At 43.3% G+C, this 115,343-nt stretch carries 88 protein-coding genes, 3 rRNA genes and 4 riboswitches (2 of these 95 cut by a window edge); of the genes, 18 read left to right on the top strand and 73 right to left on the bottom strand.

The window, feature by feature from the left end:
* Positions 1-1,252, top strand: partial view of a DUF3427 domain-containing protein gene (locus tag MHI27_RS03540; RefSeq protein WP_405175598.1) — the 3' portion only. It extends 1,640 nt beyond the left edge of the window; only the last 1,252 of its 2,892 coding nucleotides appear in the window; its start codon lies beyond the left edge, outside the window; its stop codon occupies positions 1,250-1,252.
* A gap of 240 nt (positions 1,253-1,492) precedes the next feature.
* Positions 1,493-2,536 (top strand): beta family protein, encoded by a 1,044-nt coding sequence (locus MHI27_RS03535; protein ID WP_405175597.1) that lies wholly within the window; start codon positions 1,493-1,495, stop codon positions 2,534-2,536.
* Here MHI27_RS03535 and MHI27_RS03530 read toward each other — a convergent pair.
* Positions 2,469-3,086 (bottom strand): sce7726 family protein, encoded by a 618-nt coding sequence (locus MHI27_RS03530; RefSeq protein WP_405175596.1) that lies wholly within the window; start codon positions 3,084-3,086, stop codon positions 2,469-2,471. The genes MHI27_RS03535 and MHI27_RS03530 overlap by 68 nt on opposite strands.
* 477 nt (positions 3,087-3,563) lie before the next feature.
* Between MHI27_RS03530 and kwaA the strand changes: the two genes are divergently transcribed.
* Entirely contained in the window at positions 3,564-4,148 is a 585-nt protein-coding gene (kwaA, locus tag MHI27_RS03525; protein ID WP_405175595.1) for an anti-phage protein KwaA, read from the top strand.
* A complete protein-coding gene (gene kwaB / locus MHI27_RS03520) occupies positions 4,145-5,101 on the top strand; it encodes an anti-phage protein KwaB (RefSeq protein WP_405175594.1) in 957 nt (318 codons plus the stop codon). Before kwaA ends, kwaB begins: the two co-directional genes overlap by 4 nt.
* A 155-nt stretch (positions 5,102-5,256) precedes the next feature.
* Here the strand turns inward: kwaB and MHI27_RS03515 are convergent, their stop codons facing one another.
* From MHI27_RS03515 to MHI27_RS03470, 10 genes are all read right to left on the bottom strand, one after another.
* On the bottom strand, positions 5,257-8,604 hold the full coding sequence (locus tag MHI27_RS03515) for a DEAD/DEAH box helicase family protein (RefSeq protein WP_405175593.1): 3,348 nt from the start codon (positions 8,602-8,604) through the stop codon (positions 5,257-5,259).
* A gap of 75 nt (positions 8,605-8,679) precedes the next feature.
* Positions 8,680-9,783, bottom strand: coding sequence for a restriction endonuclease subunit S (locus MHI27_RS03510; RefSeq protein WP_405175592.1), 1,104 nt, complete (start codon positions 9,781-9,783; stop codon positions 8,680-8,682).
* Positions 9,776-11,245 carry an N-6 DNA methylase gene (locus tag MHI27_RS03505; protein ID WP_405175591.1) on the bottom strand — a complete coding sequence of 490 codons (1,470 nt, stop codon included), beginning with the start codon at positions 11,243-11,245 and terminating at the stop codon, positions 9,776-9,778. Before MHI27_RS03505 ends, MHI27_RS03510 begins: the two co-directional genes overlap by 8 nt.
* Positions 11,246-11,466: 221 nt before the next feature.
* The gene (locus MHI27_RS03500) at positions 11,467-17,469 is read right to left on the bottom strand and encodes an S-layer homology domain-containing protein (protein WP_405175590.1); all 6,003 of its coding nucleotides are present in this window, start codon (positions 17,467-17,469) and stop codon (positions 11,467-11,469) included.
* Positions 17,470-17,859: 390 nt separating this feature from the next.
* Positions 17,860-19,254 carry a thioether cross-link-forming SCIFF peptide maturase gene (scfB, locus tag MHI27_RS03495; RefSeq protein WP_405175589.1) on the bottom strand — a complete coding sequence of 465 codons (1,395 nt, stop codon included), beginning with the start codon at positions 19,252-19,254 and terminating at the stop codon, positions 17,860-17,862.
* Positions 19,255-19,376: 122 nt separating this feature from the next.
* Positions 19,377-19,526 carry a six-cysteine ranthipeptide SCIFF gene (gene scfA, locus MHI27_RS03490; protein WP_076098734.1) on the bottom strand — a complete coding sequence of 50 codons (150 nt, stop codon included), beginning with the start codon at positions 19,524-19,526 and terminating at the stop codon, positions 19,377-19,379.
* Between the two features lie 481 nt (positions 19,527-20,007).
* Complete coding sequence (locus tag MHI27_RS03485; protein ID WP_405175588.1) at positions 20,008-20,577, bottom strand: hypothetical protein; 570 nt, start codon at positions 20,575-20,577, stop codon at positions 20,008-20,010.
* A 281-nt stretch (positions 20,578-20,858) separates the two neighbouring features.
* On the bottom strand, positions 20,859-23,879 hold the full coding sequence (locus MHI27_RS03480) for a DUF4855 domain-containing protein (protein WP_405175587.1): 3,021 nt from the start codon (positions 23,877-23,879) through the stop codon (positions 20,859-20,861).
* A gap of 400 nt (positions 23,880-24,279) precedes the next feature.
* A complete protein-coding gene (locus MHI27_RS03475) occupies positions 24,280-25,062 on the bottom strand; it encodes a response regulator (protein ID WP_405175586.1) in 783 nt (260 codons plus the stop codon).
* Entirely contained in the window at positions 25,037-26,671 is a 1,635-nt protein-coding gene (locus tag MHI27_RS03470; RefSeq protein WP_405175585.1) for a sensor histidine kinase, read from the bottom strand. Before MHI27_RS03470 ends, MHI27_RS03475 begins: the two co-directional genes overlap by 26 nt.
* 224 nt (positions 26,672-26,895) lie before the next feature.
* Here MHI27_RS03470 and MHI27_RS03465 point away from each other — a divergent pair, with 224 nt between their 5' ends.
* Positions 26,896-28,686 (top strand): flavocytochrome c, encoded by a 1,791-nt coding sequence (locus tag MHI27_RS03465; protein WP_405175584.1) that lies wholly within the window; start codon positions 26,896-26,898, stop codon positions 28,684-28,686.
* 782 nt (positions 28,687-29,468) lie between these two features.
* On the opposite strand, the gene MHI27_RS03460 is transcribed toward MHI27_RS03465, so the two are convergent.
* The 3 genes from MHI27_RS03460 to MHI27_RS03450 form a co-directional block, all read right to left on the bottom strand.
* On the bottom strand, positions 29,469-30,722 hold the full coding sequence (locus MHI27_RS03460; protein WP_405175583.1) for a TOPRIM nucleotidyl transferase/hydrolase domain-containing protein: 1,254 nt from the start codon (positions 30,720-30,722) through the stop codon (positions 29,469-29,471).
* The gene (locus tag MHI27_RS03455) at positions 30,706-32,067 is read right to left on the bottom strand and encodes a hypothetical protein (RefSeq protein ID WP_405175582.1); all 1,362 of its coding nucleotides are present in this window, start codon (positions 32,065-32,067) and stop codon (positions 30,706-30,708) included. Before MHI27_RS03455 ends, MHI27_RS03460 begins: the two co-directional genes overlap by 17 nt.
* Before the next feature lie 143 nt (positions 32,068-32,210).
* Complete coding sequence (locus MHI27_RS03450) at positions 32,211-32,792, bottom strand: YecA family protein (RefSeq protein ID WP_405175581.1); 582 nt, start codon at positions 32,790-32,792, stop codon at positions 32,211-32,213.
* On the opposite strand from MHI27_RS03450, the gene MHI27_RS03445 reads away from it, so the two are divergent.
* Complete coding sequence (locus tag MHI27_RS03445; RefSeq protein WP_405175580.1) at positions 32,753-33,370, top strand: hypothetical protein; 618 nt, start codon at positions 32,753-32,755, stop codon at positions 33,368-33,370. The two genes, MHI27_RS03450 and MHI27_RS03445, sit on opposite strands and share 40 nt — an antisense overlap.
* Positions 33,371-33,424: 54 nt before the next feature.
* Here MHI27_RS03445 and MHI27_RS03440 read toward each other — a convergent pair whose 3' ends face one another.
* From MHI27_RS03440 to MHI27_RS03430, 3 genes are all read right to left on the bottom strand, one after another.
* The gene (locus tag MHI27_RS03440) at positions 33,425-34,177 is read right to left on the bottom strand and encodes a hypothetical protein (RefSeq protein WP_405175579.1); all 753 of its coding nucleotides are present in this window, start codon (positions 34,175-34,177) and stop codon (positions 33,425-33,427) included.
* A 284-nt stretch (positions 34,178-34,461) separates the two neighbouring features.
* The gene (locus MHI27_RS03435) at positions 34,462-35,100 is read right to left on the bottom strand and encodes an N-acetyltransferase (RefSeq protein WP_405175578.1); all 639 of its coding nucleotides are present in this window, start codon (positions 35,098-35,100) and stop codon (positions 34,462-34,464) included.
* Between the two features lie 72 nt (positions 35,101-35,172).
* A complete protein-coding gene (locus MHI27_RS03430; RefSeq protein ID WP_405175577.1) occupies positions 35,173-36,417 on the bottom strand; it encodes a hypothetical protein in 1,245 nt (414 codons plus the stop codon).
* A gap of 532 nt (positions 36,418-36,949) precedes the next feature.
* Here MHI27_RS03430 and MHI27_RS03425 point away from each other — a divergent pair.
* The 7 genes from MHI27_RS03425 (at position 36,950) to MHI27_RS03395 (ending at position 43,188) form a co-directional block, all read left to right on the top strand.
* Positions 36,950-37,249: a site-specific integrase gene (locus MHI27_RS03425; RefSeq protein ID WP_405175576.1), complete on the top strand. Its 300-nt coding sequence runs from the start codon at positions 36,950-36,952 to the stop codon at positions 37,247-37,249.
* A 492-nt stretch (positions 37,250-37,741) separates the two neighbouring features.
* Positions 37,742-38,353: a hypothetical protein gene (locus MHI27_RS03420; RefSeq protein ID WP_405175575.1), complete on the top strand. Its 612-nt coding sequence runs from the start codon at positions 37,742-37,744 to the stop codon at positions 38,351-38,353.
* A 267-nt stretch (positions 38,354-38,620) separates the two neighbouring features.
* On the top strand, positions 38,621-39,418 hold the full coding sequence (locus MHI27_RS03415; protein ID WP_405175574.1) for a hypothetical protein: 798 nt from the start codon (positions 38,621-38,623) through the stop codon (positions 39,416-39,418).
* Positions 39,419-39,582: 164 nt separating this feature from the next.
* Positions 39,583-40,422, top strand: a complete 840-nt coding sequence (locus MHI27_RS03410) for a hypothetical protein (protein ID WP_405175573.1) — start codon at positions 39,583-39,585, stop codon at positions 40,420-40,422.
* A gap of 991 nt (positions 40,423-41,413) precedes the next feature.
* Complete coding sequence (locus tag MHI27_RS03405) at positions 41,414-42,010, top strand: hypothetical protein (protein WP_405175572.1); 597 nt, start codon at positions 41,414-41,416, stop codon at positions 42,008-42,010.
* A gap of 484 nt (positions 42,011-42,494) precedes the next feature.
* Positions 42,495-42,770 (top strand): hypothetical protein, encoded by a 276-nt coding sequence (locus MHI27_RS03400; RefSeq protein WP_405175571.1) that lies wholly within the window; start codon positions 42,495-42,497, stop codon positions 42,768-42,770.
* Entirely contained in the window at positions 42,748-43,188 is a 441-nt protein-coding gene (locus MHI27_RS03395) for a phosphotransferase (protein WP_405175570.1), read from the top strand. The genes MHI27_RS03400 and MHI27_RS03395 overlap by 23 nt, the downstream gene beginning before the upstream one ends.
* Before the next feature lie 189 nt (positions 43,189-43,377).
* Here the strand turns inward: MHI27_RS03395 and rlmD are convergent, their stop codons facing one another.
* The 4 genes from rlmD to MHI27_RS03375 all read right to left on the bottom strand — a co-directional run bounded on the left by rlmD (position 43,378) and on the right by MHI27_RS03375 (position 47,128).
* A complete protein-coding gene (gene rlmD, locus MHI27_RS03390) occupies positions 43,378-44,853 on the bottom strand; it encodes a 23S rRNA (uracil(1939)-C(5))-methyltransferase RlmD (protein WP_405175569.1) in 1,476 nt (491 codons plus the stop codon).
* A gap of 90 nt (positions 44,854-44,943) precedes the next feature.
* A complete protein-coding gene (locus MHI27_RS03385; RefSeq protein WP_042184783.1) occupies positions 44,944-45,834 on the bottom strand; it encodes a diacylglycerol kinase in 891 nt (296 codons plus the stop codon).
* Between the two features lie 229 nt (positions 45,835-46,063).
* Positions 46,064-46,834, bottom strand: coding sequence for a CbiX/SirB N-terminal domain-containing protein (locus MHI27_RS03380; RefSeq protein WP_341127129.1), 771 nt, complete (start codon positions 46,832-46,834; stop codon positions 46,064-46,066).
* A 3-nt stretch (positions 46,835-46,837) separates the two neighbouring features.
* The gene (locus MHI27_RS03375; protein WP_019913624.1) at positions 46,838-47,128 is read right to left on the bottom strand and encodes a YerC/YecD family TrpR-related protein; all 291 of its coding nucleotides are present in this window, start codon (positions 47,126-47,128) and stop codon (positions 46,838-46,840) included.
* 430 nt (positions 47,129-47,558) lie between these two features.
* Here MHI27_RS03375 and MHI27_RS03370 point away from each other — a divergent pair, with 430 nt between their 5' ends.
* Positions 47,559-48,128, top strand: coding sequence for a hypothetical protein (locus MHI27_RS03370; RefSeq protein ID WP_076300204.1), 570 nt, complete (start codon positions 47,559-47,561; stop codon positions 48,126-48,128).
* A 16-nt stretch (positions 48,129-48,144) separates the two neighbouring features.
* On the opposite strand, the gene corA is transcribed toward MHI27_RS03370, so the two are convergent.
* The 9 genes from corA to MHI27_RS03325 form a co-directional block, all read right to left on the bottom strand.
* On the bottom strand, positions 48,145-49,104 hold the full coding sequence (gene corA / locus MHI27_RS03365) for a magnesium/cobalt transporter CorA (RefSeq protein ID WP_042184779.1): 960 nt from the start codon (positions 49,102-49,104) through the stop codon (positions 48,145-48,147).
* 583 nt (positions 49,105-49,687) lie between these two features.
* Positions 49,688-50,149 carry a hypothetical protein gene (locus MHI27_RS03360; protein WP_405175568.1) on the bottom strand — a complete coding sequence of 154 codons (462 nt, stop codon included), beginning with the start codon at positions 50,147-50,149 and terminating at the stop codon, positions 49,688-49,690.
* A gap of 20 nt (positions 50,150-50,169) precedes the next feature.
* The gene (locus tag MHI27_RS03355; protein ID WP_405175567.1) at positions 50,170-50,379 is read right to left on the bottom strand and encodes a hypothetical protein; all 210 of its coding nucleotides are present in this window, start codon (positions 50,377-50,379) and stop codon (positions 50,170-50,172) included.
* Between the two features lie 31 nt (positions 50,380-50,410).
* A complete protein-coding gene (locus MHI27_RS03350) occupies positions 50,411-51,403 on the bottom strand; it encodes an inorganic phosphate transporter (RefSeq protein ID WP_076300202.1) in 993 nt (330 codons plus the stop codon).
* Between the two features lie 13 nt (positions 51,404-51,416).
* Positions 51,417-52,034, bottom strand: a complete 618-nt coding sequence (locus tag MHI27_RS03345; protein ID WP_042184774.1) for a DUF47 domain-containing protein — start codon at positions 52,032-52,034, stop codon at positions 51,417-51,419.
* A 202-nt stretch (positions 52,035-52,236) separates the two neighbouring features.
* Positions 52,237-53,334 (bottom strand): DUF3048 domain-containing protein, encoded by a 1,098-nt coding sequence (locus MHI27_RS03340; protein WP_405175566.1) that lies wholly within the window; start codon positions 53,332-53,334, stop codon positions 52,237-52,239.
* Between the two features lie 243 nt (positions 53,335-53,577).
* Positions 53,578-54,354: a class III extradiol ring-cleavage dioxygenase gene (locus tag MHI27_RS03335; RefSeq protein ID WP_042184770.1), complete on the bottom strand. Its 777-nt coding sequence runs from the start codon at positions 54,352-54,354 to the stop codon at positions 53,578-53,580.
* Between the two features lie 85 nt (positions 54,355-54,439).
* On the bottom strand, positions 54,440-55,270 hold the full coding sequence (locus tag MHI27_RS03330; RefSeq protein ID WP_042124053.1) for a S9 family peptidase: 831 nt from the start codon (positions 55,268-55,270) through the stop codon (positions 54,440-54,442).
* Between the two features lie 235 nt (positions 55,271-55,505).
* A complete protein-coding gene (locus MHI27_RS03325) occupies positions 55,506-55,709 on the bottom strand; it encodes a hypothetical protein (RefSeq protein ID WP_042184766.1) in 204 nt (67 codons plus the stop codon).
* A gap of 183 nt (positions 55,710-55,892) precedes the next feature.
* Between MHI27_RS03325 and MHI27_RS03320 the strand changes: the two genes are divergently transcribed.
* The gene (locus tag MHI27_RS03320; protein ID WP_076286938.1) at positions 55,893-56,555 is read left to right on the top strand and encodes a DUF1129 family protein; all 663 of its coding nucleotides are present in this window, start codon (positions 55,893-55,895) and stop codon (positions 56,553-56,555) included.
* Positions 56,556-56,602: 47 nt separating this feature from the next.
* Positions 56,603-57,544, top strand: coding sequence for a hypothetical protein (locus MHI27_RS03315; protein ID WP_081382993.1), 942 nt, complete (start codon positions 56,603-56,605; stop codon positions 57,542-57,544).
* A gap of 86 nt (positions 57,545-57,630) precedes the next feature.
* On the opposite strand, the gene ilvA is transcribed toward MHI27_RS03315, so the two are convergent.
* The 34 genes from ilvA to MHI27_RS03145 all read right to left on the bottom strand — a co-directional run bounded on the left by ilvA (position 57,631) and on the right by MHI27_RS03145 (position 100,727).
* On the bottom strand, positions 57,631-58,893 hold the full coding sequence (gene ilvA / locus MHI27_RS03310; RefSeq protein ID WP_405175565.1) for a threonine ammonia-lyase IlvA: 1,263 nt from the start codon (positions 58,891-58,893) through the stop codon (positions 57,631-57,633).
* 293 nt (positions 58,894-59,186) lie between these two features.
* The gene (locus tag MHI27_RS03305; RefSeq protein ID WP_405175564.1) at positions 59,187-60,482 is read right to left on the bottom strand and encodes an SEC-C metal-binding domain-containing protein; all 1,296 of its coding nucleotides are present in this window, start codon (positions 60,480-60,482) and stop codon (positions 59,187-59,189) included.
* A 286-nt stretch (positions 60,483-60,768) separates the two neighbouring features.
* On the bottom strand, positions 60,769-62,034 hold the full coding sequence (gene purD, locus MHI27_RS03300; RefSeq protein ID WP_339244723.1) for a phosphoribosylamine--glycine ligase: 1,266 nt from the start codon (positions 62,032-62,034) through the stop codon (positions 60,769-60,771).
* 23 nt (positions 62,035-62,057) lie between these two features.
* On the bottom strand, positions 62,058-63,605 hold the full coding sequence (gene purH, locus MHI27_RS03295; RefSeq protein ID WP_405175563.1) for a bifunctional phosphoribosylaminoimidazolecarboxamide formyltransferase/IMP cyclohydrolase: 1,548 nt from the start codon (positions 63,603-63,605) through the stop codon (positions 62,058-62,060).
* Positions 63,606-63,766: 161 nt separating this feature from the next.
* On the bottom strand, positions 63,767-64,384 hold the full coding sequence (gene purN / locus MHI27_RS03290; protein WP_405175562.1) for a phosphoribosylglycinamide formyltransferase: 618 nt from the start codon (positions 64,382-64,384) through the stop codon (positions 63,767-63,769).
* Positions 64,384-65,424, bottom strand: coding sequence for a phosphoribosylformylglycinamidine cyclo-ligase (purM, locus tag MHI27_RS03285; RefSeq protein WP_405175561.1), 1,041 nt, complete (start codon positions 65,422-65,424; stop codon positions 64,384-64,386). Before purM ends, purN begins: the two co-directional genes overlap by 1 nt.
* A gap of 378 nt (positions 65,425-65,802) precedes the next feature.
* Positions 65,803-67,299: an amidophosphoribosyltransferase gene (gene purF, locus MHI27_RS03280; protein WP_341126289.1), complete on the bottom strand. Its 1,497-nt coding sequence runs from the start codon at positions 67,297-67,299 to the stop codon at positions 65,803-65,805.
* Complete coding sequence (purL, locus tag MHI27_RS03275) at positions 67,284-69,530, bottom strand: phosphoribosylformylglycinamidine synthase subunit PurL (RefSeq protein WP_341058852.1); 2,247 nt, start codon at positions 69,528-69,530, stop codon at positions 67,284-67,286. The genes purF and purL overlap by 16 nt, the downstream gene beginning before the upstream one ends.
* Complete coding sequence (gene purQ / locus MHI27_RS03270) at positions 69,508-70,197, bottom strand: phosphoribosylformylglycinamidine synthase subunit PurQ (RefSeq protein WP_405175560.1); 690 nt, start codon at positions 70,195-70,197, stop codon at positions 69,508-69,510. The genes purL and purQ overlap by 23 nt, the downstream gene beginning before the upstream one ends.
* Positions 70,198-70,202: 5 nt before the next feature.
* Positions 70,203-70,448 carry a phosphoribosylformylglycinamidine synthase subunit PurS gene (gene purS, locus MHI27_RS03265; RefSeq protein WP_339244715.1) on the bottom strand — a complete coding sequence of 82 codons (246 nt, stop codon included), beginning with the start codon at positions 70,446-70,448 and terminating at the stop codon, positions 70,203-70,205.
* A gap of 127 nt (positions 70,449-70,575) precedes the next feature.
* Positions 70,576-71,466 (bottom strand): phosphoribosylaminoimidazolesuccinocarboxamide synthase, encoded by an 891-nt coding sequence (locus MHI27_RS03260; RefSeq protein WP_076286947.1) that lies wholly within the window; start codon positions 71,464-71,466, stop codon positions 70,576-70,578.
* A gap of 248 nt (positions 71,467-71,714) precedes the next feature.
* Positions 71,715-73,010 carry an adenylosuccinate lyase gene (gene purB, locus MHI27_RS03255; RefSeq protein ID WP_042124027.1) on the bottom strand — a complete coding sequence of 432 codons (1,296 nt, stop codon included), beginning with the start codon at positions 73,008-73,010 and terminating at the stop codon, positions 71,715-71,717.
* Between the two features lie 5 nt (positions 73,011-73,015).
* On the bottom strand, positions 73,016-74,194 hold the full coding sequence (gene purK / locus MHI27_RS03250) for a 5-(carboxyamino)imidazole ribonucleotide synthase (RefSeq protein ID WP_405176689.1): 1,179 nt from the start codon (positions 74,192-74,194) through the stop codon (positions 73,016-73,018).
* Between the two features lie 53 nt (positions 74,195-74,247).
* The gene (gene purE / locus MHI27_RS03245) at positions 74,248-74,733 is read right to left on the bottom strand and encodes a 5-(carboxyamino)imidazole ribonucleotide mutase (RefSeq protein ID WP_042184739.1); all 486 of its coding nucleotides are present in this window, start codon (positions 74,731-74,733) and stop codon (positions 74,248-74,250) included.
* 210 nt (positions 74,734-74,943) lie between these two features.
* Positions 74,944-75,045: riboswitch (purine riboswitch) on the bottom strand.
* A gap of 375 nt (positions 75,046-75,420) precedes the next feature.
* Complete coding sequence (locus MHI27_RS03240) at positions 75,421-75,855, bottom strand: universal stress protein (protein WP_042184737.1); 435 nt, start codon at positions 75,853-75,855, stop codon at positions 75,421-75,423.
* Positions 75,856-75,895: 40 nt separating this feature from the next.
* Positions 75,896-76,159 (bottom strand): DUF1294 domain-containing protein, encoded by a 264-nt coding sequence (locus tag MHI27_RS03235; RefSeq protein ID WP_042193264.1) that lies wholly within the window; start codon positions 76,157-76,159, stop codon positions 75,896-75,898.
* Between the two features lie 112 nt (positions 76,160-76,271).
* Positions 76,272-77,477: an MFS transporter gene (locus MHI27_RS03230; protein ID WP_341147024.1), complete on the bottom strand. Its 1,206-nt coding sequence runs from the start codon at positions 77,475-77,477 to the stop codon at positions 76,272-76,274.
* A gap of 137 nt (positions 77,478-77,614) precedes the next feature.
* Entirely contained in the window at positions 77,615-79,750 is a 2,136-nt protein-coding gene (locus MHI27_RS03225) for a DNA topoisomerase III (RefSeq protein WP_405175559.1), read from the bottom strand.
* 197 nt (positions 79,751-79,947) lie between these two features.
* Positions 79,948-81,138: a DUF4179 domain-containing protein gene (locus tag MHI27_RS03220; RefSeq protein WP_076286949.1), complete on the bottom strand. Its 1,191-nt coding sequence runs from the start codon at positions 81,136-81,138 to the stop codon at positions 79,948-79,950.
* Complete coding sequence (locus tag MHI27_RS03215) at positions 81,113-81,700, bottom strand: RNA polymerase sigma factor (protein WP_405175558.1); 588 nt, start codon at positions 81,698-81,700, stop codon at positions 81,113-81,115. The genes MHI27_RS03220 and MHI27_RS03215 overlap by 26 nt, the downstream gene beginning before the upstream one ends.
* A gap of 184 nt (positions 81,701-81,884) precedes the next feature.
* Positions 81,885-82,640 (bottom strand): acyl-[acyl-carrier-protein] thioesterase, encoded by a 756-nt coding sequence (locus MHI27_RS03210; RefSeq protein WP_405175557.1) that lies wholly within the window; start codon positions 82,638-82,640, stop codon positions 81,885-81,887.
* Positions 82,641-82,878: 238 nt separating this feature from the next.
* Positions 82,879-82,995: ribosomal RNA gene (gene rrf, locus MHI27_RS03205) — 5S ribosomal RNA — on the bottom strand.
* Between the two features lie 128 nt (positions 82,996-83,123).
* Positions 83,124-86,052: ribosomal RNA gene (locus MHI27_RS03200) — 23S ribosomal RNA — on the bottom strand.
* A 233-nt stretch (positions 86,053-86,285) separates the two neighbouring features.
* Positions 86,286-87,843: ribosomal RNA gene (locus tag MHI27_RS03195) — 16S ribosomal RNA — on the bottom strand.
* Together the 16S, 23S and 5S rRNA genes form the textbook arrangement of a ribosomal RNA operon.
* A 371-nt stretch (positions 87,844-88,214) precedes the next feature.
* The gene (locus MHI27_RS03190) at positions 88,215-89,024 is read right to left on the bottom strand and encodes a transglutaminase family protein (RefSeq protein ID WP_405175556.1); all 810 of its coding nucleotides are present in this window, start codon (positions 89,022-89,024) and stop codon (positions 88,215-88,217) included.
* A 13-nt stretch (positions 89,025-89,037) separates the two neighbouring features.
* Positions 89,038-89,118: riboswitch (cyclic di-GMP riboswitch) on the bottom strand.
* Between the two features lie 108 nt (positions 89,119-89,226).
* A riboswitch (cyclic di-GMP riboswitch) is annotated at positions 89,227-89,307 on the bottom strand.
* Positions 89,308-89,431: 124 nt separating this feature from the next.
* On the bottom strand, positions 89,432-90,082 hold the full coding sequence (locus MHI27_RS03185) for a class D sortase (RefSeq protein ID WP_042184724.1): 651 nt from the start codon (positions 90,080-90,082) through the stop codon (positions 89,432-89,434).
* Positions 90,083-90,115: 33 nt separating this feature from the next.
* Entirely contained in the window at positions 90,116-90,520 is a 405-nt protein-coding gene (locus MHI27_RS03180) for a GtrA family protein (RefSeq protein ID WP_042184722.1), read from the bottom strand.
* Positions 90,510-91,490 (bottom strand): glycosyltransferase family 2 protein, encoded by a 981-nt coding sequence (locus tag MHI27_RS03175; RefSeq protein WP_076285851.1) that lies wholly within the window; start codon positions 91,488-91,490, stop codon positions 90,510-90,512. Before MHI27_RS03175 ends, MHI27_RS03180 begins: the two co-directional genes overlap by 11 nt.
* Before the next feature lie 100 nt (positions 91,491-91,590).
* Complete coding sequence (locus tag MHI27_RS03170; RefSeq protein ID WP_405175555.1) at positions 91,591-93,369, bottom strand: phospholipid carrier-dependent glycosyltransferase; 1,779 nt, start codon at positions 93,367-93,369, stop codon at positions 91,591-91,593.
* Positions 93,366-95,414: a glycosyltransferase 87 family protein gene (locus MHI27_RS03165; protein ID WP_405175554.1), complete on the bottom strand. Its 2,049-nt coding sequence runs from the start codon at positions 95,412-95,414 to the stop codon at positions 93,366-93,368. Before MHI27_RS03165 ends, MHI27_RS03170 begins: the two co-directional genes overlap by 4 nt.
* The gene (locus MHI27_RS03160) at positions 95,411-97,390 is read right to left on the bottom strand and encodes a hypothetical protein (protein WP_405175553.1); all 1,980 of its coding nucleotides are present in this window, start codon (positions 97,388-97,390) and stop codon (positions 95,411-95,413) included. The genes MHI27_RS03165 and MHI27_RS03160 overlap by 4 nt, the downstream gene beginning before the upstream one ends.
* A gap of 155 nt (positions 97,391-97,545) precedes the next feature.
* Positions 97,546-98,946, bottom strand: a complete 1,401-nt coding sequence (locus MHI27_RS03155) for an NCS2 family permease (protein ID WP_042184716.1) — start codon at positions 98,944-98,946, stop codon at positions 97,546-97,548.
* A 126-nt stretch (positions 98,947-99,072) separates the two neighbouring features.
* A riboswitch (purine riboswitch) is annotated at positions 99,073-99,172 on the bottom strand.
* A 187-nt stretch (positions 99,173-99,359) separates the two neighbouring features.
* Entirely contained in the window at positions 99,360-99,824 is a 465-nt protein-coding gene (locus MHI27_RS03150) for a hypothetical protein (protein ID WP_405175552.1), read from the bottom strand.
* Between the two features lie 168 nt (positions 99,825-99,992).
* On the bottom strand, positions 99,993-100,727 hold the full coding sequence (locus MHI27_RS03145; RefSeq protein WP_042184712.1) for a CPBP family intramembrane glutamic endopeptidase: 735 nt from the start codon (positions 100,725-100,727) through the stop codon (positions 99,993-99,995).
* Between the two features lie 272 nt (positions 100,728-100,999).
* On the opposite strand from MHI27_RS03145, the gene MHI27_RS03140 reads away from it, so the two are divergent.
* The gene (locus tag MHI27_RS03140) at positions 101,000-101,884 is read left to right on the top strand and encodes an Rgg family transcriptional regulator (RefSeq protein WP_339244676.1); all 885 of its coding nucleotides are present in this window, start codon (positions 101,000-101,002) and stop codon (positions 101,882-101,884) included.
* 156 nt (positions 101,885-102,040) lie between these two features.
* Here MHI27_RS03140 and pgmB read toward each other — a convergent pair whose 3' ends face one another.
* The 4 genes from pgmB to MHI27_RS03120 form a co-directional block, all read right to left on the bottom strand.
* A complete protein-coding gene (gene pgmB, locus MHI27_RS03135; RefSeq protein WP_339244673.1) occupies positions 102,041-102,676 on the bottom strand; it encodes a beta-phosphoglucomutase in 636 nt (211 codons plus the stop codon).
* Entirely contained in the window at positions 102,673-104,373 is a 1,701-nt protein-coding gene (locus tag MHI27_RS03130) for a glycoside hydrolase family 3 protein (RefSeq protein ID WP_405175551.1), read from the bottom strand. The genes pgmB and MHI27_RS03130 overlap by 4 nt, the downstream gene beginning before the upstream one ends.
* A 29-nt stretch (positions 104,374-104,402) precedes the next feature.
* Complete coding sequence (locus MHI27_RS03125; RefSeq protein WP_405175550.1) at positions 104,403-105,752, bottom strand: glycoside-pentoside-hexuronide (GPH):cation symporter; 1,350 nt, start codon at positions 105,750-105,752, stop codon at positions 104,403-104,405.
* 206 nt (positions 105,753-105,958) lie between these two features.
* Positions 105,959-108,493, bottom strand: coding sequence for a GH39 family glycosyl hydrolase (locus tag MHI27_RS03120; RefSeq protein WP_405175549.1), 2,535 nt, complete (start codon positions 108,491-108,493; stop codon positions 105,959-105,961).
* Positions 108,494-108,727: 234 nt separating this feature from the next.
* Between MHI27_RS03120 and MHI27_RS03115 the strand changes: the two genes are divergently transcribed.
* Entirely contained in the window at positions 108,728-110,305 is a 1,578-nt protein-coding gene (locus MHI27_RS03115; RefSeq protein WP_405175548.1) for a carboxylesterase/lipase family protein, read from the top strand.
* Between the two features lie 103 nt (positions 110,306-110,408).
* Here the strand turns inward: MHI27_RS03115 and MHI27_RS03110 are convergent, their stop codons facing one another.
* The 5 genes from MHI27_RS03110 to MHI27_RS03090 form a co-directional block, all read right to left on the bottom strand.
* Complete coding sequence (locus tag MHI27_RS03110; RefSeq protein ID WP_405175547.1) at positions 110,409-111,152, bottom strand: GntR family transcriptional regulator; 744 nt, start codon at positions 111,150-111,152, stop codon at positions 110,409-110,411.
* A gap of 128 nt (positions 111,153-111,280) precedes the next feature.
* Positions 111,281-112,459, bottom strand: a complete 1,179-nt coding sequence (deoB, locus tag MHI27_RS03105) for a phosphopentomutase (protein ID WP_405175546.1) — start codon at positions 112,457-112,459, stop codon at positions 111,281-111,283.
* A gap of 129 nt (positions 112,460-112,588) precedes the next feature.
* Positions 112,589-113,302, bottom strand: a complete 714-nt coding sequence (gene deoD / locus MHI27_RS03100; protein WP_405176688.1) for a purine-nucleoside phosphorylase — start codon at positions 113,300-113,302, stop codon at positions 112,589-112,591.
* A gap of 242 nt (positions 113,303-113,544) precedes the next feature.
* Positions 113,545-115,083, bottom strand: a complete 1,539-nt coding sequence (gene guaA, locus MHI27_RS03095) for a glutamine-hydrolyzing GMP synthase (RefSeq protein ID WP_405175545.1) — start codon at positions 115,081-115,083, stop codon at positions 113,545-113,547.
* 160 nt (positions 115,084-115,243) lie between these two features.
* Positions 115,244-115,343, bottom strand: partial view of a DUF4129 domain-containing transglutaminase family protein gene (locus tag MHI27_RS03090; RefSeq protein ID WP_405175544.1) — the 3' portion only. The gene runs 2,294 nt beyond the window's last position; the window shows 100 of its 2,394 coding nt (coding positions 2,295-2,394); its start codon lies off the right edge, out of view; its stop codon occupies positions 115,244-115,246.

Genomic DNA, 115,343 nt, shown 5'->3' with positions numbered 1-115,343 from the left:
ACACTCGGATAAAGAGTTCGTCACTATCATCGACTTTATAGGTAACTACAAGAACAACTATTTGATTCCGGTAGCCCTCTCCGGAGATAGGTCGCAGAACAAGGACAATATCCGTCGTCATATGAAGGACACCAGTTATATTAAAGGCGTCTCAACAATCAATTTCGAAGAGATTGCAAGGCAACAAATTTACCACTCGATTAGCAACAGCAATTTAACAGCACTTAAAATTCTTAGAGAAGAATATTTCCAACTCAAAAATAGGTTGAATCGAATCCCCCGATTAATCGATTTCCTTGACAACGATTCGATCGATCCACTGATCTTTACTGAGGAACACTTTAGCTATTATCACTTTTTGCAGAGAATCAATGAAACCGTGCCACATCTATCCGAACAAGAGAAAATGATTATAATGATGATGTCCGCCGAGATTCTTAATGGAAAACGCAAACATGAGATCCTACTGTTAAAGCTACTATTAGTAAATGATCAGGTTACATATGAAGAATACATAAATGCCCTGCAAGAAAGTGGTTGCTCAACAGATTCCGAAACGATCGATTCAGCAAAACGTATTCTAGACTTGTCTTTTTTCACTGAAGCGATGAGGAAGAAATATGGTAATGCCGCTATCGTAGAGTTCATTGCAGATCAGAATTTTGCATTTCATCCGAAGATGGCACAGTCCTTACAGAACAACGCTTTTTTTAGAGAAATAATCACAGATATTGTTCAAACCGCAATTCACAAAAATGAGCAGTATGTATGCAGCGAGCCACTGACTCTGTATCAAAAATACTCCCGCAAAGATACCTGCAAATTATTGAATTGGCATAGCGACGAAAGCTCTACCATGTACGGATACAAGACGAAGCACCAGACCTGCCCGATCTTTGTAACGTATCACAAGCATGACGAGGTCGAAGCAAGTACGAACTATCAGGAGGAATTTGTGAGTCCAGAAATTCTGAAGTGGTCCACAAGAAGTAGACGAACCCTTGAATCCGATGAGGTTAGAACGATACTTGAGGCAGACCAACGAAACATCGACCTTCATGTATTTGTGAAAAAAGACGATGCGGACGGAACGGAGTTTTATTATCTGGGTAAAGCACATCCCGATCAGAAAAGTGCTGTTCAGGCGTCTATGGTTGATAAGAATGGTACTTCCATATCCGTTGTGCATATGAATTTGGTGTTGGAGCATTCGGTGGAGAGTAAGTTGTATGGGTATTTGACTCGGGCTTAAGTTATATTTTGATTGTAAAAGTTTAATATATCCTATCCATCACAATTCAAATGATTATTTACTCATAAAAGCATAAAACATATCAGTATTTTCGCATCATACAGTTTAGCAAATTTTATTACTTTATTATATATACGTTATTATAGCTCGAATTAGGAATAATGCTGTATTCTTTTGTCAAACACAAGTCTTTAGTCATATCTTCAGCCGATGAAGAATTATGATTGGAGGATTAAGAAAATGAAATCCAGAATATATTGCCCTATTCTTAAATGGAAAGCTGGAGAAAAAGTTGCACTTGAAAAATTAACTCCTTCGCAGAAATCTTCTATTATTCCTATATTAGAACTAGTTGATTGTGGTGATCCCGAAAGAATAATAGGAGAACTTAATTTAACACTAAAAGGACAACCCGCATATTTAGATACCCATTACTGCGATGATAATGGATCACTGCTAAAATCAATACTAGAACTTGCCCGCGAGCATGATCTTAATTATTTCCCTGTTCTTTATTATGATGATCTACCTGAATATGCTGATGGGCTTCTTTATCTTGCTAAAAGAGCACTATTTCGGATACCTGTACCGGAGGATATAGATGGAGATAACTATGACAGTATCTTCAAATCTTTGGTTGACTGGAAAAAAGAGAGGGATACTCCTATTGATATTATGCTAGATGTGAATTTCATGGATGGGAAAGTCCAGGCAAGTACAAAGTTATCAGAACTTAAAACAGTAATACGATCTCATGTTTTAAACTGTGATTGCATTGAGTACGTTATCATTGCATCAACTAGTTTCCCAGAGGATTTGTCAGGGCTTGCTTCAGGAGAAGACACATTTATTGAAAGGTATGAAATTAAGATCTTCAATAAATTATTCATTGAACCAGAGTTTTCCTTGATTAAGGATAGATTGAGAATGTCAGATTACGGAGTCACAAGATTTACTGATACAGATCTGGACTTTTCAAGAATGAAGTATGGAATTCTTCCGAAAGCACGATACACCTTACAGGATAAGTACTGGATTCTCAAAGGGAAGAAGGATCGTACAACTAAAATTATGATCAGGGGTCATAAAGAAATTGCTTTGGAGATTTATAGATCTCCATATTATTATGGAGAATCCTTCTCATATGGTGACCTAGACTTAAAAGAAAGAGCCCTTGGTGAAAATGGAAAGGGCCCTGGAAATAATACAAGCTGGGTTACGATAGCTGCAAATCATCACATAGTAGCTGTAACTGATGAGCTCTCCAAACTGTACGAGCTTTAAGTTTTTCTCTTACGAAAGTTGAGACTATCTCACGATCAACCTTGTCACTCACGATCACACCCAGCTGGTATCGAGTCTTACTTTTAACACCTTTATTTATGCCTTGTGACTGAAGTAGCTCAAGTAGTTCATCTTTCCACAGAAGTTGTGTCAGGTCCAATAATTGCACTTTATGATTATCTTTGGGTTTTCTAATTGTTTTGATACGAATATCTTGTCCGATATTATTAACACAATCAATTCCCCACCACTTAGGTATTATTTCCCTTGCTTTCGAGATATGCGATTTAGTAGTAACTAAAGTTAATGTATCAAATACTCTATTGTAATACTCGATCTGAGAGGGCAATCTATCGAGATTGTCCCTTTCACTTTTTATCTCATATCCATGCAATTTACCGTTAACCACAGCAACATCAATACGCGCAGAGCCTGTACATACATCCAGCTCATCAACCAAAATTGTTGAAGGATCGGAGATAAATTCCTCTTGAAGGGCTATTTTTTTATACAGTACTCCTCTAATCTCTGGATCATTTAATCTATCCATAATAACATTCTGCCCCTATCATTATAACTCACCCTAACCATACTCATCATACTGATTATAAGTACCTTAGTAAAGTCCTTACATGAAATGAACCTTCTTATTCAAAAGGGCAAATTCTACAGGTCATCCTGATCTTTAGCAGTCAGTACATACTGGCCCATTGGTTTCTGATAAGCTGGACATCATATTCATATAGAATAAGAGTCAAAAAACACTCTGCGATCAGTACTGTGCTGAATTTCAGAGCGACTAAATTCTGTCTATTATGGTGAACTACATTCATAAAAATTTTCACTATACTTTAGAATCAATCAACAGCACGTGCCTACGGGTGGTTGATTCTGAAACTATGAGCCTGGATTGCCCACACCAATCATCGCCTCAACCTAAATTCAATTATTTGGGATATATCCCATAAAATCATTTACTTTATGGGCCTCACAGTATACATTATTCTTTAAGGTGAGGAGGGATAATTTGCTAAAAAAAAGTTGGGATAAAATAGAGCTTTATGTTATCTCTCTCTGGCTTCTATTTATTCTAATTATTATTGTAACAATTGATATTCCTATCTGTCTTAAAAACAGTTGTTCCTTTATTGGTTTCAAGAAACTTATTACAAGCAATATAATTCCAGTTTTCGCATTTATTTTGCTTTTGCTTGGTATTTTATTCTTCTTTAATTTTAAATATAAGCTTGCTGGCAGCCAACAAAATCATATTACTGTTAAAAAAATTGAAAATAGAAATTATGAGCATCTCACGTTTCTATCGACTTATATTATTCCCTTAATTGCCTTTGACTTAACCAAAATTCGATACGCAATTGTTTTATTTCTACTTTTAGTTGCTATCGGTATTATGTATGTAAAAACCAACATGTTCTATACTAACCCTACATTGGCATTATTGGGTTACAAAATTTTTAAAGTTAATGCCACATTTAGAACTGGTAATGAGGAAGAAATCATTATTATTTCAAGAGAAGATGTTTCCCTAGGAGATACATTAAGTTACAAAACAATACACGAAAATATCTATTATGTGAGGGTACGTAGATGAATAAAGAAGAATTAAATCAAAATTTACTGCGTTTTATTGATTCACCTAATACATTTGTGTGCGAAGTCTTTTTCATCCTAAATAAAGAAGATGGAAAAGTAATAAAGTTCGCAGATATTGATAATGACGATCAAGAAACACTCAAACTTAATTTCTTGAGCTCACTAAATGATTCAATAGTAAAAAATGATGAGTTAAGGATAGCTGATATTTCACGAATTGAAGAACGAAAAGAGACCCTTTTTCATTATGATTACGATGAGTTACCTCAAGGTTTTGAACCATTTACAATCTTACGATCGCAACACACTTTTGATCCATTTTCATTTACAGATGATAAATTCGAAGAAATATCAGGCATTGTTTTTATCTTATCTATTGAAGAACTGACATTAATTTCATATAAACAGCATTACCCAATCAATTTATATAAAAGAGATAGCAGAGCTATGGGTTTATGGAAATCTGAAAACCGCTTAGTCCAAATACCTGAAGATATTTTAAAAATATATCCTGACTTCGATTTCTTTTATCTGAATGATGTATTGTTTGTGAAAAACATAAAGGTATTAGAAAAGAATTTTGGTTATAACAAAGTAGTGTCCAAAAAAGCAAAAGAAGGACTTGAACTAATTGAAACATCTGAATTAGTCGTTGATGTAAGTTTTATGGAAGAAAGAATCTCTGACATGACATTTGCCCGTAAACTTGCGCAGATAAGTAATCATTCTATTGTACTTAATTCATTTAGAATAGAACAAATTGTTGAATTCATAGATAGCTTTACCCCCCTTACTGGTAAATTCAAATTTAATCATGATCGAAGTAAATTTGATCTAAGTACAAAAAAATCACAAAATCTCTTTTTGAAGCTCTTAAATGATGATTTTTTAAGCTCACAGCTTACAAAATTAAATTATGATAGTTCAAGTAAAGATCTTGTTGAAGTGTAAATAAAGTTATTTATCAGAGCAGAGATATACATATCTCCGCTCTTTCTATATTATTTTATTAGTTCAAAGTATTAACGTAGTTTTTTCTTAATTTCCAAAATTCATACTTCCCTCAATCCCCCTATGTATTTTAAATATAAATTTCAAAACTATCTCTACCCAATAATCTTAACCGCATTCTCTTTAATCTGTGTAACCATCTCTACAAGTCTTCGTTGCTTCGTTCCATCAAACAGCTTAATGAAGCTCTGTGGCTTGTCAAAAGGCGGCTTAATCAGTTCAGACACATTGTCGATATAACCGTTCTGGACAATATAATCAATTACCTTTTTGACAAAGACAATCTGCCCCTGACTCAGCGATTGATCATTGATGAATTCCGAAAAGGCAGCCGTTGCCGCCTCATACTCAAGCTTGGCAATTTTGCGCACAAGCAAGCCAAACGGGGTGTCCTTGAATTCCCGCTGATAGTCCTCTGCGGTGCCAAGTTCGCCTATAAAGATTTTCTCCAAGGCCTCATAGTCTAGAGCAGTTAACGGAATATTATTGCGGAGCTTGTGAATCACAAGATTGTCCCGGTTCTTCTCAATATAGCGGTTGACCTTGAGCTTATAATCCTCAAAGGTATAGGCCTCATACATTGCTTTTCCCTCGTGGACTTCAAGAACCTCATCGGCGAGGTTGGTATAAATCGGATTCCTGCCGCCTTCATCCACGATAAATTTAATGAGACTACGTAGCTCTGTACGTACTTTTTCAAAATTCAGTATATTAGCGCTTTCCCAGAACTCGTCCGTGCCTATGGTTTGGATAATCGTCAATTTTTGTCTAACCTGCGGTATAGTTGCACGCTGCAATAGGGTGGTAGCTACCTCTATCAGTTGTTTCTTTCCCTTCTTGTATTGAGGCGATTCCTCAACCTGTGCAAGCATTAGACCATATATCAAATTATCAAAACGTTTGGCATGCTCATCTACATCATCCATGTAAACAATAGGCGCGAGATACTTAATCAGATTGGATTGATCCTGCTCCAGTAGGCAGACAAAAGCCGCATTATGTTTATACTTCTCTATATATTGCAGCTGCATTTTTACAGATATTAATTCCGTATTAAGGGCTTGAATTTGTCCTATTACTATTTCTATCAAATCAGCACGAATCAATTGATAGGGTTCATCTATAAAGATAGACTGCTGCATATGATGAATTAACCGGACCCGCTTTGCATAAATAGCTTCAGACAAGCTGTGCGCTTCATTCCCCTGCAATCCCTCCTTATGTTGACGGAAGAACTCAAAGTTACCTAAATAATCAAAAATAACAAAAAGTGTCTTGTCCTCTCCCTCTCCAAATAGATCTTTACGAAGCCTTGTCCCACGGCCTATCATCTGCCAGAACTTGGTTTTGGAACGAATCCGCTTAAAGAACACCAGATTGACGATTTCCGGCACATCTATACCTGTATCCAGCATATCTACCGTTACGGCGATATAAGGACTTTTGTCGGGTATTTTGAAATCATCAATCAAGCTTTGCGTGTAATTATCCCCCGATACAATTCGCTGGGAAAAATCACCCTTATACTGAGGATACAGTTTATTAAATCGATCTACGATGTACTGTGCATGTTGTTTGGTTTGCGCAAAAATAATCGTTTTCCCCAGTCGGTCTCCGCCCGATACTTTAATACCCTGGGTCATTAGATCCTCCAGCACTCGATCCACGGTTGCCTGATTAAAAATAAAATCGTTGATTGCTGGAGAAGGGATAAATTCAGGCATCTCGCCATCATCATCTGTAAAATCCTCTTCATATCGCGCCTTATCATCCTCAGAAAGAGTCTCATACGTGATGCCCTGCTCCAGAAACTTCGTCGTAACTTCAATATTATGATAAGGCACCAGAACGCGGTCGATCTCTACAGCTGTCTCGTAAGGATAAGCATAGGTCGGCACACCGCTCTCCATCTCGAAGAAATCATAGGTATTACGATCCACTTCCGTCTTGGGTGTCGCTGTCAGCCCTACAATAATGCCGTCAAAATATTCAAATATGGTACGGAATTTCTTGAATATACTCCGGTGTGCTTCGTCCACGATAATTAAGTCGAAGTGAGCAGGAGTAAATAAACGCTTACCGTCATCGCTCTTAGCCCTATCAATCGCATTCAGCATCGTTGGATAAGTGGAAAAAACAATACGAGCCGTCTTGTCATCCTTATTGCTAAGCAGATTACAAAGAGACATATCCGGCAGATAGTTCTTAAAATCGTCCTTCGCTTGTTTGACCAAGGCTTTTCTGTCGGCCAGAAATAGGATGTTGGTCACATACCCTCCACGGGATAACACATCAGTTAAACTGGAGGCTGTTCTTGTCTTCCCGGTGCCAGTCGCCATAACCAGCAAAGATCGTCTATGACCTGTCCCAATATTCTCGCATACCGCACGAATCGCTTCCTTCTGGTAGTAGCGGTCTGTGATCTTATCATCAATAACCACTTCATCCAAAACCTTGCGTTCCTTCCGCCGATTAATCAGCTTCTGCAGATCTGACTTGGAGAACACACCGCTTACCTTACGCTGTGGAGAGGTAATGTCATCCCACAGATTGGTCTCGAATCCGTTGGTCGTGAACATCATCGGACGTCTGCCAGTCATTTGCTCCAGACAATCTGCATACAGCTTGGCCTGATGGGTTCCGACCTTCGGGTCTTTGGAGGTACGCTTTGCTTCAATGATTGCCAGAGGCAAGCCATCCTTGCCATAAAGCACATAGTCGGCATAACCTTTTCCCTCATTATTAGGCATCCCGTACAGTTCTACTTCTTCCCTTACATCATCACCGATTGTCCAGCCAAGTAGCTTTAGGTCTACATCTATGTATTTTTTACGAGTGCGGAACTCCGAAATGTCCTCTGGAGTAAAATGACGCTCTTCCTGGTGCCGCTCTTTGTCTGCGGTGAGCTTGTCACTCATTGCCGCGATCTGAGCACGTAGAGCTTCAATCTCAGATTCCTTTTGTTCTATTAAGCTATCTTTCTCTTTAATCCTGGCTTCATCCAGAATTACCTTCTCAACAGGAATATTACTCTCTGCGAAATGGCGTTCTTCATAATTAGCACCATAGCAATAATCAATCCACTGTACGAATTCAAATAAAGCGGCTAGTGACAACACCGCATCACTGCTGCTGATTGCCTTATCCGTATGTACCGCAAGGTTTCCCAGCTTGATGATATAGGAAAGCTTGCCCCAAGTCTGGTTATCCATCGCGAATTTAAAAGTGGGTTCATGAATCAACGCCTGCAAATTGTCCTTATACGGCATGGTAATGGTGTTATCAGCAGCGTAAACCCATTTCACAGCAAGCTCAAAAGCCTTACGGCTACCTACCGCCGCCATTGCCGGAGAGGTGGCAAGCACCCTCTCCGCTTCAATGGAAGCTGTAGCAAATAACTTATATTCCGTTTGTCCCTGTAAGAATTCAAAGTTAGCAGGCATTGGATCACCTCACGGGTAGAATGGTGGTAGAGATTAATTGAATAAGAGAAAATGATTAGGAAAAGCTATAGCTCGTTATTCAAAGTACTCGCTCATTAGACTGTCGAAGAGGTGCTGCGTTTCATCGATAGATATTTTGACGAGGGCTTTTTGTTCTTCGATTTTTAAATAGATATTTGAAAACTTATCTTGTAATTCAGTGTCAACTTTCAAATAAGGTAACTTATGGAGTTGATCTTTACTAATATTAATAAATGTACTACCATTAGATGTTACTTGAAAATGGTTATACATCATTTTCAAATATAAGTAGATAAAGCCTTGCATACTATATTGCTTAGGTCTTATGGCAGCTAATCCCCGACCAATGCAATACTCCTTATCAGATATATTCATCCTTCCAGCGGTAGCCCCTCTGACGCAAAATAGTATATCATCCTTCTGACACATTTTTGTTGGCTCCAGCGTCCACTGTTTTTCTTTTGGATATTTTTCTCTAAATTCAGAAGGCCCATTTAGTAGTGGCGTTCCTTCGCCTTCTTCATTATAGCTACTACCATTAGGCGATTGCCCCATAATAATAACGGCTAAATCTGACAGCTGACACATATTCCATCCTTTTGGATTTCCAAAAGGATCGCCGAACATATCATAGAAGGTCGAGTTCATAAGATTATCCAGCTCAGCAAGCTGCTGTTTACGCATGGCAAGCAGTTCTGCGGCGGTATCTAATGTTTTGGCAATTTTTTTTTGTGTTTCGAGCGGTGGGAGTGGGATTAGCATTTTTTCCATACCACTTTTTGTTGCATGAATCATGGCAATCCCCCGGCCCTGCTCTTTTATTGTTTTTGTACTTTGTTGAAGTAAGTGATACATGTATCCTTTTTCAACATGCTCACTAAGAACAATCTTCCAAATATGATAATGATAGATAGCCCTTGGTCCGTCCCATATCATCGGTCCAAATGAAGCTGACCAAGCATACAACAAATCACCTTTATTACAATACTTATTTTCTTCTAGCTGTAAATCAGAGTAGTACCACCCTCTGTTAGAAAAGAAGTTACCAACTCTTAAAACAGGGGTATCCCCCTTATCCAGTAATTCATCCTGCTTATATGCACGTCCATTTAGAAGTGTTACAACATCCCCCAACTTAACCTTTTCCCAATTACTCACCCAGCAGCCCCCTCAATTCCTCCATCTTGGAGACAATATCAAGGTTCAACTCATCTAATCGAGCCATGATTACTTCTGGCTTGTCGTACTCTACCTTTTCATATACAACCTCTTTATATTTATTGATCGACAGATCATAGTCATTCGCTTCAATTGCAGACTTGTCCACTAGGAAGCTTGGCTCTGTAGGTAGACGATCAGCTTCACCTTCAAGATTATGGTAACGGGCAATGATATCCGGGATATCATTGCCTTCGATAGGAGAGCGTTTATCATCCAGGGAATAACCGTCTGCCTTCATATCATAAAACCATACTTTATCCGTACCACCTGCACCAGTCTTGCTAAACAACAGAATAGCCGTGCTAACTCCTGCATACGGTTTGAACACACCACTCGGCATGGAAATTACTGCTTGAAGCTGATGATTCTCTACCAGTTCTTTGCGAAGTGATTTATGCGCCTTGGTCGAACCAAACAGAACGCCGTCCGGTACGATGCAAGCACAACGTCCACCTTTACGAAGAATTCGCAGGAAGAGTGCCACGAATAAAAGCTCTGTTTTTTTCGTATCAGTGATCGTTCTCAAGTTATCGTTGATACTCTCGATATCCACGGTTCCGGTAAATGGAGGATTGGCTAGCACAATATCATAGGAGGAAGCCGTATTATTCTGTTTGGATACACTATCCACATAATCAATATTTGGCTGGCTAATAGAATGGAGCATCAAATTCATAGCAGACAGGCGAAGCATCGTTCTGTCCGTATCAAACCCAGAGAACATCTCACCTGCGAAATGCTCCCACTGTTCACTGGTCATTTCAGACTCGTATTTTTCACGAATATATTCGGCAGAAGAGACAAGAAAACCTGCTGTACCGCAAGCTGGGTCAACGATCTTATCATTAGGTGTAGGCGCAAGCAGACGGACCATCAAGTCGCGAATATGCTTTGGAGTTCTGAACTGACCATTTTGACCAGCCGAAGCCAGTTTGCCTAACATGTACTCGTAAAGATCACCCTGCATATCCAGGTTCTTTATATCATGTTCATACAGTTCATCAAGACCTGTGATCATCTTTTGCAATACCTGCGGTGTTGGAACCAGGAACATGGCATCCTGCATATAACGCGAAAAAGCCGTCATGTTCGTTCCATTCATTGCTTTGATAAAAGGGAATACCTTTGTGCCGACAATATCATAAATGATCCGGGCATCTTTGGTTTTGAATTTACTCCAGCGCAGTTCTTGCCCCTCTTCGTCCTGGGGGAAAATCTTCGGCATGGCTTCACCGCTTAAAGCTTCAAAACTCTCATTCTCCAATTCCTTCTCATCGAGGGAACGAATAAACATTAAATAGGTAAGCTGTTCAATAACCGTTAAAGGATTACTGATACCACCCGCCCATATATCAGACCATATTTTATCAACCTTGTTGCGAACTTCTCCTGTTAGCATCCATTTTGCTCCATTCTATTCCATAATCACTCTTAATTCGATAATACTCCCTATATTATACACCTATCTACTTAATCAAAGTACCTAGAATCCCCTATACTTCCACTGCCCTCAGTCAGTTATAGCTATTACCCAATGATAGACCAGAAAATGTCCTAACCAAACAAAAAAAAGCGGAATTCAGACCTATGCTGAATCCGCTTTTCATTACCCTTCACAATTTAATCAATAAGCCCTGACTTCTGCAGTAGCCGCTGAATCAGAACTGCCACTTCCGCACGGGTGACATTAGCCTTTGCCTCCAGCTTATTGTCGCCACGGCCGCTGATTAAGCCAGACTTGGCGGCTAGCGCCAGACTGTCCTTAGCCCAAACGCCTATGTTGCCGGCATCTGTAAAGGCAGCGAGTATGCTTGTCGCATCCACTGTGCCAGTCTGGTCCGCAAGTCCTGTTAACTTCATCGCTTTAGCGATAATGTTCATGGCCTGCTCACGTGTGATTGGAGCATCCGGTTGGAATGTCCCATCCTCAAAACCAGTGATCAGACCGTACTCGGATGCCGTTTCAACTGCTCCTGCATACCAGCTATTAGCTGCTACATCTGCAAATGCTGTCTTCCCTTCCCCAAGTTTCAGTCCCAGACCGCGTACAATGATCGCCGCAAACTCTGCCCGGGTGATATCTGCATTCGGGTTAAACATCGTTTTGTTCACTCCATTAATCACTAGACGAGATCCCATATTGTTCACTGCGTCTTTCGCCCAATGATTCTCCACATCCGCAAAAGTCAGCGGATGCCAGACCACCGAATACGAACTGTTCGTCACACTCTTAATAACTGCGTAGTATTTGCCGTCCTTCAGAACGATTCTGGTCGGTACATGGCGCACTGTGCCATCTGGCTCCACAACGATTCCGGTTGTAATTCGGTTAGGATTAATACCATCCGGAAGCGCCATTATCCGCTCCACATAAGCATTGAACTGGCTCACTTCCACTGTCGATGTACCATAAGTAGCGGTAACAGTGAAATCTAGCGACGGTGCAACAAGTGTGAAGCCACCTCTACTTGCAGTACCTGCCACTACCTGGTTCATAGATGCCGAGGTCTCACTGATCGTAATCTTCAGTGTGATATCTTCCAGCTTCAAGCCATTTCCAAGTTTCTCAGCTAACGCACTGATGTTGATTTCATCGGCTGGCAAAGTATAAGTACCTTTGCTTGTCTGAAACACTAGGGTAGCCGATGCGTTCTCCATGTTCTTAATTATTTGACCGTTTAACTCAGCGACGATGATGTTGGAATCCAGCGTCACAGGAACGCTCACCACCGCCCCATTACCTTCCGCGTCCAGCTTCGCTTGGAGTTTAGCTGGGTCAACGACGATAATAGTTGTTGCCACGTTTCCTACGGTCGTTGTTGTTGCTTTGCCCGCGTTCTCTTCTTTACCGTTAACGAGTACGATCACATCGGTAACAACTGTGTTCGCATTACCGGGGGTTGTTCCGCTATTCGAGTTGCTTCCGGATCCTGGGCTGACCGGATCAGTACCAGATGTTACGGTATCAGCCACCACAGCTGCTGTTGCACTACCGTATTTCACCACTTTGCCGTCAGCATCTACCTCTGCAATCCCAATCGCATCCCCATTGGCCGCAGGAACCAATCCTTCAATGCCTACAAGCGTGTATCCAATCAGGACATCTCCCACATTGGGTACGACGATGCTACCAGCGCCAAAGTTCTTATAAAAGAGCTTATGCCCTTCAGCCAGCGCAGGTATAACGGTGATTTGCGTATAGCCGTTATTTGCCGAGCCACTTGGATCGATGGCAATCACGTTCAAGCCACCTGCAGGGTTAAGCATATTAATTGTAAAGGTCAGCGTAGTTGCCGGTCCCGCTGGAACGGACCCGCTAGCTACCACACGTACCTTAACGATGTTCTCACCACTCAAATCCGGCAAGTTGGTTCCGTCGTACCGTACGTAAGGTCCGTCGTCCACTGAAAATTCCATGCTTGTGTCCAGACCAACAATCGTATTGTTCAGATCATCGGCCGTGACTTCAGGCGCGGACGGGATGACCGCATTCGAGTCATGAACGATAACCTGAGCAGCAATAGAAGCGAATGCTGTTGCCGTTGCCTTTTCCCGAACATAATACGTGTCCGGCGCAAGGTCAGTAATCATTGTGTCTGTAACTTCTGTCCAAAGACTAGTGCTGCCTATTTTGTATTCCATTTGGACTGTCAGATTCTGAATGGTACCGTTATTAGCCCCATTGTACGTTACATCCGTAACAGTCACACCTACCGGAGCCGCTGCACGAGATGGAATGTTTAACGTCTGTACCGCACTGTCCGTAGTTGTTGAACCGTCACCTTTCTTAAGGATGCTCAGTGACGTTCCCAACCAGCTGCTATCAATTTCCAGCTTGCCATCTACTGGCACCGTAATCGCTGTATCGTTTACCATGTATGTGCCACTTGGCGTCAGGCCTGCCAACTGTTCAGTAGCATAGTCGATGACGGCTGCTGGCATCGCTTCTGGCATTTTCGTGAATGCCGATACCGTCACTTGCACCGAAGCCGAGGTAAATGCCGTCGCTGTTGCTTTCGTCCGCACATAATACGTGTCTGGAGTAAGCCCCGTCACGCTTGTACTAGGTACATCTGTCCATGCACCTGCTGTACCTTTCTTGTATTCCATTGCACTAGTAACATTGATGAGCGTACCATCGTTTGTGTTCAATCCCGTTTCACCCGTTGCTGTCACACCAATCGGCGCCACTGAACGGGACGGAATGCTTAGCGTCTGCACCGCGCTATCCGTTGTCGTCGAGCTGTTGCCCTTCTTCACGATGCTTAGCGATGTTCCTATCCAACTACTATTAATGTCCAGCTTACCATCTGCTGTCGCCGTAACCGCTGAACCTTTTACCGTGTACAGGCCACTTGGCGTCAAGCCTGTCAACTGCTCTGCCGCATAGTCAATGATGGCTGTCGGTGTTGCTTCCAGCGTTGGCACGAACGTAGCCACCGTCACGATCTTCGCTTCTGACGCAAATGCTGTCAAAGTCGCTTTCGTCCGGACATAATACGTGTCCGGAATAAGTCCTGTCACGGTTGTGCCTGACACATCCGTCCATGCACCTGCTGTGCCCTTCTTGTATTCCAACGCGGTTGTTACGTTCGTCAATTTGCCATCGTTGGCATTTATCGCCGTTTCATCCGTCGCCGTTACACCAGTCGGCACCCCTGAACGGGACGGAATGCTTAACGTCTGCGCCGCACTATCCGTTGTCGTCGAGCCATTGCCTTTCTTCATAATACTTAGCGATGTTCCCAACCAACTGTTACCAATAGCTAATTTTCCATCAGCTGTCGCTGTTACCAAAGCTCCGTTTACTGTGTACGAGCCATTTGACGTCAAGCCTGTCAGTTGTTCGACCGAATAATCAATAACGGCTGCCGGTACCACTTCCGGTGTCGCCACAAAAGCAACCACCGCCACTTGCACTGAAGCTGACGCAAATGCTGCCCCAGTCGCTTTCGTCCGCACATGGTACGTGTCCGGAGTTAGTTCCGTTACGGTTACACCCGTCACATCCTTCCATTCACCTGCCGCACCCTTCTTGTATTCCATCTCCGTTGTCACGTTCGTCAATGTACCATTGTTAGCATTTATCGCCGTTTCGTCTGTCGCCGTTACACCTATCGGCGCCCCTGGACGGATCGGAATGCTTAGCGTCTGCGCTGTGCTATCCGTTGTCGTAGAACTATTGCCCTTCTTCACGATGCTCAATGACGTCCCCAACCAAATGCTATCAATAGCTAGCTTGCCATCAGCTGTCGCTGTTAGCGAAGCCCCGTTTACCGTGTACGAGCCGCTTGCCGTTAAACCTGTTAACTGCTCAGCCGCATAATCAATGGTGGCTACCGGTGCCGCTTCCGGCGTTGGCACAAACGTAGCCACCGTCACGCTCTTCGCTTCTGAAGCAAATGCCGTAGTCGTCGCTTTCGTCCGCACATAATACGTGTCCGGATCAAGTCCCGTTACGGTTACACCTGCTACACTCGTCCATACACCTGCTGTACCTTTCTTGAATTCCATCTCGGTTGTCACGTTCGTCAATGTACCATTGTTAGCACTAATCTCCGTTTCATCCGTCGCTATCACACCAGTCGGCGCCTCTGCACGTGGCGGAATGCTTAGCGTCTGCGCCGCGCTATCCAATGTCGTCGAGGCATTGCCTTTTTTCACGATGCTCAGCGACGTATCCAACCAACCACTGTTAATGGCCAGCTTACCATCTGTTGTCGCTGTTACTGCCGTACCGTTCACCGTATACGAGCCGTTTGGCACCAGACCGGTTAACTGCTCTGCCGTATAATCAATGATGGCTGCCGGTGTCACTTCCGGTGTTGCCACAAACGTAGCCACCGTCACGCTCTTCGCTTCTGACGCAAACGCCGTCACCGTCGCTTTTGTCCGGACATAGTACATGTCCGGATCAAGTCTCGTTACGGTTGCACCTGAAATATTCGTCCAAGTACCCGCCACCCCCTTCTTGTACTCCATCGCAGTTGTTACGTTAGTCAATGTACCATCGTTAGCACTTATCGCCGTTTCATTCGTCGCCGTTACACCAGTCGGTGCCCCTGGACGGAATGGAATAGTCAGCGTTTGTGCCGGGCTATCCGTTGTCGACGAGCCATCGCCTTTCTTCACGATGCTCACTGACGTTCCCAACCAGCTGCTGTCTATAGCCAGCTTACCATCCGCTGTCACCGTTACCGCTGTACCGTTGTTAACCGAGTAGGCGCTGTTTGGCGTCAGTCCGGTCAGTTGCTCAGCCGCATAGTCAATGATAGCCGCTGGTGCCGGAGCTCCCGTCTCAAATATTTTAGCGGTTATTCTATAATGATCAGCATCCGTATTATCGGTTGTCACCAAGACAAGCTTGTCACCAAAGGTGGGATACAATTTGAAGCTTGGATAATATTCCACAGCGTACATCCAAGTGGCTTCATTGAAACCCTGCATAGCCACCGGAGCGGAATCCACCGGCTGATCCGATGTAAAGACTAAGTTACCGTCATTGTCATAATAATTCAGGTAAGCATACTGCGTTCCCGACCATTCTTTAAAGTTGTTGTACGCATCATTGATGGCATTGGTAGAAGTGGGATCCGTACTTACGGTTACAAAGCCCGGATTTGCACCATCCCTATAAATAGCAGCCGAAGATTCGCCTAGAGAGCCACTTACTGTAAAATCACCCTTACTCGTACCGTTCTTATCATATAAAGAAACCGTTGATGAGTCGTTTCTATAGTTATATTGGCTGAACATGAAATTCCCGTTGTTCAACGTGGATAGAAACAGCTGTTTTTCATCCGTTCTTATTCCTTTATTAATCGTATTTAACAGAGTCCCACTATTACTGAATATTTTCAGATAAACAGTATCCGTCTGGGGTCCTACTCCTGAATTGTAAGCAACCATATATACACCGTCTCCAGCGGATACATAAGACATGCTCGCATTATGGGAAACCAGCAGTGTTTCGCTCGAGATCGGGTTACCCGTAACAGAGAACACACGCGTAGCCGTGCTAATATTGTCGTTTCGTTGCCAGGAAAAAGCTATATTGCCGTCAGACAACTCCGTTATAGAGACAAAGCGCGTGAGTGCCGGGGTACTGGCGGCAGAGTATGTATTAATCTGCGTCTGACCGACCACCTTTTGTCCTGACTGGTTTAGCACCATGAAATAGGCATTGGGATTACTCTCCCTAACGGTTCCCAATTGCAAATTGTTATCCCCGCTGTCGCTTTTATGGTAAGTAATCAGAATCTTTCCGTCACTTAGTGCAAGCATATTCACATCAGTCATATTGTAATAGGTATCCATTAGACTACTCAGATCAACATCTGATCTAAGTGCTCCCGTGCTGTCAAAAATCTTCAAAAAATAAGAATATACGTAGGAATTGCCTTGATAAGCGAATGTGTTCAACACTACTGCGGTACTTCCGTCAGGAAGAACATCAACATCAGAAACATTCTTACCCGAGGCGTTTGTAACTGGAGGCTGAATGGGAATGTCCACCGTTTTGGTGAATGAGGGTATGGCAGCGTATGCCCGGAGTGAAATCATCGGCAGCAGCCCAATGACTAAAATAAATGCCAATCCAATCTTGCCTAACTTTTTTAACATCGCTTTCCTCCTTGTCGAATGACTATTCATATAATTGTTAACGCTTCCGTAATTGCAGTTACTACAGAAAAGAAGATTTCTATCCTATTATATCGACATTTCTTAGAAAATAGTTTATTTTTCGACAAAAAAATACACTAAATCGCGAATTTAATATGACTTTAGTCATATATATTTGTGATCAAAGAAAAAATCATAGATTCGCACATTAAAAAAGCCCTCTCTGTCTATTAAACAGATTAGGCCGTCACGTTTTGAATTCTTCATCCTGATTGCCGATGGAAAAGACAATCTATGATCATAGTTCTAGTTAATACAAAAAAACCGAGAAAGAACACTTTATTTAAAAGTGTAGATTTCTCGGTTATAGTGTATTCATCCGTTATTTAACTAGTTAGATTGCTCTTCCATCGCTCTAATGGATTCATCAACCTTCACCATCATGGAACATTCGACTCTTTTGCGGAAGATGTCACAGCTGAAGTCATAGGTTCCGACCAGGGATCCAGTCGCGTGCAGCGCATTGGCAGGACAACCGCCGCTGCAGTAGAGTTTCGCCCAGCAGTCTTTGCATTCCGGCTTCGAGTAGCAGTTGCTCTCTTTAAATTGACATTGCAACCCAGGTTTTGTGATGCCATCCCAGAGGTTCCCCATGCTATACTCTTCATCCCCTACGAACTGGTGGCAAGGAAAAAGCTCTCCCCAGGGTGTGACAGCAAGATATTCCGTTCCTGAACCACAGCCAGTGATTCTCTTCTGGATGCAAGGTCCTTCCGAGAGGTCAAGCATGTAGTGATAAAAGGTAAACCCCTTGCCTTGTTCACCTCGACCGATCATTTCCTTGGCGAGAATTTCGTACTGGTTGTATATCTCCGGCAGGTCCTCCTCGGTAAGTGCATAGGGTTCCTTTGGATCACAGATGACTGGTTCCATAGAGATCTTGTCAAAACCAAGGTCTGCGATATGAAATATATCGTTGGTGAAATCGACATTGTTACGAGTGTAAGTTCCTCGAACATAGTACTCTTGGTCCCCGCGCTTACGAACGAATTCCTGGAACTTCGGAACAATATGATCATAGCTGCCTTTTCCGTTAACCGTTTGGCGAAGTCGATCATGAACCTCTTTTCTTCCATCCAGGCTTAATACGACATTGTACATTTCCTGATTTAAAAACTCGGTGACCTCATCGTTAAGCAGCATCCCGTTCGTCGTGAAGGTGAAGCGGAACTTTTTTTTGTATTCTTGTTCCTTGCTTCTTGCATAAGCTACGATCTGTTTAACAACTTTCCAGGCCAAAAGCGGTTCCCCGCCGAAAAAGTCGATGTCCAGGTTTCGATGATGACCCGAATTTTCAAGCAGGTAATCGATAGCTTTTTGTCCAACCTCATAGCTCATGATTGCCCTATCTCCGTTGTATTTCCCTTGGCTAGCGAAGCAATAGTCGCATGACAAATTACAGGTATGCGCAACATTGAGGCAGAGTGCCTTAACATAAGTTTTTCGTTTTTTTAAATCGAGCGAGAGGTTCTCATACTCATCTTTTGTAAAGAGTTGTCCATCATTTTTAAGCGCCTCGATATCCGCGATGGTTTCTCGAATGTCGCTCTCGGAAATGCTGGAATCATCTTTATATTTATCCAACAGCGTTGTCACGATTTTTTCGGCAGAAGTTTTCTCATAATCCGCTATAATTTCATATGCTAGGTCATCAACAACATGCACCGAGCCACTATAGGTATCGAGCACGATATTGTATCCGTTTAGTTTATATTGATGAATCATACTTACTAATCAAGCTCCTTTTGCACACAAGTAGAAACGGCTTTGCCATCCTTTAGGGATAGAATCCATTTCTTAAAAATAGCCGCCCATCAGCAGAGCAATGGGCGGTAAAATTCCGAATCCTATCTGTTCATTGCATTTTCACACTTCTGGTTTGCAACGCCGCAGGAAGTTTTACAAGCGGATTGGCAAGATGTCTGGCATGCGCCGCATCCGCCGTGTTTTGCGGTATCCATCAGTTTGCGGGTGCTCAGTGTTACGATTCTTTTCACGATAAATAACTCCTTCTGTAATTTCTTGTGATCACTTTCACTTAATTTCCATGGAACATCGTAGCAACCTCACGCAAGTACGTCTATGATTCCCGTCACCTAGCTGAGCAGAGCAGAGAGAGCTTGAACATAAGCATCAACGCTAATTTTGCTGCAGTCTTCATACTTGTGATCGTAAAATGCGGTAGCGGGAACCAGAGTCAGCGCAATACTAAAAAAGTGAAACAAAAAAGAGACGGCAATGATGCCATCTCTTTAACAACGATTTTTCCTCATACTTGTCCGTAAAGTCCAATAAATATAAGGATTTCATAACACTGTATCCTTCCTTACCAGTAGAGCGACATTCTCCGATTCCATATGCACTATATGCGAACATCCCTCTCATTATCATGGCTATTGTTATGGTGGGAAGAAGTCGCGTAGAATTAGGGGTTTTTGTAGAGAGTGTTTCTTGAATATTCAATGAAGTTATTTATTTTTATAATATACTACGCCTTAGTTCATAAAAATATTGCACACTTGGATGCTTTAACTTCATCTTCTCGCTCATGTTTAAAATTCGCTTTTTTCCAACTCGTCTGTCCACTAAGGCTAGAATATTCAATAAGATATCGTCACTTTCTAAGCTCTCCTCTATGGAAATAGATAAATACTTAGTAGCTATAACAATAAAATTCGATTTACTTAATGACGTCTGTGCTGACAAAAGCTCCTTTGCAACTTCTGATATTTTTCTGCTTCTTGCAATGACTATTAAACGATCCTCCGGGATGATCCCCTTGCTATCTTTTCTAACCGCTTCAATGTCTTCATGGTTGATAGGAATTTGAAGATCTGAATCATTCTTAATCTCCTGCTCCGTCTGATACCATCTAATTGAGCTAGTTCTATCATTCATATTAAGTACGTTCTTTTTATCTACCGAAATATAACAATCCCCTGATTTATCAGGTAAATAACGGTAACTACTTGCGCGATATTCAACCCTGCCGTATAACGCAGGACAGAGAAAACTCTCCAGTTGTTGCTTCAATTTGCTCCAGGACATGTATCCTCCTATGTTTTATGTTATAAATACCTGTTGAGGCAGTCGTTCTATTATACAATACATAATACAATCCCACTAAAACCTGAATAATATCTTGATACTGTACATAGAAACAAGCCGATTAGGTATAGACCCCGTGGTCTGGCACCTAATCGGCTTGCTATGTTACGCCTCAAACGTTTTTACTTCGGTTATTGGTCTTACTCGGGCAGATAATTCGATAACCGGTACAGGAAGTTTCAGCACGGGTCGTATTTCTGCTTGGATGGATTATTTCTCCATTACTTATCGTGACCTTTACCCGGGTTTTCTTTTGAGTATTCAAAAGTCACTTTTACAGGCTCGCTCATATAGCCAGTCGATAGATACGCCTCATTGGTTCCCTTTAAATTACCCGTAAGTTTGAATGTGAATTGGAAGCTTCCCGCGACTGTACTCTTCGTCTCATCTTCGAGTTGAACCTTGCCTTTCGGATCAAGCACCTTCAACTTCACATTTGTAAGGACGCCATTCATCAGCAATCCATCAATCGTTACTTTTTTCGCTTCCTCGTCAACCTTTACTTGTATGCCCTCAATACCCTTCACGTCTACAGCGCCCGAGAGGTTATAGACACCAAACTCGTAGATGGAATATCCGTAATCGGTTGCTCTTTTTATGCCTTGTAACTTCATGTATCTTGCCTTGACCGGGTTGAACTGAATCGTTTCTTTGCCATCATGCGCGGTAATAATTCCGTCATTTGGCATGACATTGATCCAGTTCTGCTTATCGTTCGACACAAGAAGTTTGTATTTATCGGCGCGAGCATATTCCCAATCGATTCGAACCGTATCCATTTCCTTCACTTCATCGAGATCGACCAGGAACCAAGTATTGTCCACGTATTCGCTCGCCCATCTTGAAGCAGGGAATCCATCGACGGCTTTAGCCGGTGCATAATTCGCATTATTGCCTTCGGTCGATGAAGCTTCTACCGTTTTATTCTGCGCCAAATTGCCTATCAGGTAATAGACGCTTTCCTTCAGCGTATTGTACGCCTCATCTTTTATCGTACCTGCCTTCTTGAATTCATCCAGCTTTGCGTTAAAGCCTTGGAGATACTTGGTGACTTGCGCTGCATCTTTCCCTTCATAGCGCTTCATCATTTCCAAATAGTTGTTCAAAGAACGCACCGTTGCAGAATTGGTAAATTGCTTCGCTTGTTCGAAGCGGTCGACTAACGCTTTCATACCAGATGCATTTGTCGTTGCTTCGATAACATATGACTTAGTCACCATATGCCCCGCCGTAACGGTAATGTTAAGCTCATGCTTGCCAAGCTTGCCTGCAAGCGAAATAACGGTACCCGCTGTATAAGGCTTGCCGTCATATGTCGCCGTCACTTTCGTCAGACCATCATCCGTTCTAAGCTTCCATGTAAAGGATACGGATTCTGAATCGGGCAGCTTCATCCCGCTCTGGAAAGGCTTGTCGTTCATCTGCACGTCTACCTCGGAAGGCGGAGCCTCGTTGACCTGATACGTTCCTTTAACAAATTGATACAGCCAGTCGTAAAGAACGCGTGTCGCTGGATCTTTACTTACCGCGGTGTTATAGACTGCATTGTTGCCTTGGTAATACGATTTGAAGCCATCCTTCATGAGCCCTGTCTTCGCACCGCTGTTCAAGTAATCGATATACCGCTCGCGGAACACGCCGTCCGTCAGCATCCGATCATCGAACTCGAGTTCATTGGACATGCCATACTGCTTCGCCAGATTCGCAGAATCCTCCAAGCGCTCGATATCCGTCGGCTCGAAGAAGTAGTTCGGTTGGATCGTCACCGCATCGAAGCCGACATCCTTCCACATGAACGCTTTATAAGCGAAGAAGTGCGGAATCCAGAAGAACTTCAGGTCCTTGCCGCTAATTTGCATGTCATGCAGGGTACTGCTCACCGAACGGATCAGATCCGGTCCGGATTGGCTTGTGCTGATTTGCTCTTCGAACCAGTACATACCTACAAGCTCGAGGTTAGCGTAACCTTTTGCTTCCCATCTCGATTTGACTTGCTGCAGCCACCATTGAACTGCTTTTTCACGGTTCGCAAGGGCTTTCTCTTTGCCAACGGAATCATTAAAGTTCAGCGATTCTCCACCTTGTTCAATAGCTCCGAAATTAGTGATCGATTCACCTGGATCCGGAATCATGAGGACAACCTTTTCCTTCACGCCAGACTCGTTCAGCGCATCGGATACTTCCTTAGCCGCTGCGTTTAACGCATCCATATCGCCGCCTACCGCAAAGGTTTTATCCAGATACCATTGCCAATCTTCCAGATAAGCCCGCCCGCCGAAATCACGACCTGGATTTGGAGAGTTAATGCCAAGATACAGAACGCCGTCGAAGAGTCGATCCTTAATCTTGCCGTCCTTATCGACATAACTAATGTTCGGAATGATCCGTTCTTTCGTCCAGATGCCTAAGTCATTCGCATATTGCCCGTTATACAAAAGTCCAAGATGCTCGATACCCGCTGTCGCCTCGCCTACCGCCAAGAATTTCGGCGTATACGTTGGAACAGTCACGGCTCCGGCAACTTTGCCGTCTTCACCGAGGATTTCAATCTCATCCACGAAAGTCATTGCACGCGTATGCATTGTGAATGTCACTTTCACATAGCGAGCATGGGCGATCTTCGCATCTGGGCCGATGGCTTTAATGCCGTCCTTGCTGCCGTCCCACACATAGGTCTCCGTGTATTTGCCGTCATTCCACAGCTTCTGCGTGGCATTGTCTTTGAGCAGTCCCCAGTTCACTTTGTCATCGGAGACGTACATCGATACCGTGAGTGGCACGAGTACATTGTTCGTTGGCCAATCTTCGAGGAAATTGGCTTTAATACCCGTGAGTGATTTCTTCGCCCCCAAATCAAACACAACTTCGCGTGTCTTACCCAAATGATGTCCAACCCATGCTACGTCGGATCTATTGCTTGCCCCATATATACCATCCGTAAGTGTGTTGCCTTCATCCGGATAGGAAGCTTCCGGCTCTTGCGACCACTCATAAGATAAGCCCGCTGCAAGATTGTGATATACCGCCCCATACACTGACGCAATAACACCCTCCGTACCCGCTCCCGGTAGGTCTGATGGATTCGTCACCTCGACCGGATCGGCTTCGCTCGGCGGGTTCACTGGTGTCTGTCCCTCTGTCTGTGTAGGCGGCAGCGCCTCTTCCGCTTGCGCGATCGGCATCATCGTTACGATCATGATCGCAACCATAACGAGAGCTACCCATTTTCTACTCCTCTTCATATCGTACGAACTCCCTTCTGATTCTTGAGTCAAGAAACATCAATCTCCTAAATGGTATGCGCTTCCATTTCACTTACCTCGATGCTCTTTCCTCCCTTCCGAGATTCCGACACGTCATAGAAGCTTATAACATATGTCAATGTCCTTATAGTAACATTATGAAAAGTGGCCTTTCTTTCAAATAGATAATTAATGACATTGGGTATACACTTGTTGACATGAAGGCCTTCACGTCGCGTTTTTATAGGTATAAAGATAGCGCTTACCTCCTAAGGTCCTACCTATTTTCTATCAATGTCCTCTAAACAATCCGCCACATAAAAAACGCAACCCCTCGAGGCTGCGTCGTGTTTATATATGGTGGCGCCTAATTACTGCGGCGTTCTACTAAATTGATGCCCTATCCATAACCGAACGGATGCTTTTTGTACTCTAAGGGGCTTGAGCCGACTCTATTTTTGAACACACGACTAAAATAGTACTGGCTCTTATACCCTACCTTCACGGCCAGATCCCCGATTTTGATATTCGGCATTACGTCATCCAGAATCTCCTTCGCCTTCGATATCCGAAGCTCGGTGACATAGTCAAGGAATGAAGCACCGATTTCTTGCTTCATACGCTTGCTAAGATAGGTTTGGTTGATATGAAATAGCGCTGCTACTCTAGTAATAGACAGTTCCGGATCCTGATAATGACTGTCAATATACTCGATCACTTTTTGGATAAGCACTGTTCCATCCCCTGTATACCCGGGAAGCCCCAGCTCCTTATCCACCCTGCTTTCATGTGAATGCAAAGGATATTTTGCCTGAAGATGCTCATCGATCCGATGAAGCAGCTTGTTCAGATCACTCTTCGGCACAGGTTTCAATACATAATCGAATGCTTGCAGTTGCACGGCTTGACGCGCATATTCAAAGTTATCGTAGCCGCTGATGATGACAACCAGAACCGACGGACAGCGTTCGCACAATATATTTATCAGATCGAGCCCATTCATATTCGGCATGTTGATGTCCACAAGACATACATGTGGTGGGGCTTCCTCCACCATATTCAATGCTTCGTTTGCACTTTTCGCTTCTCCTGCAACTTCAAAAAGATACGAACTCTCCTCAATGTATTGTCGCAAACCTTTGCGAATGATCGTTTCATCATCGACGATGACAATCTTCCACATCTTCATTCCACTCCCCGTCCAAAGGTATTCGAATGACCATAACTGTAATGCCATCTTCGTTCTTCACTGCAAGGCCATATGGCACCCCGTAAGCTAGTCGAATGCGATGGTTTACACTGTATAGCCCAAAGCCCGTGGCAGAACGATCATATTTATCATCAAGAAGGGCTTGATTCATCTGTTCAAGCTTCTCTTCAGGAATCATAACCCCATTATTTTCAACCTTAATGACCAAATAATCGACCTGTTTATATGCTGTAATCGAAATTTTGCACTTTTGATCCCCAAGTGGCTTAATCCCGTGATAAATCGCATTTTCCACCAAAGGCTGCAGCATGAAGCGAACGACTTGGCACTGAGCAAGCTTTTCATCATATCGAAGCTCGTAGTCCAGAATCTCCTCATATCGCACGCCTTGAATATGAAGATAACTCTCGACATGGTACAACTCCTGATCAAGCAGAATGTAGGGACTGCCTGTGCCAAGCCCTACTCGGAAATACGCGCTAAGCGCTTCCACCATCTCCACCACATTGTCTGCTCCATGTTCCATTGCCATCCACTGGATCGTATCCAATGTGTTGTATAAAAAGTGTGGCTTGATCTGCTCATGAATCAGTCTGAGTTCCATCTCCTTTCGGTCCTGCTCCACAGCGTATAATTGAACAAGCATGTCATTGAAGCTTCGCCCAAGATCGCCGATCTCATCCGAGCGCGTAACATCTGCTCGTATGGTTTGGTTGCCGTTCTGCACATTTTCCATTACCTGGCGAAGCGACTGAATTGGACGAATAATGGAAGAAGCAAGCAGCATCAGAAAGACGATAAACGCACTACCGATAAGAACGCCTACCAGCAATGCAGTCCGCTGGGTTTTGATCACCGCTAGCGATAGACTTGAATTCGGTACTTCGAGTACTAGCTTCCAGCCTTCCACATTTTGAATTGGAGCCTCAAATACACTCATGTTCTTCTTATCTGCTGCATCCTCCGCTCCATCTCCTTCACCCAGCTCTCTGCAATCGATGATAAGCTGGCCTGACTGGTCATATAGCATTACATCTTGAGCAATCTCCTTCATCTTCTTGACGGAGACGGCTGCGGCAATATAAGCCACCTCATCATTCACCGATGGATTCACGCGATAGAGAATGACGACGATTTCAACTGCATTCGCTTTGGATACGATCGGATTGCTCACCACATAATTGGAATCTGAATTCAGCAGTTTTCGATAGTAGGGTCGGTTTAGTATCGAAAAAGGCTTGTCCCTTGCTGACCAGGAATTTCCGTGAATATCCACCACGCGTATGGATTCGTACTCTACTTGCTTCTTCGCCTCGAACTTATCGATCTCTTGCAGCAATTCATCTCGTGTCCACTGATGGTCCGAAGCTAGAGAAGCAAGCATGTCTATCTCTCCAATGCGCTGATTAAACCAATAATCGATCTGGTCGCTGCGTGCATTAACCACTTGCTGCGTTAAGTTCTTATTCAAAGGGACAACCGTATGGTTCATCTCCAAATATATTGTTACAAGCAATGCAATGAACAGCAGCAAGAAGCAGCTTCCTGCGATTAACGTAATTTTTAAGTGAATTGTTTTCATTGTAATCATAGCCCTTCACAATATCCGTTTCTTACATGCCCGAAAAAGACAAAAAAACGCTAATCTGTGCAAATACATAATGCTGTACTAAATCTATAATAGGTCTTGTGCATATTTTCACATGAAATAACATTCATGTCTAGGCTAGAGATAAAGGATTTGCCTAGCAAATCTTCCTCTCCCTAATGTATGTAACCAATTCACAACAGAATGAAGGAGATATTATGCGAACTCACACGAAAAAGCTGTTATCTATTCTACTAGTCCTCAGTCTTATGTTCACGCTTGCTGCCTGCGGCGGTAAAGATGCAGCACCCGCTGCAGATGCAAACGGAGTTCAAGTCTTTGAAGGAGTTGGGCAAGGTAAACATGGCGATATTAAAGTACAAGTTTCCTTATTAGATAACAAGATCACTGACATTAAAGTAACAGAGCATAAGGAAAATGAAGTACTTGCAGAACCTGTTTATACGCAGCTCAAGCAAGATGTCATGGCAACTAACAGTGCAAAAGTTGATGCCGTTAGCGGATCTACGGTTACAAGCAAAGGATATCTCGAAGCCATTCAAGATGCAATTACGAAGTCTGGACTTACCCTTGTCGCTGGCGCTGCAGTCAGTGGAAACAAAGACAAAGAAGAAGCCGAGCAAACCTATGATGTTGTCGTCATCGGTGCCGGGGGTGCTGGCTTTAGTGCGGCTATCGAAGCGAACAGCGCTGGAGCTAATGTAGTTCTGCTCGAGAAAATGCCAGCTGTTGGCGGCAACACATTGATCTCCGGTGGTGAGATGAATGCGCCGGACAACTGGGTTGAACGTGCTCTAGGCATCACAGATGACACGGCTGAATTGTTCTATAATGATACGATGAAAGGCGGAGACAACCTCGGGGATCCAAAGATGGTTCGTATTCTTGCCGACAATGCTCTAACATCTGCCGAATGGCTGCGCGATGAGATCAAGGTAGAGTTCTTACCTGATCATCTGTTCCAATTTGGAGGCCATTCCAGAAAACGTGCGTTGATTCCTGTAGGTCATACAGGTGTTGAATTGATTACTAAGTTAAAAGCCAAAACAGACGCTGATCAAATCACGATCAAAACGAATATGAAAGCCGAAACCTTGCTGAAGGATGAAAGCGGCAAAGTAACCGGTGTAACTGCGACTTCGGGTACTGGCGACAAGATCACATTCCATGCGAACAAAGGCGTCATCATCGCTACCGGTGGTTTTGGATCCAATGTAGAGATGCGTAAAAAGTATAACCCTAAAATGGATGAAAAATATATGTCTACCGATACACCAGGATCTACAGGTGACGGTATCGTTATGGCAGAAACGATTGGCGCCAAACTGACAAACATGGAGAGTATTCAAACGTATCCAATCTGTAATCCTGAGACAGGTGTTATTTCCCTGGTTGCAGACTCCCGCTTCGATGGTGCGATCCTGATTAACCAAGAAGGCAAGCGCTTCGTTGAGGAATTAGAACGTCGTGACGTTATTTCTAAAGCAATTCTTGCCCAAACGGGCGGATATACGTATCAATTATGGAATCAAGGCATTGAGGATATCGGTAAAACGATCGAAGTTCATCAAGACGAATACGATCAGCTCGTTAAACAAGGCTTGCTCTTTAAAGCCGATACGATTGAAGAGGCGGCTGATTTCTTCAAAATTGACGTGAACACTTTGAAAGAAACGATTAATAAAGTTAATGATTATGCGAAAACAGGTAAAGACCTTGATTTCAAACATCGCGGTGGATTGAAATCTCTTGAAAAAGGCCCTTACTACATCGAAAAAGCTGTACCATCCGTTCACCATACAATGGGCGGATTGGTGATCGACGAGAAGACTCGCGTATTGAATGAAAAAGGCGAAGTCATCCCTGGGCTGTTCGCTGCAGGTGAAGTAACAGGGGTCATTCATGGTGCAAACCGTCTTGGCGGTAATGCCATCGCTGATATCTTCACGTTCGGCCGGATTGCAGGCAAACAAGTTGTAGCAGAGTAATCTTATGTTTGTGTAACTGCTCTATTAATAAGTTAGTCTTAAAAACGTGCAAGATAGTTTGTAGAGTGTAGGTCGACTGCTAACTTTCAAGTTGCCCTCTATGACATAGCAAACCGCCCTGTCCGCAACATTGCGAACAGGGCGGTTTTTTATGGTGGAGCCTAGGGGCTACGCTCGTCTAACTCGCGGCTCTTTTATCGTTCTCCGTTAGTGGAATTAATATTGTCCATTTCTTTCCTGGTACTATCACTAGAACTATAGCAATTATTTAGTGTCTACTTGACAAGGGTTCCTCACCAACAAAGCTACCGATTCTACGTGTACTGTATGCGGGAACATATTATCCTGGGATGTGCACTGTAGCAATCCACGGAAACCTTGATATGACGGGCTTTTCCCAATGACCTTCCGTTCTGGATGGCTGACTTCGGCACGTTTCTGTTGATGTTTTACATCAATTTTTTGAATACATGAACTTATTGCAACCAGCGATATAGTTGGGATAGGTGTTTAGGAATAATCCTTATGAAATATGTAGTGTTCCCGACTTCCGTATGATTTATTTAGTTCGCTTATGGTTTTTAGTGATTGTTTACGTCCCCAATTAGTGCCTTATAATAATTTTAATTATTCCCACATACCACATGGATGGAGTATCCAGTGAGAAGAAGTTATACGGTACTCTCACCACTGTCGTCCAAGTATACCTCGGGCCTTTAAATGTTTTTGTAGTTCTGCCCTTATCTCTTCTTGTTTTTGAGGCTTCCTACAGAACTTCTTATTTACTGGAACTCGAAGTGATTTTCTTCTGCCTTCCCTAAAATATGATTTTTTAAACGCTGTCTATTTCCTTCATCACTAAAAAAAATATACGCAGCTATAGTTTTATGCCAACCTCTTTTATTTCTTACTGCACTAGGCATGCCCAAGAATCTTCCTATTTGATCAAGATCGATATCATAAAATTTTTCTAGATCTGGGTCGTGTACTACAAGCTTAATCTCATCTCTAGCCTCTGCGGCTTTAAGGTAGTGTGTTATTGCTACTGCATGTTTAAATAAGGTAGCCTCTTCACGAAGAGGAATATCCCCATCAATAATGACAATAACTTCTTTCCTTATTTTTAAGAATAATTCTACAAAGAAAGGAATAAAGGCCTTACCATTGGGATTAAAAACTTCAAGTGAATTATCAAATTCGTTCTTCAAAGATGCCAATGCAGTTATATCAGAGTCCCCTTCGACAATAATCACTTGCTTATAAAATAAGCACCTATAAAATTCATCACTTTTTAAATTTTGCTCAATAAAACTATCGAATGCGTGGCGATGATTTAGTAAATTTAATTTGTATTGAATTGAAGAATCGATTTGAATATTTGGTTCCTCTACCCTTATATTCTCAATTTTATCCGAAGTCATTCTATATAATTCTATCACTTCATCTTCTAGCACATTGAATTTCGAGTGATTACTAAAGAAAATTATATCTTCTAGATTAACTTTTAAAATGTTGAGTAACCGAGAATTATGCGTTGCTACTCTTACAACAAAATTACATTCAAGCAAGATACCAAAAAATTCGGCAATTACTTTTAAAAATTCTTCATCCAGAAAATTTTCCGGTTCATCGAAATAAATAATCCTTACATGATTTAAGTTGTAACTAGTGAATATTGACATCATATTAAAGAGCTTTTCTTGCCCCTTGGATTTCTTTTTAAATAGGTTTAATTTTCTCATAATATCTTCACAAAAGGAAATTACTCTAAAGACTCTGCCAGATATATTTTCCTGTTCTGACTCTCTGCCTGACTGACCACGGGAACCCTCGTTCAAGTAGTTGTAGGACATATTTTGAAAATCCACAGAAATTTTATTCATCTGTTTTGGAATTATGGGCATACCATCTTCAGTAATTAGGAATGCCCTTTGTTCTTGTTCTTTTAATGCCTCATTTAGCGCATAAGTTTTACCAGAACCATTCATTCCAACTAAAAATCTTATTGGTTTTGAAAAATCATTTATTGGGTTCATTTTTATACTCCATTTGTATCGCATAGCAATACTTTTGGTAGAGTAGCTTTAAATCAACAGGCTCCTCTAAAGTACAGCCCTGTCGAATACTTATTAACCGCTTTACATCATCTGCACTAGCATTAAATCTCTCCAATTTAATACTAGTTAGCGCTTCAATTTTCAGAATGAAATCTTTCAAATCCTCTTTATGTTTTGGTTCTATAAAAGTAAGACTTATATCTATGGCTCTATTAAAAGCTCTCTCTCTGATCAGATTAGCTAATGAATATTCTGGAGATAATTTTTTATCCCAATTCCAATCGACCTCTAACTGCATCGAAGACATAGCTTCGCTAATAATACCCTTTTTATACTCAGGCACAAAGTTAAACGGATCTATTTTATCTTTTACCGATGTGGGTAATTTATTATATTCCGCTTCCCAAAAAACAATTTTGTCTCCGAGAACGTCTACTAAATAGGAATTCTCAATGTTACTTTTATCTACCATTTGTAAATCATAAAAATAATAATACTCTTTAAGTATATTTATAACCTCTGGCTTAAAACATATGAACCCCTCAATTGTATCACCGTTATAATGACTAGAGTTATGCATTCTAGGCTTCAAGTCTATCAAGTCAAGCACTTGAATATTTCGATTTTCCCGCTTGCTATTACTTTTATATAATGGGATTTTAATACTTCCTAGAACAAAAACCGAACTTTCCCCTCTATCAATTTTTATGTAGGCTTCAGACGATTTAAATATATCAGATTTAGTTTTTTTTATGTGATCGCTATGAGTCCGATATTCGAATTCAGCCACCAACTCAAACTTCGGATACATATTGCTCTTGGGGTCATTGATATAATTATTAAAGATTTTCTTTAGAATTAATAATTTAAGATCATTTGTAGACTTTAAAACAGGTATGCCTTGTATATTTGAATATTCATCGTTACAAAATGCATTTACATAATTCGAATTAGTATATTCGTATTCATTAATCTCGTCTGATACGAGTAATGGGTTCAACTGATATAAACTCCTCGATTTATATTTTCTGTAAGTTATAACATTATGGATGAAAGCACTATCATTCATTGTATTATCGTATTTAGTTGGCTCTTCCAAATGAAATTCCATGTTATCTTTTAACCAAGTAGCATTTATCTCTATAGATTGGTGTTTTAAAACTAGTTTCAAATAAAAATCTTCTCCGTGATCAGCTGTAAAATTACCTTCTTCAATTATTGCTGGTAAATAATCATCATCTTCAAAACCTTTAAAGATCGATGCAATTTCTTGAATTATTTTTGGAATAGTATTTGTTTTTTTTATTTGATCTAGATATTTCATATGTTGATCACCGCCTAAAAAAAGATGGGTTTTAAGCTTCTTAATCAATTGGATTGTCTGAACAGATACCACAACACAATTAATTCCTCAAACGACTGCCTAACAAATTTTATAATATAAACAAAAGCTCCTGAGTATCAAATTCACTTACCACAACATCTTTTATATTTATCCCCACTACCACATGAACATATATTATTTCGTCCGATTTTTTTAGCCCCAGTTTGTTTTTTAAATGATGCAATTCTTGATTCAGCATATTCGACAGACTTTCTTGCAATTTCCTCCTTCCTTGCATCTGGTATATTATCTTTAGTTAGATAAGAAAAGTCGACTTCATTCAGTACGCCATCTCTTGAATAAGTCAGATAGAGACCTAATCTTTCATTATCATTTGTTCTAAGTAATGTAGCCAGTATATAGTCATTGACATACTCATTTGAAAAAGAAGTAATGCCTTCTTGATTACAGGCAATGGTTATCTTTACTTCCCCGAATAAGCTCAACGGTATTAATCTTCCCGTTTCACTTTGCCTTCTTAAAACAGTTTTAAGTTGTGCTTCTATCTGTTCTCTTGTATCACCGTCCATATCCAGAAGAGAACTCACAACTTTACATCTTCCTTTTTTAGCTTGATTATCCAAAATTCTAATAATTTCTTCAATCATGATTGGGATTTTTTGTTTTGGTTTATCAAGTACTTCTTCATCAAATATTAACTTCACAAAGTAGTTATCCAATTCTTCACGATACCCTTGCCAGAATTATTATTTTTGACGACCATCTTATAGTCATTGAAGTTAAAGCGGGGGCTTTTACTTATACACCACCTAGTACGGATTTTCCTGCTTATATTCAGTCAATAAAGACTCTTATTAAAAGTCCACGGGATCAAGCTAAACGATTTATTGATTATTTGTTTAGTGAAGAGACAGTTACAGTTTATGATGAACAGCATAATCCAATACGTAATCTAAGAAGTGCGGATTTTAGACAAGTGACCATATGCGGTATTACAATAGATAATTTTAATTCTTTTGCCGCTAGAGCATCAAAACTCACCCCACTGGGGGTTGAACTTGACTTAACTCCAGTCTGGAGTATCTCAGTTGACGACTTAAGGGTTTGTTTAGACTATTTTGAATCTCCAAGTAAGTTTACTCACTTTATTGAACAAAGATATAAAGCTGCTCAATCAGAAGAAATCGAATTATTTGATGAACTAGATCATTTGGGTATGTATATCAAGTATAATCAATACGTTACTAGAGCAAGAGAAAGTGGTGGACGTCGAGTCTTGTGAAGTTGTTATAAAAAGTAGGAACAAACTAGGCTTATGCCTAGTAGGTTAATGATTTTAGGCACTTAAGTTTTTAGCGGTAGATGTGTTATTATCATGTTCGAGGATTATATTTGTTTTACCATCCTGCGTAATCAGCTCAGGTTTTTCGGTTCTTTCCTGTATTTTAACTTGAGTGTTATTTCCCTCTGTATTAACTGGTAGGTTTAATACCTTATTTGCAAAATCCATTATTTTATTTAAAACCCCCATAATGAACTCAGTACTATAACCGGCTGCAAACATGAGTATATTTATTTTAGATATTCCTATAATTTCATCATCCTTGTATAAAAACAGACTCATAAATACCACTGGAAATAGAATTGCCATCAATAATCTAACTTCCTCATTCTTGTCCAATGCTCTCGAGAACACTCTTGATATTGCACCGATCATCCCTATAAGAACATATGAAAAAAGATTAAATATATCTTCCGATATAAAATTAAGCCAACCTATATCTGAATTGAAATGTACACCCGATCTATAAAAAATAGTAACTACACCATAAAACAAAATGCCATAAGCTGAAAAGTAAAAGGCCCGATTATCTTTTTCCTGCTCAAAATTTTTTATCTGTTTCTTTAGTTTTATAATTTCATATTGAATCCTAATGAGTTTTCTTACGCTAATTTTTTTTTTAATTAACTTTATTTCTATTTTTTCACACTCTTTAATATATTTTTTGCTGTATGTACTTTCATCCTCTAATAAAATCTTAAGTTGTAAAACATCTTCAATTAATTTTTCTTTGGTTAAATTAGACAATATAGTCACCCCGAAATTCAATGTTTAACTGTTCCATAAACTAATTAAAATTATCCTAGCACAGGTTCCCTAGGATGATATTAAACATCAGCAATCTCCATGCTTTCCTGACTTCATTTCCAGATTGCTCTACTATAATCTACAATGCGACCTGCCAGATCCTAGATAGTCTACATGATTTTTTTAGATCTATACGACATAATTACTGATCAATCATCATTAAGCTACGACAAGGACTATGACTATTCTTAATAGAAATGCTTGAAATTAATTAACAAACAATCTTAGCCGTCTATGTCCGATAGTTCCTGGAAAAGCCCCGCAATTCCAGGTTTGTAGTTTATACTGCGGTAGTGCTCAATACTTCCATTATCCTTCGGGTTAACCCATAGGATACTACCATCTCGCATATCATGCCTCAGTTCGACGTCAAAGAGAAACTTTTCATAAAAATGCTGATTTCGATCCACATGACTCCAGTCCTTGGCTGATATCCAACCATTTATGTACTTAATTGGATAAGGGAATTTCTCTATTAAAAGAAACATAGCCCTCATAAAAGAAGAACCATATCCATTATTAGCATCCTTTTCTTCAATGCGGAGATCAGCAATCTCTAATATTTCGAATTTCTTTTTATAGGAAAGATACATTGCAGGAGTAAATGAGCTTTGTCCTTCCTTAGAAAAAATACGGCTACGGAGTGCCAAGTTAAGCTCGTCTTCGCTGACCAGCTGTCGATAAATTATAATTGTTTCTCCATATTTGGTTAGCTCTGTGAGGATAACCTCGTTTTTCAATTGTCTTAATTTTTCAATTAAATATGAAATTTCAAACGTTACGTCGCCTTTTCGCTGAAGCGGAGTTTTAATTTTCGCATCAGGCAGCAAGTCATCAGAAACTATTTTAAATAAATCAAACATCACTTACCTCCATCTGATTCAGAATTAGAAAAGACCAAAAGACCAAATAGGATAGGGACCATCTTCTTAAATTTATCTTATTATCCTCGAATTTTCATGTTGTCTGAAAAACCATCGAATAACTTGAGAGGACACTACTTTTAAACATTTTGCAAACGCCTCAAGTTGATCACTTGGGCATTCATTACCTTTTACCCGATAGTTGGTCTTTGCGTGTGCAATTTTATTTCTTGTATCTGATACTGACATTGCTAATTCATTAAGAGCATGCTTCTTTTCATCCTTACTACTATTTATAGTTATCTTCGCAAAACTTTTCAAATGAGGGGGTATTGATGATATTTTTATAATTTCCACTAGATCACAACATGTTTCAATTGTTAATCGAATTGCTTCTTTATCTTTCTTATAACTTCCTAAATCTTCAAATGTCTTTTCTAATTCTAAAACATAATCTGCGTCAGGACTCAGCGCTCTTGGACTATCTAGCTTATTTAGTACCGTATCAAGCAACTCTTTTTTCACAACCGTTTGAGAAACAAATTCAATTACTTTTGTATAAGATAGTATCAAAAATTCCGGATCATCTATTTGTGCTGCTGAATTAAAAATTGTTAATACGTCATTTATTCCTCTGCCTCTTACTAGCGGGCGAAGGCGTCGTTTTTCTTCAGCCGCTGTTAACTCACATTCTTCTCCCCCCCAGTAATCAACTCGAGGAGAAGTGAAGAGATCTATATCATAAGAAGTGCTGAGCTCATAAATATATGACTGCACCAACTCATCTATAATCATTTTATCTATTACAACCTCTGACTCTGACCTCATTTCAATAAATAAATCATCATAATAAATTGGAGGTGAATGCTTGTCGTAATTGTCCATTTGGGTAATTAATAATGCAAAATTCGTTAATCCCTCAACAAGATCAAACTGTATTAATTGTTCATTTATTGAAAGTGTTGTTTCAAATGAGTAAGGACTTAGGTTTCTGTATGCTTGTATCCTTTCTATATTTTTCGAATTCACCCTTACCAAGACATGTTCTGAACTTAAATATTTATAGTTATCTATAATGCTTGCTTTTTGAACTTCAGCTATTGCCTCAAAACATTCACCTAAGGTTAGCCCATAACCTTCCCCTGTATATGGTAGCTCAATTATAACCTCTGACTCATAATCAACTAATATTTCTTCATCTCCATAATCCTCCATTGAATCAAGGTCATAAAAATCATAATCTACTCTGTATTCTTTAAAATAAGCAAACAATTCTATTATTAAGTCATGTATTTGATCGTCTACAAATTTAATCATGAGTCCTCCTTGAAAGGGTTCATTACTTCCTTAAGCCAAGCACATCAGTCAGCTCCTATATGCAGGCTAAGACTATCTTTGACATTATGGATAATGATAATTTCATTAGGGATACCTCCTGTGCTAGAAAGAGGAATTCCTATCTCTTGATGACGTCCAGTTACATTATGTCTATTTGTAATTAGAACCGGACCATTCTTAGATTCAGCAATAAAACCTGTACCAGTTGATAGCGGTTGTCCATTAAGTTGCATTTGTAAAAATAAGGATTAACATGAGGGCTTTGCGATATATATTATTTTTCTTCCTCCGCATTTAGAAATATGCCGCATAACGTATTATTTACGAACTTTGTAAATAACTCCATATATAGAGTATTCGCGAAATTAATAGGCTATCCTGCCTGTTCAATTACTTAACCATCTATTCTGAACTCTTGGAAAAAAGTAGGCGAATAACTTAGCATTCTCCTACTTTTCCCACAAGACCATACAAGGTTTGAGGGGAGAGTTCCATTTAACTATAGCGGAGATTGGTTTTTTATGTTCTCACATCCGGACAACCTTTCCATCATGAGCGTCCCTACCTTTGGTTTCGACAGTTCATAAAGAAAAATGGCTTTCGATACATTCGGTTCCATGATCTCCGGCATACCTCAGCCACAATCCTGATTAACCAAGGCGTTCATGCTAAGATTATCTCAGAGCGGCTTGGACATGGGAGCATCGCGACAACCATGAATATTTATGGACACGCGCTCCGTACTGCTTACCAAGCTGCAACTGATAAATTCGAATCGTTTTTTATATCTGATGCTACACAAGGACAATAAGGAAGACTTACAGGCCCCGTCAGTGTTTACTGACGGTTTTTTTTAGCTTCAGGACCAAATCCATCTTGAAGGTTTATCTATTGTTATAACCTTAGTCCTTAGGGTAATAAGGCATCTAATGCAATGGATTACATTGCCCTCTAATTCGTCTAGAGTTGAAAATCCCTTGCTGAATTCATCTACTACAAAGTAATCCTCTAATACTTCTGCACTTCCAAAACCAATACAAAATGCATGTTACACCTATTAAACACCTTACCGATTGTAAAAAATAGTATTTATCACCTATAGTTTTAAGTATGATGAATAATATAGGTTGTAGACTAAGAGAATAGAGTATTAGACTACTGTATCTCGCAGCGAAAGGACTGGATAGCTCAATAATTTCGCGAATACTCTACAAATGGAGTTAATTACGGAATTTGAAAATACGACGTTAGTTAAACTGCAAAAAATAAAAAAAAGAAGTAATATAAAGAAAGAGGTTAATAAATGAAACATTTCTCTAGACTTAGTAGTGTTCCCATATACATTGACATTGCATTGGATAATTTTAAAATTGCAATTACTGCTGAACATGAAATTACTAAGATACGTAATAATAGTGAATTTAATCAAGACGAAAAAGATTATTATTTACTTGAACAACAAAGAGTGAGCCACAAACAGTCGATTACTACAGTTGTTTTTATATCAATGGCAATTGAGGCTTATATTTACGATTATTCTGCTAGAGAATTGTCAGATAACTATCCTAAAACATATTTAGACAAGTTAGATATTATCTCAAAATGGGTCATTATCCCAAAGCTAATTACAGGTAAGGATTTTCCTATAGAACGACAAGGATTTCAATTACTTAAAAATTTATTTGGATATAGAAATAAACTTGTCCACTTTAAATCAACAAATATAACATCTGACACATTAGAAAGTATTCAAGAAAAATCAGTTGATTCATTTGAAATGGCTTTAAAGGCAGTTGAAACATTAATTGAGCTGAGTAATGACTTGGCAACAATTGATAAAGAAGAACCTATAATGTTTTTGTTTGATTTAAAAGAATGCAAAAAAGTAATAGAGTATAAAAACGAATTAGTATAATTAAAGAAGTTGCAACATCAGCTATATAGAGTGAAATTAAGAATCTAACTTGCTTAACGAAATCCTTACTCCCAAGGGGTTCGTCCTTCGGCTGTCCATCATTCTTAAGTTCAGCTTATAGCAGTATATTCACGCATCGGGCATCCCCCCTTGGTCCGGCAGAGAATTTTAGGGACAGTAAAAGCTTGCCGGGCACACCCGACTTTGTCAGACGTCGTGAATACGGGCACGTATCAAAAATTTTTTTTTAAAAAAGGGGAGTCGCGAGTGGCATTAATAAATTTGCTTAGCTCTTTACCGGATACTTACAAACCTGCTCTTATAACATCTTCTACAGCTATTTTAGGAGCTTTCATTGGTGCAATTGTAGCTCAGTACTTATCTCATAGGCTTACTCTCAAAAGAGAGAGAATAAAACATTTGGGCGAAATATATTATAAATTATTTTCACCTATTGTTTTCGAAATCTATTCATATATTGATATTAGAACGCATTTTAGAAGAGGCCATGATATTAACCCAGATGTAAGTGAAGATTTAATTTTCAGTCAAATATTTAACCATGTGGAATCAAACTTAATGTATGCTTCTCCGAAACTAAAGAAAGCGTTTCATGAAGTAAAGAAATCAAAATATTCTTTTGATGGTTCAGGATTTATGACTCAAATAAATGAATTATTATTTTTGCTAACTATATTAGAAGACTTATATTCTCTTGAAAGTGACCTGAAAATATATGATGAAGAAAATATTAATGGGTTAATTAACAATAAGATCTACCTAATAATTTGGGCTTTAATATTATATATATCCTCAGACGAATCTCAAGCATTAGAAGTAGTTAAATACAAATGGTTATTGGATGATGCAAAGCTCAATGAAAAGAGCTATAAGTTCATAAAAAAACAATACGGTTTTTTTATTCTTACTGAACAAAAAAATAAAAAGAATACTTTTTCTGCATCAAATTTTATTCAATTTATAAAAAATGAATTGATAATAAAACAAGAAGATAAGGAAATGTTTGATGAGATTATTCAAAACAATATAGAAGTGCTTGATTAAGTTTCTCGAAAAAGATTGCAACTTCTATTAACAATATATTCACACCTACGAGACTAACTGCTCAAGCTCAGCCGGGAACTTTGTCTCCTTAAGCCTCTCTTCGTTGTGAATACAGAACGTTATCATATCCCTTTAAAAATGTTGAGAATAAGGAGGCTTCTAGTATGAATTTTTGGAATTTAAAATATAAGATTGAGTCATATCTGAACTTCATTAATAAAATCAATGTTAAAGGCGTAAGTTTTTATCGTGATAATACGACAAATTATGCTGAGTTGAAGATCGAGGCTCAAAATATTCAAGAAGCTGAAAGGCATGGAGAAATTAAGCTGAAAAATGTATTGAGAGCGATGGAATTTAGCTTAAACCAAAGGATTAACTATCACATAATTGATATTCAGCAGGAGAAAGGCAATGGAGAGACAATGCTAATGGGGACTTCGAATCTAGCTAGTACTGTTACGGTAAGAGTTCCATTTCCAGAAAACCAATTAGAGAATATCGATAATATTTTTATAGGGATCAATAACTCTGATGATATTGCAATTATAGCCTACCAGTCATATTTAAAGGGAATTGAAGTTGGGGAATGGTACAATGAAGCATTTCTTAATTTCTTTAAATCAATAGAAGTTATTGCAAATACGTATCTTGAGGCAGGAAAGAAAGAAAAAGAAATTTCCAGTGAAGAAGAACTAAAATTCTTAGTAGAAGAACTTCAAGAGTATGTAGAGTATAAAAAAGATGATCTTACTAAGCTAAAAAAGATTTGTTCTGACATACATAATCTCGGGTTTATCGAACTAAAAAAGAGAATCGATGTAGCCTTAATAGATCTAGATTTGAGTGAATACAGTGAAGAAACAAAAAGATTGGTGAATTTTAGAAATAAGTTTATAGCTCATGGAAGTAGTAACAAAATCATCAAAATTGAAGAGCTTGAGAAGTGCAAAAGCATTTCTAAAATGATGATCAAAAAGTATATCGAAAAAAATATCAGTTAACTGTGTATAGAGTTAATGCTAGAGCCACTACAGAAATTTGTTGATACTTCTCGCTACTTCTAAAGAATATTAAATCCCCTCCCGTCCCCTCTGAGGGGACGGATGATTACTTCCGTGCATCCAATACTCGCCGTGTGACAGGCTCAGCAAGCTTTGTTGGGCGCGGAAAAGTGTGCGTACAAATCAATTGCCTATCACGGTTAAATGGATGCTCCATGGTCTTGACAGACTTACTTCAGTTCTACTGCTAATCCCTTCTAACATCATGGCTCTATTTTATTAACATAATGGATCTGAAAAATTAACATCGTGGCCCTCCAGCACCGAAGTATCCAGTAACATCCGAAGGATTACAAATGATAACGATTTTGCCATAATGATAACTCTAAGAAGCTAACTACCAACGGACCTTAGACAGATTAATAGCATGCCGGGTGAATATTCGAAGAGGAAACGGCGGTGGCACTTGAAAGATTTAAGTCGTGGAAGTAACACATAACTTTGTATTCACTCAGAGAAATAAACCACGTTCGGCCAGAGATAAGAGGCGTTTCGTGACAATATCTCAAAAGTGTATCAACTTCATTTATCCTTATATTTATGCTGTAGCGGCTCCCCCCTCGCAGTCGCCGCCCCCTAGGAAATGTCTATTAATAAAAAAGTATCTGGCCAGGTCATTATTTTCAATTCAAAACTTCCATCGATTTTTATATTGGAGCCGATCTAATACTTTTTTTCTTTTAAATTGTTACACTCCCATCGATATTTGCATCTGATTCTGTACAACTGTTCAGAGAAAATAAAATATTAGACTGGCAAGCGTTTCATTAAGCTAACGGGCAGATTACGTTAATAACTCACCGAAGGAAGATCTCCGCCAGTTGCCCTGAAATCGAAATTACATGGAACCAAATCAGCTTTCTTTTCTTGGTAACCAATTCTGAATCAGGGATAATTAATAATATAAAAAATATCGACAAGGAGATCTAATATGTCAAATCAACCCTGGCGGCAACTTGCGCTAAGCACTACTATTACCGTTATCATTACTAGCATAATCACCACCATATTAGCGCAGGTAGTTTGGACTCTGCAAGACGCTAAGAACTCGGAAGGGAAAAAATGGGATAAGAAATTTGAGACTTTCACAAAAGTATCTGGGTCCTTAGCAGAACATACCACACTTCTCGGCTCAAAACTTAAATTCCAAATTGAACTTCACTCTAGAACAAAAGGTATAACTTTCTCTTCAGTCGAAGAGAAGTTGAAAATAGAAGAGCAATTAGAAAAGAGCCTACCATATGAGTACGATGGTCTGGTCGATTTCGATAAGAACCTTCCAAAACTTTATGACTCTTTTTTTACTGCCGAAGCAATTTTCGGAGATAGTACTGACCAAGCTCTAAGCGAGTATTTGAATTATACCGTAAACAAAGAACCTCAAGATTACATTGATTTATATCTTGCAACACTCAATAAAACCAATGCCACAATAGACATTAATGATTTGATAAGTCACGTATACAAAGAAACCGATACGTATAGACAACATGTTCTTACTGAAATGAAAAATGAACTGGGTTTATAATATTGTTTTTTAAAAGCAAAGCAAGGAGCAGAGTAAGTTGTTCCTTTTGTCGCAGCAGCTGCGCCGGCCGCCCACCTTCGCATATTGATGTTGATGTTTAAACAATCCCGTACGTAGGATCTCATTTGGATGTAGGGATGGACTCGATGAGGTTTAGATTAGATAATACGGGAAACTATAGTTGAACGAAACAAGGAACAGTTTGCCTCGGCAGCTGTTCCTTGTTTTATTAAGCAAAAGGGCAGGATAACGGAATGAACCATCGAATATCTTCTATCAAAGAAATCGAAATCATATGGAGGAAAAACAATGATTACTCCCCCAATAAATTCTAGATACGAAATCTCTTTTCCCACAGAATTACGAAAATACTTCACCGATGCACACCTAATAACCATAAAGAACAAATCAAGATCATCTGTATATCACATTAAAGGAACTTCTTAAAGTCACACCAAAAGATCAAATGTATTGTGAAGCCATAATGACAAAGTTTTTATATAATTTTGCAGGATGTCCAAAAGTAGTGCATTACATATCAAATGAAACAAATGATTATCTTGTAACAGAACGGTTAGCTGGTACTGATGCAGCAAGTGATGAATATCTTGAAGAGCCTGGGCAATTATCTGAAGTATTTTCTTTAAGCCTCTTAAAGTTACATCGAGTCAATACTGAGTATTGTCCGATCACGAACGGATTAGAAAAAATGGTTATACGTGCAGAGAGGAATTATAGTGAGGGCAGAGAGGAATTATAGTGAGGGCAGAGACGAAAAGGGACTTCTTAGGTATTTGGGATATACAAATATCAAAATTGCATACGAAGATATGATCTCTTTGTTCAAGGGTGCCGTAGAAGAAAGAGTTGTTATTCATGGAGACTATTGCTTGCCGAACTTAATACTTCAGGATTTTATTATGACAGGATACATTGATGTTGGGTATGGTGGTATAGGTGATCGCCATTATAACATTTTTTGGAAACTTTGGTCACTACAATTTAATCTGAGTAATGAAGATTATTCCCAGCAGTTTGTTAAGGCTTACGGCAAACATTTAATCGATCAAGATCGACTTCGTCTTTGTGGGCTTCTAATGGATCAATCTAAAACTTATTTTCAAAAGCTGACGATTTCTTCAATTCAAAAACCCGTTAAATCAATAACTCTAGTCTAATACTTTAATTTCACCGAACAACAACCACAAAAAAAGAAGACACAAAAAAATTTCCGGTGTCTTCTGTTCATTTAGGCTGAAATCCGGTGGATTTTTACATCAATTTCACATCAAGTCTATCCTTCGCCATCTGTACCATCAATGTTATTAATCTGTACCACTTTGGAAAACACAAGTAAGTACAGGGGTTTATTTCACTGTATCACTTTTCACCAACAACGCCACACTCTCCACATGCACCGTATGCGGGAACATATCCACCGGAGTTACCTCCACTGTCTTATACCCTCCATCTTCGAGCACCCGCAAGTCCCTTGCCAGTGTCGATGGATTACACGATACATACACCACACGCTCCGGCTTCATCGCCAGAATCGTCTCCAAAAGTCGTGGATCGCAGCCCTTACGCGGAGGATCGACTACGATAACATCTGCCGCAATCCCTTGCTCTTTCCAGTTAGGGATTACATCCTCAGATGCGCCTACCTCAAACACTACATTATCCATACCATTCAAAGTGGCGTTCGCCCGTGCATCTTCAATCGCTTCACGTACGATTTCTACACCGTAGACCTGCTTAGCATGCTGCGCAAGGAACAATGAAATCGTCCCGATGCCACAATAAGCATCTATAACAGTCTCGTTTCCCGTAAGTCCTGCATATTCCACAGTCTTACCATAGAGAACTTCGGTTTGAGCCGGGTTAACCTGATAAAAAGAACGGGCAGAAATCGCGAATTTCACATCGCCGATATAATCGTAAATAACGTCGTTCCCCCAAAGGGTACGTGTTGTATCACCGAAGATTACGTTCGTCTGCTTAGTATTCACGTTCTGGCAGATGCTTGTAACAGCTGGGATTTCATGACGAATCTCAGTGATCCATTCGTCCAGATGTGGGATGCGTTCGCCATTAGTGACGAGTACGACCATCATCTCACCAGTACGGAAGGCTTTCTTTACTACGACATGACGCAGTAAGCCGTTGCCGGATTCTTCATCGTAAGCAGTAATGCCGCGCTTCCGTCCGATTTCTTTCACCTTGCGCACAACGTCATCATTATCTTCATGCTGAATCAAGCATGTTTCCATATCGATGATCCGGTGGCTTCCTCTCGCGTAAAAGCCGCCCACAAGGCCGCCTTCGGTTACACCGATCGGCACCTGAGCCTTGTTGCGATATCGCCAAGGCTCGTCCATGCCCAGTGTTGGGCGGACGAGAATGCCCGCTGCCTGATCCGTTCCAGCGTCTCCGCCACCACCACTAACCCGGAGCTTCCCAATCCGCTCCAGGTTGTCCACCACCAGCTGCCGTTTCCACGCCAGCTGTGCCGCATAGTCCATATGCTGCAGCTGACAGCCGCCGCATTGGTCATAGATCTCGCAAGGCGCCGCGATGCGGGCGCTGCTCGCCTCTACTAAATTCAGCAGCTTGGCGTAGCCATACTGCTTCTTGGTCTTGAGCACCTTTGCCCGGACCTTCTCTCCGGGAAGAGCTCCCTGCACAAAAAGGGTAAAGCCTTCTACGCGGCCTACCCCTTCACCTTCATGGGTCATGCCGATAATATCGAGCATAACCTCATCATTTTTATTCACAGGCAGTCCGGCGACAGGCGCCTTGCCGACTGGGCGGCTGGTGCTGCGTCCACTGCGGTGTTTACTCATTATTTATTGTTCACTTCTTTCATTATCATCGCTGTATAAACCCAATTATCATAACTATATATCCCACAATAATCTTCAATCGCTCTTAGCTTAGTTATTTTCAGCAAAAATCCGCAAATGCTGTGGCAAAATCCGGAATCGCCCTGGCAATTCTCCACCCAGTTCGCCGTCCAAGTTCAATTGGACATGTCCTGGAGAGATTACATCCATCGCATCCGTACGGAAATAAATAACCTTCTTATCATTCAAATGCTCGCCACGAAGAGCCAATCTGACCAAACGGACAAACTCTGCCAGGTTGCATTTTTTAACCGCTATAACATCTAATAGACCGTCATCGATCCGAGCGCCGGGAGCAAGCTTTTCGAAGCCGCCAACAGAATTCGTATTTGCAATCAGGAACAGCATAAACTCATCATGAATAACTTCCTGCCCATTGGCACGAATGATTAGTTCCTGAGGAGATAGGCTGACCATTTTTTCAATACCTTTTAAATAGTACGCAAGCTGCCCAATCATGGTCTTCAGCTTACTAGGAACTTCATATGTCAGTTCGGTTAGGCTACCGCCGCCTGCTATATTAATAAAATAACGGTCATTTGCCTTACCGATATCAATCGGACGTGTCTCTTGGCGAATGATCAGATCACAGGAATCTTCCCAGTTCTTCGGGATCCCCATTGCACGTGCAAAATCATTAGTAGTACCAAGCGGCAAAACGCCGAGCGGGGGAAGATTAGGCTTCTCCGCCATACCATTAATAACCTCATTTAAAGTGCCATCGCCACCGGCTGCTATGATCAAATCATAACCGCGTTCTACTGCATCTGCAGCAGCTAGCATAGCATCGCCTTCTCCGGTTGTTGCATGGCAGGTAGCTTCAATGCCACCAATATCCAGCCGGTCCAAAATATCGGCGAGCCGCTTCTTCATTTCTTCCCGTCCAGAAGTGGGATTATAAATCAATCTCGCAGTTTTCATTACCGGAACGCCACCTGTTTTTATAATAGAATAACCTAATTGATTATACCTAATTCGGACCACTACAATCAATGTTAAAGGCCCTTTCATGCAAATATTCCATTATACAGCAATTAATGACACTAAGTTTAGAGAAAAACAACTATTTATATGTGTATGCAACAAATCCCGTATTATCCACGGATGTGGCCACTTTTTTTATGATTAAGTGTGCTCAAGGGTAGGTGCTTTATCGTTTCATTCGAATCTGTTCGAGGAGTGTCTCTACCTGTCTCTCAATCCAATGCGGAAGAAGGGGATGGGGCAGAAGCGTTTGACCAGAATACTTATAGGTTAACCCTTTAAGTCTGTTCGGAACCACATGCTTAGTAAAATAGCCTTCACTCAAAAAAAGCGGCGCCACCAGAACCTCGTGACCCTGCTCCTGCCAATACTCTACCTTGCTTCTTATACTATCCGGACTCAGCAGACCATAGTCGGCCGCCGCTACGCCACTTACCTCACGTACACGTCCCGCCAGCGAAGATATACCTTTCTGCCAGCGCTGCCGGAAGCCATCATAGACACTGCCATGGCCCACAAGCAAAATCGTCTCTCGCTTCGGTTCCGTAGACAGCTCACGTAGCTTGTCCCAGATCATTACAGCGATGTCCGGATCATCGTCGATAGGATAACCGTAGTGAACTTTAGCCTTCACTGAGAACAGCGCTAAATCCGTCTCACGTTCAGGCTCAGGTTTGGCGCCAAGTGCATATTCTATCTCATCGACATGTGTGCTTCCTGAGGAAACGAACAATGGGATCACAATAATATCTGTGATCCCTGCGTGTTCCAGCTCATTTATTCCATCTTGAATCAGACGGCCCTCTACCAGCTCTAAAAAAGAGACCACAACAGGAATCTCTTCACCTAGCGATAATCCGCTTACGGCTTCCTCTACGATTGAAACCCAAGCCTTATCGCGAGAACCATGACTGATAATAAGTACGCCCGGTACCATAAATTAGCGTCCCAAACGTTCCAGCGTTAATTTATATCCGTCATTGCCATAGTTCAGGCAACGTTTTACACGGGAAATCGTAGCTGTGCTTGCGCCCGTCTCTGCTTCGATCTGGTTGTAGGTGGAGCCTTTGCCGAGCATACGCGCTACTTCCAGTCGCTGCGACAGCGATTGAATCTCGTTCACAGTGCACAAATCATCAAAGAATACGTAACATTCTTCCATATTTTTTAACGTTAAAATAGCTTCAAATAATTGGTCGATACTTTTATCATTCAACTTCTTAAGTTGCATCAGCTTTTCATCCCCTAAAAGTTCTATCAGCATTAGTTTCTCTAATTAAGCTCCGTACAAAACTAGCTCCGGAAACATAAACCTCATGCGACTATCCTGCCTTTACTATATTGCACTGGAGCGCATTTTTCAAGCATTAACGATTTCACGCTGTAAAGAGTGAAATCGATGGACAAACGTCCACCCATGGCGCACACTCAATATGTACCAAACTACGTTTGTTTCTTCCTACATAAGAAATAGCACCTACACTATAGTACTACATAAGCGCCGAAAATCAAGCATGTACACGCTTTTTTCACTTCTTAAAGACGATTATAGGCATTCGCCCTTTTCCGCTCCTATCACGGGTAACCCGGGCATTCGTCTATACCGTATGTTCGCCCATGACATACAGTATAGCAAACCACTAACAAAGGAATGTGATATTATGCCTGATCATTACTATAATCATTCCCGCCGGAACCAGCGTTCACTGACCGATACTTATAATGCATCTGCTTACCCCGGGCTCAGTCCATATGCGCCTTCATCCCCCCCAGGAGAGAGCGGAATCCTTCCCGCTTTAGGAGCAGAAGCTGCCACTGAAACAGCTCTAGCGCTTCCTGCTGCTGAAGCTACAACAAAGGCAAGCGGCGGGCTTGCCGGATTGCTTAGCGGCTTAGGCGGTTTAGGCGGCGGGGGCGGAATCGGCGGGAATATGGAGCAAATCAAAGGTATCATCGACCGAATGGGCGGTATTGACGGGATCGTAAACTCCATGGGTAAAGTGCAGAAGGTGATGTCCGGCTTCCAGCAGATGGCTCCGATGGTTAAGCTCTTCATGGGTAGCTTCGGCAAAGGAAAAGGAGCAGCAGGCGCACTGGCAGCCGAAGAGGATGCCGCAATGTTCAGTCCGAGTCGGCGCAAAAAAAGACGCTCCACCTCTGGGCGTCGTAAATCTACTACAACCACACGCCGGCGCTCTACTCCCTCTACCGGAAAACGTCGCCGCAAATAGCGGTGACGTTTTATTTTTACTTAAACCATCCACTACGCCGGAACCATCTGAACATGCTAACACCCACCACCAGCATAAACAGCAGAACGCCAAAATACCCATACTTCCATTCGAGTTCAGGCATCACTACAAAGTTCATCCCATAAATTCCGGCGATCAGCGTCAGCGGCATGAATACGGTGGTGATTACTGTTAGTGTTTTCATGATCGAATTCATCCGGTTGGAGTTAAGAGAAATGTAGCTATCACGTAGATCCGCAGTCATTTCTCGATCTGCCTCAATCATATCCGACAGTTTTAACAAATGGTCATAGATATCGCCAAAATAAATCCGTTCCTCACCGTTGCTCTGGACATGCTGCGAATTCACGATCCGGTACATCAAATCGCGCATCGGCACAATCGTCCGTCGCATCTTGAGCAGCCTTCCGCGCACATTAAACACTTGGCTCATCAAATCCTCCACCGACTCACTGCCGCCATTGCTCTCCAGATCCGCAAGCTCGTCCTCTAAACTATAGAGGCATGGAAAATACTTATCTACCAGCTTGTCCATTACAGTATATGCAGCCGCCATCGGACCACCCGACCAGCCTTTACGACTATGTATTTCACGCTTCACCTGCTCCCAAGCTTCATTCATCTCTGTTTTTTCCTGATGATGATAGGACACGAGGTAATTCGCACTCAAAAAAAGGTCAATCTCTTCAGCATCCAGCGTCTCTTCATTCAGCGCATGCAGCACAAAAAACTGCACTTCCTCATAATGATCCAGCTTCGGCCGCTGTAGCACATGCATACAGTCCTCAATCGCCAAAGGGTGAAAATGAAAATAGTGATCCAGCAGCAGCGTCTCTTCTGCCGTAGGTGTAGCAAAATCTGCCCATATCCATGCATAATCCTCCCGCCGGATATCCTGCAAAGGTATGTCTGTCAGCACCTCACCTGTATGCGTCACCGCAAGTGTACGTATCATAAATGTTCCTCCGCTTCATCTTCTTCCACGCATCTATTGTACCGCAAGAAGTGGAGTCTTCCAAAAATAACAAAAAAAGAATCTCAGCCGAGAAGTCGTAGCTCTGAGGTTCCATTATTCTATAACGTCCCATTCCGGAAAGGATGGAATACCCTTTAGTAAGTTTCGTTCATCCTCTTCTCCCTCTGATCATTCGGCTCATAGTGTATATAACGATGCTCCTCAGATGGCGGGGATAGAATGGATAGAGTAAGTTGGGTTGGGTTGGGTTGTCACCGTACTTAATCAAATCATATCAAGTGATTTGTTTAAGGATTAGTTAGTTTAAATTCTAACCGCCGCCTAGATTCGACAGATGCACAAATAGCTACGTCCAGACATAAGCTCATAAGCACCTTATCCAAACTTTAACCACTCTCGGTTGTACGAGCTAGACTCTGCAAATCTTGGGCACTTATACCCTTCTTTATGCTTCTTCGACGTCATTCGCCAATTCAGGGGCATTTATACCCCTCTTTATGCTTCTTCGACGATATTTCGCCATTTCAGGGGGATTTATGCCCCTCTTTATGCTTTTTCAACGCTATTTCACCAAATCTGGGGTATTTATACCCCTCTTTATACTTCTTCGACGATATTTCGCCATTTCTGGGGGATTTATGCCCCTCTTTATGCTTCTTCGACGTAACTTAGCTAATTCTACGGGATTTATACAGCTCTTTCCCCTCCAATCGCCCAATTCAATCATTTTTACGGGATTTATACCGCTCTTTCCCCTCCAATCGCCCAATTCAATCATTTTTACGGGATTTATACCGCTCTTTCTCCTCCAATCGCCCAATTCCACCATTTCTACGGGATTAATACCGCTCTTTCCCCTCCAATCGTCCAATTCCACCATTTCTACGGGATTTATACCGCTCTTTCTCCTCCAATCGTCCAATTCCACCATTTCTACGGGATTTATACCGTTCTTTCTCCTCCAATCGCCGAATCCCGTCAATTCTACGGGATTTATACCGCTCTTTCTCCTCCAATCGCCCAATTCCACCATTTCTACGGGATTTATACCGTTCTTTCCTCCACCAATCGCCGAATCCCATCAATTCTACGGGATTTATACCGCTCTTTCTCCTCCAATTGCCAAATCCCGTCATTTCTACGGGATTTATACCTCTCTTTCCCCTCCAATCGCCCAATCCCGTCAATTCTACGGGATTTATACCGCTCCCGCCCCGCACCACCCAAACAACAAAAAAAGATGTCCGCAGCCATAGGCTAACTGACATCTTTTTATTAAAGGGATTTAAAAAATGATTTTGAAAATCAGACCGGCTAATACCGCACTGATTGGAATCGTAATAAACCAGGTAACTACAATACGTCCAGCTACTCCCCATTTCACGGCAGAGAAGCGTTTCGCAGAGCCAACACCCAGGATCGCTGAAGTGATAGCATGTGTGGAGCTGACTGGCAAATGAAGCAGTGTTGCCGAGAAAATAACGGAAGCCGCGGAAATATCAGCCGCGAAGCCGTTGATCGGCTCGATTTTGAAAATCTTCGTACCCATGGTCTTGATAATCTTCCAACCACCAATGGAGGTACCGAGTGCCATAGCCGTAGCCGCAGCAATCTTAACCCATAGAGGGATTACATCCATAGTCTCTTGGCGTCCTGATGTAACGAGGGCAAAGGTAATGATCCCCATCGCCTTCTGCGCATCATTCGTACCATGAGTAAACGACTGTAATGCCGCCGTCACAACCTGCATGGAACGGAAGCCCTTATTAACCGTATGTGGACTACGCTTTGCAAAAATCCATTTCAGGACTGTCATGATGATATAACCGATAACAAATGCAATAATTGGCGAGAAGATCAACCCCTCGACAATTTCCACAAATCCGCCCCAGTTAATATGCGACGAACCTGCACCCACATATACTGCACCAGCCAAAGCGCCGATCAGTGCATGAGAGGAGGAGGACGGAATTCCGAGCCACCAGGTGATCAAATTCCAAATAATCGCAGCAATCAGCGTGGCTATTATGATATCCAGACCATTTTCCAGCAACGTGGGGTCTGTGATACTTCCGCCAATTTTCTTAGCTACACCTGTAAACATCAAAGCTCCGACAAAGTTCATCAGTGCCGCCATAATAATAGCTGTTCGAGGTTTTAACGCACGTGTAGAGACAGAGGTAGCAATCGCGTTGGCCGTATCATGGAAACCATTAATAAAGTCAAACGCAAGCGCGAGAAATATAACAATTCCAAGAATCCATATCGATGTTTCCATATTCTAGTACCCCTTATGAGTTGCGCATGATGATCGATTCCAACATGTTGGCTACATCTTCACATTTATCTGTAGTGGTCTCGAGTCGCTCATATAATTCCTTGCGCTTAATCAGCTCAATCGGGTCCTTAACGGTTTCAAATAGAGCTTTGGTACAAATACGAAGGACTTCGTCCCCTTGATTCTCAAGGTCATTCAAACGGATCGTATATTCACGAATGGCCAGCAGCTTCTTCTGGGAAAGCAAATGAACCGCTTTTTGGATTTCATAAGCACACTGACGAAGGATTTCGGCAAATTGTACAATGTATTCATCCGGGTCAAGAAGGTTGTACATATAGAAACGTGAGGCAGATGCCTCCAAGCCATCAATGACATCATCCATGCTTGTAATCAAGTCCATAATGTCGTCACGCTCAAGTGGCGTAATGAACGTCTTGTTCAATTCCTTAATTACGGTGTGCGTGTAAGTATCACATTGGGATTCGTACTTCTTCATCTCTGCAGCGAAACTATCGACATTATTCTGGAGATCAGTGATATTCTGAGCAAAATAATCTGCAGCTTGGACAATGGTATCCGCCATATTTTCCAGCGTCTCAAAGAATATGTCCTTTTTTCTCAACTTCATTGTTTTAAACCCCTTTACATAATATTACCGTGAGTACAGAGTCACCCATATGTAAAAAGCATGAAAATGAATGACAACCCTTGTTATCTTAACATATCCGTAGAAGGTATAGAAGCTATAGAAATGAACTTTTTTACACTCTATTAACACTTACCCATAATTCCGAACACAAATCTGTATAACACTGGATATTCCGACTTTCTTAGGTTGCACTATCTGCTCCGCCATATACCACATGACTGCTAAATGAAGGTGCATTAGGGACGACCAAAATATGGGTGATTCCTGGATACATTAGCTCTTCTTTACCATCCTTCACAAACCGAATCACATCACCTGGCTCACGCGACCATCTGCCCTTTGTGACCTGTCCTCTCTGAAAGAGCAACGCTTCTCCACCAAGCTCCACATCAACCTGAAGTCTTCCAACATCATCAAGTACTTTATGATCGGAACCCATCACCATCACATTTGCAGCTTCTACTGGCTTATTGTTATTCAGATCCAAATGTGGTTTACCATTCACGTAACGCTGATAGGTCTGGAGCTGAGTATCGTATTTATAGTCAATTTTATAGCTTTTAAGCAAGAAGTTTACGCTAAACTCAGCGGCCTGTTCTCCGCCTGTCGGTATGTAATCTGGATTGTTAAAAAGATACCCTGGCACCTTCACACTTTTGTCATAACCCAGCTTCTCGGCACCTTCCCGCAGCTTCGCTGCATTACTGTAGAGATTATGAGGGGCTTTACGTGCTTTGTCCCGCCAGAAATAAGCTCCGGCACGACCGATTTCGTCCATATCTGCTTTTTTCTCTTTTTGCAAAATAGCATAAGCCGCGGGGCTCCCCCCGGCATGCACCGTCACACCACCGTAGCTCTCGCCAATATCGAGCAGATAAGGGCGAATACTGCGAATCGGTCCGATTTTGACCACTCCGGTATGACTTTGAAAAATACCAATCAACCGCGTAATGCCACCTTCAGCAAGGACCTCATATAAAATATCCGCTTCACTCACCCCCGACTGTGGCCGGGCCGCTGGAGCATTATTAATCATAACAGCTAAGGGACGTGGGAGACTGTTTTCAGAAACGGGAAGACCTGTTAATCCGGAAACGAGTTCAGCAGATGGATCTGCTGTAGGCGATGGCTGGATCGTTTCAATTGGAGCGGGATCTGCTGTAGGTTGCTGTGTCGGGGCAATTACATTATTTGCACTCTCTGTTCCGCAAGCGGAGAGCAATAGGGTACTTAGTACAAGGGCAGATAATAGACGGGAAGAAGAGCAGTTTACTTTCATAAGCTTGTAGTTCCTCCTAAACGTTTTATGTATCTTAACTGGTTTCTTCCATTTAATCACAGCCAGTCCCATTTGTCTTGATCCGCTTGCATCAAGTGTAATCGACTTCAGCGTCCTTATTAGGACGATATACGTTTAAGCGAGAAATATAAGGATAATGCATAGCGTGAAACTTTTACTTTCTTATATTTTAAAAAAGGGCACAGCCGATCTCCGGCTGTACCCTGCGTGTATCTTATCCATTTAGTCTAGCTTCCAGCAATTGAGGCTTAATGTCCCATATTGATACGCTTGAAATATTCGCTCTGCCTTCCTGCTGCCATCCGCTGTTCCCATCGCATAAAAGAGAGGTGCGAAATGCTCTCTTCCGTAAGACGGAACCGCATCACGAACATGCGGAGCTTTTTTCTCATAAGCAAACAGTGAAGGTAAATCCCAAGATTCTAACCCCTTGGCAATCCACGCATCGAATTCAAGCGCCCACTCTTCAGGCTGATCACTTTCATTAAGCATCCGCAAATTGTGAACAAGTCCACCGCTTCCTATCAGCAGTATGCCTTCGTCACGCAGAGGGGCTAACATCCGCCCGATATTGTACTGTTCCTTGGGAGAACGTAGTGAATCGACGGATAAAGCGACTACCGGAATATCGGCTTTCGGAAACATTTTTTTCAGTATTACCCAGACACCGTGATCGAGTCCTCGCCCCAGAACGGGCTGATGTGAAAGATTGTTACCCTTAAAGAGCTCGGAAATCCGCTTGGTTAGAGCTGGATCGCCTGGGGCTGGATAGGTCAGCGTATACATTTCTTCAGGGAATCCGTAGAAGTCGTGTTGTGTTTCGTGCTTCTCATCCATGGTGAGTAGCTGTTCTGGGCTATCCCAGTGCGCTGAGAATACTACTATACCCCGTGGTGCTTCTAGTTCTTGACCAAGCCGCTCCAGAAAACGGGTATACTCGTTATCCTCCAGTGCGAGGAGCGGAGAACCGTGCGCGATAAAAAATGACGGTAATTTCATAGGATGCCAACCTCCATAACCCAGTATATGGTGTGCATCTTTATTTTACCGCTAATTTCAAGTTATTGCGAGTAAAGTCCATCACCTATATCATCCAATTTTGCCACTCTGTCTGCACATGCTCCTGTTCGTTCATCCACTCTCTTGTCCGCTTTAGCAGCTGCTGCTGTGCTGGCCCAGAAGAAAAGGTATGATCACCTTGAAAAATGATCTCTTTATCGCATCGTCCCTCAGGACGTGTCCAGAATAATTTCTGGTAAAGGAATGCATAATCCACGGGGATGACATCGTCAGACGTACCATGAATGACGAGCACATCACCACTGAATTTACTAGCCTCTTGGAAAGGCTGGAAGGCCGCCAAAGAATTGAAATATACCGGTGTGAATGAGTAGCCCACGTAATCCGCCGATCCATTCTTCACCGATCGATCATAAGCCTCCCGCCCTACGATCTTCACAATATCATTGAAGGGGTAACCCACGGAGGCCCACAGCACGAGATTCTTCACGCGGCGATCACGAATACTTGTCAGAAGTGCAACCGCCCCACCCAGACTATGGCCAATAAGCGTCACACGCTGTGGATCCACATCGGCAGAGCTAATTCCGTAATCGAGCACCGCTCTAGTCTGAGCGATCATCGACTCCATATCCTCCCCGCCGTAATTACCGCTGCTCTCGCCGCAGCCCGCATAATCAAATCGAATGACCATATACCCATCTTGCGCCAGCTCACGAGCTGCTTTGACAAATATCCGATCGACTCCAATCCGGTTACCCACAAATCCATGGCAGATTACAGCTAATGGCAATCTGTCCTTGCAACGTGTGGAAGTTCCCTTCTCTTTACTCGGATAATGGATGCTCGCTGTCAATTCTTCGCCGTTATGCCGAATTACAATATTCCGTTCCATTGCCGTAACCTCCTATATTTAATCATTATTTTAATTTGTTAGAATTCCGATTAACTTAGTATGAATTATATTCTTATTATAAAGATTTCGTTCATATTGTCAACAGGAACGGGACAGATCTTAGTAATTTGCAAGAGCAAATTCGGAGTATAAACCGGAACGTCAAACAGCCAGTCTCCAAAATAATGAAGACTGGCTGTTTTTCAATCGCATGATGAGCTTCCAGGGCCGTCAATCAATCATAGCTGTCGTTAAACATCTCATGGGTTTCTTGACTGCCTTCCCAATCCTTAAGCGCACCCTCTGTTGCTGGTTCTTCTGTGGAATTCCACATGCTGAATCCATCAGAGCCGCCCCAATCCCCCATTGAATGATTGGGCGTAGGCTCGAAACCGTTGCCCATGACACTGTCCTGTTCTTTCTTGTTCTCATGTTCCATAAAGCTCCCAACCTTTCCCAAAGCTATATTGATCAAGCAACAACATTATCAGTGTTCACTCTTATAAAAGGATTATGCATAGAAAAATAGAAATGCTTGTCCTTGCGCTGACCTGTCAGGCAAACGTATACTCTAGGTTAAAGACTATACCGATTAACACTACTGGAGGTTTACATCCCTATTATGAAAGTGAAAGATATGATTAAGGAAAATAACGCCCTGCGTGAGCAGATGACGCCTTTCAATCGATCCTATTTTGAAGATATGATCCTGACGATGCGCGCCAGCAGGGTAGAAGCTCTCCGCGCTGAAGAACTTTTACTGGATGCAGCCAAGCTGCTTCTGAAAGAACAAAAAAAAGGTAAAAACGCTAAACAGGTGTTTGGCGAGAATCCGGATGATTATTTTAAAGAGATCATAGACAGCGTTCCCACACGCTCAGCACGCAGCAAATGGAACTATTACTTGATGATTCCCTGCGCGGCTCTAACCTGTTTGTTCGGGATCTTTGCTATAGGTGGACTCTTCTTGCAATGGACTAACGGATCACCTGGGATGTTCGGAGAGATTAGCCTCTTCACCCTCTTCGCTGTTGGGGCAGGTTCCATTATCTTGATAGAACTTATTATGAAATGGTTAACCTCCTTGTCTGAGGGGGATGCACCTAAAGCCAAGCCCTTTGATATCAAGGGCCTTGGCGTCTATATCGGAATCGCCGTAGTTGCCGTATTTATTGGCTTGTACCTCGACCGATTGTTTCCGGTCATTACTTTATCCCCGTGGGTAAGCTTAATTGTTTCCCTGATTGGGGCAATTGGACTAAAGTTTATATTTTTTAGAAAATAAAAGTCATGCTCCACCCATATTTCATCCGATAGACAGGGGGAACTTTCATGAATAAGAAGCAATATATTCTCTATTCTGTTCTAGCATTAACATTGGGACTAGGCGCGGTACCTATTGGAACGATTCAAGCTGAAGGCGCTGCCAGCCCTCCTGTGGGAGGCACTAAGGCAAATCCTTTGACAGCAAACAATAGTCATGCGGAGGCTATCTATAAAGCAGCATTGCCACTGTTGTCTTCCTCTAACAAGTTACCCGAAGCTATTAAATATTTGAACGCCAATATGTATGCGGTAGGTTCGTATCGTGCCACGATAATGACACTGAAGCTTGAGAATTTGCACAAGGCGGCGCTTCCGGCGTGGGAGAGCAAATTCAGTACCAGCAATGTCCAGCGGAAGCTCACCGCCATCTATAAAGCTGGCGCAAGTATGAAGACCCTTGCTGATGCCACAGAAGATCTCACTCTGCGCACACTGCTGAAGAGTGCCAGCGAAAATGGATATAAACTGGAGACCGCGGAAGGCACTTTTTTCCCGGTGATCGATTATGAGGCTTACCGCAAATATAAGCTTTATGTCACTGACGATATCAGCGCGTATCTATCCATTATGGCTACGGAGTCTGATCTGCCCTCCTCCAAGGATAACGGGCTGGTCATAGGTTGGACCGATGTAGCTGCGCGAGCACTATCTCAAGAGCAATTTATTCAAAATCATCCGAAATCAAACCGAATTTCAGCCGTGAAATCCTTATATTCTATCTATGTTAACAATACGTTTTACGGCCAGAATAACACGCCCCTTTTCCATTATGACAATCTTGAAATGGACTTGGAGGCGCAGAAAGCCTACTCTAGCATTCTCACCAAGAATAAAGACAACAGCCCATTCCTGCAGAAACTAGATGGCTTCATGAAATTGATGAAGGACAAAGATTATAAATTAACAGATGAAGTCGAACAATACCGTAAGACTGAATTACCTCTCTAGTATGATATACAAAAGGCCCGTCCCCACTCATTCTGGGACGGGCCTTTCTATGTTCATTAACGAAATGATTAAAGTGATGAAAAAAATTAAATAAGGATGTTAAAGAGATTGGAATCCTTATTGATTTCTACATAATCTACACCCTTCTGCTGCATCCGTTCGATAAGTGGTTCATAAGCTTCAATGGACAATAGCTCTATGCCTACAAGCGCGGGACCATTCTCTTTATCATGCTTCTTGATGTACTCGAAACGGGTAATATCATCCTCTGGACCGAGGATTTCGTCCAAGAATTCACGCAGGGCACCTGCCCGTTGTGGGAAGTTCACCATGAAGTAGTGCTTTAAGCCTTCGTAAATCAGTGACCGCTCTTTGATCTCCTGCATACGGTCAATATCGTTGTTACCCCCACTAATGATACAGACGACCGTCTTCCCGCGGATTTGATCACGGTACTGATCAAGTGCTGCGATAGGTAAGGATCCCGCTGGCTCAACCACTATAGCATTCTCGTTATACAGCTCCAAAATGGTGGTACAAGCCTTGCCTTCAGGCACCATCACGATGTCATCCAGATGCCGAGAACAAATATCATAAGTCAGTCCACCAACGCGCTTTACAGCCGCTCCGTCCACGAACTTGTTAATTTCTTTTAGCGTTACCACTTCTCCAAGCTTAATTGCTTCAGTCATTGAAGCAGCACCAAGCGGTTCCACACCAATCAACTTAGTAGATGGACTCACCGTCTTCACATAAGTGGCTATTCCTGCTGCCAGACCGCCCCCACCAATCGTTACAAACATAAAATCCGCAGGGTGATCCAGGTTCTCCATCACTTCCATCGCTATCGTTCCATTGCCTGCAATAATTCTCGGCTCATCAAACGGGTGGATCAACGTCATACCATGGTCTATACAAGCTTGCAGCGCTTCATCATAAGCATCATCGAAGGTATCGCCCTTCAGAATGACCTCAACAAACTCGCCACCGAACCGCCGTACTTGTTTGACCTTCTGATTAGGTGTTGTGCTTGGCATATAGACCTTGCCCTTAATTCCAAGTGCCTTGCAGGAATAGGCTACACCTTGTGCGTGATTTCCTGCACTCGCGCAGACAATACCTTTAGCTCTATCTTCTGCAGATAGACTACGAATCATATTATAAGCTCCGCGGATTTTAAAAGAACGGACAATCTGCAAATCTTCGCGCTTCAAATATACTTCGCAATCATACTTGGCCGATAGTACGGCGTCACGCTGTAGTGGAGTCCGGATGATGACCTCCCGCAGTACGTGATGAGCCCGTACGATATCTTCCATTCCTACGATTCGGTCTTCCTCTTCTCTCATAACCCTCTCGCCTCACTATCATCTATTCATTCTACTTCTTGTAAACATACTCTCCCAAAGACATTATTTCAAGCATTGTCCGCTGTATGCAATACAATTATTGATGCAAATCTTATACTTTCTTATACATGCAAAAACGCCTTCATCGTCCCTAAAAGGACGGTAAGCGTTTATGCGAGAAATATAAGTTATTTATAACGTGAAACAAATAAATTCTTATATTTTAAAAAAAGAGACTACAGGAATCTCCCATAGCCTCTTTAAGTTCATGTCCGTCCAAGATCTGAATTCTACTAATCCTGTTGCTTCAGCATCCACTTCAGCAGATCAGGTAGGCTTGTCCACAAACGCGAGTGTACAATCACATATTCGATAGCTTCATTAGCGTCGCCCATTCCCACAAAATCCGGTAGGTTATGCGGCAATCTCTTAATTCCTAACAAATAATCCGGCACATGCTTGTTCACATTCCGCGCTACGCGGTACAACATTTTCAGTTGGGAAGTAATCCCATTCTTCTTATATTCTAAGACCATCCGGTCGTAAGCTACTGTCGCCGCTGCATCATTGCCGAACTTTTCCAGCACCTTTTCTGTCTTCTTGAGCTTGTTGGTGTAGAGATACGCAGCCGTTAAAAGGTAACGCGCACCTGTGTTATCTTCAGGATTCAGCTCTAAAATGTGCTCAAGTACATTTTGTGCTTCTTCTGCATTTCCGCTAAACCAACAAGAGTCGGCGTAGCTTTTGCAAATTCGAATGTATGGACGAGTCTCGTGGAGGTCCCAGAAATGTCCCTTGTTCTCAGCGAAAAAGGCTTCCCCAAGCTCACGTTCACCTGCATCCATCCCTGCTTTTAGAAAAGCACGAGCATCTGCTTCATTCTCTGCTTCCTCAGCCAAAATGAGATAAGCATCCGGACTGTCCGGATAAACCTCTAATGCGGCTTCAGCTAACTGTATCCGGCGGTTGGATGAATTGGTTTGCATAGCCTTTTGTAATAGTGCTTGCTCCTGATCCTTCGGACTGCCTGAGATATTCAGCAAAAGTAATTCTTCTTCCGCACCACCCATGCCGTATTCCTCAATGTAATTGAGCATCTCTTTGACTTTTCTAGAGATGGTAGGCGTAGTAACCTCATGTTTGGTAGCAAGATCCGCTTGTGTTAGGGAGAAGCCATATTCTTCAGACAAAATAAATTCGATCGCCGCGCAGAAAGAGCCCATTTTCTTCACAGCAGGCTTAGTCTTACGGGAATAACCATTCCACAGAACTAGAGCTTCCCAAATAAGCTCTCTATCATAGCTTTCTCTCATGCTCTCAATAAGGTGCAACGCCAGTTGTTCATGTGCTGGATGCTCCCAATTCAGATCACGTGACACTTTTTTTCTGAGCGTAGCAAGAGTTAGCTTCACTTCAGGTTGTGCTACGGGCTCCTGTTTCTCAGCCACAGTCTCGCTAGCTGCCGCTTCTTCCTTGTTTACAAGTTGCATGATGGACTCTACTGCAGAAGTTTCTTTACCAAGGCAGCATTTCTTATATTTTTTCCCGCTTCCGCAAGGACACATATCATTTCTTCCAATCTTACTCAAAACGAATTCCTCCTTAAATCTGTGAGTAGCCATTCGCCATAAGCGTATCGCTAGTATGCACTATAAGTATCATCATTTCCAGGCACGAGGCATCCTTTATAAGGTTACTTCACAAAGTCTGAAGGACTCCGATTTAAAAGGGCCTTCCCATGATCGGAAAGACCCTTATCTGTATATATCCGCACATTTTCCCCCGTACGTGTAGTATTATAGCACTTCTTCTATCACTTGTCAGTCCTTTTTTAGGACTTTAAGCGCAAAAAATGCTAGATACAGTTCTTTATCCTTATACCAAAGCTTTCATAGCGATGTCGCTGCGGCTTTGTTTTCCGGAAAAAGAAATTCCTTCGGCTCTAGCGTAAGCTGCAACACGAGCTTCAGCAATCGTAGCACCTAGGCCTACCACGCCTAGCACCCGACCACCATTCGTCACCCAGCTTCCGTCTTCACCACGCGCCGTACCAGCATGGAAGATCAGCCCTCCTTGGCTGTCTTCAAGACCTTCAATCGGTACACCCTTTGGATAAGGGCCTGGATATCCTCCCGAAGCGAGAACTACGCATACAGCCGCTTCGTCGCTCCATTCAATGTCGATATCTGCAAGTCTACTCTCTGTGACCGCCAGAAAGATTTCTAGCAAGTCGCTCTTGAGTCTAGGCAACACGACCTGAGTCTCAGGATCACCGAAACGAGCATTAAACTCAATCGTCTTTGGTTTACCCTCAGGAGAAATCATCAGTCCCGCAAATAGTACACCGCTAAAGGGACGACCTTCGTCCACCATAGCTTTTGCCGTCGGCTTAATGATGGTCTCGATCGCTTCTTGGATAATAGCCTCATCAATATGTGGTAAAGGCGAATAGGTACCCATTCCGCCGGTATTAGGACCTTTATCCCCATCAAATACGGGCTTATGATCCTGGGCAGCAGCCATAGGACGTACCGTCTCTCCATCGACAAAAGCCAGAATCGACATTTCCTGTCCAGCTAGAAATTCCTCAATAACAACCTGAGCGCCTGCCTCACCGAATACCTTAGTGACCATAATATCAGCGAGCGCTTGCTCTGCTTCTTCCAACGAATAAGCAACCGTCACGCCTTTTCCTGCAGCCAGACCATCTGCCTTGATTACGATCGGAAGCGGCTGTTCCCGCAAATAAGTTAGCGCAGCTTCATAGTCGTCGAACTTCTCATAGGCTGCTGTCGGAATATTATATTTATGCAAAAGATCCTTCATAAAGGTTTTGCTGCCTTCGATCTCCGCCGCATTCTTGCGTGGGCCAAACACAGGAATATCCTGTGCTTCAAAAGCATCCACAATCCCAGCAGCGAGTGGATCATCTGGACCGATTACAACAAGACCTACTTCCTTCTCTTTCGCAAAAGCCGTCAGACGATCGAACTCAAATACTCCGATCGGCACACATTCGGCTAACTGCGCAATCCCGGCGTTGCCGGGTGCGCAATAGATTTTACCTGCCTTGGGGCTTTGGGATAGACTCCAAATCATCGCATGTTCCCGGCCGCCGCCGCCAACCACTAAAATATCCATCCGAATATGATCCTCCCAGTGCTCTAGTGTTTGAAATGACGGACGCCTGTGAAGACCATAGCAATACCATACTCATTAGCGACCTTAATTGACTCATCGTCTTTAATGGAGCCGCCTGGCTGAATCACTGCAGTGATTCCTGCTTTTGCTGCCATTTCAAGCGTATCGCCCATTGGGAAGAACGCGTCGGAAGCGAGTACGGCTCCCTTAGATTTTTCACCAGCTTGTTCGATTGCAATTTTAGCTGCACCAACGCGGTTCATCTGTCCTGCACCTACGCCAACGGTCATATCATCAGCAGCCAGCACAATCGCATTAGATTTCACATGCTTAACTACTTTCCATCCGAACAACAATTGTTTCAATTCTTCCTCGGTTGGTTTACGGTCCGTAACGACTTGTAGATTATCTGGGTTCACAGAGTGCACATCGCTCTCCTGTACAACCATTCCTCCATCAATAGAGGTAACTACAAAGCTGCTCTTACGCGCACTAGCCGTACTAAGGTTACCGATTTTGAGCAAACGGAGATTCTTTTTCTTCGTAAGGATTTCCAGTGCTTCTTCCGTAAAGCCTGGTGCCAACACGATTTCGAGGAAAATATCTTTCAGCAGGTTCGCTGTGTCTGCATCAATAATCCGGTTTGCTGCTACAATCCCACCAAAGATAGAAGTTGGATCCGCGTTGTAAGCTTTTTGATAAGCTTCGTATACACTTTCACCCACACCTACACCACAAGGGTTCATATGTTTAACCGCTACGACAGCAGGCTCTTCAAATTCTTTCACGATTTGTAGTGCTGCGTTAGCATCGTTGATATTGTTATAAGACAACTCTTTGCCGTGCAATTGTTCAGCCGCAGTGAGTGTATCCAGTGCCGCCAATGGCTTGCCATAGAACGCCGCTTTTTGATGCGGATTCTCGCCATAACGCAGATCCTGAATTTTCTCATAAGTCACGGTGTAGCGCTCTGGCAGAGGCTCGCCAGTAACGTTAGCCAAATAATCGGAAATCAAGGCATCGTAAGCCGCCGTATGACGGAACACTTTTGCCGCAAGACGTTTGCGTGTTTCTAGCGTTGTATCTCCACCTGCGCGAACCTCTTCAAGAACAGTAGCGTAGTCATTAGCATCCACCACTACACTCACAAAAGCATGGTTCTTCGCCGCAGAACGCAGCATCGTAGGTCCGCCGATATCGATATTCTCGATGGCTTCCTCGTAGGATACGTCAGGTTTTGCGATAGTTTCCGCGAACGGATACAAATTCACAACAACCAGATCGATGTAGTCCAGACCAAGCTCCTTCATTTGACGCGTGTGTTCCTCGTTATCACGAACCGCAAGCAATCCACTGTGTACAGCAGGGTGCAAGGTTTTGACACGTCCGTCCATGATTTCTGGGAATCCTGTCACATCGGAAATCCCGATAACTGGAACACCTTCTTTAGCCAAAAGCGTGCTTGTTCCACCTGTAGAGATAATTTCTACGCCTAATGCAGACAACTCGCGGCAAAAATCCACGATACCTTGTTTATCCGATACGCTGACTAGCGCTCTTTTGATACTCACTTTGAATAGTCCTCCTTCAGGTTGTACGTGCGATTTAATATGAAGAAAACCCACAACGCGACACATAACGCCGCTTATGCAATATTTCCCGAGAAATACCCTGAAACATCTCGGTCTGTCACCAAATGTCGATCCAAAACTTCGAATGGCTGCGGTGCAGCTTACTTTTCGCGGATAATCGTCTTTCTTCCACTCAGTTCCACTTTCCCGCTGGCAAAAGCGCCAACCACTTCGGGATACAGCTCATACTCAACCTTATGAATACGTTCTGCCAATGAATCCGCCGTGTCGTTATCCTGCAGGGCTACGCTGCGCTGAGCAATAACAGGCCCGGTATCCATACCTCCATCGACAAAATGTACAGTAACACCCGTCAGCTTCACGCCATAATCCAGCGCTTGTCCGATTGCATCTTTTCCTGCAAAAGCAGGCAGCAGCGATGGATGAATGTTAATAATTCGTCCAGCATACGGCGTTAAAAGCACTGGTGTAATAAGACGCATGTATCCTGCCAGCACAACCAGCCCGATTTCCCGCCGCTGAAGCTCTGCTACAATCTCTGCTTCGTAGAGTTCACGGCTGGCGAACTCTTTTGGTCGTAGCAAGAGGGCGGGAATGCCCGCATCCTCCGCTCGCTTAGCTACAGGTGCCTCTGGCTTGTCGGATACAAGCAACTCAATATTGCCCTCACCAAGCAAGCCCGCTCTCTGTGCATCGATCAGTGCAGCAAAATTACTGCCTTGCCCAGAAGCAAAAACAGCGATTCGACTCCATTGCATCACACTTCAGCTCCAGTAAAGGTTACTTTGCGTTCCCCTTCTGTCACTTTACCAATGATAAAAGCCTCTTCTCCGCTCGATTTGAGCAGTTCAAGAGCATGTTCTCCATCAGCAGCACTAACTACCAGAACAAGTCCAATTCCCATATTAAAAGTAGTAAACATATCACGGTTGCTTACGTTTCCTTTGTTCTGCATCAATCCGAAGATCGGCAGAATCGGCCACGATCCGTAATTAATCTCCACATCTACACCGTCAGGCAATACGCGCGGGATATTCTCGATGAATCCGCCACCCGTAATATGTGCCATCCCTTTCACCGGAAGCTGCTCCAGCAGCCCCAGCAAAGGCTTCACATAAATCTTAGTTGGTGCAAGAAGTACATCCACAAGCGGAGATCCAAGCTCCGGAAGCACATCATTCAGGCTATAGCCATCTTCCTCAAGCAAAAGCTTACGCACCAGTGAGAAGCCGTTGCTGTGCACGCCGCTAGAAGCTAAACCAATCACTGTGTCTCCAGCAGCGATGTTAGCGCCTGTTACCAGCTTCGCTTTGTCAGCAACGCCAACTGTGAATCCAGCGATATCATACTCACCCGCTGAATACATGCCCGGCATTTCAGCCGTTTCGCCGCCAATCAGCGCACAACCTGCTTGGTGACAGCCCTCTGCGATTCCTGCTACGATCGCTTCGATTTTATCTGGTACGACTTTGTCGCAAGCCAGATAATCGAGGAAAAATAGCGGCTCCGCGCCTTGCACTACAATGTCGTTCACGCACATAGCTACAGCATCGATCCCAATCGTGTCATGGCGATCCGCAGCGAACGCGATCTTAAGCTTCGTGCCTACACCATCAGTTCCCGATACGAGCACTGGCTCTTCATATTTATCTTTATTGAGGCCAAACAGCGCTCCGAACCCACCAAGATCCGTCATTACTTCTGGACGGTAAGTACGTTTTACGTGCTTTTTCATGCGTTCTACCGCTTCGTTACCAGCCGCAATATCCACTCCGGCGTTTTTATAAGCTTCCGACACTTGGGACACCTCATCTTTTAATAGTTTAGAGCGCGTTTGGGCGCATTCGGAACTAACTTCATTGGTGGTTATTGGAGTTATTACGAGGAATGTTTGGACTTCCGATCGCTGTTATGTTTGGATTTCCTGATTTAAACCGCTCATCGCGGTAGAAATCCAAACATAAAGGCGAACGCTACGCTTCTACAGTTCCAAACTTCCTCTCCATAACTCCCTCTAACCACCAGGTTTCCCCTACTGCAAGCCGCAGTGCGCGCCTTGCACATGGACCTCAAGACCTCGGTGCATGAGCTGCGCCATGCACCTCCTTAAGCGAAGCGCCGATCTTGGCAAGCCAGTCTCGGCGGTAGCATGCAGACGGAGGGCTAAAACCCTACGCTAGCAGCTGCAGCCGTCTTTTTCTTCCCCGCCAAAATCAACCTGCGTCGGGTAATCATTATCGAAGCAGGAAAGGCATAGCCCGCCTTTGTAATCATCTTTGTTGTGACCACCAATGGAAGTGATTAAGCCCTCCGGTGACAAGAATGCCAAGGAATCGGCATTAATCTCTTCGCACATTTCCGCAATGGACTTGTACGACGCGATGAGATCGCGGCGGTCTGGGGTATCAATGCCGTAGAAGCAAGGATTCTTGAAGGGCGGCGATGTAATCCGCACATGAACCTCTACGGCTCCCGCTTCGCGGAGCAAATTGACGATACGCCGTGAAGTTGTTCCACGCACGATGGAATCATCGATCATGACAACACGTTTGCCATCGACCACACTGCGCACGGCGCTTAGCTTCATTTTCACACCTTGCTCACGCAGCTCTTGGCTCGGCTGGATGAAGGTCCGGCCTGTATACTTATTCTTAATGAGCCCAAGCTCATAAGGAATGCCCGTCTGCTCCGCAAATCCAATCGCTGCCGAGATACTTGAATCCGGTACACCAGTTACGAGGTCAGCATCTACGAAAGCTTCTAATGCCATTCGGCTACCCATCCGCTTACGGGCGGTGTGCAGGTTAGCGCCATTCATATCACTGTCTGGGCGAGAGAAGTAAATATACTCCATCGCGCATAGCGCTTTACGTTTTGGCTCGGTAAAACGGTCCTCTAACAGGCCATTTTTATCAAGCACGAGCAGTTCGCCAGGTTCGATATCGCGTACTAACTGTGCTCCGATAACTTCTAAGGCGCAAGATTCGGAAGCAAAAATATAGGCGTCGCCGATCCGTCCCATTACAAGCGGACGCAAACCATGGGAATCCGAAGCGACAATTAATTTGTCATTCGTCATAAGCAGAAAAGCAAATCCGCCAACCAGTTGTTTTAGCGCATCCTTAGCCGCTTCAACAAAATCCTTAGACGAACGTGCAATCAGATGCGCCAGCACTTCTGTATCACTTGTGGTTTGGAAGATCGATCCGCTTTGCTCAAGCTGTTTACGAATCAACGGTTCATTTACTATGTTACCGTTTGTAGCAATCGCCAAATCACCGTCACGATATTTGAATACGAGCGGCTGTGCATTAGTTAAGCGGCTGTCACCGCTGGTGGAATAACGTACATGCCCGATGGACATGTCTCCAACCAGTGAGGCAATTTTGTCCTTGTCGAATACTTCTTTTACTAACCCCATTCCGCGGTGATAGTTGAAATCACGACCATCTGCTACGCAGATGCCCGCACTTTCTTCCCCACGGTGCTGTAAGGCGTGCAAGCCGTAATAAGACATGGACGCCGCTTCCGGGTGTCCGAAGACCCCGAAAACGCCGCATTCTTCTTTTAATGTGTCAAAAATATCTCCCGAGCCCGTTCCTTCATTGTAAAAGTCACCAGTCCACAGGATAGGAGTCTCCTGCTCTTTCCCGGTCTTTATTTCATAAGACATGGAATAGCATCCTCCCAAACGAATTTCAATTCTGCTACAGCTTCATCTAATACGGATGCACCGTCCAGATTCACGCGCAGTCTGTCTCCACCTACAGTTCCGATGATTTCCACTGGAACGCCGCTTGCAGCAATCGCTGCTTTCAGCTCTTCCGCACGTTCAGGTGCTGCCGTCAGCACGATACGTGATTGGCTCTCACTGAACAAAGCTACATCGGATCTAAGTCCATTAGCAGAAAGTTCAACGTTCGCACCAATACCACCACTGATACAGCTCTCTGCAAGTGCTACAGCAAGACCGCCTTCGGACAAGTCATGTGCTGAACGCACCAGGCCGCCGCGAATCGAGGTAAGCACTGCGCTCAGCAGTGTTTTCTCAGTAGCCAAATCCAAAGCTGGAGGGCGGCCTTCGGTTACACCATGAACAGCATATTGAAATTCACTACCACCAAGCTCAGCTTTTGTTACGCCTAGCAGAAGAATGGAATCTCCTTCTTGTTTGAAGCCTTGAGTCGTAATATGATCCGTATCCGTTACTAAACCAACCATGCCGACAACCGGTGTTGGGTAGATGGATCCCGTCGTATTTTCGTTATAAAGACTGACATTCCCGCCGATAACCGGAGTATCCAGCACACGACAAGCTTCAGCCATACCATCAACCGCACGCTCCATTTGCCAGAACACATCAGGTTTCTCAGGGTTCCCGAAGTTTAGGTTATCGGTAATAGCAAGCGGTTCAGCACCCGAACAAACGATGTTACGAGCCGCTTCGCTGACTGCAATCCGTCCACCCACTTCAGGATCAAGATAAACATAACGCCCGTTACAGTCCGTGGTCATCGCAAGTCCTTTACGTGTACCATGAATGGTAACTACAGCCGCATCAGATCCAGGTCGAACAGCCGTACTAGTCCGAACCATGTAATCATATTGGTTGTATACCCAAGCTTTGCTTGCTACGGTTGGTGATCCAAGCACTGTACGCAGTGCGCTGCCCAGATCTGTAACTTCCGCGTAACGAAGCGTATCTACCGATTCATTTTCTACATAATAAGCAGGAACCTCAGATGGTTTGTTATACACTGGGCACTCATCCACGAGCGCTGTTACAGGCATGTCGCCAACAACCTCGCCGTGATGATACAGCTTCAAGCGACCATCATCCGTTACTTTACCGACCTTACAGCAGATTACACCCCAGCGATCAAAAATCTCTTGCGCCTGAGCTTCATCCTTCGGTTCTACTACGAACAACATCCGTTCTTGCGATTCTGAAAGCATCATTTCATAAGGGGTCATGCCGTCTTCACGTTGTGGAACCTGATCAAGATATAGCTCCAAACCATTACCAGCTTTACTTGCCATCTCTGCACTAGAGCAGGTAAGTCCAGCCGCACCCATATCCTGAATCCCAATAACGATGCCGCTGTCGATTAACTCTAGACAAGATTCCATAACGAGCTTCTCCATAAATGGATCGCCTACTTGTACAGCTGTACGTTTAGCTTCTGACTCTTCACTTAGTTCAACGGATGCAAAAGTAGCCCCATGAATCCCATCACGTCCAGTAGGAGGACCTACGTAGAAGACTGGGTTTCCTACACCTTTAGCGACACCACGCTGGATTTTATCATGATCAATCAGACCGACACACATTGCGTTAACAAGCGGGTTACCGTCATAGCTATCATCGAACATGATTTCGCCGCCCACGGTTGGAATCCCGATACAGTTACCATAACCAGCAATACCCGACACGACATGCTCGAACAAATATTTCACGCGATCGCTTTCCAGCTTGCCGAAACGCAAGGAATTCAGCAGTGCGATAGGTCTTGAGCCCATGGAAAAAATATCACGAATGATACCACCTACGCCTGTTGCCGCACCTTGAAAAGGTTCTACCGCAGAGGGGTGGTTATGACTTTCGATTTTGAATACAACCGCTTGGTTGTCTCCGATATCTACAATCCCTGCACCCTCGCCGGGTCCCATCAGGACACGTGGTCCAGTAACTGGGAAACGTTTCAACAATGGCTTAGAGTTCTTGTATGCACAGTGTTCGGACCACATTACGCTGAATACGCCGATTTCAGTATAGTTCGGCAAACGTCCCATAAAAGACTTGATGAGCTCATATTCGCTGTCCGACACACCGAATTGGCTGTAAATTTTCTGCTCTGCGATCTGTTCTGCGGTCGGTTCCTTAACGGATACTTGCTGCGTCATGACGATCCCTCCAAGTCTTCAGTATAGATGTGAACATTCGTTTGCCATCTTCAGATCCGAGCAAGCTGTTAGCTGCACGCTCAGGGTGAGGCATCATGCCGACTACATTCCCCTGCACATTACTAACACCCGCAATATCAGCGACAGAGCCGTTAGGATTATCGCTATATGTGAACACAATCTGATTGTTAGCTTTCAGTTCTACTAAGGTCTCTTCATCACAGTAGTAGTTTCCTTCGCCGTGAGCGATTGGGATGATGATTTCTTCATCCTTAGCATAATCAATAGTAAATGGGGTTTCGTTATTAACAACCTTAAGCACTGTATCATGACAACGGAACTTCATGGACATGTTACGACGCAGCGCGCCTGGCAACAAACCAGCCTCAGTAAGAATTTGGAACCCATTGCAAATGCCTAGCACGAATTTACCTTGCTCTGCTGCTTTAGCAACTTCAGCCATTACAGGAGCAAATCTTGAAATCGCGCCGCAGCGCAGGTAATCACCATATGAGAATCCGCCTGGAACCAAAATGCAATCATACGCCGACAAATCTGTCGCTGTATGCCACACATAATCGACTGGTTCGCCGAGACTGTCCTCTACCGCCTTGTAGCAATCAATATCACAGTTAGAGCCTGGGAAGACAAGTACAGCAAATTTCATGTCGTTTAGTCCTCCAATTCGTAGCGGTAATCCTCGATCACCGTGTTGGCAAGTAGCTTTTCGCACATTTCCTTGAGTCGCAGTTCTGCTTCAGCACGGTTATCCGTGTCCAAAGTCAGCTCCATATATTTCCCAATACGCAAACTTTCAACTTCTTGAAAACCTACCGAATGAAGTGCTCCTTGCACTGCTACACCTTGTGGATCGAGAACGCTCTTCTTAATGGTGACATATACCGTCGCTTTTAACATATGCTTGTAGTTCCTCCTAAATTTTTATGTGTATATACTTTCTGAAAGCTGAAACTCTACTAAAAGTAACTCTAGCTTTAAAAACATACACTTCATTTATTCCCATGAGTAAACACACAATGTTGAGCTATAAAGACTTGCCAGTAAGACGATGATAAATGTCCAGATAACGGCGCGTTGTTTCTTCAACTACTTCTAGCGGAAGTGGATCAGGTTTGCTATTTTTATCCCAGGAGGATGCAGATAGATACGTACGAACAGGTTCTTTATCCATACTATCAATTTCGATATCAAGAGCGTATTTGTCCTTGGCCCAGAAACGTGAAGCATCCGGCGTAAAAATCTCATCAATCAGAATCACCTTGCCATCCAGCAAGCCGAATTCAAATTTGCAATCTGCTAGAATGATTCCCCGCTCAGCACAATACTCTCTGGCAAAAGAGAACAATTGCAAGCTCTTCTCCTGCAGCTCGAGTGCCAGATCAGCACCGATTAGCTCCTGCATCTTTTCAAAAGGAATATCCTCATCATGACCTACATCGTTTTTAGCCGCAGGGGTAAAGATTGGCTGTGCCAGCAGCGCATTTTTGCGCAAGTTCTTAGGAAGCTCAATACCATTCACTTTGCCAGTTTCTTGATACTGTCTCCAGCCCCCACCGGTGATGCACCCACGCACAACACATTCGATATCGATGCGCTCTGCTTTGCGTACTACCATAACACGGTTTCTGAGAGCTTCCTTGTCCTTAACGATATCTCCGAGCAGATCCACATCGATATGAACGACATGATTCTCCATTAGCTCTTTGGTCTTTCCGAACCAGAACGCACTCAGACGGTTAAGCACATTGCCCTTTTCAGGTACCGCTGGGTCCAGCACATAGTCAAAAGCAGATATCCGATCCGTGACGACGATCAGTACATTCTCCCCTAAATCGTATAGCTCACGAACCTTCCCTTTATAGAGCAGCGGCGCATTGATGAGTTCCACGGCTGTGGATACGGCCGACGATGTCATGACCTTTCCTCCCTTGAACTAATGATCTTGATTACTGCAACTGGTCTCAAAGGCGTAATTCCGAGGAATGTTTGGACTTCCGATCGCTGTTATGGTTGGATTTCCTGATTTAAACCGCTCTTCGCGGTAGAAATCCAACCATAAAGGCGAACGCTAACGCTTCTACAGTTCCAAACTTCCTCTCCATTACACCATTCGACCAATTTCCTTTATATCTAACTCCTTAGTTCACCACTAACCTATCTTTTTTAGATAAGCTCTAGCTTGCGGAAGATGGTGTCCACATGCTTAAGGTGCCAAGAAGGGTTAAATGCATCTTCAATTTCTTCTGGGGTAAGAACGTTAGTGATCTCAGGTGTAGCTTCCACGATATCGCGGAATTGTTTTTGCTCTTCCCAAGCTTGCATAGCACGCGGTTGAACGGTATCGTACGCTTGCTCACGGCTAAGGCCTTTGTCGATCAGTTTAGTCAAGATCCGACCGGAGAAAGGAACACCGAACGTACGGTTCATGTTACGCTTCATATTCTCTGGGAATACAGTCAGGTTCTTCACGATGTTACCGAAACGGTTCAGCATGTAGTTGAGCAGCATTGTCGCATCCGGAAGGATGATACGTTCCACAGAGGAGTGCGAAATATCGCGTTCATGCCAGAGTGGCACGTTCTCGTAAGCTGTAACCATATGTCCGCGAATGACGCGGGACAGACCGGAAATGTTCTCGCAGCCGATCGGATTACGTTTATGCGGCATAGCGGAGGAACCCTTTTGGCCTTTGGCAAAAGCTTCTTCCACTTCACGAATCTCACTCTTTTGCAGAGCGCGGATTTCAGTAGCGAATTTGTCTAACGATGTCGCTACCAAAGCAAGAGCAGCCATGTATTCAGCATGACGGTCACGCTGTAACGTTTGTGTAGAGATTGGAGCTGGGCTTGTGCCGAGCTTGCGGCAAACGAATTCTTCTACAAAAGGATCGATGTTAGCGTACGTACCAACGGCACCGGAGATTTTTCCGAACTGTACACCGTTCGCAGCATGGCGGAAACGCTCCAGGTTACGTTTCATTTCTTCGTACCATAGAGCCATTTTCAGACCAAAGGTAGTTGGCTCGGCATGAACACCATGCGTACGGCCCATCATCGGCGTATCCTTGTAAGCAATAGCTTTATCTTTAAGGATCTCAATAAAGTTGATGATATCCTTCTCTAGAATTTCATTCGCTTGACGCAGCAAGTAACCTAGCGCTGTATCTACCACGTCAGTAGAAGTAAGACCGTAGTGAACCCATTTGCGTTCTGCGCCAAGACTCTCGGAGACCGCACGTGTAAATGCGATAACGTCATGGCGAGTCTCTTGTTCTATTTCATCAATGCGTGCGATGTCGAATTTAGCGTCTTTACGCAATTTAGCTGCGTCTTCGTGCGGGATGACTCCGAGCTCAGCCCATGCTTCACAAGCGCAAATTTCAACTTCCAGCCACGCTTTGAATTTATTTTCCTCCGTCCAAATAGCTCGCATCTCAGGTCTGCTGTAACGTTCGATCATATTCTTTAGTTCCTCCAAAGTTTAGATTGCTCCACCCAGGACAAGCCGTCTCCGGTATCCTTGCAGAGCAGATTGATATGGCCCATCTTGCGGCCGGTCTTACTCTCAGTCTTGCCATATATATGAAGCTTAGGTACAACACCCAGCTTATTATCTTTTTCGTCCTGTGTACAGGTCGCTTTAATCGCGCCATCCAAATGCTGGCCTAGTACATTTACCATAACTACAGGTGTCAAAAGCGTTGTATCGCCTAGCGGCAGATTACAAATCGCCCGGACATGCTGCTCGAACTGTGAAGTCGCGCAAGCGTCCATGGTGTAGTGCCCGGAGTTATGCGGCCTTGGTGCTAACTCATTGACGTACAATTGTCCGTCCTCTGTGACGAACATTTCTACTGCCAGCAGTCCAACCGCATCAAGTCCAGCGATTAATGTCTCTGCCAATTCGCATGCTCTCCGCTGAATCTCCTCTGATACTCTTGCAGGCACAATGGACAGATGCAAAATATTATTCACATGAATATTTTCCGACGGTGGGAAGCTCTTAACCTCACCAGAAGCACTGCGTGCAGCAACAACGGATATTTCACACTTAAAAGCTACAAACTTCTCAAGCACCAGCTCCGGTACAACGGCTCCGGGTGCTACTTGCCGGAAGGCTTCTTCCAGCTCTTTTTCCTGACGGATCACGGCTTGTCCCTTGCCGTCATAACCGCCTGTGGCTGTCTTCAGCACACAGGGTAGTCCAAGTTCAGCCGCCGCCACTTTCAGCTCCGCAAGGCTATCTACCTTCCGGTACGGGGCGACGGGTACGCCTGCCGCCTCGATGGCGGCTTTTTCGCGCAGCCGATGCTGCGTCGTATACAGCAGCGCGCTGCCCTGCGGCACGTACGATTCCTCCGTCAGCAGCGCGGCAACGCCCGCGTCGACGTTCTCGAACTCGTACGTGATGACGTCCGAGCGGCGGGCTAGCTCCCGCGCCGCGTCCCGGTCGTTATACGCCGCTGTAATCTGCGGCGTGACTTGACCGCTAGGCGCATCCGGCGCAGGGTCCAGCGCCACGAAGCGGTACCCCATGGCGCTGCCAGCCAGCGCCATCATGCGCCCGAGCTGCCCGCCGCCGAGCACGCCGACGGTCGCGCCAGGCAGTAGCGTCCGGACGGTGTCCGTACCGGACGCATCCATAGCGGCTGGCGAAGTAGCGCCGCCAGCCTCCTGCAGCTTCAGCTCCTCCGGTCTCATAAGCTGTCGCTGCTTTCAAGGACTTCGTCGCGGATCGCATCCCGCCGCAGCTGCGCGCGCTGCTGCACTTCTGGATCGAATGCTCCGATAATCTGTGCAGCCAGGAGGCCTGCATTAATGGCCCCTGCCTTACCAATGGCTACCGTTGCCACTGGAATGCCTCCTGGCATCTGCACGATGGAGAGAAGCGAATCCAGCCCATTAAGCGCCTTCGACTGCACTGGCACTCCAATCACAGGCAGGATCGTCTTTGCTGCCACCATACCCGGCAAATGCGCTGCACCGCCCGCTCCTGCAATAATGACGCGAATACCCCGGCCCGCGGCTTCCTCCGCATAGCTGAACATCAAGTCCGGTGTCCGGTGCGCAGATACTACCTTCTTCTCATAAGATAATCCCAGCTCTTCAAGCACCGCACAAGCGTGCTCCATCGTATCCCAATCCGATTTACTGCCCATGATAACAGCTACCTGCACAGACATGATTCGACCTACCTTCCAGTCACTAGTATGGATATCTTTATCTTGTAAATTCGAATAAAAAAAGCCCGATGACCAGACGCATTTTGCTGCGGGAGGATCGGACTAGTAAAGAAATTAGGAAAAAATAATCCGCGTGCCTATCATTAGGCTGCATTAAGCGCGGAAAATGGCATAATGCATCATTCCGTTACCCGGACCGCATTGCCGCATTCTATCATCCTATTTCCTCGTAGTCCGGTAATTTACGGTTCCCGGGTAGAAACTTCCGGGCCATATCCCCGGTTTTATACGAGTTGCTCATGACATCAGTTTAACAATCCCCTACACAGGATGTCAACTCAAACACGAACATTGGTAAATTCCGATTAATAATCGTTCGCTTTTAGGCGTATTTAATTTCTCAATAACCACTTATTTTGATGATAAAGACTTCTTTCCGTACACTATTAGCTCTAACAACAGATGTTATATTAACTGTAGAATAGGCTTCATATAAATACATATAATTCCTTTACTGGATATGATTTTAGTCATTTCGTTTCTTAATAATCAAGTATAAACGCCTTTGGCGTCCCTGTATGACGGTTAGCGTTTATGCGAGAAATATAAGGATAAAGTATAGTGTGAAACATATACTTTCATATATTTGAAAAAAGGAACGCCATAAGCGTCCCTTTTAACTTTATATTATTTTACTACCAGCACTGGAATGCGGGCGCTTTGTACTACATTGTGGCTCACACTTCCCAGAACAAACTCACGTATTCCGCCAAGTCCGCGGCTGCCGATAACAATTACATCTATAGCATGTTCTTTAGCATATTTCAAAATCACTTCAGCGGGTGATCCTTGTAATAGCTCAACCTCAGCATTCAAGCCTTCAGCCTCAAGGCGTCCTTTGACTTCTTCCGTAGTCTGCACTGCTAAATCATAATATTCTTTATTTACTGAAGCCGGTAGTGGTGCCAGAGCTTCTCCGATAAAAAATCTTGGAAATTCAAATGCGTGTACGACATGCATCGTAGAGCCCGGAGTTACTTTTGCGAGTTCAATTGCGCGCTCCAATGCTTGATTAGAAGCCTTAGATCCATCATAGGCGAGTAAAATTTTAGAGAATAACATGTACGCCACCTCTTTTTCTAGTTTGTAATCATTAAGACTATCACCTTAAAAAATAGCTGTACAAAAAGATATTCAGCAACAGAAGTAACGGAATTCCGATCCTAAAGGACATATGTCGCGTCTTGTGGCGCTTACGATACATGGCAATCAGCACGCCTAGTGCCCCGCCCATAGCTGCCAGCAGAAAAAGTGTCTTCTCAGGTACACGTTCTCGCCGTTTACGGGCTTTGTTCTTGTCTTCGGACATCACTACATATCCGATAATATTAATTACCACAAACCACAACATTATAACCTTGACCATTCTCCCGGGCTCTCCTCCTTGCTTCCTATCTATCTCTATTATATTCCTCTTTTTCACAAAAAACCAATCATCCTTACACACTCTGATAACTTCGCTACCTGCCTCTTTCTTTTCAATGCTTCGAATCATTCATCCATATCCATGACAACACCGCAGCCAGCGCCGCCGCAATTCCACCCAGCCAGAACCCTCCGGTCAAGCCATAAAGAGCGCTCATCCAGCCTGCCACGAACGGCCCCGCCGACATACCTATTGCATAAACCGCCTGATAGAAGCCCATAGCTGTTGCACGCTTATATGGATCTACTTCTGACACCGATTTGCCTAGCAACAATGGAAAAATCAGTCCCTGCATAAATCCGTTTCCTACCTGAGTCAGACAGAGCGTCGCTAGCGTCGGCATTGAAGGAATAAGAAGTGTAAACAATGCACTTCCCGCGAAGCCTAAGAGAAGCGTGCCCCGGTCTCCTAGCAGCCTACCAAATGTCCGTGAGCCATAGAGGGTCGCGACAGCATGCGGAATCATAAAAGCGAGCGTCAGCCAGCCCAAGCTTTCTTTACTTGCTCCGATATTCAGAGCTTGGTTTGGCGTATATCCGAACATCGTTATGAATAGCACACAGTGTGCCAACACTGACAGCAGAGAAACTCTTACCAGAAGTGGCTCCTTCATAACACCCGCTAAGTCCTTGATCTGGATCGCACTTTGCCGTTTCTCCTGTTTTTGTTCAGGCAGCCGCAGCGCAAGCAGCAGCGCCGCAATCGCTACAATTCCTCCAATCAGAAACGGGGTATTCCAGCCCCAATGCTCCACCATATAGCCACTGATCATCATACTGGTCAATTGGGCAATCACCGTAGTGAATTGCAGCATGCCCATCGCTTTTCCAGCTTCCTCTTTCGGGAAATATCCCGCGAACATCACAGTGTACACAACCCATGCCGAAGCCGCTATACCGGATACCGCACGTGCTGCCAATGCCCACCCAGGCTGTGCTCCCCACATGAAAAGAAAGCAGCTGGCTCCGCTCGCAATCAGTCCCAGGTAGATAAACGGACGCCGCCGATTCAAATAATCCGAACCGATGCCAATCGGCAGTCGGAACAGAATCTGCATTAACCCATATACGCCAAGCACCATGCCCACCATAAAATATGATGCTCCCAAATGCTCCACATAAGGGGAAAGCACCGGAACATAAATATAAGAAGAGAACCAAAACATAAATACAATAACGAGAAAGAAAAACTTACTGCCTCCCTGCCCCTCTGGGCTACCTGCTGCTTTTAGTTGATCCACTTGTTGTTCAGCTGCCACCCTAATCACCTGCTCTATGTATTTGCTTAACATTCTAATTCAAAGCCTATCTGTAGACCACAAAAACTTACGTGGACAGAAAAAAGGGCTACTGAGTACACTCAGCAGCCTTTTTATTACGATACATGCGATCCTTTTTACTTATCCTTCTTTTGCCCTTCAAGCGCTGCTTTCAGCAGTTCCCCAAGGTTAGAACCAATGCTTTCTTGCTTACTGTATTGCTGTACCAGCTTTTGCTGTTCGCGTTTATTCACATGCTTATGATCCTTATCCAAGGTTTCTGTGATTCCACAGCCCAAACATTGTACGAACATGCCTGCTTTACCCTCTTTAAGCTCCATTTTCTTATGGCACTGTGGACAGCGGCGATTCGATAGTCTTTTCTCTCCGGCACGGGTATAACCACAGTTATCTGCAGGGCATACAAGCAGCTTGCCACGTTTGCTCTTTTTCTCCAGCAGTCTTGTACCGCATTCCGGACAATTACTGTTCGAGACATTATGCGGTTTATATTCTGCTCCACTAGTTTTGACGCCAGTTACCAGCTCCTGTGCCATACTGCGGATGCCTTGCAAGAAGAGCTCCGGCTTGCCTTGACCACGCGCTATTTTCTCCAGCTCGGCTTCCCAGCGCGCGGTTAGATCTGGTGTCCGTAGCTGTGTGGATACCAACTCAATAAGCTGCTTGCCTTTACCAGTCGGATGCAGCAGATTCCCTTGGCGTTCAATGGTGTCGGAGCTAACCAGCTTCTCGATAATATCCGCGCGGGTTGCCGGGGTTCCCAGTCCGTGCTTCTCCATTTGCGTTAACAGCGAAGCTTCATTATAACGCTTCGGTGGCTGTGTTCGTCCAGGACGAACCATGCAGCGGCCAATCGTGACAGTTGCTCCTTCGCGCAGCTCAGGTAGCTTCACACTGCCCGCTGCCGGCTCGTCCGCAGATTCGTCATCGTCATCATTACTCATATCTCCGCCGTATACTTCGCGCCAGCCGGCATCTTTTACCGTCGTCCCTTTGACATGGAAGCTTTCGCCTTCCACATTGACGGTTACAGCTACCGCATCATAACGAGCTGGTGGGTAGAACAAGCTAATAAAACGCCGTACAATCAGATCATACAGCTTACGTTCCTCAGTACTCAGACCATTTAACAAAACGGTCTGCTCTGTCGGAATAATAGCATGGTGATCGCTTACTTTGCTATCATCCACGATCCGCTTCGTAATCGGCAGCTGCTTGCGAAGCAGTGGACGTGCCAAAGCTGCATATGGGCCGACAGCTACACTGTCTAATCTTTCCTTGAGTGTGCCCGTCATATCTGATGTTAAGTAACGACTGTCCGTACGCGGGTAAGTTACAAGCTTGTGCTGCTCATATAACCGCTGAAGCACACTGGAGGTCTGCTTCGCGGAGAAGCCGAACTTCCGGTTCGCATCACGCTGCAATTCAGTCAGATCATAAGCGAGTGGATGAGGTTCGCTCTTCTCACTCTTCTGTACCTTAATAATACGGCCGCTGCGTCCAGTAAGCTTATCCTTTAGACTTGCCGTCTTATCCTTTTCAAATATCCGACCATCGCCGTTACTGGCCCGCCATGCCGCTTGGAAATCTCCAAAATCAGCAGTCAGCGTCTCAAAATCAACGGAACGGAAACCCGTAATCTCCTGTTCACGATCCATGATCATCCCTAATGTCGGCGTTTGTACCCGCCCTGCGGAGAGCGGCGAACCGAACTTACATGTCAAAGCTCTCGTGACATTCAGTCCAATCATCCAATCCGCCTCTGCGCGGCACCGTGCAGATTCATACAGACGATCAAAATCGCGACCTGGGCGGAGCTTTGCGAATCCTTCTTTTATCGCTTTATCCGTCTGAGAAGATATCCAGAGCCGCCGGAATGGCTTTTTCCACCCCGCCATATTCATAATCCAACGTGCCAACAGCTCTCCTTCACGAGCAGCATCCGTAGCTACCACAAGCTCCTCAATATCCTGACGCTTCATTAGGTGCTGAACAGCTTTATATTGCTGGTTGGTCTCACGCAGCACCTTCAGCTTTGCCTTCTCCGGCAAAATCGGCAAATCCTCCAAAGCCCAAGTTGCAAACTTTTTATTATAATCTTCAGGCTCTGCCAGGCCGACTAAATGACCCAGTGCCCAGGTAACCACATATTTTGGACCTTCAATATAGCTCTTCTGTTTATTATTACATCCCAAGACTCGTGCGATCTCGCGTGCAACAGACGGCTTCTCCGCCAATACTAATGTCTTCATAATGCTCCCCTTTCCACATCAAATTTCATTATATCATTAAATGAATGTTAACAAATTTCGTCAGGCCTTACCGGGTCACTCCGTTATACACTAAATAAATCAAACAACGAAAACTCAGTGAGTGAAATCTTCATTCCATTAGAAAAGCCCGTATCTGCTATGCAGACACGGGCTTTTTTTGCTTATGGGATTAATAGTTACTCTTGCTCCACCTGAATCGTTTGTTCAAGCTCCGGATAATAATGTTTAACTTGTTTTCCTTCTTCATCTCTTAATGCTTTATGGCTCTCATCAATGGAGTAAGTAAACGGCTTAACTGTAATTGTTTTTGGTGTTTGTGGGAACGGACTGAAATCTTTGTCTACCATAGGATAGACTATAGCCGGCAAGTTGAATGACCCACTCGAAGAAAATGCATTGCCTAGTTCATCAACAATTTCATAGAACATTTCAGAGGTTGTGTATCCATCCTTTTCTTTCACAGTTGGCGCTTTACCTTCTTCGCTGAGCTGTAATCTGCTTGTGGCTGGAGTTAATTCCAGCTTGGTAATCGTATAACTGAATTCTTCTGCCTCTTTTGTTTGGTTCAGATCAAGCTTGATAATTCCTTCCGTTACTTTTTTCACCGGCACCTTGATTTCAAAAGGCTCTGCGATTTGTGTAACAGGCACAGTGATGCTTAATTCAAATTCATTCCCCAAAGCCTCTACATTATTTAGATTTCTATAATCGTATAAAATAGCATTCTTTTTACCCTCAACATCGCCAAAAGACGACATTTGGCTCTCCAGTTTCTTTCCATTCGGCAATTTCACTTCTGCTGAACCCAACAACCCTTTTTCGGACTGGTTCATTGTCACTTTCGCATACTGCTGTTCTTTTACCGCTGGATCGAATTCAATCGGTTCAATAATCATTTCTGCCATCATCTTATCCTTATCAATGCCTTCCCGTTCAATCGCAAAAGCCAACCGCGAGCCGTCATAATAGGCATCGGTAACCTTCAAGGTCACTCCATCATGGGTAACGCTTTGGTTAGGCGCAGTAGATAATCCTTTTTCTTTAGCAGCATTTAGACCTTTATCGTCAATCCCCTTAAAAATACTTCCTACAACAGGAATCTGCTTTAACGTTTCAGCCATGACTGGGGATATAAATCCGCTACCGATTATTCCCGCACCCAACACTGCTGCTGCCGCGGCAGCCACCAATGATTTTTTCAGAAACTTATTCCCACTTTTTCTTGACGCTCGCTTTTCCATTCCCTCGTCTCCTATTCGCTTCATAATTGAATCGCTGAAACTGTCTACCGGCATTTCATGATTTTGGAATGTTTGACGAATGTGCTCCATCTTCTGACTTTCAGTTGGATCTTGCCATTTCTCCATGGGGGCTTCCTCCTTCATTCATTCTTTGCCGGACTAACTTTTTGCGTAGACGTTCAAATTTCTTGCGTAAAGTAGCTGAATTACAATCCATAATTTGACCCATTTCTTCAAAACTGTACTGCTCTACTACCTTAAGAATCAGAAGATTGCTCTCTTCAGCTGTCAGATCATCCATAAATAACTTCTGCAATGGCTCCTCATCGTTAGGATTATAATGGGCTTTCGGCTGCTGCTCTTTATATAGCGACAACAGACGGTTTCTTCGTTTGCGTTTGCGAACCTGATCCAAACAATGATGATAGGCCACTTTATACAGCCATGAATTAAAAGAGACTCGTTTCTCATAACGTCTGAGTTCCTGATACACTTTTACAAATATATCTTGCACAGCATCCTCTGCTTCTTCATGACTTCTCAAAATATAATAGCAATACGTATAAATCTTTCTTTCATAGGCTTGTATTATAGTTCTATAGGCTTCGCGGTTACCCGCAAGAACCTGATCAATAGCCTCTTCAATTATTGTTTGATTCACTTGGACCCCGGGGCTGCGACGTTCCAAAGAATCACCTCCTTGTTATTGACTACAACTATATAACGATTGTGATCCCTTTAATTGTGACAGGCTCAAAAATTTTTCCAAATATGTTATATACACCATCTATTTTTCAACAAAAAAAAGCGACTACCCCGATAGATGCTCGGAGAAATCGCTTTTATAATAATATTCCATATTTATAAACTTTTTACTTATTTATATTTTTCAACTCAATACATGCTTCAAAAAATACAATATCACTATTCTGGCCACGGACATATATACCATCATCCGTTACAGCTGAGCGTAAAATAGTCAGTTCATCCCCAAACTTAGCTTCTTGTAGATATGTAATCCGGAAGCGTGTGAACTCTGCATTATCCCATTCCGCTAAACTGAGTGCATCACAACATAAATCTCCGTATCGGGCATTATTCAGATGTCCGTTGCTATCCAGCCCACTATATCTTACCTGATACCGATAAGCTTCTTCCATAATAATATCAGTAGGGATCGTTACCTTAACAGGCATATCCCCTACTGAATCGCCATTATAGTGCTTAACCTGAACTGGAAGAGCGTTCGGTCTGAGTATCTTTCTCTTCTCAATATCTACTAAAGCCCATATAGAACGCGCTGTGGCAATCTCTATATGATCTGCATCAAAAATACGATAATCCCGTTGCCATAAAGCCCCTTTAGTACCTTTACTCCAGGTATGTACGCTAAGCACATCATTTGGGCGAGGAATACGCTTAAAATCAAGATCTAACGTAATCATCATCCAGCCCATTCCTGCACTCAGAATTTCTTCCACACTTATCCCCAAATTACCCACTGCGAAGTCTGCCGCACATTGCATGATATCCAGAATAAAGGATAACTTACCCTGTGAACGATAATCCGTGTCGCTCGCATGTACAGAAAAATCTTCTATCCACACAAGATTACTACTGTTGTCCATTGTTTATCCTCCTGCCATGCAAAATATCCTTGCATTTTCTTGAAGTATCCACATATACCACTGCTCTATCCACATAAATTGGGGACTACTTTCATTTTTGAATATATTTTATTATTTCATCCACATGTTAGTAACTTTTATTTTCTCGTTATTTCCCCATGACTTATCCACATTATTTAAATTAAGCGATAAAGGGAACAAAAAAGCCATTGTTGATAAATCAACAATGGCTTCGTGTGCTTGGCAACGTCCTACTCTCCCAGGACCCTTCGGTCCAAGTACCATCGGCGCTGGAGGGCTTAACGGTCGTGTTCGGGATGGGTACGCGTGGAACCCCTCCGCTATCGCCACCAAACATGCGTCTGTGAAACAGACGCTGCCGCGTGAAATTCGGTTCATCACCAGAAGTGAGAATGAATTTCTAAGCGTGTTACAGGCTTGATGCCTGAAAACTGAATCCGAATTGAATTTGCGTTCTAAGTATAGGATAAGCCCTCGACCGATTAGTATTGGTCAGCTCCATGCATTACTGCACTTCCACCTCCAACCTATCTACCTCGTCGTCTTCAAGGGGTCTTACTAATTGGGAAATCTCATCTTGAGGGGGGCTTCACGCTTAGATGCTTTCAGCGCTTATCCCGTCCGTACGTAGCTACCCAGCCATGCTTCTGGCGAAACAACTGGTGCACCAGCGGTACGTCCATCCCGGTCCTCTCGTACTAAGGACAGCTCCTCTCAAATTTCCTGCGCCCACGACAGATAGGGACCGAACTGTCTCACGACGTTCTGAACCCAGCTCGCGTACCGCTTTAATGGGCGAACAGCCCAACCCTTGGGACCTACTTCAGCCCCAGGATGCGATGAGCCGACATCGAGGTGCCAAACCTCCCCGTCGATGTGGACTCTTGGGGGAGATAAGCCTGTTATCCCCAGGGTAGCTTTTATCCGTTGAGCGATGGCCCTTCCATGCGGTACCACCGGATCACTAAGTCCGACTTTCGTCCCTGCTCGACTTGTAGGTCTCGCAGTCAAGCTCCCTTATGCCTTTGCACTCTTCGAATGATTTCCAACCATTCTGAGGGAACCTTGGAACGCCTCCGTTACTCTTTAGGAGGCGACCGCCCCAGTCAAACTGCCCGCCTGACACGGTCCCCGTACCCGATTAGGGTACTAGGTTAGAACCTAGATACGATCAGGGTGGTATCCCAACGGCGCCTCCACCGAAGCTTGCGCTCCGATTTCTACGGCTCCCACCTATCCTGTACAGATCGTACCCAAATTCAATATCAAGCTGCAGTAAAGCTCCATGGGGTCTTTCCGTCTTGTCGCGGGTAACCTGCATCTTCACAGGTATTAAAATTTCACCGGATCTCTCGTTGAGACAGCGCCCAAGTCGTTACGCCATTCGTGCGGGTCAGAATTTACCTGACAAGGAATTTCGCTACCTTAGGACCGTTATAGTTACGGCCGCCGTTTACTGGGGCTTCGGTTCATAGCTTCGGGTTACCCCTAACCACTCCCCTTAACCTTCCAGCACCGGGCAGGCGTCAGCCCGTATACTTCGCCTTGCGGCTTCGCACAGACCTGTGTTTTTGCTAAACAGTCGCTTGGGCCTTTTCACTGCGGCCCCCTCGTGCTATTCACACTACCGGGGCACCCCTTCTCCCGAAGTTACGGGGTCATTTTGCCGAGTTCCTTAACGAGAGTTCTTCCGCGCGCCTTAGAATTCTCTTCTCGCCTACCTGTGTCGGTTTGCGGTACGGGCACCTTCTCCTGGCTAGAGGCTTTTCTTGGCAGTGTGAGATCATGACCTTCGCTACTATAATTTTCGCTCCCCATCACAGCCCAGCCTTAATGATGTGCGGATTTGCCTACACATCAGCCTCACTGCTTAGACGGACATATCCATCAGTCCGCGTCACTACCCTCCTGCGTCACCCCATCGCTCATAGCGGATTACGGTGGTACAGTAATTTCAAACTGTTGTCCTTCGACTACGCCTTTCGGCCTCGCCTTAGGTCCCGACTTACCCTGAGCGGACGAGCCTTCCTCAGGAAACCTTGGGCTTTCGGCGGATCAGATTCTCACTGATCTTTTCGTTACTCATACCGGCATTCTCACTTGTATGCTGTCCAGCGCTCCTTACGGTACACCTTCAACCCACATACAACGCTCCCCTACCCCAGATACATACGTATCTAGCCATAGCTTCGGTGGTGTGTTTAGCCCCGTTACATTTTCGGCGCAGAGTCACTCGACCAGTGAGCTATTACGCACTCTTTCAATGGTGGCTGCTTCTAAGCCAACATCCTGGTTGTCTGTGCAACTCCACATCCTTTCCCACTTAACACACACTTGGGGACCTTAGCTGATGGTCTGGGCTGTTTCCCTTTTGACAATGGATCTTAGCACTCACTGTCTGACTCCCGGCAATAAGTATATGGCATTCGGAGTTTGACTGAGCTTGGTAATCCTTGCGGACCCCGCACCCAATCAGTGCTCTACCTCCACTACTCTTATACCGAGGCTAGCCCTAAAGCTATTTCGGGGAGAACCAGCTATCTCCGAGTTCGATTGGAATTTCTCCGCTACCCCCACCTCATCCCCGCATTTTTCAACATGCGTGGGTTCGGGCCTCCAGTGCGTGTTACCGCACCTTCACCCTGGACAGGGGTAGATCACACGGTTTCGGGTCTACGTCCACATACTAAATCGCCCTATTCAGACTCGCTTTCGCTGCGGCTCCGTCTTCTCGACTTAACCTTGCATGTTAAACGTAACTCGCCGGTTCATTCTACAAAAGGCACGCCATCACCCATTAATAGGGCTCTGACTTTTTGTAAGCACACGGTTTCAGGTTCTATTTCACTCCCCTTCCGGGGTGCTTTTCACCTTTCCCTCACGGTACTGTTTCACTATCGGTCGCCAGGTAGTATTTAGCCTTAGCAGATGGTCCTGCTGGATTCATACGGGGTTTCACGTGCCCCGCACTACTCGGGATCCGTCTCGGAGAGAACACAGTTTAGGCTACAGGGCTTTTACCTCTATCGCGGGCCTTTCCAGACCTCTTCGCCTACCATATTCCTTTGTAACTCCATGTGAGACGTCCCACAACCCCTAAGAGCAAGCTCTTAGGTTTAGGCTGTTCCGCGTTCGCTCGCCGCTACTGACGGAATCACTATTGTTTTCTCTTCCTCAGGGTACTTAGATGTTTCAGTTCCCCTGGTCTGCCTCTACATCTCCTATGTGTTCAGAGATGAGTAACTGCGAATTACCACAGCTGGGTTTCCCCATTCGGACACCCCCGGATCAAAGCTTGCTTACAGCTCCCCGAGGCAGTTTCGTTGTTCGCCACGTCCTTCGTCGGCTCCTGGCGCCTAGGCATCCTCCGTGTGCTCTTATTAGCTTAACCTTGATTTTTCCTAAGAAAAATCTCACTAATAACATTTACTTGTTTACACAAGTTGCTAAAAGATGTTCTAAAACGCAAATTCGTTTCGGTATCCAGTTTTCAAGGATCAAGTCTTACTTGAGAGCTTAAACTCTCAAAACTGAGCAACGAGTGAGTAACAGGCCTAAACCTGAGATTTTGGAAGTTTAACTTCCGATTTGAATGTCTTCATTGCAGAAGACGATTCTCCATAGAAAGGAGGTGATCCAGCCGCACCTTCCGATACGGCTACCTTGTTACGACTTCACCCCAATCATCTACCCCACCTTCGGCGGCTGGCTCCCTTGCGGGTTACCCCACCGACTTCGGGTGTTGTAAACTCTCGTGGTGTGACGGGCGGTGTGTACAAGACCCGGGAACGTATTCACCGCGGCATGCTGATCCGCGATTACTAGCAATTCCGACTTCATGCAGGCGAGTTGCAGCCTGCAATCCGAACTGAGACCGGCTTTGATGGGATTGGCTTCACCTCGCGGTTTCGCTTCCCGTTGTACCGGCCATTGTAGTACGTGTGTAGCCCAGGTCATAAGGGGCATGATGATTTGACGTCATCCCCACCTTCCTCCGGTTTGTCACCGGCAGTCACTCTAGAGTGCCCAGCCTTACCTGCTGGCAACTAAAGTTAAGGGTTGCGCTCGTTGCGGGACTTAACCCAACATCTCACGACACGAGCTGACGACAACCATGCACCACCTGTCTCCTCTGTCCCGAAGGCCGCCACTATCTCTAGTGGATTCAGAGGGATGTCAAGACCTGGTAAGGTTCTTCGCGTTGCTTCGAATTAAACCACATACTCCACTGCTTGTGCGGGTCCCCGTCAATTCCTTTGAGTTTCAGTCTTGCGACCGTACTCCCCAGGCGGAGTGCTTACTGTGTTAACTTCGGCACCAAGGGTATCGAAACCCCTAACACCTAGCACTCATCGTTTACGGCGTGGACTACCAGGGTATCTAATCCTGTTTGCTCCCCACGCTTTCGCGCCTCAGCGTCAGTTACAGCCCAGAAAGTCGCCTTCGCCACTGGTGTTCCTCCACATATCTACGCATTTCACCGCTACACGTGGAATTCCACTTTCCTCTTCTGTACTCAAGTCACCCAGTTTCCAGTGCGACCTCAGGTTGAGCCCAAGGTTTAAACACCAGACTTAAATGACCGCCTGCGCGCGCTTTACGCCCAATAATTCCGGACAACGCTTGCCCCCTACGTATTACCGCGGCTGCTGGCACGTAGTTAGCCGGGGCTTTCTTCTCAGGTACCGTCACTCCGATAGCAGTTACTCTACCGGACGTTCTTCCCTGGCAACAGAGCTTTACGATCCGAAAACCTTCATCACTCACGCGGCGTTGCTCCGTCAGACTTTCGTCCATTGCGGAAGATTCCCTACTGCTGCCTCCCGTAGGAGTCTGGGCCGTGTCTCAGTCCCAGTGTGGCCGTTCACCCTCTCAGGTCGGCTACGCATCGTCGCCTTGGTGGGCCGTTACCCCACCAACTAGCTAATGCGCCGCAGGCCCATCCCTCAGTGACAGATTGCTCCGTCTTTCATTCTTCCTTCAGGAGAAAAAAGAAATTATCCGGTATTAGCTACCGTTTCCGGTAGTTATCCCAGTCTAAGGGGCAGGTTGCCTACGTGTTACTCACCCGTCCGCCGCTAAGTTACTTTGAAAGCAAGCTTTCAAAGTAACTCCGCTCGACTTGCATGTATTAGGCACGCCGCCAGCGTTCGTCCTGAGCCAGGATCAAACTCTCCAATTAGTATTGAAAAGAGCGATATGCTCATTTTGAAACATCTGACGAGAAAATTAATTCTCTAATTTTGGATTTCACTTTCGTGATTTCCTACTCACTCGTTGTTCAGTTTTCAAAGATCAAGTTCTCGTTGGCGCCGTTTAATGTCTCAGCAGCAACTCTTATAATATATCATGTTGTTCTCAGTAATGCAAGCTTTATTTTTCGAAAGCCGTTTATATAACTCTCTCAAACATTGCCTGTACGCTGTCTAACAACGCTTAACTATAATAACCTATCTATTCATAGAAAAGCAACCCCTAATAGAAAAATAAACAACTAGCTTAATAATTAAGCTGGTTGTTTATTTAATAGAGTTATGAATTTATCGATGCAAATTAATAGTATTTTGCTGCAGTATACTTACTTGAAGCCTTAATAAAATCCGTATTCTTCTTACTCTTCGCTGACGATGCATCTACCGTTGTATCAATAGTAACCCATTTCCCATCCATCAACACTTCATTCCATGCATGGTATTGCGTAACGTAGCTAGTATTCCCCATCACCAATTTAGCAGGCACATCTACACTACGCAGCATTGCGGCAAAAAGAGAAGCATAGTCATAGCAGATTCCTTTTTTAGTATTCAAAGTGTTGTTAATGTTCGGAATGTAATCTGTTGTTACGTTATTAGCAAGAGAATAATCGTATTGTACATTAGCAACTACATAGTTATAGATTGCCTTAACTTTCTCTTCATCTGTAGTTTTGCCTTTTATAAGCTCTTTTGCCTTAAGGATCGCTTTATCAGAAGAACTCCATTTCACATTCTGTACGGAGCCCAAATATACGGAATTCGAGTCACTCATGGTTACGTCTACTACTTCGGAATATAACGCTTTGTATTTATTGCCGGTTGTGTTCTCAAGAACAGAAACCTTATAAGTACCATTACCTTGTTGTAAAGGGAAGTCCTCAGCTTGTCCAGAAGCATATAAGTTATATGTATAGCTGCTGTTGTCTTTAGTGATCATGAGTTTGATTCTTTTATCTTTCGGAATATCATAGTTAATTCCAATAACACCTTGAGCCACTTTCGATGTAATCAACCAGCTTGCATCTACACTTGCGGCTTGAGCTGTGCTTACCGGAACCGCAGTAATCAGTACGAACAGCGCCACCATCATAAAATAAACCTTTTTCACGGATAAAACCCCTTTCGGTAGCTGGCTGCCATCCTTTCGGGAAGGCCCTTTAGCTTTGCGTCCCTACCTTTCGATAGGTTTGCCGTTATCGTATAAGCTCTATCTGTTCTAATTTCACTAGACAAATTAACAGAATCAGTCCAAGTAGAAATATGAATCTAAGATTCTTATATATTTTATAAAAACAAAAAAAGCCTCTTCATTCGGTAACTGGCTGCCATCCTTACGGGAAGGCCCTTTAGCTTTGCGTCCCTACCTTTCGATAGGTTTGCCGTTTATCGTGTTTAGCTTTTATAGTCTTATACTACCATATTTATCCTCGTAAACAAGAACAAAATTGCTAGATTTACTATTATTTTATAGTTATTTCTCTGTATTTGAATTCTCTTGTTATTTCTCGTCAACGATTAGGAAAGCTTGGCATGAACAATCAAACGATGTGTAGGATCTACTAGTGGGTCACACGTAATTAGAGTAAGAATTTTATCTTTGTTATTCCCGTCTAGAACAGACACATCACTAGGAAGTACAACAGAAATATCATAAACCTCGTAATTATAAGTCTGATCGCTAGTCTTTACCGTAATCGTATCCCCAATCACAACCTCATTCAGCCTGTTAAACAATCTGCCCGTAGTTCTAGCTCTATGTGCAGCTATTGCGGCGTTCCCTATTTCTCCTATTGGAGTTGTTTCTTTCATATGGGCCGCGGCATGCTTCATATTCGCTTTAGTAGCCCCTTCTAATACAGGCAGCTTCAGATCGATCTTATCGATCTCAATTAATGCGATAACTTTGCCACCCACTTCAATTTCTGGTTCCGGCTTTTCTGTTTCTTGCGGCTGTGCTTGTGCATCTAGAGCTGATTCCTCCGCTAGTAGCTGAGTGACCTCGGCATATCTGCTCTTCAGATCAGGTGGTGGAGTACTTTCACTGGTGCTCAGTTCAGCCGATTCTAATAGCTTATCCTGCTGCCAGTCGTTATACCATTCGTTAGCTTTTGGATAGAGCATGATAAGGATCCCCGCCAGTATGAGCACATACGAGAATTTACGCATGATTTTCACCTCCGTAGATTGTTCTACTGAACTTTAGAATACCCATTTACGACTTCCGAAGAAGTTAATGATCACCGTCACAAACGTTACTAATACCTTAGAGATCAACACTTGAATGCCTAGTTTGTCAGTCAACAGATGCATTAGCAACAGCGATATTCCGAGTACCACCAGATTCAGTACGATAAACTTCAGCAACTGCGTCTTATCAAAACCCTCTTTATTGCCACGATCACGATCCTTGAAGGTTACTTTTTTATTCAAAATAAAGCTGTTCGCTGTCCCTGCACTATAAGAAATCACCTGTGCCAACGCATATACCATCCCAAGTGAGTTCAGTAATGTGAAGATTACGAAATCAATGAGGGTGTTTACCAGACCTACAGCATTAAATTTGAGAAACTGTATGAAAGCAGTCCGAAAGTTCTTATCTGACATCTTTGTAATCCTTCCGGCGATCCACTTCTTCTTCGTTACGATATCCTATAGTCTCACTGACAATATACAACGGTCTATCCTTAGACTCGTCATAAATCCGTCCAATATACTCACCGATTACACCTAGCAGCATCAGAACGATACCGTTAAAGAGCAAATTGACCCCTACAATGGAAGCCCAACCTGGAACCGTCCATGAGGTGAAAAAGATTCTTTGAAACAATACGAAGAATAAATAGAGAAAGCTGGAGAAGGAAAGAAAGAATCCGACATACGTAGCAATCTTAAGTGGTTTATGCGAAAAGGAAGTGATCCCATCCAGCGCAAAACGAATCATTTTCTTAAGAGGATACTTAGTTTCTCCTGCAAATCGTTCTTCCCGCTCATATTCCACCATCGTCTGCTTGAAGCCGACCCAGCTCACTAAACCTCTGACATATCGATTTTTTTCCTTGAGACCTCGCAAGACATCACATACCTTACGATCAATAAGACGGAAATCACCTGTGTCCGTGGGAATGTCTACACTTGTCATGCTGCTGAGCAATCGATAAAAGATCTTGGCCGTTACCTTTTTGAACATCGTTTCTCCACGGCGCTTCAGCCGCTTCGCATACACAACGTCATAGCCCTCTTTCCACTTCTCGATCATTTGCAAAATGACCTCCGGTGGATCTTGAAGGTCAGCGTCAATAACAACAACCGCTTGACCTTCGGCATAGTCCATGCCAGCTGTAATTGCTACCTGATGTCCGAAATTACGCGAGAAGTCAATTAGCTTGACGCATTCATCCCGATCACTGATCTCCCGAATCATCTGGGCCGAACGATCACGACTTCCGTCATTAACGAAGACTAGCTCATAAGTATCGCCGCATTCGTCCATTACTTTTTTCAAACGTTCATAAGTAACGCTAATTACTTGCTCCTCATTGAACATGGGTACAATTACACTATATCTGGCTTTCACCTTTATTCCTCCTAAAAGCTTTATGGAGCGTTACATCTTTCTGTACTTCATAATAACGCTGTAAGCATAAACTTATTGTTATAGATATTGTTAAAAAATCTTAGAAAACCCAAGATGGGAACCAACGCAGCATATCCTTCACATAATCTCCGCTTACCTGCATCCCTGACAGGACAGGATAGAACGCGACAAAGAGCAGTAAAGCAACAGCCACATAGACATAACTAACATAACGAGCCTCAGGATATTTACTATCTAGCAACTTCATTATATATACAATACCAAGAATCATAAAAGGCACCATAGCAAAATAATGGTAGATAAAGGTTTCCCTTGGGACAAGCATCCACGGAACATATTGTGAGAAAAAGGCGATCCAGATCATATAAAGGGTCTTATCTTTGCGTTTCAGTGTAATCCACAGTGTTGCCAGCATTGCGAAAATCCCCGTCCACCAGATAAGCGGATTCCCCATAGTCACTATACTGCTGACCTGACCTTGCGGCAATCCCTCACTGCCACTGAAGAACCAGACGGGTCTCTTCATAAACGGCCATTGCCACCAGGAGGAAGCAAAAGGATGTGTAGCTACAAGCTGACTGTGATAGTTGTACATGTTCTTTTGGGAATCAATCAAGCCTTTTATAGTAAAGCCCTCTGCGGATGCAGATAAACCCGGAACAAAAGATAAACTATAAATAATGACCGGTATGATTACGAAGAATGCAACACAACTTGCTAGCGTAATAATGGTATTCTTCCAGAACGAATTTACGGCTTCGCGACAGGTACCCAGCAGTTCCTTATCTTTGATCTTCCCTTCCGCGAGCAACCGTCCCGATGCTTGGTATTCTCTGTAGCGCTCGAAGAGCGAGATAGCTAGCATAATGGCCAGCCCAGCTCCTCCGTACAGTACAATCCACTTGGAGGCGACACCAATTCCGAAGAATAGCCCGGACCAGAACAACGGAATTAGCGTTTTTCTTAAGGGCTGCCTGAAGAAATTCATAGTGTAATATCGCTGCATGAAATAAAACATTAACATGATGAAGAATACTCCGTATACATCGATCGTAGAGATTCTTGTTTGTGTGAAATGCATGAAATCCAGTGCGAACAATCCAGCTGCAAGTGCTGCGTATTTGCTCTTTTTAAAGAGACGTAGTGCCATTACATAAATGAGAGGCAGCATGGCAATCCCGAACAATGTTCCGATAATACGCCAGCCGAAAGGATTAACTCCGAACAGTTCCATCCCTACTGCGATCAATAGCTTGCCTAGTGGTGGATGCGTGTTCTCATAAGGCACAATCCCGTGTGTATATTCATAAGCTGTCCGTGCATGGTAGATCTCGTCAAAATAAGTGCTATTCATAAAGTTAGAATATTCAGGGATGAGTGACTGCTCGTCAAAAAGATTGGCAGGCTCTCCTCTTTTAGCGACTGCATTAGCATCCGGTGTAACACCGGCTATAGAAAGAGGTACTCTTTCGCCTCCCTGCTCATAGAAGGCCATTTCATTTAAAGTGAACCCTGGAGATGTAACTGTAAACTTCACGTATCTTGCTGCAACGTTCAGAGGTTGGCTTTTCCAGATGAAGACATTCCCAACATCCTCGCTTACATCCAGCGGACTACTCCAGACCTCAGGGGATTCACTGAATTCGAGCTTAAACTTCCCGGTACCTACGCCACCGAAGATATTCACGCGTTCCAATTGTTTGCTCTGTCCTAGATCTACGTAGAAGCTTTCACCGCTGGCAGCTGGCTCCCACAAGGTCTCTGGAGATTTAGTAGAGCCTAAATTATATAAAGCAATTGCCGCGTAAACGGCAGTAATGGCAAGAATACATATCCAATCTATACGCTTAAACTTCATCGCTTAAGTCTCCCTCCCTTCTGGTGCGGTCTTATTTGCTCGACGACTTTAAGGTCTTCTTCATATTTTTCTTCAGGTGTTGGTGGTGCTGGAAGAGGCTTTACTCCCCCACGAACATACACGTCGTAACCGATATAGAGCATGTATAGCAATAATAATAGGTTAGCAATAGAAGTGACCAAAACGATTCCATCTGCACCTGGATTTACACCTGCATTTAGATGGGTCAACGTATAAGCCACATTGATATACTGCGTTAAGCTGAATCCAAGAAATAAGGATAAAAACCTACGATCCCGACTCGCTATATAAGTGAACATACATAGAATAACAGCAGGGAACATATAACGTTCATGCATTTTGGTTCCAAGCACAAAAACTACTACAATGAGCGCCATACCGATAAAGTAGGATTTGGATAAATCCAAGCGATCTTTTTTGAAGGAATAAAACGTTGCTATGGCTACTGCCACTAAAATAAATATGAAGCCCCATACACGGTAAGTAATACCTAACCAAGTTAGGTCAAGAGATGACCACATCGGGTCAGTCAGTGCATATAGATTAAATGCATTCACAGAAGAATAGGGATAGGAAGATAACGTACTCTTATACAGATTAATAAGGCCAACTAAACCACCGTTATTCCAGAAAAATGGTGCCGCGAGCAATCCGAATATCCCTAATCCATACAAAGCTCCAAATCCAAGCTGCTTCCAAGCACGGTGATGATAGAAAGCAAACAATAATACCGGTGTGAATATTAACGATTGTGGTTTAATTAAAGTTGCTAATGCAAACAAAATCGCGGATTGAACAAACTTTTTGTTCGCAGCGCCATGGATACTGAGCAACAGGAAAATCAAAAAGAATGAATCCGCTTGTCCCCACGCCGCTGAATTAACAAGCACCGCCGGATTAAACAGAAATAATAGCGTTAAGCCAAAAGCAATCCCTGAGCCGAGTTTTTTGCGGGACATTTGATATATGAAGTAACCCAATACCAAATCAGAAATAATCGCTGGCAGTTTGAATAGCAGATTCTCTCCACCCGAACCATGCGCAAAGCCAAATACACCGCGAATAAGACTAAGCATGTACAAAATGTACAAATAACCAGGAGGATAATCGGCAAAATACCCTTCTTCATAAAACTTGCCTGGACCTAAATCAACCATGCGCTGACCCCAAGCTATAAAGGTATTCATGTCGTTCTGATAGCCTTGAGCAGTCAGACCAATCCAGACCCTTAGGATAAAAGCAACCCCGATGGCAATGCTCAGCCATTTGGAATAGACATTCTCAGGTTGCTTCATAAGCTTCTCACTGCGGAATGCCTTGGTATAAAGCACTGCAAAAAATACACTGAAAAGCGCTGAGATCAGCAGCATCTTGGTTGGAGATACCTTATGTGGGGTATCCGCTTTTTTGCCACCAGCATCCTGACTAACTGCTGCACTATCCAGCGAAATGACGTTGGCCCCTTCAGGAGCAGCGTCTAATTTTTCTACAGACAAATCATCAAAATAAGCTTTACCTTGAATCAAGCTGGAGTAACCTCCCAAACTTGCACCTATGCCGAATTCTTTCTGCTTAGGTCCTGTCTGGCCTATGTATTCAAGATACTGCCACTCTCCTGCCGTATCCGTTACACTGGGATAACCCCCACCTACTCCAACGGCAAGTATATTAGCGCCCATTCCCTCGCCTGCGGTACTTACTACTTTGATCCATCCAGAGATTCTATAATAGCTGTCCGGCGTCGCCTTAATCGTCTGCACCCATTTCAAATGATTGGGCTCGATATTCTCAATGACTGCCGCTTTACTACCGGAGTAAACCTCGTCCGATTGGATTGAAAGTATGCCCGAGTTGTCTCCAGAAATCCACATATCCTTAGTCCAGTTAGAAGGAGCATCCTCTCCTCCCTCCTCAAATCCAGGGTTCTGCAATAGATTTCCATCTGCATAAATGCTTGTTACAGGAAGCAAAAACAATAACAGCATCAATACAGTCATTGCGGCCGTACGTGTACTCTTGATCATCGTTCCAACCTCACCTCGTCTATATTAATCCAGCCTTTACCGCCTTTAATAAAAATTTCAGTTTGCTCATTCTGACCGATAGATACCATTGGAAGTGTAAGCTCTTGATAAACCTCACTAGCAGGTATTTCAGCCTCCGCCCGCACTACGCCATTAACTCGGACGCCAACCCTTCCTTCTTCTCCACCGGCACTAACCATTATACCAAGCTTATATTCTCCAGGTTCTGCTATTCTGATAGATTGTGTAATCGTTTTGTCAAATCCCGGATCAAGATAGGCCAGATAACTTCCATTATAGGGATTATTGGTCGCCACACCCGTACCGGATGAGAAGCTCCAGCCTGATATCCCCTCTTCAAATCCTCCATTTGTAAATTCCGAGATTCCCTCTACTACCCCAGTCTTAGCGGTCACAACAGTATAGTTGGCAAACCGTTTAACCGAATAATTATCGCTTTCAGCAGGAATGGGATCACCATTCCACAAGATATATGTCGCTGTCTCTCCTGGAACTATGCTTGAATATCCAAATCTATATCTCCCAAAGGAAGACACCTGCTGAAATGCACCTCCAGGATTAGAATAATTAACGGTTGCTAAGAAATCATGGGGATTGATCTGCTCATAAAAAAGCACATAAATATAAGGCATATTAACTTTATCAGTCACGTAGATGTTCCCAGCACTCTCTTCAGAAGCATATTGTATGGCCTCACCGAAGGATTCATAGAAAGCTGGTCCTATCTCTTTGGGATAATCACGGAAATAAACTGTAGTGAACAGAGAAAAAAATAAGCTAAAGGTTACAGCCGACAGAATTCCTAATACTTTTACTTTCTTGCTTAACCACATAAACCCTGCAACAATCAGCAAAATGATTGGGTAGAAAATTACATTCATCCGATTAATGTTTACGTTCGTAACAAAGGTCATCAAAACGGAAACAAACAACCAAAGTAAAATAACGAGCAGTCCCGTCCGCTCACGACCACGGTTCCGTATTGTCGTTAACATAAATATAAGTCCTATAAGTACAAAGGGTAACGCAATAGGATACGCGTATCCATAAGGTGAAATCGAATTCCAAGGCAAACCATCAGATCCGCTAATTAATATCTTCAAAAATTCCCGGAAATTGCTTAATGTTGTATGTAATAGTTGCCCTCCGAATATAGAAGTTACCTGTTCCACACGCGGTGTTGTCAATCTCGGAATTGAGAACAATGGGGTCAAAATCCCCTCTAGCGACAATCGATTGATCATAATAAATAGGAAGATTGGGAGTGCCATTAATATAAACAGAGCACAGTTCCATAGAATGGTCCGAAGCTTTAGTGCTCTTGTATAGAATAGAAGAATTCCAGCACCTAAAGCAAATATCGGCACAAAAAAATAGGATGTTCCATAGGCATAAAGTGAAAGGGCAAGCATAATTGTAAAGCCATAAGACCACTTCGGAATTTGAAATGATTTAAGTAACATATAAACGGAGAACAGAATCAGGGTGGGGAATAAATTAGATTCCAGTGCCCATCTTGACATCATAATATGCCAAGGATTAATTGCGATAAAAAACATCGCCACAATACCAGCAGTTCTGGAAGTAAATAGCTCTTTGGAAAGAAGATAGAATACGAGCATACCCAGTAGACCCATGATTAAGCTAACAGCACGTACAGACATTGGAGTGAGTCCGAACAATAATATGAAAGGCATTGATAAGTAAGCATAAAGTGCATTCTGTCCGCTTCCCCAAGCAATGAGGTGAATAGGTAAATGAATACCATTGCGGTCTATTCCATAATGAAGAATAGCGTAAGCATCATAACCTATAGATGCCTCATCCTGATTCAAGCCACCTGGAATCGAACCAAAGTAAAAAATGCGAATCACAGCCCCCAGCAAAAACAATAAAAGAGGCCAAGGATTACCTTTAAAATAAGAAGACCAATTGCTAAATCTTGTGGACAACATTCATCACCTCTTCAACAATATAATCTAAATATTGGATGATGGAAAGGAAGAACATCCAACAAGTTAAATAGGAGAATACATTATCCAAAATAAAAAAAACGGCCCCTTCAGTAATGAAGGAGCCCGAGATGAATTTCAGAAATACTGTATATATGTTAGCCCTCGCTACCAAGGAATACATAACGGAGAACGATCAGAATCGCAAGTACCCACATCATCCAGTGAATATCGTATTTCTTCTTACCCGCAAGGTTAGCAACAGAAGCAAGGATTACATAAGTTACGATACCAAAGGAAATACCGTTAGCGATATTATAAGTGAAAGGCATGATTACAAGTGTTAGGAACGCCGGAATCGCAACAACCATATCTTGAAAATCGATTTGACGGATCGATTGTGCCATCAGCACACCTACGACGATCAATGCTGCGGCTGTAGCAGATCCAGGAATAAGAGCAACCACTGGAGCAAGGAACAATGCAAGCAAGAAACATACGCCAGTTGTTACAGCTGTAAGACCTGTACGTCCACCTTCAGCAACACCTGCCGCGCTTTCTACAAAAGCAGTAGTAGTCGAAGTACCCAGTGCAGCACCACCTGCTACAGCAACTGCATCGACAAACATTGCATTACCTACACGTCTATTACCTTCTTCAGGGTTATCCATAATACCAGCGCGTTGAGCCGTACCTACAAGTGTACCAAATGTATCAAACAACTCTACAAATGTGAAAGTTGCAATCGCTGAAACAATACCTGTGTGCAGGATACCATCCCAGTCAAATTGGAAGAAGTTCAATTGTGTGAAGTCAGGAACCCAAGGCGTTGCCGGACTGGACAATGCGCTGAAATCAACTACGCCCATCAACATACCAGCGACAGTTGTTCCCAAGATACCGAATAAAATCGCACCTTTAACGTTCAATACCATCAGGATAGAGATTAGAAGAAGTCCGATAATTACCAATTGGACATTGGAATTCTCTAGGCTACCCATGTGAATGATAGTTTCAAAGGAAAGGACATCTGTGAAAGTGTTAGCAGGAATGTCTTTACCGGCTTCAACACCAATCGTCATGAGTCCACTATTCTTAAGACCAAGGATCGTAATGAACATCCCGATACCTACTGTAATCGCATGTTTCAAGCTGTCAGGAATTGCAGTTAGTAAGATCTGTCGCACTCGAGTTACAGTCAGCAAGATAAAGATCAAACCGGAAATAAATACAGCTGTCAGACCCATTTGCCAAGTGAATGGATGCTCTGATGTGGCGGAAGATAGAATTACGGAAGCAAAATATGCGTTAAGTCCCATACCAGGTGCCAATGCCACTGGAAAGTTTATGAACACGCCCATTGCGATGGTGAAAATACCTGCTGCCAGCGCAGTCGCTAGAAATACAGAATACCAGCCCATATCAATACGGCCAAATGCTGTTAAAGTACTCGGATTAACCGACAAGATGTAAGCCATTGCCATGAACGTGGTCAAGCCCGCCATGATCTCTGTACGAACTGTGGTACCGTTCTCTTTCAACTTGAAAAACCGATTCAAATTGTTCTCCCCCTAAGGTATGTTGTGTGTCTGACAGCAACAAAAAGCCGGTATCTGTTAGACACCGGCTCGAAAAAAAGAGTAGCCTCCCATGACCATAGTCCTAAATTAAGGACAATGCGGGGTTGCTCTGCTCTTCTTAATCGTAGCCAGGTCATTACGGTGACCTCGTAGAAACTTCCAGGCCAATTCCCGGAAATATACGAAAGAATTATGTTGTTGTGCTCTATCATTTTAGGTGGACATCATATAAGTTGTCAATGATAAAAAGCGAACATTTTCGACTTTATTTTTTCCATTGTTCGTAAATCATACATTTTCATGCTTGTATCTACTATCAAACTCGTTCTTGCAATGCAGCTTATTAACTATCCGATCACTTTTTATATGGGTATATTTCACTATGTTTCTAGTTATTGATCTTTAGTGTACTTATAACTATGCCAAGAATTAGCTAAATGCCCTATTGCTAAACAAACTACTGCAATACTCAGCCAAATAGATTTTCCCCAAATCGCTGCCAATCCGAATGCACATACTGGGAGGACTGCCATCGGGATCGGAATAATTCCTAAAGGGTCCCATAACAATTTATATTGCCTCCCCTTAACGATATATCGAATCCAAAGACCATAATAAATAGCAATAAACAAGACAATAAAGACAGCAATTACGCCAAGCTTTACCTGTTGAAAGTTATCCTGTGACATCGCAAGAATACCTATACAACCCAATTGGCCTGCTCTCTCCAAGAGGGTATAGATTGGTCCTGCATCTCGCAAACCCGAAGGTACATTTTCAGGTGGAAACTTAATCATTAGCAAACTTGGGGCAAGAAGGATTAATGCCATTAGTGTGCCGAGAAGAGAAAATCCCATGTTAATTTCTCCCTATGATAGATTTTTCCCATTTTATCACATTCATATTGAGCAGCTATATAGCGTCTATCACATTTTTTTGAATACAAAAAAACCAACAGCCCCTTGTTCAATAAGGAGTTGCAGGTGTTTGTTAAGACTCTATCGCAAAAAATCCTTTGAGAAAAATTAGCGAGTGGATGCCCAAAAGGCCAAAGCAAACATTGTCCAGTCATTCATCACGTGCACTATAAACGATGTCCATATATTTTTAGTCTTAAGATATGGATATAGCAGAACGATCCGTGCAATACCAATACCGAGAATAGCTTGGACAATATTCCAATTATACGTTGGTAAATGGTATGCCCCAAATAAAATAGCTGAAACTATGCAGGCTAAAATTATAGCAGACTTTCTACTCATCTTAAGTTTCTTAACTCCAAATGATAGCACGACCAAGAATGGAAGTATCGTGATTAATTCTTCACCAAACAGCATCGGGATCGTTCTCAAGAAGAACGGAATTGCATCAGCAAAATTACCATTGAAACTATCGGTTGCGGGATTAGCGCTCGTACTAAACAATTTCGTAATAAGGAAACCGACAATACCTGTCACAATCAAATTCGCAACGTAAGTTCCAAGAATTAAAAGAATATCTTTAGCTACTAATTTTCTGAATAATGATGTCCATTGACTTCGTGCCACAAAGATTACTGCTGCTAAAGGAAAAATCACATTCATAAAGGGCTGTACATTGGGACCTCCAAACATAATAAGAAACAGAGCAAAACCAACCGCGACAGAAACGAGAAAAATGAGGCTGCTCTTCAAATTTAGACTAGGCGATGACAGTTCACTGTAGAACGGGAAATCATCATTTTTACGCTCAAATCTGAAAAAATCACTTTTATTATTCATAATAAATCAAATCCTTTCAAGGAAATATAAAACTTATGCTTCCATTAATCCATCTAACGTACTTACATCATAATTGCTTTTATGTCCCATTACGACAAAGGTCTTATAAATAGGACCTTAAATTGAAGAAATTTCCAACGGATTCGATTTATTTGATAATATTTCCAATCAGCTCAAAAAACCACAATGAGTAGACTTTCAAATATCAAAATTTCGTAATCAAATTAGATTCTCTCTGAAATATAATAAAAGCTCACGATTTCAATAAGAGGGTGGCGAACGAATTGAATACCTACGGTGAGGTTGTTCGAAATATACGGACCAATAAGGGATTAAGTCAAAAAGAAGTGTATTTAGATATTATCTCGAAATCATATGCCATTGAATTTGAAAAAGGAAACCATGAGATCACATTAAGACTGTTAGAACAAATTTTAAATCGACTTATGATGGGGATTGATGAGTTTTTCTACATTTATAGAGGTTATAAACTATCTAAACACGATACATTTACCAACAAATATTCCAAAGCTGGAAACAATAACGATCTCGAAGCATTAATTGAGATTTATCAAGAACTACATCAGAGAGAGGATCTGACCTCAAAAATTCATCTGGCAGAAGTCAGGTCTCGTATAAGATTATTGAAGCACTTTAACTTGACGGGTCAGTTTGAGAAGAATGTCATTTTGACAGAAGATATCGAGACGATCACTAACTATCTCAACAATCTGCAATCCTGGACCCTCCAAGAAATGCAGCTGTTCACAAATACTTTAAATTACATAGATTACGATCAAAGAGATATACTCTTTCAAACGCTTATTAAGTCTATGAAAAAATATGAAGCTCACGAACGCGGACGAGATGTCATATGTGTAATGCTAACCAATATGATTTACGAATTAATTATGATCAATCAAATAAGCTATGCAGAGATCTTACTAGAGAACTTAAATAATATTAGCAGTCCTCAATATCAAACGCTGTTCTTTAAGATTGTATATAAGTATTATAACGGTCTAATTAAAATTAAAAGGAACAGTAAAGAAGAAGGGACGAAGCTTGCTCAATCAGCAATCGATGTATTATATGAATTTGGTGAGCCCTATCAAGCAAAAACATTAGAGTCTATATTGTCACAGATCTTACAATAGATTTTTAGCAAAAGTCCAGTATTTAAGACTTTCCAGCTAGTTGGAAATACATAATAATCTAGTAGAACTTAATTTATAATAAAAAAGTCGAAAACCCTAAACTACAAGGTTTTTCGACTTTTTAAGTCTATTCCCACTTCATCATTACTTCTTATTTTAGATAAGCTTGAGCAGTTGATCTATTCGTTGAAGCGTAAAGGTCGCTTCCTTGCTGTTCACCGCGTCACCTACCGCTGCAACTTCCATTCCTGCATGGACGCCTGCTTGCACTCCGGCTACCGCATCTTCGACAACCAGGCATGCGGATGCATCACATTCCAGCTGACTTGCCGCGAGCAAAAATACTTCCGGGTCCGGCTTGCTTCTTGAGATTTGATTACCGTCGACTACGACGGCGAACCAATCTAACAAGCCTACTTGTTCAAGAATGAACCGCGCATTCTTACTGGAGGACCCTACAGCGGCGGCGACCCCCTTCACCTTTAATCCTTCCAAGGTCTCCGTTACACCGGGTAAGATGTCAGCAGGTGAAAGCTGCTCCAGAAACTTACGATAAATCGTATTTTTCTCCTCTGCTAACGATTGCTTCTGCTCATCTGTAAATTGTTTGTCCGAAGCACCGGATAAAATAATATCCAGACTCTCCATGCGACTCACACCGCGCAATCGGTTATTGACATCCTCATCGAAAGGAATGTTCAGCCGATCTGCTATTTGCTTCCAAGCCTTATAATGAAAATGATCCGTCGATACCAGTACACCGTCAAGGTCAAATATAACGGCACGCATCATAGTCTGGCTTCCCAATAGCCGCAGAACGGATCGACCGGATTGGTTCCTTTAAATTCAGATTTGCCTTGGATTTTGTCAACGATCGCATTCAAGGAATATTCATTTCCTGAGTATGCATTGATGAACGTCGGAATACGCGGCACATCCTGCAAATGGAAAGGGTTCGCCACGGATACGAACATCGTTGGCAATTCTTTAATAAACCATGGAATATCCCCACCATATGGCGGTGTATAGTTAATCCGCAGATCTGTCTTATTACTCGCTGTCGCGTAGTTCGCGAAGTAAAGCGCGAAGTCATATTGTTTCACATAATCCCGAACCGACATGAACATGGCTTGCATGTCCATCGGATCATGGACGGTAACTTCAAATCCAGCATTCCGCAGCTTCTCTACGAATGGCTTATGGGTTCCTCCCGCGGAGAAGCTTCCTTCCTCATCACCTAACACGACGAGCAGCATTCTCTTATGCGTTTCCGGTGTAACCGGTAGTAATTGCTGCGTATCTTTCACTAATGTTACGGATTGGTCGGCGCAAGCCTGTGCCCATTGGTGATGTTGCTCAGAACCAATGACCGCTAAAACTGACTCATCAGGAACCAAGGTATTCGTACGAGCTTGCTCATGCAATCTTAAAGATGCCTTCAAGCCAAGAATACGCGTTACAGCTTGGTTCAAGCGTTCTTCCGTCAGAATGCCGTTACGAATGCCGCTTAGCATATACTCTAGATCTTCCTCAAAGTTCCGATTGAAGAGGAAGATATCGCATCCCGCAGCAATCGCTTTTGGTACAGCCAGCTCACGACGTTCTGCTATTGTAAATCCGGCCATTAACGTGGCATCACTGACGATAACACCGTTAAAGTTCAGCTTCTCGCGCAGCAAATTTTGTAGAATTTCTGACGACAACGAACTTGGAAGCAAATCCTCATCCTTTAATTCTGGATTAAAATGACGTTGGTAGGCTGGCTGCATAATGTGTCCGACCATGACCGTATTAGCACCTTCATCAATTAACGTCTGATATACATGTCCAAAAGTCGCATCCCACTCTTCTGTGGAGAGTGAATTTATAGATGTCAGTAAGTGCTGATCCCGATCATCGACCCCGTCACCCGGAAAATGCTTAATCGATACCGCCATACCGTTCTCGTGGGCTGCCTTCATGTAAGCAAGTCCCATATCAAGCACGGTCTCTGGACGATCACCGAAGGTACGAACATTCGTAATCGGATTGCGGAAATTCATATTAATGTCGACAATTGGTCCAAAGGACCAGTTCAATCCCACGGCTCTTCCTTCACTACAAGCCACAGTCCCTAGCTTATACGCCATATCCGGATCATTTGTAGCCGCCACTTGAAGCTGCTTCCCGAAGTAAGTGCCTTCCGTTGCAACCCCATCTCCCCCATTTTCCAGGTTCGCTGCGAGAAGCATCGGTATCTTACTGTTCTCCTGCATGGATTTATGCGCTGAGCGGATCTCTTGCGCTGGACCCGGACGATACATTAATCCGCCTGGCTGGTATTTTTTCACCATATCGATCAAAGCCGCGTTGTCACCCATCCCTACCGGGCAAAAGAGCTGTCCGACTTTTTCTTCTAACGTTAAGCCTTCTAATGTTTCTTGTACCCATGTAATATCTTGTTCGTTCAGGTTAAATGGTTTCTTCGTCAAATCTACTTGATGTAGCATATTGTTTTCTCCTCTCGATATCCTTGAATTTATAATGCAATGTTATTGCGTGCTTTCAAATCTGCTAGCATTTGACTCTCATCTTTATCTAAGGTATAGAACAATAGTGCGATAATGGCTAAGACGTAACAAACAATAGGAATCCAAATAAAATTTAGTTCGATGGCCCGCAATGCCGAAGCCGTCTGCACTGCTCCCGCTTTATAACCGCTAAGTCCAAGCATCCAGGCGGATAACGCGCCGCCAATACCCATACCGAACTTTACACCGAAGCTTGAGGAAGCTGTCAGCAAGCCTTGTGCACGAACCCCTGTTTTCCACTCGCCGTAATCCACGGTATCCACGATCATAATGAACAACAATCCGCCTGCAAAACCGCCACCAAGACTAACAACGACGCTTCCAGTTATTAGTAATGTGATGCTGCTCGCTTGATCTCCCATGAACATGATCAGTTGACCGATAATTGAAACGATTAATCCGAATATCATGATATTCCGTTTACCTAATTTTTTGGTTAAGGACGGCACGATGACTAAGGTCAAGATCATGACTAGGTTCAAGCCCATTACCATTGGAATCAGGTCAGGTCTTTCAATTTTATACGTGAAATAATAGGTTGTCGTCTGGGTCTTCATGATGTTCGCCACCCAGAAAATAAAGTTTATAAACAACATGATTGCCCACGGCCAATTGCCTTTGATCGCTTTCATGCCCTCTTTGACCGGTAAAGATTTCTGAGAAGAAGCGGATACTACGCGCTCTTTCGTATTGAAGAATGCATTGATGAACAGCACAAATGCAATTGATGCAAAAATGATCATCGTCCAGGTAAAGCCTTTGGCATCATTGCCTTGCCCTAATTTATGAACAATCGGCAATGTAAAGGTCGTTACGGCAATCGTCCCTACCATGGCAAACAGGACACGAATCGTACCAATAACCGTTCTCTCTTGCGGATCACTCGATAGACTGGGCAGAATAGAAGTGACCGGCAAATTGATACCTGCATATAGAATCCCTAACAGGATATAGGTCACGTAAGCATACACAATTTGTCCCGACGGACTAATATCCAGTACAGAGAACGTTAGCACAGCGATAACGGAAAATGGCAAGGCTAACCATAGGAACCATGGACGCGATTTTCCCCATCTGGTATTTGTCTTATCGATCATGATCCCGAAGAAAGGGCTGTCAAAAGCATCGATAACCCGGGCGATTAAAAATAATGTACCTACAGCAGCCGCACTCATTCCGATCGAATCTGTGTAGTAGAACAACAGATAGGTTGTTACTACTTGAAAGACGAGATTGGATGCAGTATCGGTAAGTGAATAGCTGATTCGTTCAAACCATGGTACTTGTTTGGTTGACATATGTGTTTACCTCCTGCTCATTATCATGCTTTCATTATAGTAAGCGCTAACAACAATAACTTCCCGCTATTTATCCCTGTTCCATCGCAAATTTAACCTCTTTGAAACCTACTTAAGCTTTGTGGAATTGTAGTAAGGTCAAATATGAACCTGTCAGAGGACAAAAAAGACCCCTACATGCCTGCTAGGGGTCGATTTATCATAGATTAGATTCTTTTCATTTCATACAATTGGACTTCATGCGGTGAAAGTTCTGCTTTGAGATTAAATTGCTGATCGATGAGTTGAACGAAAATTTCCCGTTTCGGAAGACTTACACTCCTTAGATAGGAAATATCCTCCGAATGAAGATGTACGGGGTGTCCCATGTCCACCCAACGATCGTAGGAGCTGCCCCATTGGCGGTTCAACACTGTTTTGCGAATCTGATAGCTGCCTGGCGCAAGGCCCGACAATTCCAAGGTAAGCTCGAGCGGATCGTTATGCTTGAAAATGCGATAGCGATCGTATTCATTCAAATGAGAGACGTCATTACGACGATACAAGGCATCTGTATGTACATAATGGAATAAGAGCACCTGAATCTCATTTCCTTGTCTCGTAATACAATAGTTCTCGCCGCGCTGGATCATCTCAGAACCTAATTTGGCAAGCATTTGATAAGCGTGATAAGCAGCTTTCTCAATCCCGTTGTTCGTCATCAGCCCGAGTCCGCCGTGAAACACTTGATTCGGCACAAGAAACTCTTCCAGAAAATCTGTACTCGTCCAATAACAAAGACTATCCACTTCGTCGATCGTATCGATGACGTTCTTCACGATATAAGCGGATTGATAGCATGTATCATGAATCAAGTCTCGTTGGTTGCCGCTCGAATTCCACTCCGTCAAGTGAATTTCCTTGATATTTGCTCCGGATTCAACAACTATATCACGCGCTTTGACGATGACTTGCGATAAATAATCTTCAGCCGCCGACAGTGTCCAATATTTCGACATTTCCTCTGCCGTCCAAACGAATTCCTCCGACATCCCCCCATCGAGCTGCATGGCATCGTAAAAAATCTGATCGAACGGGTAGCTATGGAACGATATAAAGTCGGGCAAACAATGGTTTTGCATGCAGAAGTACAGAAAATCCTGTAACCAAGTATCATTAAGAATCGTTGGAGACAACAAGCTTGGCCCCCCCATTCTAAGCTTGGGATACTTCCGGATCACTTCATGGGTTGCCTGATAGAAGGTGAAATACTGCTCTTGAGTCCCGCTCCAAAAGGAGATGACATCAGGTTCATTCCATACTTCAACATACCAAGTAGTCACCTCTTCAACGCCGTATCGCTCGATACAGTGGTCCATCAGTGCTTCGACGAGCCCCATCCAGCGCGTTAATTGATTGGGATAGCTGACATTGCTCTTTTTCACGAAAATTGTCGCATCACCAGACGCCAGCTTCGAAGGCATAAACCCAAGCTCGATGAACGGCTTCAGGCCTATGCTCAGGAAAAAGTCAAATAGCTGATCCACATAAGTAAACAGATAATACGGCTCGCCTCGTCCGTTCTCATGATACACCATCATCTCGTCGTCGAAGATGCCATGAAACCGGATATAGGAGAACCCGATATCCTTCTGAAGCTGGATGAGCTGCCGCTGCACCTCTCCGAATAAACCCTCTTTCGCTTTGCCAATCGAAGTCAATTTTCGCCAAGTATGCATAAGCGGCGTTGAAGTATTTACATCGAGGTGGATGCTCTCTGTCTTTATGACCATTTTATCTTGCATAATAAAGTTGGATTCCTGAGATTCGCTCGGCAAATATTTGAATAGCTCCTTGAAGGCATCCTGTTGATTCATTTCCAGATAATTAGGAGTCTTCGATGCTCTGGCATTCGCATAAGCGGACATATCTCCCGCGCGCTTCGCGCGATACTCTCTCGGTGTTGCTCCGTAAAACTCTTTGAATACCTTATTAAATGATTTGATACTGGGAAATCCGTTATTTAGCGCCACTTGGGTGATCGTTAAATCACTGTAATTCAATTCATCTAAAGCATGCTCCAGACGCACACCGTTAAGGTATTGAGAGAAGGTCGTACCCAAAAACTTTTGGAAAAATCGAGACAAATAGTGCACCGACAAAAATTCTTGCTCAGCAATCTCTGTTAAAGAGATCGGCTTCGCATAATTATGTTGAATGAACTCGGTAATGGCCAAGAGGCGATCCATGAACTTCACATCGGATGATGCATCTTTGCCCTGCAAAGGCTTGGAATAATATTTAACAAGATACGCCATGAGCCGGAACAATAAACCTTTCAGCTCCAGTTCATAACCCAGTGCTTGTTTCGTATACGTCAGCATCATGTACGCCAACATCTGACGGATCGGATCGAACTCGATCTGATGCTGATGGTCGTATAGATAAGAATCACAATGGAACTGCAGCTCTTTAATTACTGTAAACTGCTCTTCTATATAAGAATGAGACACCTGCAGCGCTAAGATCAAGCTGTTCTCATCGCCACTGATCGAATGAACCTCCTTCGAATTAATAACGGTAATGGCTGATTCGTGCAGAAGATGCCGCTCTTGTTGCCGAAACAACTCGATCGTGCCCTTCAGGACAAAAATAATCTCTAAATTTTCATGCCAATGCATCTGCACATGATTCGGGCGATGAAGCAATAACCGGAACGGAGTATAACGATTGGTTGTGATGACCTCATAGGTAGTTTTCATATGGACATTATTCCACATTTTTTTCGTACTTAGCAATCAGCTAGAGGGTGGTGATGAATTTTGCTGCATAAGGGATTCTTGACTTTTTTATCATGATTATTTTCTTATCCTGAGACCAGACCTGCTGACCTCCAGAAAAGAAGCAAAGAATAAGGATAAAGCAGATAAGTTTCCTATATTTTTCACTATCCTTCTTTTATTATAATGGGGCTATCTGATGTAAGGAGGATTTCCATGATGACAGCAAAAAATTTCGTATGTTCCTCAGCAGAACCCATTGTACAGACCAAAGCTGGAAAAATGAGAGGCTTTCAGGTCAACGGCACTCATACCTTTCACGGGATAAAGTACGCAGATGCCAAGCGCTTCCAGATGCCCACAGAGGTAGCGCCTTGGGAGGGAATTAAGGATGCACTCGCTTACGGTTATGTGTCTCCCATGTTAACCCAGGATCAGCCCGTCATGGAAGTGCTGGTTCCTCACCGTTACTGGCCTATGGATGAGAATTGTCAGTATCTGAACATCTGGACCCAGAGCCTTGAACCGCAGGCCAAAAAACCTGTTATGGTATGGCTGCACGGGGGCGGTTTCGCAGCTGGCTCTTCTATTGAACAGGTAGCTTATGAAGGAGACAAGCTTAGCGAGTTCGGCGATGTGGTCGTAGTAACCTTAAATCACCGATTGAATATTCTGGGATACATGAACCTGTCTGCTTTTGGAGATAATTACGTCAATTCCGCTAATGCCGGAAATGCCGATATGGTAGCAGCTTTAAAATGGATCCAGGAAAACATTACAGCTTTCGGCGGCGACCCGGACAATGTGACCATCTTCGGACAGTCTGGTGGCGGTATGAAGGTATGGACACTAATGAATACTCCGGCAGCAGACGGCCTGTTCCATAAGGGCGTTATTCAGAGCGGATTAATTGATGGGTTTTTGGACACCCGCAAGACCGATAGCACCGCCATAGTAAAGGCACTGTTAGCAGAGCTTAATATGAGCGAGGCCGAAGCAGAAAAATTGGAAGCGGTTCCTTATCCTCAGTTAGCAGCAGCTTATAATAAAGTTGCACCAGCGCTCGCAATGCAAGGGGAATACATTGGCGGCAATCCTATGCCTAATGAATTCTATGTAGGCGATCCAAGAGAGGTGGGCTTTACCGAGCATGCGAAGACCATTCCGGTCTTGATTGGTAGCGTATTTGGTGAGTTCGCTTTTGGTCCCGGTGTTCCTAACAAGCAGGACGTGTCTGAGGATGCCACCATGGAGATGCTGACTCAAAAGTATGGCAATCATACGGAGAAGCTGGTCACACAATTTAGGGAAGCATATCAGGATAAACACTTGTCCGACCTGCTATTCTTAGATACCTTCTTCCGTGTTCCAACCCAGGACTTTATTGAGAAGAAATCCGTACACGAGGAAGCTCCTACCTACTCCTACTTGTTTGCTTATGAATTTCCTTTTGAGGGCGGCAAGACAGCATGGCACTGTGCTGAGATCCCTTTCGTGTTCCATAATACGGATCGTGTTCCCGTGTGCCTCGTTCCGGGAGTTTCCGATCGGATGGAGGAACGCATCTGTGGTGCCTGGGTAAACTTTGCACGCTATGGCAATCCTAACATCCCTTCCCTCCCACAGTGGCCGGCATGTAAACCGGGAGATGAGGCTACCATGATTTTTGACCGCAACTGTGCATTAAAGCATAATTTTGATCATGCGTTGATGGATACTTTATTGAAAACGAACCCGAAGCTGCCTTTCCTGCCAAGCAGTGAAGCCGAAGAGGAAGGATTTATTTTGCATTAAGCAATCCCCCCTCGAAAACTCTTTGATTCGGGTCAAAAAAAACTCCCTTCTGTCTGCTAAATATCGCAGATAAAAGGGAGTTTTTCTAATCTATTATTATTGGTTAGCCTTTAGACAAAATTAATTTTAAATTTGAGAACTGCTGTGGAATATAAAATTTATTATACATTAACGGATAATCTGGCTCTGTTTTGTCGTAAAGGGTTTCTAATAGTAAAAAGCACTCGTTCCGTCCCATTAATTTATCTTTCCGATCAGCTAAGTTAACGGTATGCGTATATTTTATTTCAATATTCCCATGGTTAGCATCTACATAAGCCTGTTTCTCTAGAAAATCCAGCATTCTCTCTTTATTATCAAGATCCAAAGATAACCTCTCTACTGTCTGCATGGACATAAAAGTAAAAGCGTAAGCATGTAGCTCGCCTCCCTTTCTATACAAACGCTCCAAAGCTACAACTGTAGCTGAATCTCTTCTTAATACTTGTTTGGTATGTTCCGTTTGCGGGTCCAGCCGATAATGTAGATCTACTTGGTCAAATGCGCTTATATGACATTTATGCATGGGGTTGCTCAGTTTCTCTAATTGAATATCCTCTTGTTTAAAAGAAGATTCAAGTACAAAGTTTCCCTTACCACGTACATTTCTTACTAATCCATCATCTTGCAAAAGAACTAAAGCTTGCCGTAAAGTAGCGCGACTAACCCCAAGTTTTTTGGCTAAATCCGGTTCTGAAGGAAGCTGACTACCTACGCGGTATTCTCCTTTGTTAATCTGAAGAAGAAGCTCATCATATACATTGATATAAAGCGGCCGTTTCAATTTATCTAGTTTATGTGTGTTCATTCATCTGATGTCCTTTTCTCCCCATTATGACACATCATTTTTCAAGCGACAAGGAATGTCATTCTCTGCTTCAATCACAACGTAAAAACCTCCAAACAGAAACTTTGGAGGTTTTTATGTGATATCAATTATTTAAGAAATGGCAAGAAAGACTCACCGTTGTCTGGCATATTAACATCAAAGTTATCCGCTATAGTCGCACCGATATCAGCAAAGGTATCATGCTCAGGTAATGCGCCACTGTCCTTTAATTGCTTGGAATAGACTAGAACAGGAATAAACTCACGAGTATGGTCTGTACCAGGGAAGGTTGGGTCATTTCCATGGTCAGCCGTAATGATTATCAAATCATCTTCTAGAATGGAATCGAATACCTCATCTAATCGTTTATCGAATTCCTCTAATGCTCTTCCATAGCCTTCCGGATCACGACGATGACCGTATAAAGCATCGAAATCAACTAAATTCAAAAAGCTCATTCCAGTGAAATCTTTTTTAATTACATCAAGCAGTTTATCCATGCCATCCATATTGTCTTTTGTACGAATGGATTCTGTAACGCCTTCACCATCGAAAATATCATTGATTTTACCAATGGCGATGACATCATAACCTCCGTCTTGCAAGCTATTCATAACCGTTTTATGAAATGGTTTCAAGGCATAGTCATGACGATTGGAGGTTCTCGTAAATTTCCCGGGTTGGCCTACATAAGGTCTGGCAATAATACGACCAATTAAATAGGCAGGGTCTTTGGTGATTTCCCGAACCTTTTCACAAATATCATATAACTCTTCTAATGGGATGATTTCTTCATGAGCTGCAATTTGCAGAACCGGGTCAGCAGAGGTATAAACGATCAGATCCCCTGTTTTCATTTGATGCTCGCCATATTCATCAAGAATAGCCGTTCCACTTGCAGGCTTATTCGCTACTACTTTTCGGCCAGTTATGTCCTCGATCTGTTTAATTAATTCGTCGGGGAATCCATTTGGATACACATTAAAAGGTTGATCAATATTTAAACCCATGATCTCCCAATGACCTGTCATTGTATCTTTCCCGACTGATTTTTCCTGTAATTTAGTATAATAAGCAAGTGGTCTCTCTGCTTTTGGAACACCCAAAATTTCTTCAATATTAGATAGACCTAATTTGGCCAGGTTGGGCAGATTTAATCCATTCATATGTTCTGCAATGTGTAAAAGGGTATGGGAGCCAACATCGTTAAATTGATCCGCGTCTTTTCCTTCTCCAATGCCTACTGAATCCATGACGATCAAATGTACACGTTTAAATTTCTTCATTCTACTCTCATCCCTTATCTAGTAATTAAAAATAATATAACCGGAACGACTTTTCATAATAGGCTTCCAATATCTCATGCTGTATAAACTTTATATCGTTTACATTAGTTTCACATAGAAGGAAAGCATTTACGCTAACTCTAATGCGATCTCCATCATTTTAGTAAATGCAGTTTGGCGTTCCTCCGAAGTGGTCTGTGCTCCTGTAATAAGATGATCACTCACTGTTAGAATGCACAGCGCATTTACACGTGCTTGGATAGCGTTCCAATAGAGGGCTACAGATTCCATTTCAACACCCAAAATCCCTACATCCTGCCACTTTTTATTAGCTGCCTGATCCGCATTATAAAATATTTCACTGGATAAAATATTACCAATATGAACCTTTTGTCCTTTATCATCTGCTATTTTCTTAGCTTTCTCCAAAAGCTCAAAAGAAGCCGTTAGTGGATATTGTCCAGGTAAATTATATTGATGACCATAATTGGAATCCGTTGCAGCTCCCATACCAAAAATTACATCGTATAGCTCAATGTTTTCTTGCATTGCACCACAGGTACCAATTCTGATTAAATTCTTAACTCCAAATATATTGATTAATTCCCAAGAATAAATCCCCATGCTCGCTGGACCCATTCCCGTACCCATAACAGAGATTTTCTTCCCTTTGTAAGTACCGGTATATCCTAACATTCCTCTTACCTCGTTAAAGCACTGGTAATCTTCTAAAAAAGTTTCCGCAATGAACTTAGCTCTTAAAGGATCACCAGGCAACAGAATCGATTCAGCGATCTCTACCCCGTTCGGTTTAATATGAGGTGTCTCTTTGGAAATAGTCATCATTTTGATTGGCCCCTTTAGTAGAAAATGTACTTGTTTATCTTGTCTATTTTTTAGACAAGTACAATTTATCATAACTTTTCGAGGGTTGCAAGCCCTTTCAACAAAACGTGTTCATGAAAGATTTGTGAAAACGGCGTCTCCAGCACAACCCTTTACTTGAGAAATAAAAAAACTCTCTTTTATTTGCTAAATAACGCAAATAAAAGAGAGTTTTTTTGAACTCTATAGTTGCACCGATCCTATTCCCACTCGATTGTTGCAGGTGGTTTCGAAGTTACATCGTATACGATACGGTTTACGTTCTCTACTTCGTTGACAATACGTACAGAAATCTTTTCAAGCACGTCCCACGGAATACGTGCCCAGTCCGCAGTCATACCATCGATGGAAGTTACTGCACGAATGCCCACAGTGTAAGAATACGTACGAGCATCACCCATAACCCCTACACTCTTCATGTTCGGCAATGCAGTGAAGTACTGCCAAATTTCACGATCTAAGCCTGCTTTAGCGATTTCCTCACGCAAAATGAAATCAGAGTCACGCACAATAGTAAGCTTCTCTTCTGTAACTTCACCCAATACACGGATAGCAAGACCCGGACCTGGGAAAGGCTGACGCCAAACAATTGCATGCGGCATTCCTAGCTCTTCACCCAATTTACGAACTTCATCCTTGAATAAGGTATTCAATGGCTCAATCAAGCTGAATTTCATATCTTCCGGCAAACCGCCTACATTGTGATGGGATTTAATCGTTTGAGCTGTAGCCGTTCCGCTCTCAACAATATCCGTATACAAGGTACCTTGTGCAAGGAATGCGAAATCTCCAAGCTTGGCCGATTCTTCATCAAAACAGTAGATGAATTCATTACCAATGATTTTACGCTTTTGCTCTGGATCTTCAACGCCTGCAAGCTTGCTCATGAAGCGCTCGCGTGCATCGATTTTCACGACATGAATATCGAATTTACCTACGAAGGTCTCCATAACACTTTCAGCTTCACCTTTACGCAAAAGACCGTGATCAATAAACATACAAGTTAATTGGTCACCGATTGCACGGTGAATAAGCATTGCAACTACGGAAGAATCTACGCCACCGCTAAGTGCGCAGAGTACTTTTTTGTCTCCAACTTGGTTACGAATATCTTGAATAGCTTCATCAATAAACGATTCCATCGTCCATTTGCCGTCGCAACCGCAAATTTGATACAAGAAGTTCGAGATCATCTCATTACCATGTACAGAGTGACGTACTTCTGGGTGGAATTGAACCGCGAACAATTTACGCTCATCATTGCTCATTGCCGCGATTGGAGCACTTTCAGTTCCTGCCTCCAGCTTGAATCCTGTTGGAAGTTCAACTACATGGTCACCGTGGCTCATCCATACCGTCTGACGGCTCTCTAGCCCAGCAACGAGTGCAGTACCTTCTTCAAAATCAATATCGGCTTTACCGTATTCACGTTTAGCGGAGCGTTCCACTTTACCGTCAAGTTGGTGAGCCATTAGCTGCATACCATAGCAAATACCGAAGATCGGTACTCCTAAATCATAGATCGCTGGATCTACATGTGGAGCATCTTCAGCATATACACTGCTAGGGCCACCAGAGAAGACAATCCCTTTTGGTGCAAGTGCTTTGATCTTGTCTACTGGCGTATTGTACGGCAAAAGTTCGCTGTATACTCCCAAGTCCCGAATTCTGCGCGCGATAAGTTGGTTGTATTGTCCCCCAAAATCGAGAACGACGATAATTTCATTTGGCTTATTCATTACGAGCCTCCCTTGATTATTGGATTCATTATACTCATGGTTAATTCTCATCGTCAAGGAAAGGAGAACACACTTCTCATAATAGGAGAGAGTTAAACTTCATGAAGAACATTCCTTTCCATGGAAGGAATTGTATAGCAGCATCAGCTGTTCTGACCGATTAAGTTAACCGGAAGGTGATGATCAGGCATTCACGAATAAACGCGGACGCATCATGAGTAGTAAGCTCGCTGATCTCTGCCGGTGCGGGTGATGCTGGC

Source organism: Paenibacillus sp. FSL H8-0261, assembly GCF_045040645.1.
In the GTDB taxonomy this organism is placed as follows: domain Bacteria; phylum Bacillota; class Bacilli; order Paenibacillales; family Paenibacillaceae; genus Paenibacillus_AQ.
The sequence above is the reverse complement of the archived record's forward strand: the minus strand, read 5'-3'. Positions and strand labels throughout refer to the sequence as shown.

Excerpts from the sequence above, each read along its gene's own strand:
- MHI27_RS03535 (WP_405175597.1), top strand. The coding sequence starts at position 1,493 with ATGAAATCCAGAATATATTGCCCTATTCTTAAATGGAAAGCTGGAGAA.
- MHI27_RS03530 (WP_405175596.1), bottom strand. The coding sequence starts at position 3,086 with ATGGATAGATTAAATGATCCAGAGATTAGAGGAGTACTGTATAAAAAA.
- kwaB (WP_405175594.1), top strand. The coding sequence starts at position 4,145 with ATGAATAAAGAAGAATTAAATCAAAATTTACTGCGTTTTATTGATTCA.
- MHI27_RS03515 (WP_405175593.1), bottom strand. The coding sequence starts at position 8,604 with ATGCCTGCTAACTTTGAATTCTTACAGGGACAAACGGAATATAAGTTA.
- MHI27_RS03505 (WP_405175591.1), bottom strand. The coding sequence starts at position 11,245 with ATGCTAACAGGAGAAGTTCGCAACAAGGTTGATAAAATATGGTCTGAT.
- MHI27_RS03500 (WP_405175590.1), bottom strand. The coding sequence starts at position 17,469 with ATGTTAAAAAAGTTAGGCAAGATTGGATTGGCATTTATTTTAGTCATT.
- scfB (WP_405175589.1), bottom strand. The coding sequence starts at position 19,254 with ATGATTCATCAATATAAACTAAACGGATACAATATCGTGCTCGATACC.
- MHI27_RS03485 (WP_405175588.1), bottom strand. The coding sequence starts at position 20,577 with ATGTCCTGGAGCAAATTGAAGCAACAACTGGAGAGTTTTCTCTGTCCT.
- MHI27_RS03480 (WP_405175587.1), bottom strand. The coding sequence starts at position 23,879 with ATGAAGAGGAGTAGAAAATGGGTAGCTCTCGTTATGGTTGCGATCATG.
- MHI27_RS03475 (WP_405175586.1), bottom strand. The coding sequence starts at position 25,062 with ATGTGGAAGATTGTCATCGTCGATGATGAAACGATCATTCGCAAAGGT.
- MHI27_RS03470 (WP_405175585.1), bottom strand. The coding sequence starts at position 26,671 with ATGAAAACAATTCACTTAAAAATTACGTTAATCGCAGGAAGCTGCTTC.
- MHI27_RS03465 (WP_405175584.1), top strand. The coding sequence starts at position 26,896 with ATGCGAACTCACACGAAAAAGCTGTTATCTATTCTACTAGTCCTCAGT.
- MHI27_RS03460 (WP_405175583.1), bottom strand. The coding sequence starts at position 30,722 with ATGAACCCAATAAATGATTTTTCAAAACCAATAAGATTTTTAGTTGGA.
- MHI27_RS03455 (WP_405175582.1), bottom strand. The coding sequence starts at position 32,067 with ATGAAATATCTAGATCAAATAAAAAAAACAAATACTATTCCAAAAATA.
- MHI27_RS03435 (WP_405175578.1), bottom strand. The coding sequence starts at position 35,100 with ATGTTTGATTTATTTAAAATAGTTTCTGATGACTTGCTGCCTGATGCG.
- MHI27_RS03430 (WP_405175577.1), bottom strand. The coding sequence starts at position 36,417 with ATGATTAAATTTGTAGACGATCAAATACATGACTTAATAATAGAATTG.
- MHI27_RS03420 (WP_405175575.1), top strand. The coding sequence starts at position 37,742 with ATGAAACATTTCTCTAGACTTAGTAGTGTTCCCATATACATTGACATT.
- MHI27_RS03410 (WP_405175573.1), top strand. The coding sequence starts at position 39,583 with ATGAATTTTTGGAATTTAAAATATAAGATTGAGTCATATCTGAACTTC.
- MHI27_RS03405 (WP_405175572.1), top strand. The coding sequence starts at position 41,414 with ATGTCAAATCAACCCTGGCGGCAACTTGCGCTAAGCACTACTATTACC.
- MHI27_RS03400 (WP_405175571.1), top strand. The coding sequence starts at position 42,495 with ATGACAAAGTTTTTATATAATTTTGCAGGATGTCCAAAAGTAGTGCAT.
- rlmD (WP_405175569.1), bottom strand. The coding sequence starts at position 44,853 with ATGAGTAAACACCGCAGTGGACGCAGCACCAGCCGCCCAGTCGGCAAG.
- MHI27_RS03385 (WP_042184783.1), bottom strand. The coding sequence starts at position 45,834 with ATGAAAACTGCGAGATTGATTTATAATCCCACTTCTGGACGGGAAGAA.
- MHI27_RS03380 (WP_341127129.1), bottom strand. The coding sequence starts at position 46,834 with ATGGTACCGGGCGTACTTATTATCAGTCATGGTTCTCGCGATAAGGCT.
- MHI27_RS03375 (WP_019913624.1), bottom strand. The coding sequence starts at position 47,128 with ATGCAACTTAAGAAGTTGAATGATAAAAGTATCGACCAATTATTTGAA.
- MHI27_RS03370 (WP_076300204.1), top strand. The coding sequence starts at position 47,559 with ATGCCTGATCATTACTATAATCATTCCCGCCGGAACCAGCGTTCACTG.
- corA (WP_042184779.1), bottom strand. The coding sequence starts at position 49,104 with ATGATACGTACACTTGCGGTGACGCATACAGGTGAGGTGCTGACAGAC.
- MHI27_RS03355 (WP_405175567.1), bottom strand. The coding sequence starts at position 50,379 with ATGGCTGCGGACATCTTTTTTTGTTGTTTGGGTGGTGCGGGGCGGGAG.
- MHI27_RS03350 (WP_076300202.1), bottom strand. The coding sequence starts at position 51,403 with ATGGAAACATCGATATGGATTCTTGGAATTGTTATATTTCTCGCGCTT.
- MHI27_RS03345 (WP_042184774.1), bottom strand. The coding sequence starts at position 52,034 with ATGAAGTTGAGAAAAAAGGACATATTCTTTGAGACGCTGGAAAATATG.
- MHI27_RS03340 (WP_405175566.1), bottom strand. The coding sequence starts at position 53,334 with ATGAAAGTAAACTGCTCTTCTTCCCGTCTATTATCTGCCCTTGTACTA.
- MHI27_RS03335 (WP_042184770.1), bottom strand. The coding sequence starts at position 54,354 with ATGAAATTACCGTCATTTTTTATCGCGCACGGTTCTCCGCTCCTCGCA.
- MHI27_RS03330 (WP_042124053.1), bottom strand. The coding sequence starts at position 55,270 with ATGGAACGGAATATTGTAATTCGGCATAACGGCGAAGAATTGACAGCG.
- MHI27_RS03325 (WP_042184766.1), bottom strand. The coding sequence starts at position 55,709 with ATGGAACATGAGAACAAGAAAGAACAGGACAGTGTCATGGGCAACGGT.
- MHI27_RS03320 (WP_076286938.1), top strand. The coding sequence starts at position 55,893 with ATGAAAGTGAAAGATATGATTAAGGAAAATAACGCCCTGCGTGAGCAG.
- MHI27_RS03315 (WP_081382993.1), top strand. The coding sequence starts at position 56,603 with ATGAATAAGAAGCAATATATTCTCTATTCTGTTCTAGCATTAACATTG.
- ilvA (WP_405175565.1), bottom strand. The coding sequence starts at position 58,893 with ATGAGAGAAGAGGAAGACCGAATCGTAGGAATGGAAGATATCGTACGG.
- purD (WP_339244723.1), bottom strand. The coding sequence starts at position 62,034 with ATGGATATTTTAGTGGTTGGCGGCGGCGGCCGGGAACATGCGATGATT.
- purN (WP_405175562.1), bottom strand. The coding sequence starts at position 64,384 with ATGCAATGGAGTCGAATCGCTGTTTTTGCTTCTGGGCAAGGCAGTAAT.
- purF (WP_341126289.1), bottom strand. The coding sequence starts at position 67,299 with ATGTCTTATGAAATAAAGACCGGGAAAGAGCAGGAGACTCCTATCCTG.
- purL (WP_341058852.1), bottom strand. The coding sequence starts at position 69,530 with ATGACGCAGCAAGTATCCGTTAAGGAACCGACCGCAGAACAGATCGCA.
- purQ (WP_405175560.1), bottom strand. The coding sequence starts at position 70,197 with ATGAAATTTGCTGTACTTGTCTTCCCAGGCTCTAACTGTGATATTGAT.
- purS (WP_339244715.1), bottom strand. The coding sequence starts at position 70,448 with ATGTTAAAAGCGACGGTATATGTCACCATTAAGAAGAGCGTTCTCGAT.
- MHI27_RS03260 (WP_076286947.1), bottom strand. The coding sequence starts at position 71,466 with ATGACATCGTCGGCCGTATCCACAGCCGTGGAACTCATCAATGCGCCG.
- purB (WP_042124027.1), bottom strand. The coding sequence starts at position 73,010 with ATGATCGAACGTTACAGCAGACCTGAGATGCGAGCTATTTGGACGGAG.
- purK (WP_405176689.1), bottom strand. The coding sequence starts at position 74,194 with ATGGATGCGTCCGGTACGGACACCGTCCGGACGCTACTGCCTGGCGCG.
- purE (WP_042184739.1), bottom strand. The coding sequence starts at position 74,733 with ATGTCTGTGCAGGTAGCTGTTATCATGGGCAGTAAATCGGATTGGGAT.
- MHI27_RS03240 (WP_042184737.1), bottom strand. The coding sequence starts at position 75,855 with ATGTTATTCTCTAAAATTTTACTCGCCTATGATGGATCTAAGGCTTCT.
- MHI27_RS03235 (WP_042193264.1), bottom strand. The coding sequence starts at position 76,159 with ATGGTCAAGGTTATAATGTTGTGGTTTGTGGTAATTAATATTATCGGA.
- MHI27_RS03225 (WP_405175559.1), bottom strand. The coding sequence starts at position 79,750 with ATGAAGACATTAGTATTGGCGGAGAAGCCGTCTGTTGCACGCGAGATC.
- MHI27_RS03220 (WP_076286949.1), bottom strand. The coding sequence starts at position 81,138 with ATGGAGAAATGGCAAGATCCAACTGAAAGTCAGAAGATGGAGCACATT.
- MHI27_RS03210 (WP_405175557.1), bottom strand. The coding sequence starts at position 82,640 with ATGGACAACAGTAGTAATCTTGTGTGGATAGAAGATTTTTCTGTACAT.
- MHI27_RS03185 (WP_042184724.1), bottom strand. The coding sequence starts at position 90,082 with ATGCGTAAATTCTCGTATGTGCTCATACTGGCGGGGATCCTTATCATG.
- MHI27_RS03180 (WP_042184722.1), bottom strand. The coding sequence starts at position 90,520 with ATGTCAGATAAGAACTTTCGGACTGCTTTCATACAGTTTCTCAAATTT.
- MHI27_RS03170 (WP_405175555.1), bottom strand. The coding sequence starts at position 93,369 with ATGAAGTTTAAGCGTATAGATTGGATATGTATTCTTGCCATTACTGCC.
- MHI27_RS03165 (WP_405175554.1), bottom strand. The coding sequence starts at position 95,414 with ATGATCAAGAGTACACGTACGGCCGCAATGACTGTATTGATGCTGTTA.
- MHI27_RS03160 (WP_405175553.1), bottom strand. The coding sequence starts at position 97,390 with ATGTTGTCCACAAGATTTAGCAATTGGTCTTCTTATTTTAAAGGTAAT.
- MHI27_RS03150 (WP_405175552.1), bottom strand. The coding sequence starts at position 99,824 with ATGGGATTTTCTCTTCTCGGCACACTAATGGCATTAATCCTTCTTGCC.
- MHI27_RS03145 (WP_042184712.1), bottom strand. The coding sequence starts at position 100,727 with ATGAATAATAAAAGTGATTTTTTCAGATTTGAGCGTAAAAATGATGAT.
- pgmB (WP_339244673.1), bottom strand. The coding sequence starts at position 102,676 with ATGATGCGTGCCGTTATATTTGACCTTGACGGTGTACTGGTATCGACG.
- MHI27_RS03130 (WP_405175551.1), bottom strand. The coding sequence starts at position 104,373 with ATGCTACATCAAGTAGATTTGACGAAGAAACCATTTAACCTGAACGAA.
- MHI27_RS03125 (WP_405175550.1), bottom strand. The coding sequence starts at position 105,752 with ATGTCAACCAAACAAGTACCATGGTTTGAACGAATCAGCTATTCACTT.
- MHI27_RS03120 (WP_405175549.1), bottom strand. The coding sequence starts at position 108,493 with ATGAAAACTACCTATGAGGTCATCACAACCAATCGTTATACTCCGTTC.
- MHI27_RS03115 (WP_405175548.1), top strand. The coding sequence starts at position 108,728 with ATGATGACAGCAAAAAATTTCGTATGTTCCTCAGCAGAACCCATTGTA.
- MHI27_RS03110 (WP_405175547.1), bottom strand. The coding sequence starts at position 111,152 with ATGAACACACATAAACTAGATAAATTGAAACGGCCGCTTTATATCAAT.
- deoB (WP_405175546.1), bottom strand. The coding sequence starts at position 112,459 with ATGAAGAAATTTAAACGTGTACATTTGATCGTCATGGATTCAGTAGGC.
- deoD (WP_405176688.1), bottom strand. The coding sequence starts at position 113,302 with ATGACTATTTCCAAAGAGACACCTCATATTAAACCGAACGGGGTAGAG.
- guaA (WP_405175545.1), bottom strand. The coding sequence starts at position 115,083 with ATGAATAAGCCAAATGAAATTATCGTCGTTCTCGATTTTGGGGGACAA.